General features: G+C 40.1%; 77 protein-coding genes, 1 tRNA gene and 1 pseudogene (2 of these 79 running past the window's edge). 41 read left to right on the forward strand and 38 right to left on the reverse strand.

Annotation, left to right across the window (positions count from 1 at the left end; translation table 11 throughout):
* Positions 1-2,241, reverse strand: the 5' portion of a protein-coding gene (pbpC, locus tag KZC02_RS15255; RefSeq protein ID WP_221394866.1) for a penicillin-binding protein 1C. It extends 84 nt beyond the left edge of the window; only the first 2,241 of its 2,325 coding nucleotides appear in the window; it begins with the start codon at positions 2,239-2,241; its stop codon lies off the left edge, out of view.
* Positions 2,242-2,636: 395 nt separating this feature from the next.
* Between pbpC and glpK the strand changes: the two genes are divergently transcribed.
* From glpK to KZC02_RS15290, 7 genes are all read left to right on the forward strand, one after another.
* A complete protein-coding gene (gene glpK / locus KZC02_RS15260) occupies positions 2,637-4,136 on the forward strand; it encodes a glycerol kinase GlpK (protein WP_221394867.1) in 1,500 nt (499 codons plus the stop codon).
* 126 nt (positions 4,137-4,262) lie between these two features.
* Positions 4,263-5,072: a 3'-5' exonuclease gene (locus KZC02_RS15265; RefSeq protein ID WP_221394868.1), complete on the forward strand. Its 810-nt coding sequence runs from the start codon at positions 4,263-4,265 to the stop codon at positions 5,070-5,072.
* A gap of 136 nt (positions 5,073-5,208) precedes the next feature.
* The gene (gene nuoK / locus KZC02_RS15270; protein WP_304488629.1) at positions 5,209-5,562 is read left to right on the forward strand and encodes an NADH-quinone oxidoreductase subunit NuoK; all 354 of its coding nucleotides are present in this window, start codon (positions 5,209-5,211) and stop codon (positions 5,560-5,562) included.
* A 60-nt stretch (positions 5,563-5,622) separates the two neighbouring features.
* Positions 5,623-7,539: an NADH-quinone oxidoreductase subunit L gene (nuoL, locus tag KZC02_RS15275; protein ID WP_221394869.1), complete on the forward strand. Its 1,917-nt coding sequence runs from the start codon at positions 5,623-5,625 to the stop codon at positions 7,537-7,539.
* Positions 7,540-7,585: 46 nt separating this feature from the next.
* Positions 7,586-9,034 carry a NuoM family protein gene (locus KZC02_RS15280; protein WP_221394870.1) on the forward strand — a complete coding sequence of 483 codons (1,449 nt, stop codon included), beginning with the start codon at positions 7,586-7,588 and terminating at the stop codon, positions 9,032-9,034.
* A gap of 90 nt (positions 9,035-9,124) precedes the next feature.
* On the forward strand, positions 9,125-10,522 hold the full coding sequence (locus tag KZC02_RS15285; RefSeq protein WP_221394871.1) for an NADH-quinone oxidoreductase subunit N: 1,398 nt from the start codon (positions 9,125-9,127) through the stop codon (positions 10,520-10,522).
* A 165-nt stretch (positions 10,523-10,687) separates the two neighbouring features.
* On the forward strand, positions 10,688-11,800 hold the full coding sequence (locus tag KZC02_RS15290) for a polysaccharide biosynthesis protein (protein WP_221394872.1): 1,113 nt from the start codon (positions 10,688-10,690) through the stop codon (positions 11,798-11,800).
* A 5-nt stretch (positions 11,801-11,805) separates the two neighbouring features.
* On the opposite strand, the gene KZC02_RS15295 is transcribed toward KZC02_RS15290, so the two are convergent.
* Positions 11,806-12,591 carry an SDR family oxidoreductase gene (locus KZC02_RS15295; RefSeq protein WP_221394873.1) on the reverse strand — a complete coding sequence of 262 codons (786 nt, stop codon included), beginning with the start codon at positions 12,589-12,591 and terminating at the stop codon, positions 11,806-11,808.
* 460 nt (positions 12,592-13,051) lie between these two features.
* Here KZC02_RS15295 and KZC02_RS15300 point away from each other — a divergent pair, with 460 nt between their 5' ends.
* From KZC02_RS15300 to KZC02_RS15320, 5 genes are all read left to right on the forward strand, one after another.
* Entirely contained in the window at positions 13,052-13,825 is a 774-nt protein-coding gene (locus KZC02_RS15300; protein ID WP_221394874.1) for an alpha/beta fold hydrolase, read from the forward strand.
* A 113-nt stretch (positions 13,826-13,938) separates the two neighbouring features.
* The gene (locus KZC02_RS15305) at positions 13,939-14,610 is read left to right on the forward strand and encodes a CBS domain-containing protein (protein ID WP_221394875.1); all 672 of its coding nucleotides are present in this window, start codon (positions 13,939-13,941) and stop codon (positions 14,608-14,610) included.
* Positions 14,611-14,701: 91 nt separating this feature from the next.
* A complete protein-coding gene (locus tag KZC02_RS15310; protein ID WP_221394876.1) occupies positions 14,702-15,574 on the forward strand; it encodes an NAD kinase in 873 nt (290 codons plus the stop codon).
* Between the two features lie 62 nt (positions 15,575-15,636).
* The gene (locus KZC02_RS15315) at positions 15,637-16,647 is read left to right on the forward strand and encodes a dipeptide epimerase (RefSeq protein WP_221394877.1); all 1,011 of its coding nucleotides are present in this window, start codon (positions 15,637-15,639) and stop codon (positions 16,645-16,647) included.
* Between the two features lie 35 nt (positions 16,648-16,682).
* A complete protein-coding gene (locus KZC02_RS15320; protein WP_221394878.1) occupies positions 16,683-17,813 on the forward strand; it encodes an aminotransferase class I/II-fold pyridoxal phosphate-dependent enzyme in 1,131 nt (376 codons plus the stop codon).
* Here the strand turns inward: KZC02_RS15320 and tatC are convergent.
* Together tatC and pdhA are read right to left on the reverse strand one after the other, a co-directional pair.
* Positions 17,808-18,680, reverse strand: coding sequence for a twin-arginine translocase subunit TatC (tatC, locus tag KZC02_RS15325; RefSeq protein WP_221394879.1), 873 nt, complete (start codon positions 18,678-18,680; stop codon positions 17,808-17,810). The genes KZC02_RS15320 and tatC overlap by 6 nt on opposite strands.
* A 212-nt stretch (positions 18,681-18,892) precedes the next feature.
* The gene (pdhA, locus tag KZC02_RS15330; protein WP_221394880.1) at positions 18,893-19,924 is read right to left on the reverse strand and encodes a pyruvate dehydrogenase (acetyl-transferring) E1 component subunit alpha; all 1,032 of its coding nucleotides are present in this window, start codon (positions 19,922-19,924) and stop codon (positions 18,893-18,895) included.
* 128 nt (positions 19,925-20,052) lie between these two features.
* Here pdhA and recF point away from each other — a divergent pair, with 128 nt between their 5' ends.
* A complete protein-coding gene (recF, locus tag KZC02_RS15335; RefSeq protein ID WP_221394881.1) occupies positions 20,053-21,138 on the forward strand; it encodes a DNA replication/repair protein RecF in 1,086 nt (361 codons plus the stop codon).
* Positions 21,139-21,258: 120 nt separating this feature from the next.
* Here recF and KZC02_RS15340 read toward each other — a convergent pair whose 3' ends face one another.
* Entirely contained in the window at positions 21,259-22,326 is a 1,068-nt protein-coding gene (locus KZC02_RS15340; RefSeq protein WP_221394882.1) for a mannose-1-phosphate guanylyltransferase, read from the reverse strand.
* A gap of 349 nt (positions 22,327-22,675) precedes the next feature.
* Between KZC02_RS15340 and KZC02_RS15345 the strand changes: the two genes are divergently transcribed.
* The gene (locus tag KZC02_RS15345; RefSeq protein WP_229254362.1) at positions 22,676-25,711 is read left to right on the forward strand and encodes a TonB-dependent receptor; all 3,036 of its coding nucleotides are present in this window, start codon (positions 22,676-22,678) and stop codon (positions 25,709-25,711) included.
* A 248-nt stretch (positions 25,712-25,959) separates the two neighbouring features.
* On the opposite strand, the gene upp is transcribed toward KZC02_RS15345, so the two are convergent.
* Positions 25,960-26,604: a uracil phosphoribosyltransferase gene (upp, locus tag KZC02_RS15350; RefSeq protein WP_221394883.1), complete on the reverse strand. Its 645-nt coding sequence runs from the start codon at positions 26,602-26,604 to the stop codon at positions 25,960-25,962.
* A gap of 126 nt (positions 26,605-26,730) precedes the next feature.
* Here upp and KZC02_RS15355 point away from each other — a divergent pair, with 126 nt between their 5' ends.
* From KZC02_RS15355 to KZC02_RS15390, 8 genes are all read left to right on the forward strand, one after another.
* Complete coding sequence (locus KZC02_RS15355; RefSeq protein ID WP_221394884.1) at positions 26,731-28,479, forward strand: capsule assembly Wzi family protein; 1,749 nt, start codon at positions 26,731-26,733, stop codon at positions 28,477-28,479.
* An 82-nt stretch (positions 28,480-28,561) separates the two neighbouring features.
* On the forward strand, positions 28,562-29,425 hold the full coding sequence (gene nadC, locus KZC02_RS15360; RefSeq protein ID WP_221394885.1) for a carboxylating nicotinate-nucleotide diphosphorylase: 864 nt from the start codon (positions 28,562-28,564) through the stop codon (positions 29,423-29,425).
* Positions 29,426-29,449: 24 nt separating this feature from the next.
* Positions 29,450-29,782, forward strand: coding sequence for a hypothetical protein (locus KZC02_RS15365; protein WP_221394886.1), 333 nt, complete (start codon positions 29,450-29,452; stop codon positions 29,780-29,782).
* A 65-nt stretch (positions 29,783-29,847) separates the two neighbouring features.
* Positions 29,848-31,578, forward strand: a complete 1,731-nt coding sequence (locus tag KZC02_RS15370; RefSeq protein ID WP_221394887.1) for a helix-hairpin-helix domain-containing protein — start codon at positions 29,848-29,850, stop codon at positions 31,576-31,578.
* 31 nt (positions 31,579-31,609) lie between these two features.
* Positions 31,610-33,763, forward strand: coding sequence for a DNA helicase RecQ (recQ, locus tag KZC02_RS15375; RefSeq protein ID WP_221394888.1), 2,154 nt, complete (start codon positions 31,610-31,612; stop codon positions 33,761-33,763).
* A gap of 466 nt (positions 33,764-34,229) precedes the next feature.
* Positions 34,230-34,541 carry a hypothetical protein gene (locus tag KZC02_RS15380; RefSeq protein WP_221394889.1) on the forward strand — a complete coding sequence of 104 codons (312 nt, stop codon included), beginning with the start codon at positions 34,230-34,232 and terminating at the stop codon, positions 34,539-34,541.
* Positions 34,542-34,555: 14 nt separating this feature from the next.
* Positions 34,556-34,870, forward strand: coding sequence for a hypothetical protein (locus tag KZC02_RS15385; protein WP_221394890.1), 315 nt, complete (start codon positions 34,556-34,558; stop codon positions 34,868-34,870).
* 227 nt (positions 34,871-35,097) lie between these two features.
* Positions 35,098-37,293: a CehA/McbA family metallohydrolase gene (locus KZC02_RS15390; protein WP_229254365.1), complete on the forward strand. Its 2,196-nt coding sequence runs from the start codon at positions 35,098-35,100 to the stop codon at positions 37,291-37,293.
* Positions 37,294-37,353: 60 nt separating this feature from the next.
* Here KZC02_RS15390 and KZC02_RS15395 read toward each other — a convergent pair whose 3' ends face one another.
* The 9 genes from KZC02_RS15395 to KZC02_RS15435 form a co-directional block, all read right to left on the reverse strand.
* The gene (locus tag KZC02_RS15395) at positions 37,354-37,659 is read right to left on the reverse strand and encodes a DUF6787 family protein (RefSeq protein WP_221394892.1); all 306 of its coding nucleotides are present in this window, start codon (positions 37,657-37,659) and stop codon (positions 37,354-37,356) included.
* A 7-nt stretch (positions 37,660-37,666) separates the two neighbouring features.
* Positions 37,667-38,398, reverse strand: coding sequence for an RluA family pseudouridine synthase (locus KZC02_RS15400; RefSeq protein ID WP_221394893.1), 732 nt, complete (start codon positions 38,396-38,398; stop codon positions 37,667-37,669).
* A gap of 38 nt (positions 38,399-38,436) precedes the next feature.
* Positions 38,437-39,255, reverse strand: coding sequence for a 3-methyl-2-oxobutanoate hydroxymethyltransferase (gene panB / locus KZC02_RS15405; RefSeq protein ID WP_221394894.1), 819 nt, complete (start codon positions 39,253-39,255; stop codon positions 38,437-38,439).
* 97 nt (positions 39,256-39,352) lie between these two features.
* The gene (locus KZC02_RS15410) at positions 39,353-40,699 is read right to left on the reverse strand and encodes a murein hydrolase activator EnvC (RefSeq protein WP_221394895.1); all 1,347 of its coding nucleotides are present in this window, start codon (positions 40,697-40,699) and stop codon (positions 39,353-39,355) included.
* Between the two features lie 94 nt (positions 40,700-40,793).
* Positions 40,794-41,639, reverse strand: coding sequence for a DUF4292 domain-containing protein (locus tag KZC02_RS15415; protein ID WP_221394896.1), 846 nt, complete (start codon positions 41,637-41,639; stop codon positions 40,794-40,796).
* Positions 41,629-43,344 carry a lipopolysaccharide assembly protein LapB gene (locus tag KZC02_RS15420; RefSeq protein ID WP_229254366.1) on the reverse strand — a complete coding sequence of 572 codons (1,716 nt, stop codon included), beginning with the start codon at positions 43,342-43,344 and terminating at the stop codon, positions 41,629-41,631. Before KZC02_RS15420 ends, KZC02_RS15415 begins: the two co-directional genes overlap by 11 nt.
* A gap of 190 nt (positions 43,345-43,534) precedes the next feature.
* A complete protein-coding gene (locus KZC02_RS15425) occupies positions 43,535-45,967 on the reverse strand; it encodes a TonB-dependent receptor plug domain-containing protein (RefSeq protein WP_221394898.1) in 2,433 nt (810 codons plus the stop codon).
* 100 nt (positions 45,968-46,067) lie between these two features.
* A complete protein-coding gene (locus tag KZC02_RS15430) occupies positions 46,068-47,189 on the reverse strand; it encodes an ATP-binding protein (RefSeq protein ID WP_221389542.1) in 1,122 nt (373 codons plus the stop codon).
* A 111-nt stretch (positions 47,190-47,300) separates the two neighbouring features.
* Positions 47,301-48,635: an APC family permease gene (locus KZC02_RS15435; RefSeq protein WP_221389543.1), complete on the reverse strand. Its 1,335-nt coding sequence runs from the start codon at positions 48,633-48,635 to the stop codon at positions 47,301-47,303.
* Positions 48,636-48,761: 126 nt separating this feature from the next.
* On the opposite strand from KZC02_RS15435, the gene KZC02_RS15440 reads away from it, so the two are divergent.
* The 5 genes from KZC02_RS15440 to KZC02_RS15460 all read left to right on the forward strand — a co-directional run bounded on the left by KZC02_RS15440 (position 48,762) and on the right by KZC02_RS15460 (position 52,905).
* Entirely contained in the window at positions 48,762-49,874 is a 1,113-nt protein-coding gene (locus tag KZC02_RS15440) for a sensor histidine kinase (protein WP_221389544.1), read from the forward strand.
* 32 nt (positions 49,875-49,906) lie between these two features.
* Positions 49,907-50,611 (forward strand): LytTR family DNA-binding domain-containing protein, encoded by a 705-nt coding sequence (locus KZC02_RS15445; RefSeq protein WP_221389545.1) that lies wholly within the window; start codon positions 49,907-49,909, stop codon positions 50,609-50,611.
* 116 nt (positions 50,612-50,727) lie between these two features.
* Positions 50,728-51,468, forward strand: coding sequence for an intradiol ring-cleavage dioxygenase (locus KZC02_RS15450; protein ID WP_221389546.1), 741 nt, complete (start codon positions 50,728-50,730; stop codon positions 51,466-51,468).
* Between the two features lie 200 nt (positions 51,469-51,668).
* Entirely contained in the window at positions 51,669-52,190 is a 522-nt protein-coding gene (locus tag KZC02_RS15455; RefSeq protein WP_221389547.1) for a hypothetical protein, read from the forward strand.
* Between the two features lie 10 nt (positions 52,191-52,200).
* Positions 52,201-52,905: a hypothetical protein gene (locus KZC02_RS15460; protein ID WP_221389548.1), complete on the forward strand. Its 705-nt coding sequence runs from the start codon at positions 52,201-52,203 to the stop codon at positions 52,903-52,905.
* 69 nt (positions 52,906-52,974) lie between these two features.
* On the opposite strand, the gene atpC is transcribed toward KZC02_RS15460, so the two are convergent.
* Both atpC and atpD read right to left on the reverse strand, forming a co-directional pair.
* Positions 52,975-53,217 carry an ATP synthase F1 subunit epsilon gene (atpC, locus tag KZC02_RS15465; protein ID WP_221389549.1) on the reverse strand — a complete coding sequence of 81 codons (243 nt, stop codon included), beginning with the start codon at positions 53,215-53,217 and terminating at the stop codon, positions 52,975-52,977.
* A gap of 72 nt (positions 53,218-53,289) precedes the next feature.
* On the reverse strand, positions 53,290-54,813 hold the full coding sequence (atpD, locus tag KZC02_RS15470; protein WP_221389550.1) for a F0F1 ATP synthase subunit beta: 1,524 nt from the start codon (positions 54,811-54,813) through the stop codon (positions 53,290-53,292).
* A gap of 337 nt (positions 54,814-55,150) precedes the next feature.
* Here atpD and KZC02_RS15475 point away from each other — a divergent pair, with 337 nt between their 5' ends.
* The 6 genes from KZC02_RS15475 to KZC02_RS15500 all read left to right on the forward strand — a co-directional run bounded on the left by KZC02_RS15475 (position 55,151) and on the right by KZC02_RS15500 (position 61,402).
* Entirely contained in the window at positions 55,151-57,820 is a 2,670-nt protein-coding gene (locus tag KZC02_RS15475; protein ID WP_221389551.1) for a hypothetical protein, read from the forward strand.
* A 37-nt stretch (positions 57,821-57,857) separates the two neighbouring features.
* A complete protein-coding gene (locus KZC02_RS15480) occupies positions 57,858-58,313 on the forward strand; it encodes a hypothetical protein (protein WP_221389552.1) in 456 nt (151 codons plus the stop codon).
* A 73-nt stretch (positions 58,314-58,386) separates the two neighbouring features.
* Positions 58,387-59,097, forward strand: coding sequence for an ABC transporter ATP-binding protein (locus KZC02_RS15485; RefSeq protein ID WP_221389553.1), 711 nt, complete (start codon positions 58,387-58,389; stop codon positions 59,095-59,097).
* Between the two features lie 57 nt (positions 59,098-59,154).
* The gene (locus KZC02_RS15490; RefSeq protein ID WP_221389554.1) at positions 59,155-59,352 is read left to right on the forward strand and encodes a hypothetical protein; all 198 of its coding nucleotides are present in this window, start codon (positions 59,155-59,157) and stop codon (positions 59,350-59,352) included.
* A gap of 491 nt (positions 59,353-59,843) precedes the next feature.
* A complete protein-coding gene (locus KZC02_RS15495) occupies positions 59,844-60,566 on the forward strand; it encodes an RluA family pseudouridine synthase (protein WP_221389555.1) in 723 nt (240 codons plus the stop codon).
* Positions 60,567-60,637: 71 nt separating this feature from the next.
* Complete coding sequence (locus tag KZC02_RS15500) at positions 60,638-61,402, forward strand: hypothetical protein (RefSeq protein ID WP_221389556.1); 765 nt, start codon at positions 60,638-60,640, stop codon at positions 61,400-61,402.
* Between the two features lie 66 nt (positions 61,403-61,468).
* Here the strand turns inward: KZC02_RS15500 and KZC02_RS15505 are convergent, their stop codons facing one another.
* Both KZC02_RS15505 and msrA read right to left on the reverse strand, forming a co-directional pair.
* Positions 61,469-61,972, reverse strand: a complete 504-nt coding sequence (locus tag KZC02_RS15505) for a hypothetical protein (RefSeq protein ID WP_221389557.1) — start codon at positions 61,970-61,972, stop codon at positions 61,469-61,471.
* A 140-nt stretch (positions 61,973-62,112) separates the two neighbouring features.
* Complete coding sequence (gene msrA / locus KZC02_RS15510; RefSeq protein WP_221389558.1) at positions 62,113-62,793, reverse strand: peptide-methionine (S)-S-oxide reductase MsrA; 681 nt, start codon at positions 62,791-62,793, stop codon at positions 62,113-62,115.
* Positions 62,794-62,879: 86 nt separating this feature from the next.
* Between msrA and KZC02_RS15515 the strand changes: the two genes are divergently transcribed.
* Entirely contained in the window at positions 62,880-63,506 is a 627-nt protein-coding gene (locus KZC02_RS15515) for a CopD family protein (RefSeq protein WP_310590309.1), read from the forward strand.
* 50 nt (positions 63,507-63,556) lie between these two features.
* Here the strand turns inward: KZC02_RS15515 and KZC02_RS15520 are convergent, their stop codons facing one another.
* From KZC02_RS15520 to hpt, 5 genes are all read right to left on the reverse strand, one after another.
* On the reverse strand, positions 63,557-66,586 hold the full coding sequence (locus KZC02_RS15520) for a malectin domain-containing carbohydrate-binding protein (RefSeq protein WP_221389559.1): 3,030 nt from the start codon (positions 66,584-66,586) through the stop codon (positions 63,557-63,559).
* A gap of 498 nt (positions 66,587-67,084) precedes the next feature.
* Positions 67,085-67,168, reverse strand: a tRNA-Leu gene (locus KZC02_RS15525).
* A 74-nt stretch (positions 67,169-67,242) separates the two neighbouring features.
* A complete protein-coding gene (locus KZC02_RS15530) occupies positions 67,243-68,643 on the reverse strand; it encodes an MBL fold metallo-hydrolase RNA specificity domain-containing protein (protein ID WP_221389560.1) in 1,401 nt (466 codons plus the stop codon).
* A gap of 65 nt (positions 68,644-68,708) precedes the next feature.
* The gene (locus tag KZC02_RS15535) at positions 68,709-69,065 is read right to left on the reverse strand and encodes a DHCW motif cupin fold protein (RefSeq protein WP_221389561.1); all 357 of its coding nucleotides are present in this window, start codon (positions 69,063-69,065) and stop codon (positions 68,709-68,711) included.
* Positions 69,066-69,070: 5 nt separating this feature from the next.
* Entirely contained in the window at positions 69,071-69,598 is a 528-nt protein-coding gene (hpt, locus tag KZC02_RS15540; protein WP_221389562.1) for a hypoxanthine phosphoribosyltransferase, read from the reverse strand.
* Between the two features lie 143 nt (positions 69,599-69,741).
* Here hpt and KZC02_RS15545 point away from each other — a divergent pair, with 143 nt between their 5' ends.
* The gene (locus tag KZC02_RS15545; RefSeq protein ID WP_221389563.1) at positions 69,742-70,971 is read left to right on the forward strand and encodes a tetratricopeptide repeat protein; all 1,230 of its coding nucleotides are present in this window, start codon (positions 69,742-69,744) and stop codon (positions 70,969-70,971) included.
* 81 nt (positions 70,972-71,052) lie between these two features.
* On the opposite strand, the gene KZC02_RS15550 is transcribed toward KZC02_RS15545, so the two are convergent.
* The 5 genes from KZC02_RS15550 to KZC02_RS15570 form a co-directional block, all read right to left on the reverse strand.
* Complete coding sequence (locus tag KZC02_RS15550; protein WP_221389564.1) at positions 71,053-72,420, reverse strand: dipeptidase; 1,368 nt, start codon at positions 72,418-72,420, stop codon at positions 71,053-71,055.
* 118 nt (positions 72,421-72,538) lie between these two features.
* The gene (plsY, locus tag KZC02_RS15555) at positions 72,539-73,201 is read right to left on the reverse strand and encodes a glycerol-3-phosphate 1-O-acyltransferase PlsY (protein WP_221389565.1); all 663 of its coding nucleotides are present in this window, start codon (positions 73,199-73,201) and stop codon (positions 72,539-72,541) included.
* A gap of 139 nt (positions 73,202-73,340) precedes the next feature.
* Positions 73,341-78,014, reverse strand: coding sequence for a hypothetical protein (locus KZC02_RS15560; protein ID WP_221389566.1), 4,674 nt, complete (start codon positions 78,012-78,014; stop codon positions 73,341-73,343).
* 66 nt (positions 78,015-78,080) lie between these two features.
* On the reverse strand, positions 78,081-78,914 hold the full coding sequence (prmA, locus tag KZC02_RS15565) for a 50S ribosomal protein L11 methyltransferase (RefSeq protein WP_221389567.1): 834 nt from the start codon (positions 78,912-78,914) through the stop codon (positions 78,081-78,083).
* Between the two features lie 129 nt (positions 78,915-79,043).
* Positions 79,044-80,858 carry a glycogen synthase gene (locus KZC02_RS15570; RefSeq protein ID WP_221389568.1) on the reverse strand — a complete coding sequence of 605 codons (1,815 nt, stop codon included), beginning with the start codon at positions 80,856-80,858 and terminating at the stop codon, positions 79,044-79,046.
* Between the two features lie 315 nt (positions 80,859-81,173).
* Between KZC02_RS15570 and KZC02_RS15575 the strand changes: the two genes are divergently transcribed.
* Both KZC02_RS15575 and KZC02_RS15580 read left to right on the forward strand, forming a co-directional pair.
* Complete coding sequence (locus KZC02_RS15575; RefSeq protein WP_221389569.1) at positions 81,174-82,754, forward strand: glycoside hydrolase family 10 protein; 1,581 nt, start codon at positions 81,174-81,176, stop codon at positions 82,752-82,754.
* Between the two features lie 35 nt (positions 82,755-82,789).
* Positions 82,790-84,007, forward strand: coding sequence for an NADH-quinone oxidoreductase subunit D (locus KZC02_RS15580; protein WP_221389570.1), 1,218 nt, complete (start codon positions 82,790-82,792; stop codon positions 84,005-84,007).
* Between the two features lie 184 nt (positions 84,008-84,191).
* On the opposite strand, the gene KZC02_RS15585 is transcribed toward KZC02_RS15580, so the two are convergent.
* The 5 genes from KZC02_RS15585 to KZC02_RS15600 form a co-directional block, all read right to left on the reverse strand.
* Entirely contained in the window at positions 84,192-85,202 is a 1,011-nt protein-coding gene (locus KZC02_RS15585; protein ID WP_221389571.1) for an aspartate-semialdehyde dehydrogenase, read from the reverse strand.
* Positions 85,203-85,308: 106 nt separating this feature from the next.
* Positions 85,309-85,692, reverse strand: coding sequence for a RidA family protein (locus KZC02_RS15590; RefSeq protein WP_221389572.1), 384 nt, complete (start codon positions 85,690-85,692; stop codon positions 85,309-85,311).
* Between the two features lie 89 nt (positions 85,693-85,781).
* A complete protein-coding gene (locus KZC02_RS15595) occupies positions 85,782-87,227 on the reverse strand; it encodes a DUF5723 family protein (RefSeq protein ID WP_229253613.1) in 1,446 nt (481 codons plus the stop codon).
* The gene (locus tag KZC02_RS32950) at positions 87,224-87,550 is read right to left on the reverse strand and encodes a RecQ family zinc-binding domain-containing protein (RefSeq protein ID WP_310590310.1); all 327 of its coding nucleotides are present in this window, start codon (positions 87,548-87,550) and stop codon (positions 87,224-87,226) included. The genes KZC02_RS15595 and KZC02_RS32950 overlap by 4 nt, the downstream gene beginning before the upstream one ends.
* A complete protein-coding gene (locus KZC02_RS15600; RefSeq protein ID WP_310590311.1) occupies positions 87,547-89,142 on the reverse strand; it encodes an ATP-dependent DNA helicase RecQ in 1,596 nt (531 codons plus the stop codon). Before KZC02_RS15600 ends, KZC02_RS32950 begins: the two co-directional genes overlap by 4 nt.
* A 238-nt stretch (positions 89,143-89,380) precedes the next feature.
* On the opposite strand from KZC02_RS15600, the gene KZC02_RS15605 reads away from it, so the two are divergent.
* Positions 89,381-90,580 (forward strand): D-alanyl-D-alanine carboxypeptidase/D-alanyl-D-alanine-endopeptidase, encoded by a 1,200-nt coding sequence (locus KZC02_RS15605; RefSeq protein WP_229253614.1) that lies wholly within the window; start codon positions 89,381-89,383, stop codon positions 90,578-90,580.
* A 507-nt stretch (positions 90,581-91,087) separates the two neighbouring features.
* Here KZC02_RS15605 and KZC02_RS15610 read toward each other — a convergent pair.
* Entirely contained in the window at positions 91,088-92,110 is a 1,023-nt protein-coding gene (locus KZC02_RS15610; RefSeq protein WP_221389574.1) for a toxin-antitoxin system YwqK family antitoxin, read from the reverse strand.
* A 95-nt stretch (positions 92,111-92,205) separates the two neighbouring features.
* Between KZC02_RS15610 and KZC02_RS15615 the strand changes: the two genes are divergently transcribed.
* Together KZC02_RS15615 and KZC02_RS15620 are read left to right on the forward strand one after the other, a co-directional pair.
* The gene (locus KZC02_RS15615; RefSeq protein ID WP_221389575.1) at positions 92,206-93,147 is read left to right on the forward strand and encodes a GDP-L-fucose synthase; all 942 of its coding nucleotides are present in this window, start codon (positions 92,206-92,208) and stop codon (positions 93,145-93,147) included.
* A 183-nt stretch (positions 93,148-93,330) separates the two neighbouring features.
* Positions 93,331-93,804, forward strand: a complete 474-nt coding sequence (locus KZC02_RS15620) for an Lrp/AsnC family transcriptional regulator (RefSeq protein WP_115834344.1) — start codon at positions 93,331-93,333, stop codon at positions 93,802-93,804.
* A 130-nt stretch (positions 93,805-93,934) separates the two neighbouring features.
* On the opposite strand, the pseudogene KZC02_RS15625 reads toward KZC02_RS15620, so the two are convergent.
* Positions 93,935-95,430 (reverse strand): annotated as a pseudogene (locus KZC02_RS15625) (DUF4301 family protein).
* Positions 95,431-95,562: 132 nt separating this feature from the next.
* On the reverse strand, positions 95,563-97,863 hold the full coding sequence (locus KZC02_RS15630) for an ATP-dependent helicase (protein WP_221389576.1): 2,301 nt from the start codon (positions 97,861-97,863) through the stop codon (positions 95,563-95,565).
* Positions 97,864-98,115: 252 nt separating this feature from the next.
* Here KZC02_RS15630 and KZC02_RS15635 point away from each other — a divergent pair, with 252 nt between their 5' ends.
* Positions 98,116-98,469, forward strand: coding sequence for a hypothetical protein (locus KZC02_RS15635; RefSeq protein WP_221389577.1), 354 nt, complete (start codon positions 98,116-98,118; stop codon positions 98,467-98,469).
* Positions 98,470-98,503: 34 nt separating this feature from the next.
* Here the strand turns inward: KZC02_RS15635 and KZC02_RS15640 are convergent, their stop codons facing one another.
* Positions 98,504-98,855: the 3' portion of a hypothetical protein gene (locus KZC02_RS15640; RefSeq protein WP_221389578.1), read on the reverse strand. Its footprint extends 317 nt past the window's final position; 352 of the gene's 669 nt are visible here — the last part of the coding sequence; the start codon falls outside the window, past its right edge — the gene reads right to left on this strand; the stop codon is at positions 98,504-98,506.

Below are 98,855 nucleotides of genomic sequence, written 5' to 3' on the forward strand. Positions count from 1 at the left end.
ATTTATAAAAACGGCATCATTCGGACCGCATTTTTTAGTTAACTTATCATTGACATACCAGAAAATTTCCTGTACATCATTCGCTGACTGACAAGCCAATTGAATTTGCTGTGGTTCATCTTTTCTGATATAATATTCGCTGCCTTCATTCGGACTAACGATCAGCGGTGCTCCGTCATGAAAAACACGTTCACATTTTGGATTGTGAGGAGGTAGTTTTTGATATGGAATTTTTTGAAGCTCGTAATAGGCAATCAATTCCGGTGCCAGATTGGGATAAGTTCTTTTCTCATAACCCTTATCAGGAAGACAATAAGTACAGTAAGAAATTTTTGCTGATAGATCAGTAAAAACATATCGCTTATGCTGACATTTCCGATAAGCCGAAACGCCCATGATATAATAATCTGTAATCTGGTGATCGCAGAATTCACTGGGAATATCTCCGCTAACTGCACATACTTTGCGCAAGGTTACATTAGATGGTGCCGCAAACCACCCTTTAGGTGAATTATAATCAAGTGCATTAAAAATAGAGAATAATAATGGTGTTGCCGTGTTGGCCCCACTCAATTCAGGAACTCCCTCTCCCGAAAAATTCCCGACCCAAACTCCAACCGTGTATCGCTTGTTATAGCCAATACTCCAGGCATCACGTTTTCCATAAGATGTCCCGGTTTTCCACGCAATTCTTGGCAAATGATAAGTATTATCAAAATTGGAAGGCAAATCAGGACGTGTAACCTGTGTAAGAATATTGGTCAGTAAATACGATGCATCTTTTGATACAATTGCAGCTCCTTTTTTACTACTGTTATCTACTTGTATGTAATTCAAAGGTTTAAGTTCTCCCTCATTGGCAAAAGCAGCAAAAAGTCTTGTCAGTTCTTCCAGCGTGACACCGCATCCTCCCAGAATCATCGAAAGTCCTAAATCTTTTTCCTGCTTTTTAATGGTCTGAAAACCCGCTTTTTTCAATTGACCGATCAGTACCGGAGTGCTGACTTCCTTCAGGACTTTTACGGCAGGAATATTCAGTGAATTAGCCAAAGCAAATTCAGTCGTAACCGGGCCATTAAAATGCTGGTCAAAGTTTTCCGGCTCATATCCTGCAAGATTAACAGGAACGTCATTCAATATGCTTTTGGGAGTAATAATACCTTTGTCAAAAGCAGTTGCATATAATAACGGTTTTAAAGTACTGCCCGGAGAACGAATTGCCCGAATGCCGTCAACTTGACCGCCGTCGTATGGATTGTTAAAATCGGCTGAACCGACGTAAGCTTCAACCGCCATTGTTTCGTTATCCACAACCATTACGGCCGCATTGTGAATATTGCTGCTTTGCAAACGGTTGATATAATTTTTAACCTGTTCTTCAATTTGCAGTTGCAGCTGGATCTTTAAAGTCGTACGGATTACAGATTGATCCGGAAAATCTTTTAGTAATCTTAAAGCCAAATGTGGTGCATGCTGCGGAGATTTAAGCCTTTTGACTTGTAAAGGTTCATTTAAAGCATCCTGAATAACATTTTTTTCAAACAATTCTTCTTTTTGGAATCGTTGCAGCCATTGGTTTCTTGCCAGTTTCAATGCATCATTGCGAGTCCCGGGGCGCAGGCTGGACGGGCGGTTTGGAACAATGGTGAGAGCCGTTATTTCTGCCAGACTTAGTAACTGCGGAGGTTTGCCAAAATACAAAAGAGAAGCTGCTTTTATTCCTTCAATATTTCCACCATACGGTACAAGGTTCAGGTACAATTGCAATATTTCCTCTTTTGAAAAATGCAATTCCAGTTGCATTGCCCGGAAAGCTTCTATTGTCTTATTCACATAAGTCCGTTTTTTAGGATCAAGCAGCCTGACCACCTGCATAGTAATGGTGGATGCTCCGGAAGTGCGCCTGCCGGTAAAAATATTGCGAATTACCGCCCGTGTTATGGCAAAAGGATTAATACCCGGATGATAATAAAAATACTGGTCTTCCTTGTAAATCAGCGTTTTGCGTAAGAGCGTTGTAATTTCACTATTGTTTGTATAAAGCCTCCATTTATCATCTTTGCTTAAAAACGCATGTAAGACAGTGTTATCCTTAGCCAGAATTTGGGTTGAATACTGAATCTTAGGTTGAAAAGGAAATAATAAATCAAGCAGTAAAAAGCAAAATACAAACCCGGCTAATACCCAGATGATTTTTTTGATTCTGGTATTTGGCAGGAATTTTTGGTAAGTCAGGGTCATGTTTTTGAATTGCTTTTCAAAGCTAATGACAATTTGAAGAAAAAATTATTTGAGATTAAATACATAGTTAAAATGTATGCGGAGTTGCATCCCTACGGGATTTGCATTGAATATTATTAATCGTTCTGCTACCTATATTACATCGCTACACGATAGTTCCAGGAATCCGGTTAAGAAGTTATCAAATGCCCTTGGGCATGAAATATTGATGGTCCGCCAGCGGTAGAATATGTTCAACAACAACGTTTTCTCACTTCGGTCAGGCATGTAACGTTTTCGCAAATTGTGCACTTACCTATGCCAATTCCCACAAATCCACTTATTCATTTGTCCAAACCAAGGAAATTTGCCTACTTACTTCCTTTATTGCAAAATAAGCCAATCATAATACTATTATGTCCAAATACATCGCTGCCATTGATCAGGGAACAACCAGTACGCGTTGCATATTGTTTAATCATCAGGGAAATATTGTCTCGGTAGGTCAAAAAGAACACGAGCAGATTTATCCACATCCTGGCTGGGTAGAACATAATCCAGAAGAAATCTGGAAAAACACACTGGAAGTCATTGCTGTAGCACGGATAAATGTGTCAGCCTCAGCTGCGGACATAGCGGCAATCGGTATTACGAATCAACGTGAAACTACGGTTGTATGGAACAAACGTACGGGCCAGCCTTATTATAATGCCTTGGTTTGGCAGGATACCAGAACGACCGAACTGGTAGCTAAATATGAAAAAGAAGGCGGATTAAACCAGTTCAGGGATAAAACCGGTTTGCCGGTTTCTACCTATTTCAGTGGCTTAAAATTGCGGTGGCTTTTAGAAAACGTAGATGGCCTGCGCGAAGATGCCGAAAAAGGAGAAGCTATTTTTGGAAATATAGATACATTTCTGATCTGGAACCTGACAGGCGGCGCACATGGCGGAATTCATGTAACTGATGTTACCAATGCAAGCCGGACCCAGCTGATGAATCTTTATACATTGGATTGGGATCAGGATATGCTGACAGCCTATGATATTCCTGCAATAATGCTCCCGGCTATTAAAAGCAGCAGTGAAATATATGGATATGTGACCAACGAAGTACTTCCTGGTGTCCCGGTTGCAGGCGATTTGGGAGATCAGCACGCTGCATTGGTTGGGCAAACTTGTTTTGAGCCAGGAATGGCTAAAAACACATATGGAACTGGTTGCTTTCTGGTCATGAATACTGGAAGTGAAATCAAAATGTCTGAAAACGGACTTTTAACCACCATTGCTTACCAGTTCGGAAACGAGCCGGTTCAATATGCTTTGGAGGGAAGTGTAGCTGTAACGGGCGCTTTGGTGCAATGGGTGCGCGATAATATGGGGCTGATCAAAAAAAGCAGTGATATTGAAAAACTGGCTATGACAGTGGAAGACAATGGAGGAGCATATTTTGTACCGGCATTTTCAGGATTGTACGCACCGTACTGGCGCAACGATGCTCGCGGAGTTATTGCAGGACTCACACGTTATGTCAACAAGGGCCACATTGCAAGAGCGGTTCTGGAAGCAACAGCCTATCAGACACTTGATGTTGTGAATGCTATGGAACAGGATTCGGGTATAAAACTGTCTTCGCTGCGTGTTGACGGTGGAATGGTCATGAACCAGCTTTTAATGCAATTTCAGGCTGATATGCTAAATACACAGGTAGTTTCACCGGCAGTTGCAGAAACCACAGCACTTGGAGCTGCTTATGCAGCTGGCCTGGCGGTAGGTTATTGGAAAAATACAGAAGAATTAAAAAAGAACTGGGCCATAGCACATACCTGGAATCCTGATTTAGAAGAAACCAGAAGGGAAGATTTGTATAAAGGGTGGCAAAAAGCGGTTACTAAGTCTTATGCCTGGATGGAATAATTATAAAAAGGCGAAATTTAGAATGAATATAAAAAGCAATTGTACAATTTGAAACTGACCTCTTATTTTGTGCCATATCTATGTAAACCGTAACTTCGCCCGATTAAAACTAAATGGAAGTACCTTATGCATACCCTTCATCTAAAAAAGCCGCTTGCTTTTTTTGATCTTGAAACCACAGGAGTAAATATTGCCCGCGATCGTATCGTCGAAATATCTGTGGTAAAGGCTTTGCCTAATGGTGAAACAGAGATCCGAACCCGCCGTGTAAACCCGGAAATGCCTATTCCGCTGGAAAGCAGCCTGATACATGGTATTTATGATGAAGATGTAAAAGATTGCCCGCCTTTTAAAGGGCTTGCGAAAAACATTGCCGCTTTTCTGGAAGGGTGTGATTTAGCAGGATTCAACAGTAACCGTTTCGATATTCCGATGCTTGTTGAAGAATTTTTGAGAGCTGGAGTTGAATTTGATGTGAAAAATAGACGGGCTGTTGATACACAACGTATCTATCACATGATGGAACCTCGCAATCTGGCAGCTGCTTACAAATTTTATTGTGGCAAAACTCTTATTGACGCTCACAGTGCAGAGGCTGACACAATCGCTACTTTTGAAGTTTTACAAGGACAAATTGCTAAATATCAAGGCGTTAAAGTAGTCGATTCACATGGCAACGAATCCGAGCCGATCAAGAATGATGTAGCTGCATTACATGAACTGACAGCGTCCAAATTAATTGATTTTGCCGGCCGGATGGTTTATAATGATAAAGGCGAGGAAGTTTTTAACTTTGGAAAACACAACGGAAAAAAGGTTGCCGATGTCCTGAAAAATGAGCCTTCGTTTTATGACTGGATGATGAAAGCCGAGTTTCCTCTTGATACAAAACGCAGACTTACCGAAATAAAATTGCGCGCTTTTACGCAGCGATAAATTAAGTATGCTGTTTACAGTTGGCAGTAAGCACTTTTTATACCTATTTTTGCCTGAATTCAATAAACAGATTTTGAGTAAGACAAAATAGGCTTAGCCCAAAACAAATAAATATTAATAGTTTAGTTAATCTGCTATGATCCCAAACCCTATTTTGCCAGAGGCTAATATACCAGAGGTTATTCAGAACATACCGCTTCAGCATTATCTTATACTCAGCACATTGCTTTTTGTTATTGGCATTATTGGTGTACTTACACGCCGGAATGCCATTGTTATTTTTATGTCTGTTGAGTTAATGTTAAATGCATCGAATTTGCTTCTAATCGCATTTTCATCTTACCGCTCAGACTCGTCAGGTCAGGTATTTGTATTTTTTATTATGGCCGTAGCAGCAGCGGAAGTAGCTGTGGGACTGGCGATTATTGTAATGATTTACCGGAATACCCGTAATACAGATATTGGTTTTCTTAATAAATTGAAGTGGTAAGTCTCCTGAAAATTGATCAGGTCACTCGTAACGAATAACTAATAAAGTTAAAATAAAGACATGTCTCCATCATTACTGGTCCTTATTCCATTACTGCCTCTTATCGGGTTCCTTATCAATGGGCTCGGGTTTCCTCATTTACCCAAAAGCGCTGTTGGAATCATTGGTTCTTTAACGGTTATTGGAAGTTTTGTTTTATCCTTGCTTGCATTCAGTGCATTTTTAGCCGGTGGAAGCCAGCCTATTATCATTCCGCTTTTTGACTGGATTACTGTTGGAAGCCTTAACATCCCATTTTCTTTTCAGGTAGACCAGCTGTCATTGCTGATGCTCATGATCATTACGGGAGTTGGCTCACTGATTCACATTTATTCCATTGGTTACATGCATCACGATGCAGGTTTTGGCAAGTTTTTTGCCTATCTGAACCTCTTCCTGTTTTTCATGCTGCTGTTGGTTCTGGGTTCCAATTATGTCATTATGTTCATTGGCTGGGAAGGTGTAGGATTGTGCTCGTATCTGCTTATTGGCTTCTGGAATAAAAATACAAGCTTCAATAATGCTGCCCGTAAAGCTTTCATTATGAACCGGGTAGGGGACTTAGGATTTCTCCTGGGTATTTTTACAATCATTACGACATTCGGTTCTGTTGAATATTTGGAAGTATTTCAGCAAGCATCAACATTTCAGGTTGGCGATCCTGTCATCATTACTATTACATTGTTTCTGTTCATCGGGGCAATGGGAAAATCAGCACAAATACCACTTTATACATGGCTTCCTGATGCGATGGCAGGCCCGACGCCGGTTTCAGCACTGATCCATGCCGCAACAATGGTCACCGCTGGAATTTATATGGTGATCCGCTCCAATGTCCTTTATTCTCTGGCTCCTTCCACACTGGAAATTGTCGGGATTATCGGAGGTGCCACGGCATTATTTGCAGCATCAATCGGGCTTTTACAAAACGATATCAAAAAAGTACTGGCTTATTCGACTGTGAGTCAGTTAGGTTATATGTTCATGGGTTTGGGTGCAATGGCTTATTCTGCTTCCATGTTTCATGTTATTACCCACGCTTTTTTTAAGGCTTTATTATTCTTAGGAGCCGGTAGCGTTATCCATGCAATGTCTGACGAACAGGATATTCGCAATATGGGTGGTTTAAGGAAAAAGCTTCCCGTTACCTTCTTAACTTTCTTTATTGCAACCTGGGCTATTGCAGGTCTGCCTCCATTTTCAGGCTTTTTCTCGAAAGATGAAATCCTCGCGCATGTTTTTGAACACAACAAATTACTTTGGGTGATAGGGGTATTAGGCTCTCTGATGACTTCTTTTTATATGTTCCGTTTGCTATTCCTTACTTTCTTCGGGAAGTTCAGAGGCACGCATGAACAGGAACATCATTTGCATGAATCACCAGCTTCCATGACAATTCCTTTAATTGTACTGGCTGTATTATCAGCAATTGGTGGATTCATTGGTGTTCCGCAAGCATTACATGGCTCGCATCATCTGGCTGAATTTATGAGCCCGTTGTACGATGGTGCACGCCAGGCAAATCCGTCCGCATTTCTTGCTACTACATTATCACATTCTGAGGAATATATCTTAATGGCCGTTTCTGTTGGCGTTGCACTTATTGCAGCTATTGCAGCCTACGTAATGTATGTTCAGAAAGCAGCAGTTCCCGCCCCGGATTCTGAAGAGAAATCAGCATTGCAAAATATTGTTTATAACAAATATTATGTCGACGAACTTTATGACAATGTATTTGTAAAATCGACAAAAATGCTCTCAAACCAGCTTTACAGTTTTGGCGAATTTTTTATCGATCTGTTCGTAAACGGAACTGCCCGCCTGGTGAATTTCCTGGCAGGCTTGCTGCGTAAAACACAAACCGGTTCAACAGGGGATTACGTGTTTGCCATGGTTCTGGGAATTGTAGCCATTTTGTTCTGGAAGCTGTTACTTTGATTTTATATACCGTTCACCATACATTGCTGACCGTTGACTTGAAAATATGCTTACTCTTCTTTTAATTCTTTTACCTATTGCGGCCGCTGTTCTTACACTGGCAACCGGCGACCGTATGGCCAAACAGGTAGCTCTGATCGGAGGACTGGCCGAGCTCGGACTTGCCATTGCAGTCTGGTCTCAGTTTAATCCTGCCGCTGGTTCCCAGTTTGAATTTAAATACAATTGGCTTGCATCTGCGGGAATCTCATTTGCTGGCGGCATTGACGGTATCAGTCTGATATTGGTTATACTTACCACTTTCCTGACTCCTCTTATAATACTTTCGGCATTCAGCCACGATTATAAAAACAGCTCTACATTTTATGCGCTGATATTATTTATGGAAGCGGCATTGATTGGTGTTTTTACCGCCACAGATGCCTTCCTTTTCTATTTGTTCTTCGAAGCCGCATTGATTCCGGTTTACTTTCTGGCCGCTGTCTGGGGAGGAGAAAACAGGGCGAAAGTTACTTTCAAGTTCTTTATCTACACCATGTTCGGAAGTTTGTTCATGCTGGTCGCTTTAGTATTTCTTTATTACAAAACGCCGGGAACACATACATCTGAAATTACTGCTTTTTACAATCTGCAGCTAAGTGCACAAGCGCAGGGATTTGTATTCTGGGCTTTCTTTATTGCTTTTGCCATTAAAATGCCATTATTCCCTTTCCATACTTGGCAGCCAGATACTTATACTGAATCACCTACACAGGCAACTATGCTGCTTTCAGGAATCATGCTGAAAATGGGTGTTTACGGTTTGATAAGATTATTACTTCCGATTGTTCCTCAAGGAGTTGATGCCTGGGGATTTTTTGCAGTAGTTCTTTCAGTTATCGGTATCATTTACGGATCTATTATTGCAATCCAGCAGCGTGATATGAAACGGCTTATCGCTTATTCCTCATTTGCTCACGTTGGATTAATGTCAGCCGGTGTATTTTCTTTGTCTGAAAATGGCTTGCAAGGTGCAATGATCCAAATGCTGGCACACGGGATTAATGTTGTTGGTTTGTTCTACATTGTTGACCTGATTTATTCAAGAACAAAAACACGCTATCTGGATCAGCTTGGAGGTATTTCCCAAACTTCACCTCAGTTCAGTATTTATTTCATGATCCTGCTTCTGGGAAGCGTGGCATTACCCTTGACCAATGGTTTTGTAGGAGAGTTTTTACTTTTGTCAGGCGTATTCAATTACAATGCATGGCTTGGAGCCATTGCCGGGCTTACCATCATTCTTGGTTCGGTTTACATGCTGCGTTTGTATCAAAAGTCTATGTTCGGGCCAAAATCAACCTGGGCAGAAGGATTTCCTGATTTAACACTGAATGAACGAGTTGTGCTTTTACCATTGGTTATTATGGTTTTCTGGATTGGTATTTACCCAAATACTTTTCTTGAAATATCAGAACCCGCAGTCAATCAGCTTTTGCAGATTATAACGAATTAAATCTGTACGCAAAAATATTATAGCCTTAGCCGACAGCCGATTGCTGAAAGCCAATAGCTTTTAACAGTGACAAACGATAATAAGTAATATATGTATCCCATTGTATTGTTGTCAATTTTTGGAATTGCAGCGCTCTTTTTAGGGTTCTCGAAATCTAAGAATATTCTTCTTCCTATGACGTTGCTGTTTCTTGCCCTTTCACTGGCCGGAAACTTTTATGAATGGAACAAAGGCCCGCTGCTTTATTTTTATGATATGCTCAGGGTTGATAACCTTACTTTAGCATTCAACGGAATCGTACTGGTTTCAGCATTTATGATTGTTGGTATTTCCGGAGGTTTTCAGGATAATCCGGATTCAGAACCAGCCGAGTATTTTGGCTTGATGCTGTTTTCATTGGTAGGAGCGCTTATGATGGTTGGCTTCGAACATTTGATCATACTTTTCATTGGTGTTGAAATTCTGTCAGTTGCATTATATGTATTAACCGGAAGTAACAAACGTAATCTTCGTTCTAATGAAGCTGCTCTGAAATATTTCCTGATGGGGTCTTTTGCAACCGGTTTTATGCTGTTTGGAATGGCTTTGTTATACGGTGCAACTGGTTCATTTGATCTCTCTGACATTCAAGGCTTTGTGACTACAACACACGCCGGCACACCATCATACATACTGTATGCCGGATTGCTGCTGTTATTGATCGGTATGCTGTTTAAAGTTTCAGCAGCTCCATTCCACTTCTGGACACCGGATGTATACGAAGGTGCTCCCACACTTTTTACAGCATTTATGTCTACTGTTGTAAAGACAGCAGGTTTTGCAGCTATTTATCGGTTATTAAATCATTCATTTACAGGAGTATACGGTTTCTGGTGGATTGTAATTGCTGCAATTGCCGTACTTACTTTAATGGTTGGAAATATTGGAGCAACAAGCCAGAACAGCTTTAAAAGAATGCTTGCCTATTCGGGTATTTCTCATGCAGGATATCTTCTGATTGCCATTACAGCATTATCGAAACCCAGTGAAAATGCTATCGTTTTCTATTCGATGGCTTATTCATTATCTACGATTTGTGCTTTTGCGGTATTGATGCTTATTTCCAAAGAGAAAACTATAGAAAATCAACCTGACGAACGCTATGAGGCGTTTAACGGATTGGCAAAAAATAATCCTTTGCTTGCATTTGTATTGACCGTATCTATGTTATCTCTGGCAGGAATTCCTTTGACAGCAGGTTTCTGGGGTAAATTCTTCGTATTCAGCAGCGCTGCCGAAAGAGGTATAATCTGGATCACAGTGATTGCCGTATTGATGTCTATAGTTGGTATTTATTATTATTTCCGGGTCATTATTGCGTCCTATATGAGAGAGGGAAATCTTACAAAGATCCGCATAGCACCTTTCTATCAGGTAATTTTAGTTTTGGCTACATTCCTGACTATTTTATTTGGCCTTGTACCAAGCCTTTTTGAAGGCCTGGTTTAGTTATCTGGAATCTCATTCGGTATAATCAGAGCTGCACACAAGTGTGGCTCTTTTTTTGTTACTTATTTCCACATTTCCGTATACAATATGATCGGGAGGTAAATTTATTTTCTTGAAATAAATCTGTTCATTCCTGCATTTATATTCATCTGCAAACTTTGTATTATGGAAATCAATACTAAAAAACTGCTTGGACGTGAAGAAATTATTATAGACACAGAGAACATCAGGGAGGAAATCTATAACAAACGGATTTTAGTAACTGGTGCGGCAGGTTCTATTGGCAGAGAATTGGTCAGGCAAATCCTTTTGTACAAACCACTTAAACTCATACTGGTTGATGCATCGGAAATTGGTATAGTCAATCTTCAGGCAGCTTATGGCAAATTTGAAAATGCTGAGTTTGTATTGGGGAATATCACGGATAAAAAAAGAATGAAAGCAATATTCAGGCAGGCAAAGCCGCAAATTGTTTTCCATACAGCAGCCTACAAGCACGTTTCATTATTAGAACATCATCCTTACGAAGCGTTAAGAGTTAACTTTTTTGGTACTATATTTCTTGCAGATTTATCAGCGTTAAATCAAGTCGAAAAATTCATTTTTGTTTCTACTGACAAAGCCGTAAATCCTACCAGCGCAATGGGATTTACAAAACGCCTGGCTGAAATTTATCTGCAAAGCTGTAATTCAAATAACACCTCAAACACTCAATTCATTATAACCAGATTTGGAAATGTATTAGGATCTTCCGGCTCGGTTTATCCCATATTTAACCAGCTGATTGAAAACAGACAGCCTCTTACTGTTACACATCGCGAAGTTTCTCGTTATTTTATGACTGTTTCCGAAGCATCACAACTTGTTCTGGAAGCAGCCGCTATTGGCAAAGGAGGTGAAATACTGATCTTTAAAATGGGTGAGCCAGTTGTTATTTCAGCCCTGGCAAACAGAATGATAAAACTGGCCGGATTTGTGCCGGGCAAGGATATTGAAATTGAATATACCGGACTTCGCAGTGGAGAAAAATTACATGAGGACCTGTTACATGATGATGAAACCTTCGTCGTAACAAATCATCAGCATATCAATATTGTTAATTTTTCAATTATCCATACAACAGATATTCATGCAATCATTTCACAACTTCGTGACGCAATGAAAACCGCAAATTCAGAACAGCTTCTGTCAATTTTGAAAAATTCATTAAGAGAAACAAGCCATTCTGAATTTATCAGGCTTCCGGTTCAACCACAAAACTATGTAAGAAGAATGTAGCTTTATTATTCACTTATTGCACGGTCCAGATGTACATAACCGCCATCCACATGAATGAGTTGTCCGGTTGTATGGCTTGATCTCGGTGATAGCAAAAACGCTGTCATATTTGCAATTTCTTCCGAGGTTGTCATTCTGTTTCCCAACGGGATTTTACTCACAATAGAAGCAATTTTTTGCTCCGGATTTGGTAAAGTCCTGATCCATTTTTCGTAAAGAGGCGTGTAACATTCTGCTACTATAATAGCATTTACACGTATGCCATAAGGTAGCAGTTCAACCGCCCATTCACGCGTTAAAGCATTTCTGCCACCATTGGCAGCGGCGTAAGCAGAAGTACCTCCCTGGCCGGTTTCTGCCGTTTTAGATCCGATATTTAATATTACACCTTTTGACTCTTTCAAAGCAGGCAACGCATAATGTGCAATTAAGTAATAATGAATAAGGTTACTATGCAGGCTTTGTATGAACTTTTCATAGCTGCCGTTTTCCAGGCCTACTCCGTCATTTACACCTGCATTATTTACAACGCCATCAATACGCCCAAATAAATCCAGGACCGACTTTACTGCTTTTTCACATTCTTCCGGCTTTGATAATTCTCCTGTTACCTGAAAGACCGTTAGCCCTTCTGCTTCTAACCCTGCAACAGCTTCCAGGTTATCGTGTTCATTCCGCCCGATAATAACCGGAACCGCACCTTCTCTGGCCAGTACATCAACAATACCCTTACCAATTCCTTTTGCTCCGCCAGTGACGATGATTACTTTGTCTTTTAATTGTAAATCCATATAAAGTGATTCTAATATAATTCTAATCCAAATGAGGAATGAGTTGCGGCCAAATTCTGGTTATTAGCATACAGTTTTGAATATAGTGGCCTCCTGTGTAATTTAAAGGTTAAATTTACTGCAAAGAGAAGCATTAGATAAACTTAAATAATTTAAGTCAGTAAGTGCCTGCTTTTACCCTAACCGGCCAGGACGGATTTGGAAGCCCGGAGTTTTTAAGAGTATTGAACAATATTGCATCATTCTATGTTAATTGCAGAATATTCGATCTAAAAATATAATATTTACAAGAATATAAAAATGAGTTTATAAAGTAATTCAGTTTTTCAATCAAAAAAATTAACTAGTTTTGTAATACAGCGAAATGGTCCAATAATTTGTGTGATGCGTTATAATCGGATTTTGAACTCTTTTTTATTTTATAAACTTCATAATAATTATTAATCCCAATAATAAAAGAATGAAATATTCAATACATGCAGAAGGCAAGTTTCAGTTTATCGACGAGGGGAAAGGCGAAACGTTATTGCTTTTGCATGGCCTTTTCGGTGCTTTAAGCAATTGGGACGGCATTATTGACCATTTTTCAAATCGTTACCGGGTAATAATCCCATTATTACCTATTTACGAATTACCCCCGCGTGAAGCAGGATTAGATGCGCTTCTGTCTTTTCTTGAAGAATTTGTGATTTTCAAGAATTTGACCAATGTAACTGTTATTGGAAATTCTCTGGGTGGTCATATTGGATTACTTTATACTTTAAAGAACCAGGATAATGTTTTTAAGCTGGTATTAACAGGAAGTTCGGGGCTTTTCGAGAATTCCATGGGAGGATCATTCCCGAAAAGAGGCAGTTATGATTACATTCGTGAAAGAGTAGCTTATACATTTTATGACCCACAGGTAGCAACGAAAGATTTGATTGACGAGGTATTTGAAATCACTTCAAGTATACCTAAGTGCATGAGTATAGTGGGAATTGCTAAATCCGCACAACGCCATAATCTGGCAAAAGACCTGCATGAAATTAAAGTTCCTACGCTGCTTGTCTGGGGCTTGAATGATACAATAACTCCGCCGCATGTTGGTTATGAGTTTAACCGTCTTATTTCAGATTCAGAATTGCATTTTATAGATCAATGCTGTCATGCACCCATGATGGAACGTCCGCATGAATTTAACGTTATATTAGAAAGCTTTTTAGAAAAACATATTTCAGTTCCGGTTGAATAGTTAAATTTCTAAAAACTTTTTCGAGCTCAGTTTAATTTTAAAAATTCTTTTGTAATTAAAATTTGATCTGTATGTAGTTTTTTTTATACATTCGATAAAACGACATTTTCAATATGCTTGCAGCTACGCTTGTTAATCCTATGATCCCCGTTCTGAAACTTACCGATTCGGTTGGTACAGCATTGGATTGGATGGATGAATTCCGTACAAAGCAATTAATTGTGGCCGATTCAGGTGTGTATAAAGGAATTGTTTCAGAAGATATTTTATTTGACATTTCGGATACTACCGAACAGCTCGGAAGGATCATCATCCAGCATAAAGATATTTTTGCATCAGAAGACCAGCATCCTTACGAACTTTTAAGGCTTGTCAATCAGTTCGGATTATTAATTATTCCGGTAGTTCATGAGGATAAAACAATTGTTGGAAGTATTCTGGTCAGTGATCTGATTGAAAATTTTGTCAATGAATTGGGCGTTCAGGAAAAAGGAGCTGTAATCGTTCTTAAAATTGCCGAAAAGGATTATTCGCTTTCGGAAATATCACGCCTGATCGAATCCAACGGAACAAAGATTTTAAGCACCTATTATTCTTCTTCTGAGGCTGCACATCCTATTCATGAGTCCAAACTTACCTTAAAGCTAAACCGGACTCATATAACCCCTATTATTGCAACCTTAGAACGCTTCGGATACGAAATCGAAGAAGCGCACGCCAACGACCCGATCGAAAGCGTAGACCAGGAACGGCTTGACATGCTGCTTCGATATCTGGCAACCTGATTCTTCCTTCCGGTAATTGCCATTCCACTTTTGAATCGGCACTTTTGTCGCGTATCTTTCGGGACAAACAAGATGATTTACTTTTTCTTTCATGAAAATAGCAATTCACGGACGCAATTTTAATGAGTCCGCACGACCGTTTATTGAAGATATGTTCAACGAACTGGCACGTAGGGAAATTGATGTTCAATTGTCCACACATTTCCGGAAATTCCTGGATCAAAGCGGAGTACAGCACAAAACTAGTCTGGTATATGAAAAACTGGAAGAACTTTATGACGCGCGTTTAGTCGTAAGTATGGGAGGCGACGGTACTTTGCTTGAAACAATCTCTCATGTTGGAAGCAGACAGATTCCTACGATTGGTATCAATGTGGGACGGTTAGGCTTCCTGGCTACTGTATCTCCCGAAAGAATTTCTGATATGATCACTGCATTGGACAACGGGCAGTTTCGTGTTGATGAAAGAACACTGGTACAAATAGATAATATTGATCTTTTTGATGGTCTTAATTTTGGTTTGAATGATTTTACGATCACAAAAACCGATACATCTTCCATGATTACTGTTCATACCTATCTGAATGATGAATTTCTAAATTCATATTGGGCAGATGGCCTGATCATTTCAACACCAACTGGCTCTACCGGTTATTCACTTAGCTGCGGCGGACCTGTACTGGTGCCTCATTCGCAGAATTTTATTGTTACTCCAATTAGTCCTCATAATCTTAACGTGAGGCCGTTGGTCGTGGAAGATACAGCCGTAATAAGGCTGGAAGTAAAAAGCAGAAGCAATAATTTTCTGGTTTCGCTAGACGCGCGCTCCCGTGTAGTAGATGAAAACACACAACTTACCATAAGAAAAGCAAATTTTCGGGCACGTCTGATCAAAATGTTTGATGATAGTTTTCTTAATACCTTAAGAAGTAAATTATCATGGGGTTTGGATATGAGGAATTAAGCGTAAAAAGAAATATCTTTAAATGAATAAAACTGATATTCATCTAATTATACCTCAACACTATGCAACTCATTTTCCACACATTTGATCTTCAGCTCAAACACACATTTACAATTGCACACGATTCCCGCGATGTACAGCCTACACTGATTGTAGAACTTCGTGACGGAGCACACAGCGGTTTTGGTGAGGCCACTTCAAACCCGTATTATGGTGCCACGGTTGAAAACATGATACAGGCATTGGAAACCGTTCGCCAGTTGGTAGAAAACGAAGACTTTATTACAGCAGATGATTTATGGGATCAGGCACATCTGTTTTTGAAGTCGAATCCATTTGCCCAATGTGCATTAGATGAAGCAGCACATGACCTTTTTGCCAAGAGAAAAAATCAAAAACTCTATCAAAGCTGGGGGCTTTCTATTGATCACAATACATTGACGAATTTTACGATCGGAATTGATACCGTTGAAAAAATGGTATCAAAGATGAAAGAACTTCCGTGGCCGATTTATAAAATAAAATTAGGCACCAACGATGACCTTCGTATAGTACAGGAGTTAAGAAAAAATACAGATGCAAAATTTCGGGTGGATGCTAATTGTGCATGGACCGCCGAACAAACAATCAGCTTTGCTCCTGAATTAAAAAATTTAGGTGTTGAATTTATAGAACAACCATTACCGGCAGATGATACAGAGGGAATGCTAAAAGTATTTACTGATTGTGTACTCCCTGTGATTGCTGATGAGAGCTGTATAATTGAAGATGATGTAGTAAAATGTGAAGGTCTTTTTCACGGAATAAACATAAAATTAACCAAATGTGGTGGCCTTACACCTGCTCTGCGTATGATTTCCTCGGCTAAAAAACTCGGAATGAAAACAATGGTAGGTTGTATGACAGAAAGCAGTGTAGGAATTTCTGCCATAGCACATCTTATACCATTACTGGATTATGTTGATATGGATGGCTCACTCCTGATCAGTAATGACCCTGCAACGGGAATAACATTTGATTATGGAAAAATCATTTATGCAGATGGCAATGGAACCGGTGCTTTCCTTAAATAAGATTCTGCCTCCATTTAATTTCCTCTAAATTTAAAATGGGTAAATATTACACAAACCGTCTTCCGGATAGAAATTTATATCTGGAAGATGGCAAAGAATATCTGTGGTTTAGTGGCACGGATTACCTGGGAATGGGTCACAACGAAGAGTTTCGTAGTTATTTGCAGGAAGGTATTTATGGATATGGAAGTCATTTTGGAAGCTCCAGAAATAATAGCCTGCAACTAAATATCTATCAGGAAGCTGAAAATGCATTAGCTCTTTATACCACTTCGCCAGCGTCATTAACTGTGTCATCCGGCATGTGGGCCGGGCAACTGGTCATGAAGGAAATTGAAAACATCGTTTCAACCAACAAGTTATCTTCCACATTTTCTTCAATCCAATATCACTACAGCCCAAAAGTCCATCCAGCTCTCTGGGGAAAGGATTATATAGCAAACGTGTTAGAGTGGACTCAATGGGCACATGAAATCATCCATCTTATTAAGAAAAGACCGGATAATATTACACATATTATTTGCTCTGATTCGGTTGGCTCTCCCTGGGTAGAAGAATTTGATTTTTCTGTTTTTGGTACTTTACCACTAAATAAAAACATCTGGCTCATTGTAGACGATTCTCATGGAATAGGTGCGACAGGAAATAAAGGAAATGGTATTTATCAAAAAATCGCTGGTATTGAGCATGTTAAAAAAATTGTGGTAGCTTCTCTAAATAAAGCAATAGGAATACCAGCCGGAATGATACTGGCAGATGAAAATGTAATCGAGTTACTACGGAATTCACCCTGGTTTACAGGAGCATCGCCCTGTGCGCCTGCTTACATGTACGCACTGAATATGTTTTTGGCAACTGATGCTTATTCAAAAGCATTTCATCAATTACAGTCTAATGTCCGCCACTTTAAAAATTCAATTTCAGAAACTGGCTTTTTTACAGGAATTATTGATTATCCTGTTTTTTGCAGTGACAACACATTTTTATTCCCGTTTTTGCTTGATAATGGGATTATGGTTTCCTGCTTTTCCTATCCGTCTTCAACTGATCTGCCCGTTACCCGATTGGCAATCAGTGCAATACATCAAAAAGAAGACCTCGACCAATTGGCCGAGGTCTGTATAAAATTTAAAAACTCAATGCTCAATCATTCTAGTATTTTATAAATCGCTGCCACCTAATTTAGCCAGTCTTTTTTCTTCTCTTAGCTTTTCTCTTTCTACTTTGGCTGAAACCAGTATACTGATTTCAAAAAGAAGGAAAAGAGGGATTGCTACCAAAATCTGACTGTAAATATCAGGTGAAGGTGTAATTACCGCTGCTACGATCAGAATTACAATCATCGAATGCTTTCTGTATTCCCGCATGAAACTTGGTGTAAGCACACCTACTTTGGACAATACAAACACTACAATTGGAAGCTGGAACGCAATTCCGCATGCTAGTGTAAGCGTAGCAACCAGTGATATATAAGACGCTAAACTAAATTCATTGATGATAGAATCATCTAATGTGTAATTAGCTAAAAAGTTTATTGCAAGAGGTGTAACAACATAATATCCAAAAAACACTCCGGAGAAGAAAAGGAAAGTTACATAAAATACAGCCCCGCGTGCAGATTTTTGCTCGGCCGGTTTCAGTCCGGGTTTAATGAAACTCCATATTTCCCAAAACGCATATGGAAAAGCAAATACCAGTCCGGCAATCACAGATGAAGTCATACTCATCGTAAACTGGTCTCCCATTCCGATTGCCTGCAGCTTGAAATTGAGCGCTTTAATACACAATTCATCATAATCTACTTTGTCTGCTAACAAACAAAGCATTTTATACGTCCAGAAATCTGGTTGGGACGGAGCAATAATTACATAATGATAAATTTCCTTAATGTAGACAAAAGCAAGAATGGCAAATACCAGAATTGAACCTGCCGCCCGGATAACATGCCATCTTAATTCTTCAAGATGCCCGATAAATGACATCTCTCCACCTGTTTCCTCTTCTTCGTTTTCTATTTCTTGATCTAAGGGCATACTATAAAAATGAAATTAGGAAGTTTTTCGGCTGCATAAGGAGAATTCACAAACAAGTCATCCCATGAAACCCATGTAATATTTATTAAATACAAGTAGTTTGTATACGTAGAAATCGGATACAACGATCATTTTGATTTCCAAAAGCTGAAATTACTTAAAAAACCCGCCGGATTATTCGACGGGTTTTTTAATAATGTTATAATTTCATCTTAATCCATTACAAACGGATAATCATTTTCCACATACACATCAGTATATGCTTCTTTGGCATCCGGAAATTCTGATTCCTCTGCAAACTGAACCGATTCTGCAACGAGGTCTTTTACTTTCTTATCAATGGCTTCCAGATCTTCTTCCGAAGCAAAAGAATTTTCAAGAATTACGGCACGTATCTGTTCGATTGGATCGCGGTGCTTGTATTCTTCTACTTCTTCTTTGGAACGATACTTTTGCGGATCAGACATTGAATGCCCACGATAGCGATAAGTACGGAATTCCAGGAACGTAGGCCCATCTCCCTTACGCGCACGCTCAGCAGCACGGGAAACAGCCTCGTGGATTGCCTCCACACTCATTCCGTCAACAGGTTCGGAAGGAATATCGTATGCTTCCCCCAGCGTATAAAGCTCAGTTACATTTGAAGAACGCGCAACCGAAGTTCCCATAGCATATCCGTTGTTTTCAACAACGAAAATGACAGGTAGTTTCCAGTTCATCGCCATATTCAGCGCTTCGTGAAATGCTCCCTGACGAATCGCTCCGTCTCCAAAGTAACAGATGCAAAGTTTGCCCGTTTTGTTATACTTTTCAGCAAAGGCAATACCTGCTCCCATAGGGATTTGTGCACCTACAATACCATGACCTCCAACAAAGCCATTTTCTTTATCAAAAATGTGCATAGAACCGCCTTTTCCTTTGGTTGTTCCTGTTTTCTTTCCGTAAAGTTCGGCCATGATTGCTTTTGGATCTGTTCCCAGAGCCAAAGGAATACCATGATCCCGATAGGCAGTGATGTACTTATCTCCTTTTGTCAGCGCACTGGCCGCTCCCGAAGAGCAGGCTTCCTGGCCTATATAAAGGTGACAAAAACCACGGATTTTTTGCTGGCCATAAAGCTGTCCGGCTTTCTCTTCAAACCGACGTTGTAAAAGCATATTCTCGAACCAGAACATGTATTGTTCCTTCGGATGCTGTAATTTTTTTGGGTCTGATTTTTTCTTTTTTTCAGTAACGGTGGCCATGTATTTGGTTCTCGTTTATAAAGACAGAACTTTGTCTTAAAGTTAGTGGTTTGAACAGAGTCTGTTTTTTGCCGTACTCACGCAAATGATTTGCGAAAATAAGCATTATCTATATAACAAAGAAGTTCATGTGGCTAGAAAAGCTCCATCTTACATACTTTAAGAATTATGAGGAGAGAGCATTTGTGTTTGGAGAGCACGTTAATTGTCTTGTCGGAGAGAATGGAAGCGGTAAAACGAACCTGCTGGACGCGATTTACTTCCTTACGCTTACCAAAAGTGCCTTTCATAATCAGGATGCATTAGGTATCCGGCACGCCAATGATTTTTTTATTCTGGATGGAATATTCAAGGATTCAGACCGGAATATTCAGATTACGTGCAGTTTTCAGCGTGGTCAGCGTAAAATATTCATGGCCGATAAAAAAAACTACGAACGGCTGAGTGATCATATCGGTCTTTTTCCCTTGGTGCTGATCGCTCCGAATGACACCGACCTGATACGGGATGGGAGCGAAGAGCGGCGCCGTTTTTTTGATGGCGTACTCGCACAAGCCACTCCGGATTATTTAAATGATTTTTTACAATACAATAAAATTCTATCCCAGCGAAATGGATTATTGAAGCTTTTTGCAGACCGGAACTATCTGGATGAAGATTTACTGGAAACTTATAATGAACCGCTGATTGAACTGGCAACACGGATTTATTCACACCGGCGTCTTTTCATGGATAGGTTTTTACCTCTTTTCCGAAAATATTATGAATTCCTGAGCAGTGGTAAAGAAGAAGTAGATGTATTATATGAAAGCGAAGTAGCCAGTCCTGATTTTCCTTCTGATTTCCGGAAGCACAAAGCACGGGATCTACACGCGCAAAGGACGGGGAAAGGGGTGCATAAAGATGAATATGTATTTGAAATAGACAGCATCACTTTAAAAAAATTCGGATCGCAAGGCCAGCAGAAATCTTTTGTGATCGCACTCAAACTGGCTCAGTTCGAATTATTGAAGATTGAGAAAGAAAAAACGCCGATACTTTTGCTGGATGATATTTTCGACAAACTTGATGACAGACGAATCCACAAATTGATTGACCTGATTGATACCGGTTTTCTTGGACAGGTTTTTATCACAGATGCCCGGCCGGAACGTTCGCAGCGAATTTTAGAAAATGTGAAAGCTGATGTCCGGTTCTTCGAAATAAGCCGATAATTTAAATGCAAAGTTTAGAGGAGCCTGGCGCAGAGTTTCGCTGAGATTATCATTTTTTAATAATATAACTCAGCGAAACTCTACGCCGAAAACTTCCTAGACTCTGCGTTTACAAGAATTCTAAACCCACTTAGAATTCAACTCCTTAGCCTCCGACACAAATTCTTTTACCTTCTGTTCGTCTTCTTTTTTGCAGATCATCAGGACTCCGTTATACTCAGCCACAATAAATCCGTCCAGGCCATTGATAACCACCAATTTGTCTTTGGGAGTTTTAATGATCGAATTGGTTGTGTTATATAGAAGCAAATTCCCTTCGGTAACATTCTGATTTTCGTCTTTATCAGATACTTCATACAACGACTTCCAGGTTCCCAGATCGGACCATCCAAAATTACTTAACACAACATGGACATTATCTGCCTTTTCCATAATTCCGTTGTCCACAGAAATACTTCCGCAATGCTGATAGGCTTTATTAATGAAAGACTCTTCGGTGTCCGTATAATAATGTTCTGTCCCTTCTTCAAAAATTTCTGCAATATCCGGCTGAAATTCTAGGAGCGCTTTTTTAAATGCATTGACATTCCAGACAAAAATTCCTGCATTCCATAAAAAATCTCCGCTATCCAGAAATTGCAATGCAAGTTCCAGATGTGGTTTTTCTGTAAATGACTTTACCTTTTTTACCGTTAACTTATCCGGAATGTATTGGATGTACCCATAACCCGTATCCGGCCGGCTTGGCTGAATACCAAGCGTAACCAGTATATCTTCATTACGTGTAGCTCCCAGAGCAATTCGGATGGTGTCTTTAAAAACCTCTTCCTTTAAAATAATATGATCGGCCGGTGCAACGACAACATTCGCATCCGGGTTACGTGCCGCTATTTTATAACACGCGTAAGCAATGCAAGGAGCAGTATTGCGTCGGTGCGGTTCAAGAAGTATCTGGTCGTCAGTGAGGGCAGGAATCTGCTCTTTGATAAGCTCCTTGTATTCTTCGCTTGTAACGATATAAATATTTTCAATAGGACAAACGCCGTCAAAGCGATCCACTGTTTGCTGTAAAAGAGTTCTTCCTGTACCCAAAACGTCATGAAATTGTTTCGGGAAGTCGGTTCTGCTAAACGGCCAGAATCTCGTTCCAACCCCTCCAGCCATGATGATAACGAATGTTTCCTTCATTATGAAGTCTAATGTATGTTTGTACAATCTAAATTTCCTGCAAAGCTAAGAATAAAGAAGGTATACGCCGATCCTTAATCTATTTGTACAATTTTTCTGCGAATTACTTACCTGGCCCATATTTCAATTTTAGTTAAGATAAAACAATGACTGTTAATATGATTACCCAAAATAGTCGCCCTTAAACAGCCTGAATACGTCGTATAATGATATTTGTACTTTAAAAACATACACATTAACAAAATATAATATTTTAAATAATTTAAAGAAAAAATTGAATAATAATAGAATTAGTTCTTTTTATTATTTTAAATTGCCCAGGCAACAATCTATCATTTAAATTAAAACTATGAACCATTCTTTTACTAAAAATAGACTACTTCCCACCTTGTTGCTTATGCTTTTCAGTGCATTGGCATTTGCACAAACCCAGATAGGCGGGAAAATTACGGAAGCTTCTACAAATGAACCTCTTATAGGTGTCAGTGTTCAGGTTAAAGGAAAAGTGATCGGAACAATTACTGATGCAAAAGGAAGTTTTAGCCTGACAACGACTTCGGCACCTCCGTTTACAATCGTAATTTCTTCGGTAGGTTTTGAGACACAGGAAATTAACGTGAGTGGCGGGCAAACAAATTTTGATGTAAAACTGGCTGAGCAGGCTGTTTTGGGCCGTGAACTAATAGTCTCAGCCTCCCGGGTGGAAGAAAGTGTAATGCGTTCTCCGGTTTCTATTGAGAAAATTGATATCCGTACCATTCGTGAAACTCCGCAGGTTTCGTTTTATGACGCACTTCAGAATCTAAAAGGTGTCGAAATGAGCACACAATCGCTCACGTTCAGATCTGTAAGTACGCGTGGCTTTGGTGCAAACGGAAATACGCGTGTTGTTCAACTGATTGATGGTATGGATAACCAGGCACCCGGACTTAATTTTTCGGTAGGAAATGTTGTCGGAATGTCCGAACTGGATGTTGAAAGCGTAGAACTTTTGCCAGGAGCAGCATCAGCTCTCTATGGCCCGAATGCGATCAACGGTATTATCCTGATGAACAGCAAGTCACCTTTTACGTATCAAGGATTAAGCGCGGCTGTAAAGACGGGTATTATGAGCGCTGATAACCGTACTAAAACAAATACTCCGTTTTATGACGTCGCAGTTCGATATGCCAAAGCATTCAATGATAAGCTGGCTTTTAAAGTGAATGCTTCTTATCTAACCGCAAAAGATTGGCAGGCAACCGATTATCGCGATCAAAGTTTAAAAAACGGAACAAATCTAACTAACAACACTAATAACGTTCTGAAAAACCCAATGTATGATGGTATCAACCGCGTTGGTGATGCTGATGTTGGCGCTGATTTCGGTGCCGGCGTATATGCTCAGTTATACGGAAACGGTATGCCCGGTACGGGAGCGAACGGGACTTCTCCAGTCATTGGGGCCATATTCACAACACCTGTTGCTAACGGAATGACCCTGCCGCAATTATTGGGTGGCGCCAATCCTGCAAACCAGATTGCAGTTGCACAAAACATATTTAACCAGATTATTCCCAAATCGTATTACATCGGAGCACCAGGATATCAGGAAAATCAGCTGACTAATTATCCCGCGAAAAGCTTAAAATTAAACGCATCGCTTCATTACAGGATTAATGACAACGTAGAAGCTATTCTTCAGGCCAACTGGGGCCGCGGATCCGCCGTTTACACAGGAGCAGACCGTTACAGCATTGAAAATTTTACTATAGGACAATACAAAGCAGAAATCAGAGGAAGTAATTTCTTTGTCAGAGCCTATACAACGAGAGAAAATTCCGGTGATGCCTACGCTCTGGGCGTTTTAGGAAGCCTCATGGGGAAAAATTATCTGACTGCTGTACAAGGAACATTGCCAACTGTTCTTCCTGGATATATAACCACGGCGTTAACAAATTATGCAGGTGCACTTCTGCAGTCTTTCCAGACTGGCTTGCAGGGAGGTCAATCTCAACAGGCGGCATTAGGGGCGGCCTACACAGCTGCTAACGCATTTGCGTCAGCCAATAACACTGCCTGGTTTGGCGCCGCAGTTGCTCCCGGAATTACTGCTTCAAATAACGCTTTTTTACCAGGAGGATCGCAGTTTCAGTCTTCGGTTGATGCTTTGAAAAAAGTCCCAATTCCAAATGGGGCAAAATTCCTGGACAAAACGAACTTGTACCATGCCGAATTCATGTACAACTTTAATAAGGTTCTGGACCCGAAAGTATTGGAATTGGTGGTAGGATCGAGTTATCGTATTTATGACCTGAACTCGGGAGGAACATTGTTCGAAACACAAGACGGAACACCGGAAGGTAAAGAATTCAATATCAAGGAATACGGCGGATACGCACAAGCATCTAAAATCTTTGCAGACGTTTTTAAACTAACTGCTTCAGTACGTTACGATAAAAATGAAAACTTTAAAGGGCAGTTCAGTCCACGTATTTCCGGGGTTTTGACAGTAGCAAAAGATCACAATTTCCGGGCTTCATTCCAACGCGGATTTAGAATACCAACTACACAAAACCAGTATATTAACTTGCTAACGCCTACGGTCCGTCTGGTTGGTGGTTTGCCTTTATTCAAGGATAAATACAATATGGTCAGCAATCCGGTTTATTCTCAACCTGACGTACTTAGCGGAAATTTTACTCCGTATAAGTTTAAAGAATGGCAACCGGAGCGTGTAGAAACGTATGAGATAGGTTACAAAGGTGCTGTTGCTAATAAACTGTATATTGACGCATTTTATTATTACAACCGGTTCCTGACCTTTGACGGAGTTGCGATTGTACTTCAGAAAAAAGACGTGAATGGTCCGATGACAGATTTGGGAGATCCTTCAAAAAGGAATGTATATAGCTTTCCTGTTAATGCAGGACAAATTGTAAAAAATTCAGGATGGGGTGTTGGCCTGGACTACGTTCTTGGAAAGGGTTATACTCTTAATGGAAATGTAACCCAAAACATTTTAAATAACGGCGACAAACTGAGAAGGAACGATCCTACTTTTGTATCCTTTTTTAACTCTCCCAAGTACCGGTTTAATCTTGGTTTTTCAAACAGGGACATTAATCACAGCGGATATGGTTTTGGCATAACTTTCCGTCACCAGACAAGTATGATTTGGTATGCAACCGTAGCGAGTGTGGCAGCAAATCTGGCTGATGTAACTAAAATCCCAGCCTATTCCACATTGGATGCACAAATCAGTAAGAAAATTGCTCCTATCAAATCCATTATCAAAATTGGTGGTACAAACCTTACTGGTAAACTATATACAACCGGCTGGGCAAACCCTTCTGTTGGAGCCATGTATTATGTATCAATAACTTTTGATCAGTTGTTGAATTGAAAAGCAGAAGTTATTAGCAGTTAAGAAGTTAAAGGAGTTAGGATCGGGAGGAAAGGGAGGATGGACGAAGGAGGAATTTCTAACCGGTTGTGATTACTTTACGCTATTTAAGGAAAAGGACCGGCTGAGGGTGATTCAGCCGGTCCTTTTGTTTTTCCTAAATTATGAACTGAATGATTAAGATCAATTTTACTATTGCAAAAGTTGGTTCTCGCCATAATCTGATAGCCGATGGCCGACAGCCATACCTACTTTTCGCCAAATGCAAGATCTCCTGCATCACCCAGGCCAGGTACGATATAAAATTGTTCGTTTAATTTTTGATCCAGTGCTCCAAGCCAAAGCCTGCATTGCGGAATTCTTTTTTGTAAAAAATTAACACCTTCCGGGCTGGCTATGGCAGCAGCAATATGCGTTTGGGCCGGTATGCCAAACCGTAATAATGCATGGTAAACCTTTTCCAGTGAACGCCCTGTGGCAAGCATCGGATCCACTAAAATCAATGTTTTCCCTGTCAGATCCGGACTGGTAATGTAGTCCATTTCTACCTCAAAATCTTCTTCATCCCCAATATTATGCCCACGATATGCACCTATAAAGGCATTATCAGCTTCATCAAAAATATTCAAAAAACCCTGATGCAACGGAAGCCCTGCGCGTAAAATAGTAGCAAGAACAACGGGCTGTAATAAATAACGTGACGGAGCCATCCCTAACGGCGTCTCAACTTTTCCGGAACGGAATGTAAGGGATTTGGAAATTTCATAGGCAAGTAATTCTCCTATTCTTTCCAGGTTCCTGCGAAATCTCATCCTGTCTTTCTGAATGTTGACGTCACGCAGTTCTGCAAGATAATGATCGGCGATGGAAGGTTTTTGGGAAAGTAAAAACATAAATTTGACAGTTTTTTAGCCTACTGCATGCAAGATAATATAAATTCATTGACGTAATTTGGAACACTTATTTGAAAAATTATCTGCAGACAGAGAAACTATGCAAATAATAGAATTTTAGCACCTATGAATCAACGATTTACAGAATTTTTTAGATTTTCGTTTATTATTCTGATATCCGTATCATATGTGCAGGCGCAAAGTTCTTTTATTCCCCTGAATGATGATTACTATCACCTGATAGACCGGCTGGAAATAAAGCGGGGTAAATTTACCGAGGGCTTTCATTCCACTGTAAAACCATTCGAAAGGAAAGCTGTCGTCGCTCTTACAGACTCTATTTTGAAAGAAGGTACGATGCAACTTACTGACCGCGATTGGGAAACGATAGATTACATACGCGAAGACAGTTGGGAGTGGACAAAAAATATGATTGCCACAGATTCGGTACGATATAACAAGCTTGGCAGATTAAGATGGTTTAAGTCGCCTCCGCCCGGAAAAAAAAGGAAGTTCTGGGAACATCCGGCGGATCTGTACAGCATTCATAACAAGGATTTAGATCTTCACTTCAATTTCGTCACCAATAATTTCTTCGGAAAGGATAACAATACCAGTTCCTCGTTATGGTTTACAGGCCGCGGTGTGGAAATTCGCGGGATGATTAATGAAAAATTGGGTTTTTACACATTTGTTTCTGATAATCAGGGATTATTTCCAAAGTTCGTTCGTGATTTTGCTCCTCAATATACATTTCCAGGAGAAGGTTTAGCAAAAGTAAGTCCAAGTAATAGCAGCGTAGATTTTTTGACGGCTCGTGGTTATATCACATTTCGCCCGTTAAAAAGTATCAATGTCAAATTTGGCCACGATCACAATGTATTTGGCAGTGGTTACCGTTCACTCATATTATCGGATAATAGTAGTCCGTATCTTTTTTTAAGGCTGGACACACAATTAGGACGATTTAAGTATACCAATTTGTGGACCAGTATGCTTAACAACGATGGCCGTTCATGGAAGGATGGCTTGAGAGGCAAAAAATTTGCAGCTATTCATCATCTTAGTGTAAACATTACTGATAAACTTAATTTTGGTGTATTTGAAGCCGAAGTATTCAACCGTGATTCTGTTGGCGGTGGTTATGACCTGAACTATCTCAATCCGATTATATTCTACCGTTATGTTGAATCCTACATTGGAAGCCAGGATAATGCATTGCTTGGAACTGATTTCCGTTGGTTGGTTGGTAAAAAAGGCTCGATCTACGGTCAATTTGTACTGGACGAATTTCTTACCAAATATCTTTTTAACGGAAGCAAATCGTGGACTAACAAGTACAGTTTGCAATTGGGAGGAAAATATGTAGATGCCTTTGGCATACCCAATCTGGATTTGCAGGCAGAATATAATCTGGTACGGCCTTATACTTATTCGCATAAAGACGGAGGCAGGAATTATGCCCATTACGGGCAATCACTCGCACATCCGTTAGGAGCTAACTTTAAAGAATTAATAGGAATATTACGTTATAAAGCCACATCCAGATTGTCAGCTTATGGTACATTGATGCTGGCAAAACAAGGCAAAGATCCGGATGCCTCAACCAATTATGGCGGTGATATTTTGAAAGGATATGAGACAAGAATCGGAGCAGCAGATCAAACTTTTCAACATAGAATTGGTGACGGAATTTTGGCAAATACTGTTTTCACTGATTTGCGGCTTACTTATTCCCTGGCCCATAATTTGTTTCTGGATGGCCGTTATCTGATACGAAATGTAAATTCGCCAAGTCCGCAATTTGCACAAAAGACAAATGTCTTTTCTTTTGCAATTAGATACAATGTAGCATACAGACAGCAAACGTTCTGATTAATACTCATTTGTCTTTCCTTAGTGCACCGATTAATACTATTCCATGCACATATCCGATCCTAATAACATTTAACAAACTATGGAAACTGACCCACATCAACTTCGCGATTTAATAAGGCTTGCATTACTGGAAGATATTGGCGACGGAGATCATTCATCGTTATCAAGTGTGCCTGCTGAGGCTACAAAAAGGGCAAAATTGCTTGTAAAACAAGATGGTATTCTGGCTGGAGTTGAAGTTGCTTTGATCATATTTAAGGAAACAGCTGAATTATACAATGATCCTGCACTTGAAATTGAGGTGTTACTTAAAGACGGAATGCCAGTCAAAAGAGGCGATATCGTGCTGACAGTAAAAGGAAGTGCAAGATTGATCCTGAAAGCCGAAAGACTGGTACTCAACACCATGCAGCGTATGAGCGGTATTGCGACTTATGCCAACCAGATGGCGGAATTAATAAAGGATTTACCTGTAAAATTACTTGACACCCGTAAAACAACCCCGAACTTCCGCGTGTTTGAAAAAATGGCGGTAAAAATAGGGGGAGGCTCCAATCATCGGATGGGACTTTACGATATGATCATGCTGAAAGATAATCATGTCGATTACGCAGGAGGCATTGAATCAGCTATTACCGGAGCAAGAAAATATTTACAAGAAACCGGCAAAAATTTAAAAATAGAAATAGAAACACGCAATCTGGCCGAGGTAGACGAGGTTTTGCGCGTGGGACAGGTTGATATTATTATGCTTGATAACTTTTCGCTGGAAGATATGCGGAAAGCAGTTGAAAAAATTGGCGGACGTTTTGAAACGGAAGCTTCCGGAAATATTACTGAAAAAACTTTACGGGAAGTAGCTGAAACAGGCGTCGATGGCATATCGAGCGGCGCATTAACACACCAGGCACGAAGCCTGGATTTAAGTTTAAAAGCTTTTTAATCTCTGCAAAAAAACCAAAAGCGTATGCTGAAACTCTTCAAAACTGCATACGCTCTACAATATCTGCTTTGTGAAAAAGTATTACGATTTCACAATCTTACTTTTCTGCTGTTACTGTTTCCTCAATTATTAAAAGCGCAGGATCCGCCCAGACAGGAAATTGATATCAATCAGTTTATTCAAAATTTATTCCCTGCTCCCTCAGAAGACGCTGATTACGAAAATTTATACGAATCATTGTTTCAACTGTATGCCAATCCGCTTGATCTGAATACAGTTACAAGCGACGAACTGGCTGCAACATTTATACTTTCTGATGTTCAGATCAGATCTTTTTTTCTTATCGGGAAAAATTAGGGCCGTTCATTTCTCTCTATGAATTACAGGCAATTCCTGGTTTTGATCTCACCACAATTTACAGATTGCTGCCATTTGTATCCGTTGAGCCTAAATTGTTATCAATCAAACAAACACTGAAAAATCCGACGCAGCACTTTCTCATGCTTCGTTCAGGCAAATTACTGGAACAGCAAAAAGGGTTTTCTGAAATTGATACCACATCGCGTTCTACTTCCCGCTATCAGGGAAAGGCGTTGTATGGCTATTTGAGATACCGGTATGCACGCACAGGGAGTTACAGCTTTGGCCTCAGCCTGGAAAAAGATTCAGGAGAAAAATGGTGGGATTGGAAACCCGGTCACCAGGTTTTCGGTACTGATTTCTCTTCTTTTCATGCACAAATCATGAACCGTGGAAAATTAAAAAACCTGATCATTGGTGATTTTCAAATGCAGGCCGGACAGGGATTAATCATGGCCGCTGGTTTTTCTTTGGGTAAAGGCTCAGAAGTTATCAGGACAACTTACCGCAGTACGCTGGGTTTAAGGCCTTACACTTCCGTATTGGAAGCTAATTTTTTCAGAGGAATTGCAGCAACTTATGCCATTTCCAAATATATTGACATCACCACTTTTTATTCCCGGACACGGCGCGACGCCAGTCTGGATAACATTTCTGATAATCCTGATGAAATAATTATTTCTTCATTACTTATTTCCGGTTACCACCGTACACAGACAGAAAGGGATAAACACGGAATTATTCCAGAGCAGAACATTGGTTTACACGCGCTTTATAAAATGCCTTCACAACGCGGGCAAATAGGTGTGACAATGCTTAATACAACATACGGATCTTATCTGGTAAAAAAAGATGTTGCTTATAATCGCTTCGAATTTTCAGGAAAGCAAAATCTTATTGTGGGTTTGCACGGAGATTACCGCTGGCAAAACTTTCATTTTTTTGGCGAAGGAGCACTCTCACAAAGCGGCGGAGCAGGAGGGATTGGCGGACTTATTGCAGGACTCGGAAAAACATTTGATTTTACCTTGCTGTTACGTCATTACGACCGTAATTTTCACACGTTTTATGGCAATGCAGTAAGTGAAGCCACGCGGCCTATTAATGAATCGGGCAGTTACTGGGGACTTCGTTATTCTCCAAACCGTCGCTGGCAGTTTAGCGGATTCTATGACAATTTTCGTTTCCCCTGGTTAAAATTCCAAATCAACGCACCATCGGTTGGCCATGATTTTTATATGCATGTTCTGTGGAAACGAAGTAAAAGATTTAATGCTTATGCCCTTTTTCATGAAAAACATAAACAACATAACCAGCCCGGAACAGGCGCCAATATGCCTCCGGTTGGTATGACTGTCCGCCGCACTGCCATGATCAATGTAGAGTACGAAGTTCCGCTTCGTTTTTCCATACGTACCAGGTTACAAGGTGGTGATTTTGGCTATTTGGGCAGTTCCAGATCAAAAGGTTTTACAGTTTTACAGGATATAACATGGCGCTTCCCAAAACTGGAATTTAGTGGCAGAATTGCTTTTTTTGCAACCGATAACTACGATACCCGGCAATATGTTTATGAAAAAGATATGTTGTACGCTTTCTCTTTACCGGCCTATTATGACAGAGGAACACGCCATTATTTAATGATGCGTTACAACTTATCGAAACAATTAAAGGTTTGGCTGCGTTGGTCACAAACACGGTACACGAATCTGGATACCATCAGTTCCGGATTGAACGAGATTAAAGGAAAAACACGGAGCGAACTGAAAATGCAGCTGATGTACCAGTTTTGAATCATTACTTTTGCGATAAAATTATACCTCAATGCCTATCAACAAGCAAGAAGCACTAAAAAAATACTTTGGCTACGATTCTTTTCGTCCTCAGCAGGCAGAGATTATCGACACTGTAATGGACGACAAAGATTGCCTTGTGCTAATGCCAACCGGAGGTGGAAAATCAGTTTGTTTTCAAATTCCGGCAATTATTCGAGACGGTTTAACAGTTGTTATTTCTCCGCTTATTGCATTGATGAAAGATCAGGTGGAAGCTTTAAGAGGTAATGGAATAAAAGCTGCATTTTTAAATTCGAGCATATCATCCGCTGAGCTGGACCAGGTAATGTGGCAGGCAAAAGTAGGCGAGCTAAAACTTTTATATATCGCTCCTGAAAGGTTATTCGCCGGAAATACGTTCGATTTTTTACGCGAGTGGAATGTAAATTTATTTGCTATTGACGAAGCACATTGTATCTCTTCCTGGGGCCATGATTTCCGTCCCGAATATCGCCAGTTAAGTAATTTAAAAGTAAAATTTCCTCATGTTCCGGTTATTGCATTGACTGCAACTGCCGACAGAGTGACTCGGAGAGACATTTTAAAACAGCTTGGAATTGAAACTGCGAAGACCTTCGTAGCGAGTTTTGACAGGCCAAATCTGAGCTTAAATGTACTTCCGGGCAGAAAGAGATTACAACAAATTCAGAGTTTTATAAGTAAACACAGCGGTCAGCCAGGAATTATATACTGCCTGAGCCGTAAAGGAACAGAAACGGTAGCAGCCAATTTACAAAGTGCCGGATTCAGAGCGGAATATTACCATGCAGGACTTGCATCAGATAAAAGGTCCAGGGTTCAGGAGCAGTTTCTGAAAGATGATATTCAAGTCATTGTAGCTACAATAGCTTTCGGAATGGGAATTGATAAGTCTAATGTGCGCTGGGTGATCCATTATAACCTTCCGTCTAATGTTGAAAGTTTTTATCAGGAAATAGGCCGTTCCGGACGTGACGGATCACCTGCTGATACGGTATTGTTTTACAGCTACATGGATATCATTACCCGCCAGGATATGATCAACAATTCGGATCAGAAAGAAGAGCAAAAAGAATTGCTTCATGCCAAACTGAACCGGATGAAACAATATGCAGAAGCTGATATTTGCCGGCGGCGGATTTTACTAAGCTATTTTAACGAAGCAGTAGATAAAGATTGTGGAAATTGTGACGTATGCCGCAATCCGAGAACAAGGTTTGATGCTACGGTGATTGCCCAAAAAGCATTATCCGGCATCGCCCGCACCGATCAGAAAATTGCGATGGGAATGCTGATTGATATCCTGCGCGGAAGCCGCAACCGGAATGTACTGATGTACAACTACGACAGGCTTCCTACATTCGGTGTTGGCCATGATTTACGAGGAGAAGAATGGGCAGAGTACATAAGTCAGATGCTCAATTCGGGCATTATGGATATTGCATATGATGAAGCGCATGCTTTTAAACTGAATCCAGTAAGTAAGCAGGTACTGAGAGGAGAGAGAAAAGTTGAACTGGTAAAGTTTATTCCGCTTGCTGAACGAAAAGCCAAAGAGGAAGAACTTGTTCCCAAAGAAAAGCCAAAACAGGAAATTATTCGTGATGCGCTGTTTGAGCGTTTAAGGATTTTAAGAAAACAAATGGCCGATGCCATGAGCGTTCCGCCTTATGTGGTATTCAGCGATGCGACCTTATCAGAAATGGCACAAAAAAAGCCGGTTTCAGAAGCACAGATGAAAGCTGTTTCGGGAATAGGAGCAGAAAAATTCAGGCGTTACGGGGAGACATTTATCAATGAAATTGTGGCATTTGCAAGGGAAAACACCAAACCAGGAACCCGTGTCGTAAAAGGAATGACTTATATTGAAACGCTGGATCTGTACAAGGCAGGTTACTCAGTAAAAGTGATAGGAGAAAAACGAAACCTTAACCCGGTAACAATTCTTTCACATTTGGTAAAGTTAAAAGAAGACGGGCATCCGATAGACCTGAAAGCGTTAATTGATAATAATTCATACAATACCATCGTAAAAGCTGCCCAAGAAATGAGCATCCGTAAAGAAGATGCATTGAAACCGCTATTTGAATTGCTGAATGAGCAATATGATTATGGACAGATCAAGCTTGCTTTGTCAGTTTGGGAGGAGGAGAATGAGGGATAGGGGATAGGGGATTGGGGATTGGGGAAATTGTTTAATTCCCTGATCCTCTGTAATTTTATAAAATAAATAACCCAATATGCCACATCCTTATTCACGTTCTGAAATCGATAAGTTAGGCAATGCTGTTGTCTATTTAGCAGAACGTATAAATTCTTTATCCAAAACAAACTGCTAAAACTGATTTATCTGATTAAGGAATATTCTGTAACTACTAATGATTGGTCTTTTCCTCTTGATACTTTTGTATATGGGTAACAAATTGGTGAATATTAAATTTCTATTTTAAAGGATATTTATCCGGTTGAAGGCTTAGACTTTAAAGTAATTGGACCTCTCACAATTACTGAATTCGTACATTTGAAAGAGTGCTTCATAAAGTCCGCCAATGTCAAACGTAATTTTAAAAAGTTGTTAACAGTATAAATTCATTGTTTATGCACAATTTTGGATACTACCAAACCACCAATTGAAAAAAGAAATTTACATATTTAGCGGACTTGGAGCAGATGAACGTGTTTTTCAACGACTGGACTTTTCTGAATCTTCAGCAATTTTCATAAAATGGATTATTCCGTTAAATAATGAAACTATTGAGCATTATGCAACTCGCCTTCTTGACCAAATACACACTACACAACCTGTTTTAATAGGACTGTCATTCGGTGGGATAATGGCTGTTGAAGTAGCTAAACAAATTGACACCGAAAAGATAATTTTAATTGCCTCCGCCAAAATAAAAAAGAAATTCCATTTTATTATCGCTTCGCCGGACAACTAGGAATTCATAAACTTATGCCGGTAAAACTTTTAAAAAGCCCAAATTTCATAGCAAACTGGTTCTTTGGAACGAGTTCAACGTCTGACAAGCAACTTTTAAAACAGATTCTTTTTGACACTGACCCAACTTTTTTAAAATGGGCTATTGACAAAGTAGCCCAATGGAAAAATCAATTGCAGGCCAAAGGTATTTTTCATATCCATGGAACAAGTGACAGAATTTTACCCCTGACTTTTGTAAATTGTGACGTGACAATAAAAGGTGGTGGGCATTTTATGACCCTGAATAAATCGGACGAATTGAACAAAATATTGAGACAACAACTGTGATGAACGAACGGGAAACTCAAAACCGTTATCTCTGACATTACCTTTGCGATACAATTGAAATATAAAATGTAGCTTATAGTCAAGTTCTGTGTCACATGAAAAGAACATGCATTTCCCTCTTATTTTCACTATTGTTTCATCCAGTTCTTGCTCAAGATCACACTCATCATCAACCCAATATAATTCAAGCCAATACTATTGATGCCCAGCCTTTATTAGCCCAGGCTTTGCGTTTACACGAAGCCTTGTCATTTTCAGGAAGTACTTTTTCTGAAAATGATATTGACAAACTTAAAAGCTTACAAGACCAGCCGCATAATCAGGAAACGGTAAAACAAATTCAGGAAATACTTGATCCTTATTGCCTTCACATTGTCAATATTAATCCGGAAAGCAGGGTTAAAGTTGATAGGGGAATGGCGGCGCCCAAATTGGTACAAGGTGGCTGGACAAGTTTTTTGGTAAAAATAAATAATGAGGCGGGTGTAACTGCTAAACTGGAAGTAGAAAGCCCAAATGCTGCCAAACCGGTACATTCCTGGTCTTTCGATTCCCGTGTAAAAAAGGAAAATATGATTTCGCCGGGCCAGGTTGCCAATCGTTTTCTGGAAGTGCAGATGTATACAAATCGTCCGTTACAGCCTAATCTAAGCGGTTTAAAGCTGGAATATGCGGTCGTTCAGATATTTTGTAAAGATGCTGGCAAACGCGAAGCTGAAATTGGTTACAATGTCGGGCAGGGTTCTCAGGATATCGGTTTCAGAAATACAATTCCTGTTCTTTTTGAGGTAGAGCCATCTATAAAGGTTAATATGCAGGTGAAAGATGAGGACGGATCTGCAACAATGGGTTCTTTTTTGATCACCAGTGCGACCGATCATCCAGCGGGCAAACTGACAGGTATTTATCCATTGCCGTCAAGACGGGTAGCAGCATTTGACGAGTATCCTGATTTTTTCTTTCAGCCTCAAATTTACCGTCAGGATGGTGAACAAGTTCTGCTTCCGGCAGGAAAATACCAGATATCTTTTACACGAGGCCCGGAATATATCAAACAAATACAAGAACTGATTGTGCCATCAGGAGTGAAAGAAATGAAAGCCTCCTTTCAGCTAAAAAGATGGATACAGCTTTCAAAACTTGGTTGGTACAGTGCTGACCATCACGTACATGCAGCAGGGTGCAGCCATTACGACAGCCCGGCAGAAGGGGTAGAACCTAAAGATATGTGGCGCCAGGCCTTGGGAGAAGATCTCAATATAGCGGCGGTACTTGCCTGGGGGCCAAGCTGGTATTATCAAAAAAGTTTTTTTACGGGAAAAGATAACCCATTGTCAGATACTAAAAATATTATGCGGAATGATGTGGAAGTTTCCGGATTTCCCTCTTCGCATGCAGGCCATATTGTGCTGCTGCGTATAAAGGAGGACGATTATCCGGGCACTACCGAAATTGAACAATGGCCAAGCTGGACGTTACCGGTTTTGTCCTGGGCAAAATCCCAGGGTGGCGTAGTTGGATATGCGCATTCGGGCTGGGGATTGGAACCTGTGCAGCTAACCAATCAGTTGCCAAATTATATTGTACCAAAAATGGACGGGATCGGGGCAAATGAATATGTTGTAACGGTTACCCAAAACCTTATTGACTTTTACAGTGCGGGAGACACACCTGCTCCGTGGGAATTGAATATGTGGTATCACACGCTCAATTGCGGTTTCAAAACGAGGCTTAGCGGCGAAACAGATTTCCCGTGTATTACAGATGCACGTGTCGGCCTCGCCAGAAGCTACTTTAAGTCTGACGGACCGCTCAACTATGATACATATGTAACATCTCTGCAAAAGGGCAGGAGTTATGTATCAGATGGCAAATCCCACATTATGGATTTTACGGTAAATGGCCAGGAATCTGGTGTCGGATCCAGTGAGTTAACTTTAAAAGGGAAACAAAAACTTGTGATTTCTGCGAAAATAGCATCATATCTTCCTGAGCATCAGGATGAAGAAGGAGAGACAATTGCCAAAACTCCGGTTACTAAAACGCCTTACTGGGATATAGAAAGGGCCCGTATTGAAAAAACCAGAAAAGTGCGGGTTGAATTAATCATGAATGGCGTGCCTGTTGATACTACAGAGATCATTGCAGATGGCAAAATAAAAGACGTCAGATTCTCTCATTCCGTAACGCATTCCGGGTGGGTGGCTTTGCGGATTTATCCAAGTTCACATTCGAATCCGGTTTTTGTGAAAATAGATAATACACCTATTCAGGAAAAACGAAGTGCAGAATGGTGCCTGGCGGCATTAAATCAGTGCTGGAAAATGAAAGAACCGAATATCAGAAAAGAAGAAAAAGCTGCTGCCGCCAAAGCTTATGAAGATGCCAGAAAAATTTATCAAAATATTATTGCAAACCAATAAGAATAAAAAAATGAAGAAGGAACTTAATAATCTTAACTTCTGAATGGTCTAAATTACTTCTCAACGGTTCCTTTTAAACATTCCTCCGATCCTTCCAAACATCCTCTTTTCAAATTCCCAAAAGAAAGAAAATTTCCCCCATACCCATCCCCAGGCTAACAGAATTACCTGGTATAAAGGTAGAATAATAAGAATATTGACTGTCCAGCGAATCCATGAGGGCGATTGGTTAGTCAGGCCAATCCATTCAAAAAGTATACGTTTTACAAACAATACTGAAAAACCGGTACAGGCAAAAACGAGTAAAATAATGAGGACATCCCATCCATTCCTGACGTTCCAGCGCTGTTTTAGTTTTTCAATCATATCATTTTTATTCGTATAAAAATCCTAAATGTTCCGGTTTGATTTCCTCCGTATCCAACGTTAAAAATTCTTCCCAGAATGGGTCATTGGGTAAGCCGGCCTTGCAGATAATTGGTTCTTTTTTTACAGGATGTTCGAAATACAAACGTCTTGCATGCAAATTGATACTTCCGTCAATATTGCCTTTTGGATAGCCGTATTTCACGTCGCCACGAATTGGACAATCCATAGAAGCCAATTGCACACGGATCTGATGCGGGCGGCCTGTAACGGGCGTTACTTCCAGCAAATGAAACTTGTTGATTTCTCCCATCCAGCGATAAGACAATTCCGCACGCTGCGTTCCGGGTGCTTCGTATGTGTAAGCTGTCGTTACGTTCCGTTTTTCATCTTTGGCAAGCCAATGTATCAATTTGCCCTTTTTCTCAGCTGGCCTGTGTTTTACTACTGCCCAATATGTCTTCTGTACATCCCGGTTACGAAAGATTTCGTTCATCCGTTCCAGTGCTTTGGAAGTACGTGCAAAAACAACCAGGCCACTTACCGGACGATCTAAACGATGTACTGTTCCCAGAAATACAGCACCAGGTTTTTGGTATTCTTCCTTGATATAGTCTTTCACCATATCCAGCAAACATTTGTCTCCCGTAGAATCTCCCTGCACCAGAATGCCTGGTTCCTTATTGACGATAATCAGGTGATTATCCTCGTATATAATTTGAAATGGTCTTTTAGCCATGGTATTTTTATTTATCTCCCAAAAAGAGAACACTTTGTTTAATAAGATTCCTGATCATTCGGGAACGACCTGCCTTTTACATCTTTGATATAATTCGAAATAGCATCCGTCATAATGGTATTCAAATCAGCATAACGGCGCAGGAATCTCGGTTTAAATTCTTTATTAATTCCAAGCAGGTCATGTAAAACCAATATCTGACCATCCGCATGCGGACCGGCACCAATTCCAACGGTAGGAATGCTGATGCTTTCTGAAACCAGTTTGGTAAGTTTGGATGGGATTTTTTCCAGAACTACTGAAAAGCAGCCAATTTCTTCCAGTATTTTGGCATCTTCCAGCAATTTCACTGCTTCTGCGTCTTCTTTGGCACGAACAGTATATGTGCCAAATTTATAAATAGATTGCGGTGTGAGTCCTAAATGACCCATTACAGGCACTCCTGCGCTCAGAATACGTGTTACAGAATCTTTAATTTCCAGCCCGCCTTCCAGCTTTACTGCATGAGCACCGGATTCTTTCATGATCCGTATTGCAGAACTCAGTGCCTCCCTTGAATTTCCCTGATAGGAGCCAAACGGAAGATCTACAACAACCAGTGCTCGTTTTACCGCCCTTACAACAGAAGCTGCATGGTATATCATCTGGTCAATCGTAATTGGCAAAGTCGTTTCATGGCCAGCCATAACATTAGATGCCGAATCACCGACCAATATAAGCTCGACACCCGCCGCATCAACAATACCGGCCATAGAAAAATCATACGCCGTAAGACAGGATATCTTTTCTCCACGCGTTTTCATTTCCTGAATCGTATGGGTAGTAACCCGCTTAATATCAGCTTTATGTACAGACATAATATTTTTGTAAAGTAATTTGAAAATGAGTTTAGAGTTGATGAGTTTAAAGGCTGCATACTTTAGACTTTAAACTCATCAACTCCTAACTCCCAGCCTATCGTCTTATCAGCCAGTTTTCCGGATTCAGGCGTGATGTATTTTTCCAGATCTGAAACTGCAATTCTGAGGTTCCGTCGCTATCCGTTGCTACTCTGCCGATGTTTTCGCGGGCTTTTACTTTCTGTCCCGGCCTCACCGAAACCCCGCTCATCTTCGCATAAATAGTCATATAATTTCCATGCTGTATGGCCACTACACTGCCCATTCCAGGCATTTGGGTAACATCCAGTACCACACCGTCATAAACAGAACGTACAGGATCTCCTGCTGAAGTCTGAATATCCACACCAAGGTTATCCACCATTACGCCTTTCAAAACTGCATGAGGCCTTTGTCCGAAATGTCCTGAAACAAAACCTTTAACCGGCCAAGGCAACCGTGATTGTGATGCCGTAAACGACGAAGCCAATGAAGCTTCTTCTTCGTTCAGTCCGCCTGATGAAATGACTGGTTCTTCTTCTACCTCTTTCGGTGTTTCTACAACAGCAGCCTGTCCTTTTTTCTCTCGCTCTGCATTTTCTCGTGCTATACGCTCACGCTCTGCTTTTCTTCTGGCCTCTCTTTCTTCCCGTTCTTTTCGCTCACGTTCCAGCCGCTCACGCCTTTCTCTTTCTGCAATTCTGCGGATATTGGCTTCCAGTAAATCAGATGCCCTTTTATTTTCGGCTATTTGTTTTCTTAGCTCAACTTCTTTTTGTGAAAGATCTTTAATTACCTCGTTCTGTTTCACTTTCAGGCCTTCCAACTTCGTATTTTCAGACAAACGTGTATCCAGAACCGTTTTCTGCTGCATTTTTTTGGATGTAATCCGTTGCCGTTCAGCAAGCAACTGAGCTTCCAAAGCTTCCATTTCTTTTACTTGTCCCTGCCGCGCTTCTGTATATTGCTTCAAATATTTGTACCTCAGCACAAGCTGGTTAAACGTACCGGACGAAAACAGAAAAACCAATGAATTCATGTAAGTATTCCTTTTGGAAGCTTCATAAATCATATGCCCGTATTCCTTTTTCACCTTTGCCAGACTGGCAGATAATGCATTCTGTTTATTCTGAAGTACTTTTAACTCTCCATCCAGTAAAGCCAGATCATCCGATAAAAGGTCGATTTGTTTTTTATAAGTATTAATCTGTTGATTTAAAGCTTTTAACTGCCCTAAATTTACATTTTTTTGAGAAGATGTTTGTCTGAGAATTTTCTGAATCTCATTAATCTTGCCTTGGTTTTCTGCTTTTTCCCTTTGAAGTTCTTCGCGGGTTTTTTGTGCAAATACACTCAAAGCGGTACAAAACATGAAAGTCAGTACTAAAATTAAACGACGGTAATGCTGTTTATGAAGGGGCATATTTGTTTTTACTTGCGACCTAAAATACCAGAACGGTGTGCAAAGTTAAGCAGACTTAACGTTTTGCCTATTATTAAGAACACAATCTAAGTTTTTACCTTTTGCGCTTATAGCCGGAAGGTACATTGAAAGGAAATCCAGGACTCTGGCTTACTATATCTACTTTGCTGTGTTTCAGCCTGATAGTTGTTTCTGAGGGCTGCTGGTCTTTGGGAGATTTTACATTCAGTTTAACAAAGCTCATAAATGGGAACAGGAAACTATCCACTTGCTTAAAGTCTTCATAATCAAGTGAAAAAGTATTGGTTGTGCCTGTTTCTGTCGCATTGAGATGTGTTAATTTCAGATTGGATTCAGCTACAAAATTCTCAATATTGATTCTTCCTTCTTTTTGTTTTAGTACAAAAAAATCACTTTCCTTCTGAAATTCAGAATCCGGCTGCTGTTTAAATGGCAAATTTCCAATGATAACAGATTGAAGCAATGGGAAATTAAGGTCAAAATTATATTGACGGCTTAACTGTTCGTAACTGAAAACAAAATATTGCTTATGGAATTTGTCCATAAAAACGATAGAATCCCTTGTAATTAACCCACGAGCTAATTCAAACCCGACTCCGGTTACTGAGATCCAGATCAGGCTATCCTTTTTCATGCGGATATTAACGTTTGTGTTATCAAAATCCTGGTTTTTGCTTTGAAAAGAAAATTTTGATTTTGCAGTCAGGTAATCGAAAGCTATTTCCCGGATTTTAACAGGGGCAACCGTTTCTGTTTCGGTATCAGCAAGCGATGACGTGTCTGTATACACTGAATCCCTGTTAACAAAAACGGAGTCGCTGACTGATTTATCTGTATTCTTGGAAATGCGGTTTTTATGGCAGGAAGTAAACCAGATCATGCTGATCATCATGAACCATACTGTAATCTTATTGTTCATGTAATGCTCCGGTTGCTATTTTTTTATCAAGAAGTTCGGTGGTTTCACCCATTTTTTTTGCCTTTTTCCATTGTGCAACAGCGTTTTCACGTTCGCCCAATTTAAACAGAACGTCGCCATAATGTTCAACAATGGTACCGCTTACGCCGGTACTGTCGGTCATTGCTTTTTCTAAAAACACTTTTGCTTTTTTATAATCTTTCAGGATGTATAAAACCCATGCGTGTGTATCCAGATAAGTAGGGTTGTCCATATGCTGCTGAACCAGCTTTTCTGACATTTTCAGTGCCAGGTCCAGCTTTTCTTTGCGAAGGGAAAGAAAATAACTGTAATTATTGAGCACATGATCGTTGTCTGGGTTGTCTTTCAGCGCGAGTTCATAGGACGCATCGGACTTCGCATTGTCTCCTATTCCGTTATAAGCATCCCCGAGCTGGGCATTTATAAACGTAACAAACTCCGGCTTATTTGTAATCAGTTTCAGGCTTTCGTCAAAGGATGAAATAGCAGCTTTGTAATTCTTCTTCATCAGCTGAGCCGTACCATTTGAATACCAAAGCGTACCCTGATTAGGAAAAACTTCCAGCGCTTTTTCCGAATGCACCAGCATACTGTCTACCTGGTTCAGTTCTCCGTCCAGTTGTAATATCGCTTCCCAGACTTCATATACTGAGCCATCAATTCTTGCCGCCTTTACATAAAGATCACGTGCTTCTCCTTTTTTACCATTTTGCACCAGTAAATCAGCATATACTACGTTCGTTTTCGCTTCATTGGGGTGAGTATCAATTAATTGCTTTGCCAGCTGAATCGCGTCAGTAAATTCTGTTTTTGTTTTCAGCATGGTAAGGTAACCTTTCAGCACCCTGATCTTGGGTTCGGAATCCAGGTTTGGATTGGCAAAAACCAGCTTTAACTCCTGATTACACTTTTGTACATCACCATTACGGCGATAAATATCAGCCAGTAATACGTGCGCCTGAGCCTCGTCCGGATTAATTTTCAGGGCTTCTTCAAGTGGAGCTACTGCCTCTGCAATCCGGTCATTGGCTATGAGTATTTCAGCCATTTCTATCCGGTAACTCGCTTCGCTTGGTTCAGAAGCAATTAATTTTTTGGATTCAACCAGTGCTTTTTCGAGATTATTCTGCCGCAGATAAAGCTGTTGTTTCTGCCGCGTGATTTCCTCCGTTACACCCATTGATTTTTCTAAAAGGTCGTAAGTAGCGATGGCTTTATCAAACTGATCATTGAATACATACACCGCAGCAAGCTCAATACCATACTGTATATTACCTGGATTTTTGGCTACAAGTGGTTCATAAACCAGAGCAGCTTCTGAATATTTCCTTTTTTTAGCATATAATTCGGCAAGCTGAATAGCATAAAACTCATTGTCTTTATCCAGGTCGTATGCTTTTTTTGAGGCAATAATGGCTTCATCTGCCCTGTCGAGCTTGATAAGTGCAGATGCTACCATAAAATGTCCGGCACCATCCTGCTCACTTTGCTGAACCAGCTTTTCGAAAATCGGAAGTGCTTTTGCCGGTTCATCTTTCATCATGAACTTCATACCTTCTGCGGCAAGTGATTCTTCTTCAAGACGGAAACCAGACTTATCTACGCTTTTTTCGGATTGGGTTTCTTTCGCTTTATTGCGTCGCTGCGCATAAGTATTCTGCACGGTACCAATAACCGCGAGCATACTAATCAAAAGAGTCAATTTTAAAAATTCTGTCCTCATATTTATCTTATTGCCAATCAGATATTGAGACAGATCGGCCGTTTCATGGTAAACAGCAAAGTTATTAATTTTTGTTCTGTTTAGTCCCGTTAAAAGACCTTTAAACTGGAATAGTAACGACAAAAATGGATTATTCTTATTTCGAAATTACTTATTGAACAGAATATACTGTTTTGGCTGATCCCGGTAAGCCGCCTGCACTTAAAACTTCAGCCTGAACGGCAATCTTTGTAACTGCATCGGTATTATAATATTGAAAACGGGCTTTCCCATCTTTTCCTGTTTTAAGCATTGGCGCCCAAAAGACCGTAGACCTGTAATCGGGCCTTGCGTCTTCCTGCCGGGTGACCTCATATTTCGGATTATAAAATTCACGGGGAATATTGAAGCCCGCTATTTTTGAGGATAATACGCCCGGTACAATGTCCTGCGAATAATCATAATTGGTATTGCCTCTTTTGGTATAAACCGCAATAACGCCATTGCCTCCTCTGCTTCCATATATTGCAGCGGACGCACCTTTCAGTACATCAATCGATTCAACATCATTGACATTCACGGATGTGATCATATTTTTATCTCCCGTCATACCATCGAGTACAAAAAGTGGTTCGCCTCTGTTGCCCCTTATAAATACAGAAGCATTCATACCAGACCCAACTACCTGAACACCTGCTACTCTTGCCGCAATAATATCAAGAATACTGAATGCTCCGGCTGCCATTTGTGACGTGACTTTAATCGTGGCATCTGCATTCGTGTAAAGTTTCCTGGAGTCCCGTTCCACTACCTTTTTTGCCTTAATAGTCACTTCTTTTAATAAGCGCTCCCTGCTTTCACGGATTTTGCGTACAATTTCCTGGTATTCTTCTGCTCTTTTGAGATAATCATTCAATTGTACGGCGTCCACTGTAATGGGATAATAAGGGATTTTTACCAAAAAAGCTTTGGGCGGTTCAAACAGGTTCATCAGGAATGATAAATTTTGATTTCCTTTTTTATTTGCTCCCTGTAAGCGAAAATTCAGTGTATCTGAAAAAACCAGATTATGAATTGCAAATAAGCCTGTTGCATCCGTTTCAGGTGTCAGAATGGTACTTATGCTGTCATTTTCTAAAAAAACCGACAGCATTACTTTTTCGCTGATTTGTTTATTATTTCTCTTGACTTGCCCAGCCAGTGTAATACCCTGTTCTACAAACCTTTGCGGAGCAGATAATGAATCTTTCAGAACATCTTCCCATTTGAACCGGCTCCATCCCTGCGTCATCATCAGATAATCCAGATGGATTTTTCGTTCCGACTTGTCACGATTAAAATAATAAGCAGGTTGCTCTACAAATCCTTTTAAATCAGAGGTTAACAGTAAATTTGAAACAAGGTTCATGTCATATGGCTGCGGTGCAATTTGTCCCTCATCAGTTACCGCCACCGAAAGATTGGTTTCAACGGGATTTCCGGCCGTATCCGTTACCATAATTTCTAATTCTGCCTTTTCGCGTGGTTTGTAAATAGGTTTGGATGGATTAATTTTCACTTTGAGTGTATTTCCATGATCTATAAAAACAAGCCGCTCACATACTGGTTTGTTCTGGTCGTCAAAAAGCGTAAGATGTGTGATCCCATCCGGAAGTTCTGTTTTAGGCAAATTGATCATCAGGCCTTTGGCAGAAACCTTTCCTTTTGCGGCAAAAGCTATAATACCTCTTGAATGGCCAACTACATGAACTTGTTTTTCAGCAGATTGAGAGAAATTATGATAAACCAAAATGCGCATCTTAGAAGGACTGGAAAGGTTGTCAACAATAAGCGAAAACCCGTTTTCCACAGACAAAGGAAAAGAAACAGACTGGAAAGTTCCATCCTTTTTACGGACATAAGCCTGGTATTTCTGATCTTTTTCAGGCTGAAACTGAAACCTTCCCAAACCCAGATGTTCACTTTTAAATGAAGTGATGGTATCCTTTTTCTGATTCAGGACAAAACCGTCTATATCCTGTCCCAATCCATTTCCATTCACTGCTTTAAATGCTACACGGGTACTTATCCCGGTCAGCAATTGGCCACCTTCCGGAAAAAACTGTATATCAAGCAATTCAGAAGTAGCCGGAACTGTATTTTGCTCCTGGCCAAAAAGATAAATACTCTTTTGAAAGAAGAAATCCTCTGAAAAATTACGCATCCAGTTGGTGTATGCACGGATCGTATATGCGCCATTTGGAATACTGTCAGGAAGTACAATATCACCATGGCCAACACCACCTTCAAGGCGGGTTCGTCTTAATGCTATATTTTTGCCCGTGCTTTGTTCTATCAGATCCACATACAATACCTGACTGGCGCTGTCCGCCTGATGCAATGAACCTTCAACCAGATAGCCTTTATACCATAAGGTATCACCAACCGTGTAATAGGGTTTATCAAGATGCAAATACGCCTTTTCCTGAGGGAAAACACCCCGGTATTTCAATAATTGGCCTGCAACTTTTTGAGCAAAATCCTCATCAACAGCCTGAAATCCAGCCAGTAGCAATATTGAAAAAAGAAGAAATGAAAGTTTCAGAAGTGTTTTTGTGCAAGGCATAATTACAAATTAATGTCCTGTGCAATTTATAGTTTTTGGTTTAAAATATATAATTGGGTTATTATAAGGCATTATTGAAAGCCTCTTTACATAAAAAGATTTAATTCAAAAATTCTTCAAAATTTTCTCTATTAATCAATTTTGTAACAGCATCAGGATAAGCACCGGTAAATGTCTTTGAAAATTTGGCTTTTGCTGTGGGGCTCCATTTAAATTCATAAGCATGTAACAAGCCATCATATTCTTCAAGATAATCTATTTCCTGCTGAGCGTATGTACGCCAAAAATATTGTTTTCCATAAGCCTGATTGTAATGATTGACCTTCATCCGCTCACTGATTAAGAAGTTTTCCCAAAGTGCACCAATATCATTTCGAAGAGCCAGTGGATTAAAATTATTGATGATTGCATTCCGAATGCCATTATCATAAAAGTAAATTTTACGGCTGCTGCTTATTTCACTTCTGATATTCCTGTTAAAAGGTGTCAATCGAAAAACTACAAAAGCTTGTTCCAGCAGTCCAATGTATTGCTCAATAGTAGCCCTGTCTATCCGTAACAAGTTTGAAAGTTCATTATAAGAAACCTCTGAACCCACTTGTAAAGCCAAAGCGATCAATAATTTAGAAAGAATTTCGGGCTTGCGAATCCCATGATAATTAAGTAGATCCTTATACAAGTAGCTATTTGCAATTTGTAATAAAGTAGCCTGTTCCTGGCCAATATTGTTAATTACTTCAGGATACATCCCGTATAAAAGCCGAAGTTCGAACTGCTGTTTAGTCCCTAAATATCCTGCATGATTAGTAAGTTCATCCCAACTGATAGGATATAATTGATATTCCCATTTGCGTCCCGTAAGTGGCTCGTTTACATTACTGCTCAACTCTAATGCCGAAGATCCGCTTACTACTACCCTGACGTCTTTAATACGATCATGAATTATTTTTAAAGTAAGTCCAATATTCTCGATACGTTGTGCTTCATCAATAAATATAGTTTGATATTTACCAATGAGTTGTCGTAAACGGGTTTCGCCCACATTGGTAAGAATAGTCTGGGTATCTATATCATCTCCATTAAAAAACAGATATTCACCTTCAGCCTTGCAAAGCTTCTCAAGCAATGTGGTTTTACCTGCTTGTCTGGGTCCAAGCACAATTAATATCTTTCCGGAATTCCAGTGGTTTTTGAGAATAGAGGCCAGTTTCCGCTCTATCATATTAAATCAATTTGAATAGCTAATCTACAAATTTATATAATTTTACAGATCGTAATCTATAAAATTATATAAATTTGCAAAAAACGCTTTTGTAAATTAGATGTTATTTTCTCACCGGTTGACCCGCCTTACAAGCAAATACAACGGATAACTCACAATCAGGAATAACAGGGCATACTGGCTGCTCGGCAGATCCTGAACTACGGCACTGACCAGAAATGCAATGGAAAAAATCAGCATAATAACTGGCAGAACAGGATAAGCCGGTACTTTCCAGGGACGGGGCAGAAACGGCTCTTTTTTTCTTAATGCCAATAAAGAAGCAAAACCCGAAGTATAACCCAGCACAAAAAAGAATGTTGCGATGTCAGAAAGTTTTTCGCATGCTTCTTTTCCTACTAATATTAAAGTGATAGCCACTGCCGATGTAATCAGCATCGCCAATGAGGGTGTACCGCCATTATTAACCTTGGTTCCGCCTTTCAGGAAAAGTCCGTCGCGGCTCATGGAATACAATACTCTTGGATTAAAAAGTAATTGCGCATTTACGATCCCAAGAATAGAGATCATCAGGAACAATGTTACGATCTTGCCCGATCCTTCTCCAAAAATAAGCCTGATAGCATCTGCTGCTGCCAATTTGGATTGTGATAATTCATTCATCGGCAACACATATAAAATCGCCAGATTACAAAGTAAATAAATGGCAATGATCAGTAAAACACCTCCGATCATTGATTTGGGTAAATTTTTGGAAGGGTCACGGTCTTCTTCTGTAAAGTAAGCTGCCGTGTGCCATCCATCGTAGGTGTAGAAAATAGCCTGTAAAGAAAAAATAACGGGAGCAATCCAGCTTCCTCCCTGAATGATTTTGCTGGTAGTCAGCTGCATTTCCTCAGGCGAAATCTCTTTGCCATAAACGTAACAAATGATCACAAAAGCAGATAATCCAACGCCTTTCAAAACACTCATCACATTCTGAAAAGTACTGGCAAGCGCGAGGCCGATCCAGTGAATACCCGTTAAAATCAATAAAATACATGCCGCCACATATGGTTCATAACCCACCAGCGACGGTATGAGCAGGGCCATATATTCACTCATGGTATATACGCCAAAACCCAGCGCAGAGCATGTTCCCAGCCAGCTGTTTATGCCTACCACGAAACCTGCGTAATTTCCAAATGCTCTTTGCGCGTATACATACCATGCTCCCGCTTTTGGTACGGAAGTCCCGAGTTCAATAGTGCATAATGTTCCAAGAAACGCGTATAAACTAACAGCTCCCCATAAGGTCATAATAAGCCATGGTTCACCAAGCTGGGCCGCAATCGGACCGGGCTTTCGCAGTATTCCGGTACCAACTGTACCGCCGATCGTTACGGCTATACCGAAGCCTACGCCTAAAATCTTAAATAATTCGTTCTTTGCAGAGGCCTGTGCCATAGGGAAGTGAAAATTATGCTTTCCGAAAATAGGGAAAGTTTTTGTTTTAGCAACTCCTATATTCGTATCAATTTCAGAAAGGAATACCAAACAGAGTAATTAAAGTATGTTTCAGCTAAAAAATCTTTGGATCGTTCACGTATTTGGATGGATATTCTTTATCATCCTGCCGTTGATGATTATGTCCAGGGAGCCCGAACCTTATTCCTGGATCACACTTTTATCATCAGGCTCTTTCTGGCTTTTTTCCTGACTTTCTGTTTTATCTTTTACCTCAATACTTTTGTTTTAATACCACAGCTTTATTTAAAGCAAAAATATTTGATCTATGCCGGCATTTTCCTGACTGGCTTTATATTGATTTTTTACACACAACCATTTGAAAATCTTATATTTAAAAAATTTCACACGATAGAATTACAGCGTCCGGACATGGATAGGGAAATGTTTCGTCCGCCGCCGCCGCCCGATATGGATTTTGAAGATCATGGTAGGGCGGCCACAAGGGGAGGCGGCCCGACGGGTGATGGAACGAATGGAACAGCGGTTGATTTTGTCAGCCTGGTTTTGTTTGTAGTTGTGTGGGCTGTTGCTCTGGCAACCCGGATCTCAGAGCAATGGCGTCTTTCCGAGAAACGGGTGATATTATCGGAAGCTGATAAGGCGCAGGCCGAATTATCATTTTTCAAAGCCCAGATCAATCCGCATTTTTTATTCAATACGCTTAATAATATTTACTCACTGGCCATAAGTAATAGTGAACATACGGCTCCAAGTATATTGAAACTATCAAAAATGATGCGGTACATTACGGAAGAAGCAACCGAAAATTTTGTCCCGCTTGAAGATGAAATAATTTGTCTGGAAAATTATGTGGATTTGCAAAGGCTCCGGCTTAACGCCAAAACAAAAGTAGATTTTAATGTAAAAGGCTCATTTGTCAATAAAAAAATTGCACCGCTTATCCTGATGACTTTTGTTGAAAATGCATTTAAATATGGTGTAAGCAACCGGTACGAAAATCTGATTGAAATCAATGTGGACGTTACAGAAAAAACCATTTTATTCTTTTGTAAAAACACAATTTTTCAAACCAATGTGCAAAATGAAAGGAAAGGAATAGGTATTGCCAATACACAAAAACGATTGGATTTTTTGTATCCAAACCGCTATGAGTTTAAAATAAATCAGCAGGAAAAAATATTTGAAGTGAATCTCGAACTTCAAACGGAAGGCTAACTCATGATCGCTTACAGCCAATAGCTAAAAATATGAAATGTATTGCCATTGATGATGAACCGCTTGCGCTGGATCTGCTGCAAAAGTACATTTCCGGTTTTTCTGAATTAGAATTACTGGCAACTTTTGATGATGCCGTCGAAGGTGCAGTGTTTCTGAAAAACAACAGAATCGATTTATTGTTCGTGGATATCAATATGCCCGATCTGACTGGTCTGGATTTGGTGGCCGGACTGGAATGCAAGCCCATGATCATTTTTACAACTGCCCACAAAAAATTTGCACTCGAAGGATTTGAACTCGAAGCCCTGGATTATTTATTAAAGCCTATTACGATAGAACGCTTTGAGAAAGCTGTAAACCGGGCAATCGAGCAGTTTGAACTCAGAAAATCAGTAGCAACAACTACTCCGGAAACACTGATTGTGCGCTCTGAATACAAAATGGTGAAAATAGAACTTACTGATATTGAATACATTGAAGCAATGGAGGATTATATTAAAATTCATTTGCGAAGTACAACACATCCAATTCTGACTTTGATGTCATTAAAAGGAATTTTAGAAATACTTCCCCAGGCAAAGTTCAGCCGGATTCACCGGAGTTACATTGTGCCAAATACGCTGGTAAAATCCATTCAGAATAAGAAAGTCAGGTTGATTACTGATCAGGAATTACCTGTGAGTGACAGTTACCTGGATTTCATTGAAAAGTGGAAAAACGGAAAAGGGAATTAAATTAAGGCCATTCACCGAGACAAACCTCCGGTTCACCGACACATACTTTACAGACCGCAACAAAAAGAGCAGCAAATACGATAATGTATTTAAAAACTCACAGAACTGTAAATCACATGGAACGTAAAGAATTTTTAAAGAGAGGTTTTTCAGCATTAGGGCTTGCAGCAATTGTCCCGATGATAAGCTGTTCTAGCAGTACCGTAGATCCCGTTGACACAACAACCGGAACTACTATAGATACCACAGGAACGACTACCGGCACAACTACCGGAACCTGTACATCCACGGTTTCAGAAACGGAAGGGCCATTTCCTACCAAAGTACCCGCCAGTTATGTTTTGACTGACATTACATCAGACAGGCAGGGTGCCAAAATAACAATTAATATTACCATTCAGAACAAAAACAATAGCTGTGCCGCTTTATCAGGAGCATTGGTTGATATCTGGCATTGTGATGCAGCAGGTAATTATTCGGAATACGGTGGTACTGGCATGCAGTCAACAAATTACCAGAGCGTTCACTTTTTGAGAGGAAGACAAACCACGGATGCCAACGGATTGGTAAACTTCACGAGTATTTTTCCGGGATGGTATTCGGGCAGAGCCCCGCATATCCATGTCCATGTATACAACTCAAGTGGTAAATCTTTGTTGGTTACACAAATTGCATTTCCTGCCGATGTGTGTAAAGTGGTCTATGCACAAGGCGTTTATGCAAGTCATGGACAAGCTGATACAACCAATGCAACGGATAATGTTTTTGGAGATGGTGTTACGACTGAAATGTCAACGGTAACAGGAAGCGTTGCTGCCGGATATGTATTGGCGCATACGATTGTGGTAAGTGCGTAGGCGGCTTTCGGCTTTCGGCTTTCGGCTTTCGGCTTTCGGCTTTCGGCTTTCGGCTTTCGGCTTTCGGCTTTCGGCTTTCGGCTTTCGGCTTTCGGCTTTCGAAAACTTAACTTCGTTCTATGACGATTGATTCAAAATCAGCAAATAAATTTAATATAATTCAAAAGCAGGCGATAGCCGACTGCTGAAAGCCGAAAGCCATGAAAATAATTCGCTTGTGTTATCGCAAAATTATTGATGCTGATTCTCCCAAACTTTGGGACAAGGCAGTTTTTGATGCTACCCATCTGGAATTTTATATGCAGGCACAGCGGCTTGATCCTGAAGGGAAATTCAAAACATTTCAGGAATTACTTGAAGGTGCTCCCAATGCCGGGCAACTGCATTATCTGACAAGCACTGCGGCCGTAGGATACATCCGGCAGCTGAAAGATATTGTACCAGACATTGCCAATGCATATGGTAAATTGTGCCTGCCTTTCAAGAATTTCAAGTTTGAAATCATTGATTCCCATATCCTTGATAAGACACAGTACAAAGTAGCTATTTACTTTTATACAGAACCGGTTATCTGGATTGATACTGTGTACAATCAATTGCTGATTTCATACGAAACTGCCATGGAAAATGTTCTTTCCGGGAAAGAAATAGAAACAGACCTGATTCCCCTTGTACCGCATTTAAGTATTTCAAATTTTCTGACAACCGGTTTCCAATCTTAGCCAATCTGTTATGCTAACTCAAACCGAAGCACAAATTTATCTGGAAAGTCGGAGAGGAATTTCGCAGTCCGAAGGATTTCGTAGTTTCCATACTTTTAATACCAATATTTATCAAAAGGAGGGAAGAGAAGCTATTGGTTCATTTATAGCCTTTGATGATCAGACACTTGCACCGGAAGCAGGCTGTGTCATTGAGGTGGAAGAACCGACTGAAATTATTCTGATTCCATTGGTTGGCGGAATTGAATTAGTAGCAGATTCAGAAGAGGCTAATTATATTAATTCAGGAGAAACATTTCATTTTTTAGCCAAACCCGAAAAGAAGTATCAGATTGTCAATCCATATCCGGAAGCAACGATCAATTACTTACAGATCAGGTTTAAATCAGATATTTTACAAGAAGAAATCCATTCCAAACAGAATCAGCACACCATTTTTGATATTTCCCAAAAGAACATTCTTCTTCCTGTTTTCAATACTTTCAACAAAAATACCAGTGCATATATAGGAAAATATGGGGGGCGGGAAGAAGGCGTTTACACGATACAGAATCCGGAAAACTGCATTTTCGTTTTCATTATTGAAGGAGCCTTCGAAGTACAGGACCGGCTTCTGGAAAAACGGGATGGATTGTCTTTAATGAATGTCGAAACCGTTGATTTCGAAGCACTTTCGAATGATGCGGTGGTTTTGGTGATGGAGGTGGGGATGTAGCAGACTGAATCTACAAAAAAAAGCAGAAGCCATTACGGCCTCTGCTTTCCTACAAAATATTGATTCTTCCTATATAACAGCTTCTGCCAGAACCAGAACGTTGTTGTGCAGCACTTCTACAACTCCGCCATCAATGACATAGGTATGCTTTGTGCCACTGATATCTACCACAACATTGCCTTTACCAAGTGTACTCACAAGCGGTGCATGGCGGTTCAGAACCTGAAACTGTCCTTCGGTACCCGGTAATGTAACGGCATTTGCCTCGCCGGCAAACACTTTTTTATCTGGGGTAATTATTTCTAAATGCATCTTTCAAAAGTTTAAAGTCTATGAGTTTATGAGCTTGTTAACTCATGAACTCATAGACTCATGAACTATTATTTATGATCTGTTGCTGGCTTCTGCAAGCATTTTTTCTCCTTTTGCCTGAGCATCTTCAATAGTTCCAACCAGGTTGAAAGCCATTTCAGGAAGATGGTCATAACCGCCGTCCATAATCAGATTGAAACCTTTGATAGTATCGTTGATATCTACCAACACCCCTTTTAAGCCAGTAAACTGTTCAGCTACAAAGAAAGGTTGTGAAAGGAAACGCTCTACACGACGGGCACGTGATACGATCAGTTTGTCTTCGTCTGAAAGTTCTTCCATACCAAGGATCGCAATAATATCCTGCAATTCTTTATAACGCTGCAAAATATTTTTTACACGCTGTGCACAATCGTAATGTGCAGCACCCAATGTTTCAGCGTTCAAAATACGTGAAACTGAATCCAATGGATCCACTGCCGGATAAATACCTTTTTCTGCAACTTTACGGCTAAGTGTCGTAGTTGCGTCCAAGTGGGTAAATGTTGTAGCAGGAGCAGGGTCAGTTAAATCATCCGCAGGTACGTAAACCGCTTGTACAGAAGTAATTGATCCGCGTTTTGTAGAGGTGATACGTTCCTGCATCTGGCCCATTTCTGTTGCCAGAGTTGGCTGATAACCTACCGCCGAAGGCATACGCCCCAAAAGGGCCGATACTTCAGAACCCGCTTGTGTAAAACGGAAGATATTATCAATAAAGAAAAGAATATCACGGCCTTGTCCTTCGCCATCTCCGTCACGGAAATATTCAGCTACTGTAAGTGCTGACAAAGCAACACGTGCACGCGCGCCAGGAGGTTCGTTCATTTGTCCGAAAACGAAAGTAGCCTGCGATTCTTTCAGCACTTCATAATCTACTTTGGAAATATCCCATCCGCCTTCTTCCATGCTGTGTTTGAACTCGTCGCCATATCTGATGATACCAGCTTCGATCATTTCACGCATTAAGTCATTTCCTTCACGGGTGCGTTCTCCAACACCTGCAAATACAGAAAGACCTTCGTATGCTTTTGCAATATTGTTGATCAGTTCCTGGATCAATACGGTTTTACCAACACCCGCACCACCAAACAAACCGATTTTACCGCCTTTTACATAAGGAGCAATTAGATCGATTACTTTAATACCTGTAAAAAGTACTTCGGTAGCCGTTGCCAGATCTTCGTATTTAGGAGCTGCACGGTGAATAGAAACACCATTACCTGTCGAATCAATTGTCGTAAGACCGTCGATAGTCTCGCCAATTACATTAAACAGACGGCCCTTGATCGCTTCGCCTGTTGGCATCTGGATCGGAGCACCCAATGGAGTCACTGTCATTCCGCGTTGCATACCTTCTGTACTATCCATTGCGATGGTACGAATTCTGTCTTCACCCAAGTGCTGCTGACACTCAAGAACTACTCTTTGACCGTTTGCTTTGATGACTTCCAACGCATCAAGAATAGCAGGGATGCGTCCGCTGTCTTCAAACGATACGTCTACAACTGGTCCAATTACCTGGGTAATTTTTCCTGTATTTGTTGCGTTTGCCATTAATATGATTTAGATTATCTTCGATGAGGTTATTTCAGACCGCAAAAGTAGGAGATAATTTGGTCAGTACCAATAGGCTCCTGATCCATTTATTGGATAATTTTTAGAAAACAGGTCTTTTCTTATCAAAAATGTATATAAATTTTTAATAAAAGAGTTTGGTTTAAATAGGAGCCGAAGGTTTTAGGTACTTTTTGGATCAATAAATACAGAGAAAATCTAAATACGTCCTGTTTTATTAATTTTGTTAGATAGAGATTGAAGTACTTTTGGTAAAATATCAAAAACTTATATTCCTGCGTTTGAATATTCTCTACTGCCGGTTTAAACAAACTATATGAAAGAACTTTTTTTCTGGAAAGTATGGTCGTCGTCCGAACGCCGGATTACACTCGCTGCTTTTTTTATCATTTTTTTAGCACTAATATTCTTTGTTTTAAAAAGTTATGATCCGCTTGCCAATGTAATTCATTGGAATATTCTGAGTGAATTGTCTGACATTACAACCGTAGCAGATGTGCTCCGGCTGGATCAGTGGCAATATGGTGTATCAATTCCTTCACATCTGGTCACTGAAAGTTTTGTGGCCTCCACCATGGAAACCGACTTTCTGACCGTTCAGTTATTCTGGTTTTTTGCGCTGATAGGTTTATCTCTGGTCCTGGCCGCACTCACTACCATGTCGCGGTTCTGGTATCTGGCCGGAATGATCGTTTTTATTCTTCTTCTTGCCTTTTCCAGACTCGAAATTTTAGGTGTTTTTGGTACCGGAAACCGTACCTTTTTTCTCTTGACTGTGATTCTGTACGGAGGCGTCACTTATTATTTTCATGCTTTCCGTCCTGATCTGGGAATCGGTTACCGCATAGCCGGAATGTTGTCAGTTTCTGCTATTTTGGCAATTTTAGTTAAAACAATTTCTCCCGTTCCTTTTCCCGGACTGGCAGCCGTTGCTTATTCGCTCCCTTTCTGGCTTTTATTGACCATACTTTTTTTGCTGATCATTGCTACTGAAATTATGGCAGCATTTGTATGGCTGAGCACGAGTGGCTCAGAAGTCAGAAAAAACAAATCAGGATTACGAAATTTTCTGATTATCAGTGTATTGTATCTGCTTTCACTGGTATTCATGTATCTGCGCAATACCAAACAGATTGACTGGGACCTTACACTGATCAATCCGGCGTATCTTGCAATAGCTGCTGCATTACTGGGTTTGTGGGGATTTAGGAAACGCGCCGATTCTACTGCCGGATTAATTCCGTTTCGTACTACTGGCTTTTGGTTATATCTGGGTTTATTCCTCATTGCCCTGGCTTTTGCAGCTTTTATTTTTGGTACGGCCAACGATCCGTTGATGGAAGTACTGGAAGATGTGGTTATTCAGGGCCAACTGGGAATGAGCGTGGTTTTTCTGTTTTACATCCTGGTCAATTACTATCAGTTGTTTCAGCAAGGACTGGCGGTACATAAGGTTTTATACAAACCCATGCGTTTTGGCCTTACACAAACGCGGCTGTTTGGCTTTGTAGGAGTGGTCATTTTATTTTCCATGCAAAGGCTGCTCCCTCTCAATCAGGGAATTGCAGGTTATTTTAACGGATTGGGTGATCTGCATGCCAATACGGGCGAATTTGCATTGGCAGAACAATATTATAAAATGGCGCTGCAGCAGGAATTCCAGAACCATAAATCAAATTATGCGCTGGCTTCGCTTGCTATCCGGCAGGGAGACGAAAATGCCGCTGCTTATTATTTCCGGCAGTCTTTGTTAAAAAACCCTTCTCCGCAGGCTTATGCAGGTTTAGGAACCATTCTTGTTCAGGAAAACCTGTTCTTTGATGCGGTAACAAGTTTGCAGGAAGGCACACGTAAATTCCCCAAAAGCGGAGAATTGCTGAATAATCTGGGTATACTTTATTCTAAAACCAATGTTGCAGATTCGGCCTATTATTATCTGGTAAAAGCTGAGTCGAAAGCAAAAATGGATGAAATTCCGGCTACTAATTTGCTGGCAATCATGGCAAAAAGTACGGATAACAATTTACTGGATTCACTTGCGTCTGGCGCTAAGGAAAGGAAATATCTTTCCTGGCAGTCTAACTGGCTGGCAGTACAGAATTTAAGACAGCATTTTTCCAAACAGCATTTTCTTTCGGAAGCTATTCCAAAAGATTCTTTGCTAAGCGTTTCTGCTTTTGCGTATTTACAAAACTATACTGTTAATCAGGCAAAACTGGATAGTTTGCCTGCAACAATTTTGCCCAAATTAGCTTTAAAAAATCCGATGTTATCAACCGATTTATTATTTGCATCGCTGTATTCTGAATTTTACAGCGGCAATAAACTAAAAGCGATTGAAACACTGTCGGCCTGGGCACAGGAAGATGATAATAAAAAAAGTGATTTGTACCATAAAATACTGGGGCACTGGTTTTTACAATTGGGATTATACGATCAGGCGATTGAGCATCTTTCCGTTGTAGAGGGAATTGAAGGGACTTTGGGCATGGCCGTGGCCAACGCATTGTCCGGTAAGCAGGCAATTGCAGTGGTTCTTTTGGATAAAATTGAAGGAAAAGAATCTATGGCCGCCATTGAACAGCTCAAAAAAACGTTGTTTTCAGGCGTACGTCCTAAAACCAAATCTGATAGTTTGTGGCAAATAGCTCAAAAATCACCTTCTGATATTCATTTTAATGCTGCCGTTAGGGAAAACCCTTTTGAAGCTAAAATTGTATCGTCTGCTGCGGCCTGGTACAGAAATAAAAAGCAAACAGGAAAAGCTTATCAGATGATCCTGACGGCATTACGGTATAATGAGTATGCTCCCGAATTATGGGAACAATATGCATATTTAAGCCTCGATCAGGGATTGACGGAACAGGGAGATTCCGGAGAAATGAAGGTGAAGCAGCTGGCGTCTCCCGCCGGTTATCAGCAATTTATGAATCGCTATCAACCTATGCGTGCTCTTATCGAAAAACAAAGAGCAGAGTTTCAATGATTTTTTAGCTTAGCAAATATATATCCGGACGATTTACATGGCATTAACCTGGAAAACATCTTTTAGCGGAAAGGAATGCCGTATTTTTAGGGATAAACTAATTGTCGGAATTTTAAAAACCAGTATCTGGAAAGGAGACGCTTACGGTGAATTAAACGGATATATGCTTTTGTTCAAACCACTAGGATTCTGGAAAAGAAGTACTCAAATCCTGGATATAGAAGGCAAAAAAGTGCTGGGAAAAATAGAATATAACTGGTGGAAAAGTTCAGCAGTTATTACGTATGAAGAAGTTACGTACGAATGGAAGTATCTGTCGTGGAACCGGAAAAGATGGGATGTAAAAGGCCCGGAAGAGTCGGCAGTTTTCCTGTTGTCCAGTTTATGGCGCAATGAAGGAAACATAGAATATGATGATACACCGGGCGCTGTTATTCTTGCCGCTTTGTATGTTCAGGGATATTTTGCAAAAATTACTGCATCGGCAGCCTGATGATAGCATAATTGATTAAAAGCCGGATTACTACATTAAAAACTTTAATTAAGAAGTCATTACAACCTTGATCATGCAAATTATAGAAACTACTGATGTCTCAAAGCGTTATGTCATGGGCAGCGAAGTAATTCAGGCGCTCAAATCTGTTACTATTTCGGTCAACAGAGGAGAATATGTTGCTTTTATGGGTCCTTCCGGTTCAGGAAAATCTACGCTGATGAATATTATTGGTTGTTTGGATACGCCTTCTACCGGCCGTTATATTTTGAATAATAAGGATGTCAGCGATATGACTGAAAGTGAACTTGCCGAAATCCGTAACAAAGAAATTGGCTTTGTATTTCAGACTTTTAATCTTCTGCCAAGAATGTCTTCGCTTGATAATGTTGCACTTCCCCTGATTTATGCCGGGTTGAACAAAGCAGACAGAACTGAAAAAGCAATGCTTTCTTTAAAAAATGTAGGTCTGGAAAACCGAGCAGGACATAGACCAAACGAACTTTCGGGTGGGCAAAGGCAGCGTGTTGCTATTGCCAGGGCGCTTGTTAATGACCCAAGTATATTATTGGCGGATGAACCAACCGGAAACCTGGATTCGAAAACCTCTTATGAAATTATGGATCTTTTTGATCAGTTATATAGTAAAGGAAATACGATCGTAATGGTTACCCACGAGGAGGATATTGCGCATTATGCTCACAGGATTGTCAGGTTAAGAGACGGTTTGGTAGAATCAGACACGATCAATCCAAATCCAACAAAGGTGAGTGCGCTGGTATAGTTATAATTACATGCTCTTTATCAATATTTTATTACCTTCGGAAAAGCAAAATACAAGGTGAAAGGAATCAGCTATTTAACCGATGAAGCCGGACATAAAAAAGCAGTCGTTATAGATTTTGATTTATTAAAAGATAGAGATAGTCTTTTGGATATTTTAGAAGATATAGAAGACGAAATAGCTATTGATTTAAGAAAAAATGAACCATCATTAAATTGGGATGATGTTCGGAAATCGCTTATGAACAAGGACTGAAAGCGATGTACAAAGTACTTATCAGAAAATCTGCATTAAAGGAATTAGAAAATATACAGAAAACATTCAGGATTAAATCATTGATAAAATTGATGAATTATCTCTTGATCCCAGACCGTCAGGAGTTCGTAAATTAGAAAATTTTATAAATAGTTATAGAATCCGGGTTGGGACTATCGGATAATTTATCACATAAAGGATTCTGAACTTCTGATAGATATTATAAAATAGCAGATAGAAAAGAGGCTTATAAAGATAAATAAGCAATTCCTTAGTTTCAGCAGTGGCATAGTCAGGCTCCCGGATGAAACAATAAGCTTGATAAGACGCATTTGGATCAGCCTTGCCACCGATAGTCAACAACATAGCAGGTAAATAACTAACTTTGTATTTCTGGAAACTGAAATACATCAAAAATACACAAGCAATATAAATCCGGATAAATTGCCGACATCAGGTAATTTATTCGGATTATTTTTAGTTAAAGCTTTATGAAAATCAATTTTAAGGATATTATATTATTTGAAAACGAAGACTTTTTGCTCGTTAATAAGCCGCCACATCTGGCAACACTGGATGAAAGAACCGCAGACAGGGGAGGAAGTTTGCTAAGGCTGGCAAAGGAATATAATCCGGAATTACAGGCGGCACATCGTCTGGACAAGGAAACATCGGGCGTACTGGCATTTGCCAAAAACCCGGAAGCATACCGTCATCTTGCAATGCAGTTTGAACACCGTGAAGTTACCAAGCGTTATCATGCAGTAGCCAACGGAATCCATAATCTGGACAGCATTTCCGTTTACCTTCCTATTCTGGCTTTAAAAAACGGAACAGCCGTAAAAATCGACAGGGCAGAAGGAAAAGTAGCAGAGACAATTTTTAATACAATGAGGGTGTACCGCGGTTACACGCTTGTGGAATGTATCCCCATTACTGGCCGAATGCACCAGATACGCATCCATTTGTCCTGTCTGAAAGCGCCGATCGTTTGTGATCCGCAGTACGGAGGAGAGCCGATATTTTTATCCGGTTTAAAACGGAAGTTTAATCTTAAGAAAGAAACCGAAGAACAGCCGCTTATCCAGCGTGTTGCCTTGCATGCATATTCACTGTCATTTGCATTAATGAACGGAGAGCCGGTTAAAATTGAAGCACCGTATCCCAAAGATTTTGAGGTACTTGTAAAGCAGTTGAATAAGTTTGGGGTATAGGAAAACAGTATTTTATAATGTATGTTGCAGATGTAATTTAACGGTTACGTAAATCCATCTAACATAACTTTATGAAAACATTCTTACCCCTCGCAAAGGCTTATTTTCTGGCCTTTTTTCTCCTTTTTATTCTGGTTCAAACAGGTTATGGGCAAACTGTCCGGAAACCTGATGTGATCATTTTGAAAAACAATACCAAACTCGAAGTTTCTATTCAGGAAGTAGAGGAAAGCGCGATTAAGTACAAAAAGCTTAACGATTCGGAAGGACCACTTTTTTCGATTAAAAAGACAGAAATAGCATCTATTCTTTATGGAAACGGAGATGTTTCTACATTTCCGGACGCTTCCAGTGATGTGTTTTTTAAGCAGGAAAATGTTTCGAAACCCTTTGAATTAAATCCCCAGCCGGCGCCCCGAAATGCATTCGAGCAAACTATTTATGCATACAACCCCAATCAGCTAAGAAAAGCCTATCAATTTTACAGATCCAAGTCGAAACATGGATTGGTGTTAGGAATTGTTTCGTCTATAGTTGGTACAGTCGCTATGGGTGTAGGAAGTGCTATAATTGTAAATAATAACGACTTCTATTCTAATGGGTACTCGTCGTATAATGATAATTCTGATGCAGGCGCCATACTTTTAATAGGTGGATTAGTAGGAGGAGTAACTTTCGGAACGATCGGTTTTGTTAAAGCAGGAAAAAACGGCTCCAAAGCAAGCAGGATACGAAAAGAATTAATCAGGAGAAGAGAACCATTGGCATTCAGTATCAAACCAGGATACAATACTGCTACCCAATCAGGTTATTTGAGTTTGAAGATAAATTTCTGATTAATTTAAATACATAAAAAATGGCGTGAAGGGGAAATCCTTTCACGCCATTTTTTATGTATGGTTTTAGAATTTCAATGAAATTCCGGCCTTTGCTGGGATAACATTTGATCCTCCTGAGAGTTCTACAAAAACACCCATTGCAGGTTTGAAGTAATACCGGGCTCCTGCCTGAGCACCTATTACAATTGAAGTTCCATCATAATATTTATTATCATCAATACTGAATCCTAATACCGGACCTGCATAAAGATCCAATTTATCAATAGTTAGAAAGTGTTTACCATAGTGATAGGAACCTCTGGCTGCAATTGGAAGGGAAACGTAATTATCTGAAATTACACCATAGCTGTAAAAATTAAGATCGGCCTGAGCTCCAACACTAATAAATTCGTGAATACCATATTCAAATGATCCTCCTACGGCAAATCCGCCGCCGTAAAATCCGTAGCCGCCGCCGCCGATACCCAAATTGAGAATCTTGTCTCCTTTCTGATATTGAGCAAAAACTTTACCGGACGCTACACTTAAAATTGACGCAACAATAAAAATTGATAAATACTTTTTCATGTTAATAGATTGTTTTGAAAATGAATAATGGCACAAATTAAAGCGTTTATAAATTCGCTTCAAAACTTGTGCCATCTTACTTATCAACCGGACAAAATTCACGATAAACAGTCCAATCTCATAACTTCCTGATATTCAAACTAAATGCCCTTTCTTAATTTATCTTTAAAAACATGCTTGAATTTATCCAGCTTGGGAGCAATTACAAATGCGCAATAACCCTGATCCGGATTGTTTGCAAAGTAGTTCTGATGGTAATCCTCAGCAGTATAAAACTTCACCGCTGGTGTTATTTCCGTAACAATAGGCTTGGAATAAGCACCTGATTTGTCCAGTTCCGACTTAGCCAGTTCTGCCTGTTTTTTTTGTTCTTCGTTATGATAAAAAATAACAGAACGGTATTGCGTACCCACATCATTTCCCTGGCGGTTTAAGGAAGTTGGGTCATGGCTGCGGAAAAATGCTTCAAGCAGATCCGTATAAGTAATCACTTTGGGGTCAAAAGTAACCTCTACACACTCCGCATGGCCGGTATTTCCGGTGCATACTTCTTTGTAACTAGGATTAGAGACTGTTCCACCCGAATAACCTGATACTACTTTTTTTACGCCATCCAGTGATTCCAGCACCGCTTCCGTACACCAGAAACACCCGGTACCAAAAGTTGCCGTTTCCATGCCCGCCATTTTTACGTTTGTTTCATCCAGCGAAGCAGTTTCTTTATTCATATTCTTCTTTTGTTTTTTATCCGACTGTGCACATGATATGGCAACCATGCAACACAAAAACAGAAACGTGAAAAGCGAAATGGTTGTTTTCATTAGTTAAAATTTAAATTTCCCTGATTTATTTAACACTTGCCGGCAGAAGAAAGTTTATTCTTCTATTCGTGTATTATTTACGAAATTTGGCACAAAAAAGATCAGAACTGTTCAAAGGAACACTGGTCACCAAAGATTCATTGATTATGACTTATCTTCATTTTAAAGCTCTGCATATCATTTTTGTTGTAAGCTGGTTTGCAGGGCTTTTTTATATGCCACGCCTCTTCGTTTACCATACCGAAGCCAAAGAAAAGCCGGAAGAGGAACAGAAGATTCTTTTTGCACAGTTTACGAAAATGGAAAAACTGCTTTGGAATGCAATTATGACACCGGCTTGCTGGCTGGCTATTATTTTTGGCAGTATTCTCATTTATATTACTCCCGCCTGGCTTCATCAGGACTGGATGCAGTTAAAGTTATTATTTGTGGCAGGGTTACTGGTTTATCATTTTTTTACAGGAAAAATATTACGGGAATTAAGGGAGGGTAAATTCCGGTTTTCGTCGTTTCAGCTGAGGCTGTTTAATGAAATAGCAACAATTTTCTTGTTTTCCATTGTATTCCTCGTTGTTCTGAAAAATACGGTTGACTGGCTTTGGGGTGTTTTAGGGCTCATAGTTTTTGCTGTTTTGATGATGACCGCAGTGCGCATTGTGAAGCGGATCAGAGAGAGGAAGAATCTGAATTCATCAAATTTTCCAGACAAATAAAAAGGGCGCCTTTGCGGGACGCCCTTGATAAATATCATCAGTATCTGCTGTTATTCAATCAGTAATTTTGTCCTGACTATTTTAGACCCTGACTCTACGGTAATTACATAAATCCCGGTTTGCAGGTTATTGGATGGGTTTAAAGGAATTTTTACACTACCAGCATTATCGGTAAATGCTTTCTGTGTATGCCTGATTCCCCAACCTGTGCTTACCGGAATCACAGATACGGTTACCTCCTCGTTTTTGTTCAGATTATTTGCTTCCAGTCTCACATTTTTTCCCTGGCTTGGATTAGGATAAACCAGTATGTCTTCTTTCTGTATTTCGGATTTCAGTAATTCGGACGCAATCAAACTTTCTACGGCAAGGCTGTCTTCTTCTTCACCACCAGTTCGAACATTGTTGTTAGTGACCTTATATATCTCAACTGCTGCTATAGCCACCCGGTTTGCCGAAGGATCAAAGTTAATATTTAAAACTCCGTCACTTATCACCGCACTGAAATCTTTTACATAAGCGAACCGGTAACCTACCTCTTTAAAAATATCCAGATTATTGATCACCAGCTGATTTTCTAACGTTGCGTTAAACACCCTTAATCCGGCACCAGAAAAGAAGTTTTCCACCAGGTGCATACGTATGCGGTAGTTTCCATTTGCAAGCGGGATTTCATATCTCGTTTCCGCCAGATCTGTGGCTGCTGACAAGTATGTCTGGTACAATACATCTATATCCGTACCGCCAATTCCACTTGCCGTAACCTGCTTATCCAGTTTGATAGATCCTTTTCTGTAATTATTATCCGCTTCGTATACATTGCCACCTATGGTTACATTAGCATCAGCAGCACCTTTTATGCGCTTAAATATGCTTACGGTAGTAGTGCTGTTATTGGCAATACCATACAGTGGGATCCTCAACGGAGATTGGGAATTATTATAATTGACCAGTAAAACTGCATTTTTTATACCAATTGACTTCGGTGTGAATTTCACTGTTATCGGTGTAGTTGCCTGCGCTGCCAGATTGGTTGTACTGAATGCGCTTACTGAAAACTCACTGGCATCAGGACCGGATATGGTCGCGCTTTTCAGCTGAATTGCAGGATCGGCCGGACCGCTCGAATAAGTTGTTCCCTGGTTTTTAAGTGTGACATTCGAAGACACACTACCTCCGACTGATGCAGGATTAAAATTGACATCGGATGAGTTAACAGATGCCAGCAGAGAGTAATTTACAGTACCTGTTTCCGGTTTTATATTTTCCACATAGTACATGTTATCCTGATAATCGTAATTGGTAACTGAGGCATTTCCTATGTAATCCATATTGACCAGATAAGCATTAGGAACAATATTCCCGTTTGCATCATATACTTTCAGGAATCGCAGACCAATCAGTCCGCCAGCATTTTTAGTTCTGTCGGACGTAATACCCGCGGCCTGCAATCCAAATGAACCTGATGGCACAAATGTTCCCTGTGCAAGCGAAGTCGTTGGATTTTTTAGCCTAGGCAAAAGCGATTGTCCATCCAGATTCAAATGGGTAAAAACGTTGGTTACAGTTGAAGATCCTTTGGCAAAATATTTGAATGTTTCAGTAGCACTGCAGCAGCCATGATAGGCAGCCATTTGAATAACTGTAACCGGTTTCGAATTATCAGCACGGACAAAATAGGATGCATTTACTTCGCTTGAATTAGGAACAATGCTTGATCCGTTTATACTGCCATCATCTTTTGCAAAACCGGTGCTGGATTTGAACCCGAATGCATCAATAATTTCCTGTCCATAAGGCTCATGATTACCTTCTCCACTGTATTGATAAAGTCCGTTCAACACCACTTTTTTGGTAGGAAAACCAGCGTCGTTACTTCTGATAGTGAGTGTATCATGAAATACTTTTACCCTCGAGGCTGCGTCTTTGGCTCTAAACTGAATGGTAACATCCGCAAAAGCGCCGGAATTAACCTGAACAGGTAATGCCAGTGTAGTATCGGTATTTATAGACACTATTTTCCATGCCGAAGTATTGGAAAGTATCAGGTTACTGATTGTAAGCCTGTCTGCGCCCTTGCTGTTAATCCTCAGTTTTACCCGGTCGTGGTTGGCATTGTAGGCGGTAGTAGGATTCGTACGTCTCCAAGGAATTTGTATCAATGAAAAAACCAGTTTATCGTCTGCCGGAAAGTTATCCAGGTTTTTCAGAACCATATAGGCGCCCGACGATGCTACGGTACCGGCTACACTGAAACTATATGCACTACTGATCTTCTGATTGTTATTGGCATCCGTTGATTTTACTTTTAAACTATAGTTACCCGGGGTTGTAATATTAAAAGGAACAGTAAAATTTACATAAGAGCCATCATTTATAGCGTATTGCAAAGTTCTTAGGCCCGATCCGCCCGCATCGCTACCAGTAATATATACTTTTACCGAATTTGAATAAACACTTGCTGACTCCTGTGTTCCTTCCAACCGTGCACTTGCGGTCGGAGCAACAGCATCAGTTACCGCCGTAGCACTAACGATAGAAATATAATTCATTTTAGAATTATTTCCTCCATTTGCATCTACTGTTAATTTTCCGTCACTCACCTGAACAGTAACTGTGGCTCCCTTAAATTTATTCTGAGAAGATGGCGTAAAATCACTGACTGCCGGCAATCCCTCCACATTGATCTGGTTATTACTATCAAAGTATGTATTGTCGCCTGCACTTACTGTCACACGGTATAAGCCATTGGCAAGTGCGTATTCCCATGTGCCTCCTATCTGAGTACCTATTTCTGACATCTGGACTAATGAAAGCAATTCCGGATTGGCGGTACCGGTTCTTAAACGCATATTAGCAGTAAGGTCTTTTGGAGCTTTCGTTGTTGGATCAATCCAACCGTATTTTCGGGCAGCAGTAAATGGTAAACCGTTATCTGCTGTAAATCCTGCTGGCGCCGCACTTCCCTGTGGCCGGAAACTAATTTTTACAGGTTGCGCAAGCACGCTGAAAGAAAGAAGGGCAATACCACAAAGCATTAAAATAAAACGATTGTGTGGAAAGGATAGAGATTTTCTCATGATTTGTTTTTTTTAGTCAATAAAAATTTGAATTGAGCAAATAAGACTGTTCAATACATCGCTTGCGCATGTATTGAATTTTACTATTAATTTTTGGGAGAATTTTTTATAACTGATTTGTGACAGAGCAAACACAAGTTTCTGCTCATTTTTATAATGTTATTTAGCCGGGTTTACCAAAATAAATAATAATTAAAAAAACAGGAATTTAACTCTTGAAGAATATGCAACCAGCTATATTAGACGCTGCCGGTTAAATTTCAGCCTATCCGGGACTTACAGATAAAGCTCATCTGAACTGAGTGTGGGGTCATTCAGATCACTAAAATCTTCAAAAAAATATTACAATTAAACAACAGAGCAATAAAACGGACAAATTTGCAAGTGAAGCGGGCAATACTGCACTGACAAACATTTCGTCACAAGTATCTTTCACTTAAACAGGTAGTTACAAAAAAAACGAAACCTTCAGCAGTTACCTGCGAAAATTTCGTTTTGTACCGAAGATGGGACTCGAACCCACACGGAGCAACCTCCACACGCCTCTGAAACGTGCATGTCTACCAATTTCACCACTTCGGCGTTTTATCAGAGCGGGTAAAAGTAGTAAGAGTTAACAGTCTTTCAAAGACTAAAAGATTGAAAAATCTGATAATTTATACTTCCACATTTTCATATAAGGCGGGAATATGGATATCCTTATACCCTTTGGCTTCCAGTTTCAGCTTAAATGAGATCTGTGTTTCGTATTCTCCATGTACTAAAAATACCTTTTTAACGCGGTCAGGAGTTTGGCAGGAAAGGAAATCAATCATTTCATTGTAATCACCATGACCTGAAAATGAGTCCATTGAAGCAATCTGACACTTTACATCAAACATTTCTCCAAAAATATTTACCTTTTGATCCCCTCTTTTCAAAGCACCAGCCAACGTATTTGCCGAAGCGTACCCTACCAGCAGGATCGTGCATTTCGGATCTTCAATGTTATTTTTGATATGATGCTTAATTCTTCCTGCTTCTGCCATTCCCGACGACGAAATGATAATGCAAGGCTCTCTTTTATCATTAATGGCTTTGGATTCATTTACATCGGATACATAATGAAGATAGGGGAAAGCGAAAGCATCACCGTCTTTTTCTATATAATCAAGAATTTCAGGATTAAAACATTCTTCGTGTTCTTTCATGATCTTCGTAGCATTAATAGCAAGCGGGCTATCAATGTAAACCGGGATTTGTGGAAGTTGCCCGGAACTGGAAAGCTGGTCCAGTGCATAAATCAGTTCCTGTGTACGGTCAATCGCAAAGGCGGGAATAATAAGTTTGCCGCCATTTTCCACGCAGGTTTCATGTACGATTTTCAACAGATGCCCTTTCATGTCAATTTCTTTTTCATGCAGCCGGTCTCCGTAGGTCGACTCACAAATAATTATATCTGCCTGTGGAAATACATCAGGCTTACGAAGGATACGGTCATCAGGACGGCCAATATCACCAGTAAAAGTGATTTGTTTTAAAGTGCCTTTATCAGGTATTGTTAAATGTACCGCAGCGCTGCCAAGCAAATGTGCTGCATCTGTCATCATTACAGCCACTTCGTTGTTTTCTCCCAAATGGAATGTTTCACCATATTTAACCGTTTTGAACAGGCTTAATGCTTTTTGTGCATCTTCTGTATTATATAATTCTTCAAGCAACGGCCGTTCCTGCCTCTTTCTGCGCTTATTAATTCTTTCCAGATCACTTTCCTGAATATGCGCGCTGTCGAGCAGCATTACCTTGCAAAGGTCTGCCGTGGCCGAAGTACAATATATAGGGCCGCTGAAACCTTGCCGGACTAATCGCGGAATTAAACCCGAATGGTCAATGTGCGCATGGGACAAAACAAGATAATCGACTTCAGCAGGTTTAAAACCAAATTTCTGATTAAACTCATCGGTTTGGATTCCCTGAAATAATCCGCAATCCAACAATATTTTTGTCCCCTTTTCAGTCGTAATCAGGTGTTTGCTGCCGGTAACAGTTCTTGCTGCGCCAAAAAATTGTATATGCATTTTTTGAAAATGGTTATCGTTTGTTGAATTGCATTAAAGTTTTATTTATGCTGACAAATTCCCAATCAGTCAGGTATGAATTTCAGGAAATCGCCGTCAATGATCATCATTTTGACACCATTCTCAGTGTAGGAACGATGTGAGCTCATTTCATCCGAAACCACGTAAGAGGTTCCTTTCAAAAGTTCAAATACAGAACCATCATTCATTTCAGATACAAAACTACCTTCCAGACAATGAACAATATGTCCTTTCCTGCACCAGTGGTCGGCCATATATCCGGGCGAAAGTTCCACCATTCTAATCCTTAACCCTTCAAATTGCAACGTTTGCCAGTATGCCGCACCAGGATCACCGGGATATTCCACTTTGGGAACGCTGTCCCAATTGATCAGCTGAAAAGGAATATTTTTATTGTTCATAAAGATCAGGCTAAAACGTACAGTGCATCCAGGTTTCGTCCTAGTCCGTCGTAATCCAAGCCGTAGCCCACTACAAAACGGTTCTCAATTTCAAAACCTATGTAACGCATATCGACTGGTTTTTGTAGTGCTTCAGGCTTGTGAAGCAGCGTCGCAATTTCGATCGACCGTGGTTTAAGGTCTGCAATCTGAGATAATAATTGAGTCATCGTAAGCCCGGTGTCTACAATATCTTCAATAATAATCACGTCACGTTCGGTTATTTTTTCTTCCAGACCAATGATTTGTCTTACTTTGCCGGTAGATTCCGTTTGAGAGTAAGATGATAAACGCACAAAAGTTATTTCGCAGGACAAAGGAATATTTTTGACAAGCTCGGTCGCAAACAAAAAAGCGCCATTCAGTACTACTATAAACAAAGGGCAGCGGCCTTCATAATCAGTGTTAATTTGTTTTGCAATTTCTGCAATTCGGGTTTCAATGGTCTCTCTGCTAATAAAAGGAGTGAAATTCTTGTCAAGTATTGTAATCATAAATAATGGTGTCAAATAAAATTTATCCCGTCAGCCCGGTTGCGTTATTCAGGGCATCAATATTAACTCTTTTTTCAAAAACACGCCGCTAAGCAAACGTAAAATAAAATTCCGTCGTTAATACTGACAGATTTACCCCTGCTATGAAAAGAATAGTTCAGACAACTTTAATATTTTGCATTACGGCCATTCTTTCCATATCCTCAGTTGTCGCTCAATTATATTCTTCGGCTGAACTGGATAAGAATTATGATATGGTCCTCAAAAATCCGAGTGTCCAGATAGAAGCAACTGAGGCCATTAACCTGCTATATAATTTTAAATTTGCAGAAGCCGATACAGAGTTCAGGTGGCTGAAATACCGCTATCCAAAACACCCGATGCCGCATTTTTTAATGGGGCTTTCAGAATGGTGGAAAATTGTGCCAAATACGGATGTTGAGACGTATGATAAGGCTTTCCTTGCCGCAATGGACTCGACTATTGACCTGGCGGAGGAAATGTATGAAAATGAGAAAAACAAAGTAGAACCTGCCTTTTTTCTCGCGGCTGCTTATGCTTTTAAAGGAAGACTATATGCCGAACGGGAAAGCTGGACAAAGGCTGCTTTTGCCGGAAAAAAATCTTTAAAGTATTTTGAAGTTTGTAAAGGAAATGGTGACCTGTCTCCTGAGCTGTTGTTTGGAGATGGTTTGTATAATTATTATGCAGAATGGGTTCCAAAAGAATATCCGTTGCTGAAACCTATTCTTGCACTTTTTCCAAAAGGAAATAAAAAACTCGGTGAGCAACAACTCGAAAAAGTAGGGAATAATGCATTTTACACACGGGTAGAAGCGCGTTATTTCCTTTTGCAGATTTACAGTATGGAAAACGAATATGGAAAAGCCTATGAAATGGCCAAGTACATGTGGCAGACTTTTCCTAATAATCCTTACTTCGAAAGATATTTTTGCCGGACAGCTTTCGTAACAGGAAAATCAGAGGAAGCGCAAAAAGCAGCACAAAATATTCTGGATAAAATAGACCAGGGTATGCCGGGATATGAAGGTGTCAGCGGAAGAAATGCAGCCTACGTTCTGGCTTATTATAATATGCAATACCACCGTAATTACGATTTGGCAGCACAATTCTATCAAAAAGCCATTGACTTCTCAGTAAAAACCAATTCCCTTAATGCCGGATATTATGTGTCTTCGCTGATCGGATTAGGCAAAATTGCCGAAATGAAGAAGAATTACGATGAAGCGCTGCGTTTTTATAAACTGGCCGATGACCGCGCCGACAAAAAATCCAGCCAGGATAAAGAAGCAAAAAAGGCAATTGAAAACCTGAAGAAGCTTAAACGGGAACAGAGGAGAGCGAGAAAGTAAAAAGTTTAAAGTAAATGAGTTCACAGTAAACAGGAATGATGCCAAAACTGATTACTGTGAACTCATTTACTTTAAACTCATTTACTTCTTACTTTTCAATTCCGCGTAGTGTTTGAAAAACAGGGGAATGGTTTCAATTCCTTTGTAATAATTGAATAGTCCGTAGCTTTCGTTGGGCGAATGCAGAGCATCAATATCAAGCCCAAAACCCATCAAGATACTTTTTCTTCCCAATTCTTGCTCAAATAATGCCACAATAGGGATACTTCCTCCGCCACGCGTAGGAATTGGTTTTTTACCAAAAGATTCTTCCATGGCCATTTCAGCAGCCTTGTATTCAATGGAATCAGTCGGTGTAACGTATGGAAGCCCGCCATGATGCGGTGTCACTTTTACTTTCACCGAAGCTGGCGCAATTGACTCAAAATGTTTGGTAAATAATGCACAAATTTCCTGGTCTGTCTGGTTCGGAACCAACCGCATAGATACCTTTGCGCTTGCTTTGGAAGGCAGTACAGTTTTGGCACCTTCCCCAATATAGCCGCCCCAAATCCCGTTTACGTCGAGAGTTGGCCGTACAGAAGTTCTTTCAATTGTCGTGTATCCTGCTTCTCCGGTAACGTCATCAACCTGCAGATCCTTTTTATATTCGTCCAGATCAAACGGTGCCGAATTGAGCGCGTTACGTTCTTCTGTTGTCAGATCCTGAACATTGTCATAAAAACCCGGAATAGTAATGTGGCCGTTTTCGTCTTTTAAAGAGGAAATCATATCACATAAAATATTGATCGGATTGGCAACACCACCGCCATATACACCCGAATGCAGATCACGGTTGGCACCGATTACTTCAACTTCTACGTAAGTAAGTCCGCGTAATCCTGTTTCAATGGAAGGTACATCATTGGCAATAATACTCGTATCTGAAATCAGGATCGTATCACATTTCAGCATTTCACGATGCTCTTTAACAAATGTTTCCAGATGGGAAGACCCGATTTCCTCTTCTCCTTCAATCATTATTTTGACATTACATGCCAGTGAACCTGTGGCCAGCATCGTTTCCAATGCCTTGATATGCATGTAAAACTGCCCTTTATCATCACAAGCACCACGTGCAAAAATCCGGTCATTTTTTATAACAGGTTCAAAAGGAGGTGAATTCCAAAGTTCGTAAGGATCAGCCGGCTGCACGTCATAATGCCCGTATATAAGCACGGTAGGCAAACCTGCATCAATAATTTTTTCACCATAAACCACCGGATGTCCCGGTGTTTCATAAATTTCAACACGGTCTGCACCTGCTTCTTTAATACGATCCTTTACATATTCAGCTGCTCTCAGCATATCCGGTTTAAACTTTGAATCAGCACTTACGGACGGAATCCGCAGCAGATCCAGAAGTTCATTTAAAAATCTATCACGGTGCTTTTCAATGTAATTATTCATATCCTGGTTTTAAAATTTGTAATTATCTGACAGAAGCATTTGTCAAAATGAAGGCCAATTTAAAAAATAACCCCTAAGGTTGAGTCCTTAGGGGTTGGTATTTCTGAAAATATATTTCTTACGAACGGTGGTCGATTGACTTCGGTTTACTGCCAAAAATGTTTACACGGCTTTCATTTCCATTCATCAGCCTGACGATATTTTTCTGGTGTGTAATCACAACCAATAAAAACATAACAAATCCAAAGACGATCAGTAATGGCTCAGGATGACCAAAAACACCCATCCAGGAAAGAACTGGGAAAGCCAGTGTTGCCAGTATTGAACTTAAAGAAACGTATTGGGAAGCGAGTAATGTAAAAATGAAAATAGTGATGCAGACCAAAGCAAGTTCGGGATGAATGGCAAGTACCATTCCTAATAAAGTAGCAATTCCTTTTCCTCCTTTGAAACGAACAAATATTGGAAAAATATGGCCAACTATCGCAATGATACCAAAGAGGATTTTGTACATCAACAGCTCTGTTTCGCCAATTGTACCCATATAAAAAAGCATTGATGCCATACAAGTAGCAGTCCAGCCTTTCAAAACATCAATGAGCATAACAATGGTTCCGGCACGTTTTCCCAAAATTCTGAAAGTGTTGGTAGCACCTGCGTTTCCGCTTCCGTGTTTCCTGACATCAATCCCAAAATAACCAATACCATACCAAACTGAACTCGGGATTGACCCTAACAAATAAGCGGCTAAAATTGTAACTATAAATAAGGCAATACTCATTTTGTACTATTCCTGTTTTATTTTGAACTCGACGTAGTTTTTACCAAAAATACAATAGTCAGAGGATTTTGCAAGCATATTTGCATGCAAATTAATATTTTGTTACCAAATCATCAAATATATACTACAAATACTTGGATCAGAACCCTTCGGCCTGCTCTTCCTTTTTCTTTTTTTCAGCAGCAGGTACCACTTTTTTCTTCACTTTTGCCTGTACCAATTTGGCTTTTTTAACAGCTGGCTGGTAAAAATCATCAAAGCGGTTCACGAACATATCTTTTTCTTCCATTCCCAAAGAGACCAGGGTCATTTTAGATTTGCTGTTTTTAGATTTTGCCGTCAGCTGATCATTGAAATCCAGCTGGGAAGAAACCACACCCAATTCATTTTGCCGGTAATCGAAAAAGTACCAGATATCCGGAGAAGCCTGCAAAAACAAACTGAATTCATCGCCGTCAATATTCCTCCGGATTTCAAGAACACCTTCCATTTGTGCATTGATATTGTTTCTTCCAAAATTAGAAACACCAATCGGGCCCTGAGAATAATAAGCCCCATGTACTGCCGACCAGTTCAGGTTTACATTAGACAATACGATAGGATTGTCCAGCACAGGTGAAGCATCGAACAACGGCTTGTAACCCGCAGCGGAAAGTTTGATGTATGCGTCCGTTGCTTTTGACCCTATCAGCGCAGCCAGTTTTCTGTTCAGTTGTTCGGCATCGTCGTCTGCGGCTGTACTGTTCTGCTCTTCCAGATTTGTCTCCACAATTTTAGCCGCCAGCGGTTGCAGGATCGGTTCAAGAGCAGCCATTTTTAAAAGTAACATGGTATTGAAGCTAAACCTGGAACTATCAACCTGGGCTTCAACTACACCTGCCGATTGCAGCCAGTCAGAAGTTATCAGCTTTAACGGGCCGGAAAAATCAGCAATTCCGGTTTTATCATCAAATTTTAAAACGTTGGATTCGTCCACAAGGCTGTCAGCGCCCATTGGCGGTATTACTTTAAATGCTTTATTGTCTGCATCATAATTCAAAGCGCCCTGAGCAAGATAAATATCTTCATCACCATCGGAATCTTTGGGGGAAAGAAATGACATATACATGCCTCTTGCCTCATTGTAATGCAACCCTACCGAGAGCGGCAGATCGTTTTCATTTTTAAGGTCTTTACCAATTTTGATCGCAATCGTTTCTCCCGGTGCTTCATTATAAACAATCCACGAACTCTGGAAATCTTTACGCGGTTTCAGAACCGGCTTTACAAATCCTTCCAGCTGTAACGATGGTTCGTAGGCGATCAGGTTAATACTTCCTTTATATTGAATACGAGGTGAAAGAATCAGATTATCCGTTTCCTTGATATCGGCCCGGGCTGTTGTATAATATTTTATTGAGGCCGAATCGTTTGCGGAACGTTTGCGCTTTCCGTCATTTGCAGCGGCAATTTCCCTCAATTCAAAATTCTGCATTTTGATGTTGAAAGTATCTTTTCTGGCCGTAATATACTGGTAAGTTGCAGAGCCTTCGAAGTGGTTACGGGAATCAATACGAATATCTGCATCACGCAATCTGTGCGAAGTATTAAGTGTGTCAATCTCAATCCTGGCCTTTTTAAGCGGGTTAATTTTACCTTTTGCATCAATACTGAGCAATCCGCCATCCGGAATTATTTTCACATCCGCTGTTTGCACGTACGGAACACCTTTTACATTCAGTGTCACTTTTTCAACATCGTAAATAGCCTCAGAGCCCTGGAATGTTAGCCCTTCCTGTTCAGGATTAGTAGAGGTATAGGATGAAGTTTCACCAAACCCTTTCATCAGAATGGTTTTTTTGGTCATATCCCATTTTGCACTTCCTATCAATGTCTGGTACGATGCAGTCGGAATCTGCATACCGGATGAATCTGAGCCAAAACCTGTTTCGTCCGTTAAGAAATTTACTATTCCGGTTTTGAAATTAAAATCAATGTTGACGTTATTCCCGGTCAGCAATTTTTTAAGCGTTTTTTCCTGACCGGTATTAATGGAAAACACAGATTTATTGGCAAGAAATCCTTCCTTATTGAATTTAATATCCTGCGAAGAAAGTTCAGAATCAGGCCTTTTTAGCCTTCCATTTCCATACAAACCCGAAGAACGCAGCAAAAGCCCGCCTTCCAGGCTGGTAGTTCCATTGTAAAATGAAAATGATTTTCCCTGTGTGCTGACAAACATACTGTCGGTATTGGGAAACCAGCGCAGTGTGTAATCTTTGAGTTGTACTGCCGGAAAATAACCTTTGCCGATAGTTGCTTCTTTTATACTCGCCACATCACCAGAAGCAATCAGTGAATCAGAAGCGAACAACAAACTTTTGGCCGTCATCGAAGCCGATAAATATTTGATAACTCCTTTTGAACGCAACCCGCTGTTATCCATGACCAAAGTATCGGTTAATCTGGCCAGCGCTTTTCCGTTATAAATTTTCTGGTCTGTAACAGGCGGCTTGTATTCGAAACCCAGGGAATTATCAGGCATACTTTTCAAAATGGTTTTAAAATCCGGAATAATACCGTTTCCATAAAAAGTACCATCAAAAATTACGTCCCGCTGATCCAGCCCGTCCATGTCAATTTTCGGGATTTTGAAATAAACTTCACGCGGATAAGTCAGTGAATCGCGTTCCGGCTGATCGAAATAAACCATCATACCATCCGGCACAACCAGCCGCGGCGATTTTTTGCCTTTTTGAATACCCGATTTATTGGTTGGATCACTTAAATAAAATGTACCACCCTTTTCATATTTCACATGCCCGCCGACTTCGCCTTTCTGGCCTTTTACAAACTTCTCTTTGGGGGTAAAAGTGATGGAGTCATTAGGACTGACATTGACAAAGAACTGATTGTAGTCAAATTTTAAATTCTGGCCCCGAAACTGGTAATTGGATGCAACAAGCTGGCCATTCATGCCAAAATTACGGTTACGGCCAATTACAATTTTCTTATCGGAAGGAACGCCATAAATTTTCAGCGAATCACTCACTACAAAGCGCGTTACACCCAAAACAGTCAGCATTGTATCAGGTAGATAAATGGTAGCATTGGCCGTTTCATTGTCTGCTGTAAACTGTGAAACAACCTGAAAATTATCATAATCCGCTTTATCCAGATTGGCCAAAACATACAAAGCGCCCTTTTTGCTCAACGCAAATTCATCCGTGGGTTTATTGTAAATAAAATAACCGTCCAAAGCCAGCCTTTCCAGTGACCGACGCAGTATTTTAGGGTTTTGCTTGAATTTTGCAGCCAGTTCTTCTGCCAGAAAACTTGATTTCTTTTGTGTTTGTGCATAATTGGCTGCCAGCAACATTGGCTGAAATCCATATTCCTGGCTGATTCCTTTGAAACGGTCCTTTTTAAAATAATCAAAAGATTCCAGTTTCACCGGTACAACCTGCTTGCCGTCGATACGGAGGAATTCCACTTTATCGTTAGGAAATTTCCAGCGCATTGCCTGTGCCCAGATATTCATTTTATGATAAGAATCCTGAAAGGGAAGAGGTGCAAAATCTGTTTTTTCCGCACGCCCCAGTTTTACAAGGCCTTCATCATCGTTATAATTGAAAGTCACACCCGGATGATAAAGAGAATCCGTTCCCAATGGCATAGAAAAAACAGCAAATGTAGAAGTGATCACTGAATCTCTCAGCGCAAATTTCTTGCTGATGGCTTTGAATGCCGGCTTGTCTTTATAGGAAACTGAAACTGTTGATGGCAAATCACTGAGCGAAGAACTGTACATGGTAGTTCCAATCAGTGCAAACCCTCCTTTATACGCAATATTTTTCCTGCTTGCTTTCAAACGTGCATCAATGCCATTGGAAACAAAACGCGGATACTGCAATGCCTGGCCTCTTATTTTTTTAATTCCCCTGTATTCTATTGTTCCTTTTATTGGATTGGCAAGTTGTGCCTCATCATGAAAAGTAACATTTTCAGCTAACAGCTTAGGTTGGGAAATGTTAAAAGAATAAGCGTCCAGATCCGCATAAATAGAAGAATCACCAGCAGCAGCCCAGGTAAAACGGCCGTTTTTACCAACAAATATTCCGTCTTTTAAGGATACATTACCGTTAGTTGGCCCGAACGTCACCGAATCTCCGGCAGCAACCATCCCAAATACAGCATTTTGTAATTCCAGTACTGCACCAGAAAGAACAGGCAACGGATTTGATTTGGGTGCAATTACAAAATTGGAATCAACAGGTGTATCCCAGCTATCGTTTGCTGCTGCAACAGTGGCCTGTGTATTGGCTGCTTCTGCATTGGTAGTATCATATTTATAACGATACGTGCCGCTTAGTAAATAAAGTGAATTGTAATTGGCAGAATAAAGTTTATTTGTTTCCGTCAAATTTTTGATGGTTTCCAACACTTTTTGAAAAGATTTTCCATCATATTTTTCTCCTGACTGAACGGCCAAATCCAGGAATCCGTCCAGATTTTCAGGAGATTGTTTTGCGAATGTGTGTGCATTCCTTATCAGCAGAAATAAAACCGGCCCGGCTTTCTGGCCTTTTGCAACTTGCGTACGAAAGGTTTTGATAAATTTTGTTTGTTGTGAAGAACCGACGGAAGACATCCAGATACTGTCCAGCTGTGCCGCCGCACGCATGTACTGCGGATTTCGGCTTCCATCCATCAGTTTGCGAACCTGCGTAATAAACTGCGCAGGTTCTTCTGATATTTTAAAGTTTTGCGCAGAAACGTTTGCTTCCGCAAATAGCATTACACAAAGAAAAAGGCAGTATTTAAAAATTTTCATGATCATGAACGTGCTTGTCCGAATTCTTTCCATCCCCTTAAAACGAAGGGAATGGAAAAGATTGTTTTACAACTTTTCAAATACAACGGTTGCCCATTGGTTACGCGTATTCGATCTTAATTTTTTTAACCCGTTTTCTTCTGCACAACGTTCAATATCAGCCTGATCTACCTCATAAAACCCACTTGTTACAAGCCAGCCGCCTGAAACCAGATGCTGCACATATTTGGGGATTTCTGCGAGTAGTATATTCCGGTTAATATTTGCCAGGATTCCTCCAAAAACCAATTCCGGCCGAACTTCATTTATTGTTCCCTGAAAGACCTCTGCTTCCGCAGGCAGATCGTTCATGGTGAAATTTTCTCTGGTATTTTCAACAGCCCATTCGTCAATATCAAAACCCAGTAAATGCGAAGCACCCAGCTTATAAGCCAGAATTGTCAGAATTCCCGTTCCGCAGCCCACGTCCATAACTGAAAGTGCGGAATGCGGTAAGCTCAGCTGTTCGTTCATCACCAGCCAAGTTGTCTCATGATGCCCGGTTCCAAATGACATTTTCGGCTGGATCAGCAAATCGTACTGAAAAGTCGGGTTTGGTTCGTGAAAAGTTGCCCGGACACGTATTTTATCTCCAACTTCAATGGGTTCGTAGCTTTTTTCCCATTCCTCATTCCAGTTTTTCCTTTCCAGCGACTTCCAGGAAGTCACTATTGTTGTTAGTTCACTGTATCTGGCAATGAGTTCCTGTAACTGTGTCTCATTAAAATCGCTTTCCTGTATGTAAGCCAGCAATCCTTCGTCTGTTTCCATAAAAGATTCAAAACCCAGCTCGCCCAGCTCTGCAATTAATATTTCCGTAAAATCGGATTCAACCTGTATTTCTGCCTCAACGTAATTCATTGGTAATTTTTGCGCTTGTTATAGATGTGAAGGTGTTGAATTTTTTTAGTAATTCAAGAGATTAACAACAGAAACGCCCACAAATACCAATGATTGATACCTGAGGGCGCTTTTAAAAATAGAAATATCTTATGCTTTTCTTCTTTTTGTAGCCAGATCGTGCGCTGTATCATAATAAGAACGCAGGTTCATCCAGTCAAAAACATCAGAAATGTTCTCTACACGGTTACGCTGCATGATACGGTCGCGGCGCTGCATTTTTACAAACTTGAACAGAATATCCGCCATCTGATCCGCAGCCTGCGTATAAGTTTGTGACTTCCTGTTAATTACATAAATCCCGCGGTTTTCATAGTCCCGCATGATCTGCATAATATAATCGCCAAAACCAGACAAGTCACTGGTAACCGTAGGAACACCTCGTACTACGCATTCCAATGGTGTGTAACCCCATGGTTCGTAATAACTCGGGAAAACGCCCAAATGGCATCCACGAACAAACTGTCCGTAATCAAGCCCGAATAGTGGATTGGTAGAAGATATAAAATCAGGGTGATAAACGATTTTTACTCTGTCACGCTCATTGTTAATCAGATTGGCTTTTTTGCAGAAATCAGTAATACCATCTTCTTCCTTCAAATCGTGCGTTACAAAAGCAGGCAATTTGTCGGTTTTCCAGGTCTGGATTGTACGGCGCAAACGAAGGCGCCAGTATTCATCAACAAAATTATTCAGATCAGGCATTTTATGGTCTGTTCCGGAAGCCGCTGCCAAAAATAGTTTCTCGCCTACTTCTTTTTCAATCGCCGTACAGGTTTCCTGCAATTCATTCAGAACTGCTCTGGACTCAAGTACGTCAGGATTGATGGAGGTATAGGGTTGCTTGGTCACAATGAACATCACGACTGTCGTGTCCATATTGGCCTGTACCATTTTCCAGTTTAACCGGGCCAGAGCTTCCAGAGTTAAATCGTAGCCTTTGTTGCTGTATTCGTAACGCCCCGATGTGAAAAAGTAAAGCGTTTTGTCCAGATCAAAGGAATAACTTGGAAAGAAATGTCCCAGAACAAAATCGTGAATCTTTTCCTTATACTTTAAGTGTAAATTCTGAAATTCATGAACGGCCTGGAAACGAACAACATTTAGTCCGTTTGGCGTAACCAGATCAGGCATCCGGCCTAAAAACACCTCGCATTCACGTGCGGTAACGTCACTTACTGTGGTGAGCACATTCGCGGCCAGTGCAGCCAGTCTTTCAACAGAACATTGTGTAACTATTCCGTAGTTTTTAGCTTCATGTTCCCAATCAAAAAATGGAAGTTTACTGTAAAAACCATCCACATTTTGTGCCAGATAACGGCCCAGCATGGTTGCATGTGTAGTAAATGTGGTTGCAATTTTTACATTTTCACGTTTCAGGTCAGGAAGCCCGCTGCTGGCCATCCATTCATGAAACTGTGCAGAAATATCTTCCCGTTTGGCATTTTCTTCTGCATATTCCTTTAAAAATATCCTGATAAGTTCTCCAAAACAAAGTGTCTGATTGACCAGCGGCTCTACATTAATGGTAGAAATACGGTTGCGCTCCCATAAATTAAACTTGATAATATCCAGCTCTTTGGTAATACTTTCCAGATCAAACAGGACAACTCTTGGCTTACCTGTAACCAGCCAGTAGCCGTAATGGACAATATAACCCATTTCCCTCATTCTCTTCACCGTACGCCCCGCAGGTGAATCGTCCATATCCGTTATTTCTTCAAATTCTGAGGATGCTTTTTTCTCAAAATAGGGACCAAGTAAAAAGTAGTTTTCCTCCCACTTTTCTACCATTGCAGGCACCTTAGTTCTTATTACAGTATAAATTCCTCCAACTTGATTACAAACCTCCCATGCGATTTCAAAGAGGACGTTTTTTTTAGTGGTTTTGACAAATGGTTCCAATATGGGATACAGGTTTAAACGTTATAGCGGTACATGTAAAATGTAATAATTAAGGTCTGGCACAAAAAATCCTTGTAATTACACAATAAATATCCAGAAAAATTATTCACAATAGCAATAATTTAGCGCATGATTATTTCAGTTTTTATAATCAGGCACAAAAGTCAAATATTAAAAATGTAACTAAGTTAAGAATGCAGGAAAATTTAATCATTAATTCAATTTGCCAAAACAAGGGATTCAAAGGCGAAATTAAGATAGTTCTCGGTTAACTTTGTTCCAAATTACGTTACTTTGACGGGATTAACATTTTGTATGTGTTTTATAGTGAGAAATTTTAAATTTATTACGCTTTTCCTCTTTTTAGATATTTTTTTGCTTGAAAGCTGTGTCGCTCAAAGTAATGATATTGAAAATATATTGCCTCCTAAAAGGGAATTCAGAGCAGTATGGATAGCAACAGTAGATAATATAGACTGGCCCAGCAGCAAAATTATGGAGCCAAACTTACAAAGGGACGAATTTACCAACCTTCTGGATTTTCATAAAAAAGTAGGCATGAACGCAGTTTTTGTTCAGGTAAGAGCTGCTGGCGATGCATTTTACGCAAAAAGTCCTGAACCGTGGTCAGAGTGGCTTACCGGCAGGCAGGGGCGGGAACCTTATCCCATGTGGGATCCTATGGATTTCATGATAAAAGAAACACATAAGCGCGGATTGGAATTTCACGCATGGCTGAATCTGAACAGATTAGTACACAAATCCTCTACGAGTGTTTCGACAGAAAATATCAGCCGAATTCATCCTGAGTGGATTTTGAGCTATGATGGTTATAAACTTTTTAATTTTGGTATACCCGAAGTAAGGAACTTCATTACAGATATGACTGTGAATGTTGCCAAAAACTATGACGTAGATGGTATCCATTTTGATGACTATTTTTATCCTTATGCTGTTCCAGGACAAATTATCCAGGATGAGGAGACTTTCCGGAAATATGGCCAGGGATTTGCAAACAAGGCCGACTGGAGAAGAAATAATATTGATTTACTGGTAAAGCAAATCCATGATGCATTAAATGAAATAAAGCCCAGACTTAAATTCGGGATCAGTCCTTGTGCGGTCTGGCGTAATAAAGCAACCGATCCCGAAGGTTCCAAATCTTTCGGTGCACTGGCCTCGTACGATGATCTTTTTGCAGATAGCAGAAAATGGATTAAAGAAGGATGGGTGGATTATATCGTTCCCCAGGTATATTTTTCATCAGGTTTCGGAAAAGTACCTTATAGGAATCTTGTAGACTGGTGGGCCGAAAATTCCTATGGCCGGCATTGCTATGTAGGCATCGGCGCATACCGCGTTGGATATAAGGAACGTGACACAAACTGGGCCAATCCGAAAGAAATCCCTAATCAGATAAGATATTCTCGTGAGGATGAAACGGACGGAGCCATATTTTTCAGCTCAAGGTCTTTAAAAAATAACAGTCTGGGTTTTGCTGATTCACTTCGCCAGGATTTTTACAAATACCCCGCATTGGTTCCTACCATGCCCTGGAAAGACCGAATTCCTCCGCTTTCTCCAAAAAGCCTGAAAGCTACTTTACTTAATAACGGGCTTGAACTATTCTGGGAAAAACCCGATTCAGCTTCGGATGGTGACCAGGCATGGTATTACATAATTTACCGTTTTTCACCAGAAGAAAAACCAACTGCTTACGACGCCAGACGTATTATTGGTATGTGTTATGAAGGAGAACGGTTTGTAGACAATACAGTACGGCCGGGAAACAAATATGTATATTACATTACCGCTGTCGACAGGCTGCACAATGAAGGCAGGCCGATCGGGCCTTTAAAAGTAGAGGTTCAGGATCAAAAACTACTCAGGTTTTAAGGTGTTAATTACTTTGTATCAGAAAAATAAGCTGCATGAGTAACGCGATTCAATACGAGTATAAAAAGGAATATCTGGCGGTTTCGGCACCTACCAAATACAACTCCGAAAATCTTCGTACAGAAGAAATGGTACTCAATATGGGGCCGCAACATCCATCGACACATGGTGTTCTGCGACTGGAAGTGGTTACGGACGGAGAAGTGGTAATGGACGTAATTCCTCATATCGGATATTTGCACCGATGCTTTGAAAAGCACGCCGAATCCATGCCATTTAACCAGATTATTCCTTACGTAGACCGAATGGATTACGTTGCTTCCATGAATTCCGAACATGCGTATGTAATGGGAGTTGAGCGTATGCTGGGAATTGAAAACGATATTCCGAAACGGGTTGAATATATACGGGTAGTCGTTGCAGAACTGAACCGCCTTGCATCGCACTTTGTGGCTTTGGGTACTTATGCGCTTGATATTGGTGCTTATACGCCGTTTTTATGGATGATGCGTGACCGCGAGCAGATTTTACGGTTACTGGAATGGACATGTGGCGCAAGAATGCTCTATAATTATATCTGGATAGGAGGGCTATTTTATGATCTGCCAATCGGATTTGAAGAGAGGTGCCTGGAATTTGTTAAATATCTTAAACCTAAATTAACAGAGTTACAACAACTCGTCATTGATAACAAAATATTTATTGAACGAACTGCCAATGTGGGTGTATTGCCTTTGCCGGTTGCCATTAATTATGGTTGTACCGGCCCCATGTTAAGGGCATCAGGTTTAAAGTATGATTTAAGGCGTGTGGATAATTATTCTGTTTATCCTGAAATTGATTTTGAAATTCCAATCGGTGAAGGAAAAATGGGAGCAACCGGCGATTGCTGGGACAGAACATGGGTCCGGGTTGCTGAGTGTTGGGAATCAGTCAAAATTATTGAACAAAGCCTGATTAAACTGACCGGAGATCATAAAAGAACACGTGATTTTGATCCGCAGGCTTTGGTTCCTAAAAAAATCCGCCCAAAAGCAATGGATTTTTATGTCCGGGCAGAAAATCCTAAGGGAGAACTTGGCTTCTTTTTCAGGACGGATGGAAGATCTGATATTCCGGTAAGATGCAAGGCAAGAGCTTGTTCATTCAATAATCTTTCGGTCATTGGTGAAATGTCCAAAGGTGCGTTACTGGCGGATCTGGTTGCTATAATTGGATCTATTGATGTAGTAATGGGAGAAGTGGACAGATAAATTTGGGAGAAAGGGTTAATGGAATAAAAGGAATTGGATTTATAGCAAAAAAGAGCTCCATGGTTGGAAGCTCTTTTTTGCTATCGTTTTTTTTAAAATAATATACAATGCTCAATGTTAAACCGCGACGGCGGACCGTTATCAATATTCAATAATGAAAATTGAAAATTATTTTATATCAATACTACGCTTCCTGAGTAACACCTACCAAATCGTGTTTCATTAAAAACTCAGCGATCTGAACTGTGTTTGTAGCGGCTCCTTTACGAAGATTATCTGCTACAATCCATAAATTTAATGTTTTAGGCTGAGATTCATCTCTGCGGATACGGCCTACAAAAGTTTCGTCTTTTCCGTGCGCTGTCAATGGCATTGGATAAAGAAAGTTTTTAGGATCGTCCTGAATAATAATTCCTTCCGCTTCACTCAAAATTTTCCTTACTTCTTCCAGGTCAAATTCATTTTCAAATTCTACATTAACCGCTTCCGAATGACCGCCAATAGTAGGAATACGAACAGTAGTGGCAGTTACAGCAATGCTGTCGTCACCCATGATCTTTTTCGTTTCGTTCGTCATTTTCATTTCTTCTTTGGTATAACCATTGTCGAGAAATGAATCAATATGCGGCAACACATTAAGATCAATCTGATGCGGATACACTTTTCCTCTGCTATGATCGCCTGCTCTTTCTGAAAACAATTGATCCACCGCCGCTTTGCCAGTACCCGTCACTGACTGGTACGTAGAAACAACAACCCGCTTAATTTTATATTTTTCATGCAAAGGATTTAAAACCACAACCATCTGAATGGTTGAACAGTTAGGATTTGCAATGATCTTATCTTCTTTCGTTAATGTTTTGGCATTAATTTCAGGAACTACCAGCTTTTTGGTAGGATCCATACGCCATGCAGAAGAATTGTCAATAACTGTAATGCCAGCTTCTGCAAATCTCGGAGCCAGTTCAAGAGAAGTTCCGCCACCGGCCGAAAATATGGCAATCTCAGGCTTGGCTGCTATGGCGTCCTCAAATCCGATCACCGTTATCTGTTTACCCTTAAATGTAACTTCCTTACCAACAGATCTTTCTGATGCAACGGCCAATAGTTCCGTCACCGGGAAATTACGCTCTTCGAGCACTTTGAGGATTTCGCCGCCTACCAGACCGGTAGCGCCTACCACTGCAATTTTCATTCTTGCATTAAGATTAAATGAATTATTTATTAAATACCGCTTTCTCAAAAACTGAATGAGAAAAGAGCCGCAAATTTACGAGGAAAATTAGAACAAATATTGTTTTTTACTGAATAACCGCGGTAAATTCTATCTCAACCAAATAGTCAGGAGATACGAGGCCTTTGATCTCATAAATTCCGGTTGTTGGCTTTATATCTTTAAAATAGAAACCGTGTGCACGCGCAATGTCATCAAAACGGGCAATGTCGGTGGTAAATATCCTGGTTCTTATCACATCATTCAAACTGCAACCCGCTTCCTCCAACACTTTTGCAATTCTTTCAATGATGTTATTGGTTTGTGCATAAGCATCATCTGCCTTCACGTTTTCACCATCCACAATAGCAACTGTGCCGGCAACTTCTACGATATTTCCAATTCTGACTGCACGGCAGTAACCCATTTTGTCTTCCCATGGAGAACCGGAAAGAATATTTTTTCTTGACATAAGATTGATAGTTGATATTAATAATTTCAGGTTGTAAAGATATTGAAGCCGGGCCTCAAACAATTAGCAGAACGTAATATATTCAGAGTTTACAATTTCTTCTTCTGGTTTGGATTTTTGTCCCGGTTCAGTTTCCATGCTGTTACACCAATATAAACCATACTTCCTCTTGCACCACCTTTTTTAATCAATCCGTTTACATTACTAAAACCTAAAAATACAGGCCCGAAATGACCAACTGCTCCAATTGACGGACGGTTATTTCCTTCAATAAAAGAAATAGGAAATGCAAAATCAGAATCTTCGTCTTCAAACCGCGGTGTTATGGTAAATGAATTCGGTTGATAAATATCCAGAGGTTCACTACTTCCGGCATTGTACCGTGCTGTTCCGGATAAGTTCAGGAAAAATCCTTTGACAAGCTGAATATCCGCTTCCAGATGAATTGCCTGCGGTAAGCGGACATTTTTGCGAAAAATAGTATCTGATTGTGCAGGTAACAAGCTCATAAAACCTTCCGGCCCCTTATCACTGATTGTTTCCAGGTCATTTTGACCTATTACATATTGATCCTGCCGACCACTTATTACGCGGTTATTCGTGGTCCGGTAGCGGATGGATCCTATATCCGTCAAAGAAACGCCAAGCCGCAGCAAATATTCGGGGCTTTCGTCATAGCTGTCTTTACCCTTTTTCCAATAAGATCCCAGTTCATAAGTCACACCCAGATCATAACCCCATCCCGAACCATATTTTTCAGGATCCAGTAAATTTCCCAGTTTCCTTTTTTTCACAACCTGGCTGTAACCACTTTCATAAGTCAGATTTGTTAATACCAGTTCGCTGGATTCTTCATTTCCTGTTTCCGGGCGAATCGTAAAATTGTCAGCATTGGCATTCAAATAACCAATTCTTGCTCCAAAAACTCTTTTTCCGGTAACTCCTACACGTAATTTATGCGATTCCAAATCCAGTAACTGGATGCCGTACGTAACACTAACATCAGAAAAACTTTGCTGAACAAGATTAAAATTCCCCCACGATTGGGCAGAAATTGACGGCGTATTTCCTGTATCAAGGCGGCGGAAGTAAAGATTTTGGATCGGGTCGGGAATATTATTTCCCTTTACATAACCTCTTGTCCTGAATTGTAATGCCAAACCCTGGTATTTATCAATAGCTATGGAAGCCGACGGCCAACGGATTTCACTCACCAGATAAAGCGGATCTTTATATGTAAGAGATCCCATCGTACGAGAACGCCCGTACAGTTCTTTGGTCGAATGCGGCGCCAGCAATGGATATAATAAGGAATTTTTACCAAGAAAAACAAAATAACGGTAATTGATACTGCCTCCGATTGTACCAATATTAATTTGCCATTTGTGCTTTGGCCCGCCAATTACAGATGGATTGTAGGTTGCGCGGTAAATTCCTCCATAATTGCTGCTTTCCAAGCCGGGAATTTGCTGGGCATTACTAATTTGAACTGCAAATAAAATGAATAGTGCTGTGTAGTATTTCGTTTTTTTCAAGACTTGATTTGTGTATTTAAAGTCAGTTTCCCGACTGAATCGTAATGTATAACTTCTTCCTCAATGAGCTGTTTTAATGTTTGCAGAAGAATTTTCTCTGAAATATTTTCAAAAGCCAAGCTCAAATCCCGCGGCGTAACAGCCATTTGCTGTTCAATATAAGACCTGATCGCACTGCTTAATTCTTCATTGCGTGTATTTTCACTTTTCCTGTTCATCAGGCATATATCGCAAACGCCACATTCTTTTGCATCAAATTCATTAAAATACTCCAGCAATAATAAAGTCCTGCACCGGTGTGTATGCGATGCGTATTGTATCACCGCTCTTGCTTTCTGCCGGTCTGTTTCCTTCTTTTTTCAATTTCGTATACATTTAAAGGAAGTAAGGAAGCATCGTATCTGGGAGTAAGGAATGTAAGCTGAGGCTTGTCTCTTTTGGGTTCATAATCAATCACATCCCGCTCTTTCAGAAATACCAGCTTTTTGTTAATTTCCTGTAATGGTGCAAAGTAAATCTGTGCAATTTCACTTTCTGATATCCGTACATATTCTGTAAAAAGCTCGCCGCCATATAACCGGAGCAACATTTTGATAAACGAATCAAATTCGCCGTAACGTATTTGAAAATCGTATAACTGACGGTTGTCAACGATAAAGTGTATTTTGGAAGTGTCGTTAAAATTTTCACTTAGCTGAATAAACCCTTCTTCTTCAAGCAATTTTAGTGCATAATGTGTTTCGCTGACCGGCAAACCGAAAATTCCTGCAAAGTCCTGAATGTCAAAACTAAAACTTTCAAATTCAGCTCCGCCAACCGGAATTTTATAGTAATTAGCCAGGGCCTGATACACTCTTTTTACAATTTCTGCCGAAGGATATTTACGTTCAACGCTTTCTGCCAGTTCTTCCAGGTCAATTTTGTTAAAAAGTGCAACCGCATAAGCCTTTTTTTCATCACGGCCGGCTCTTCCTGCTTCCTGATAATACGCTTCCAGGCTTTCCGGCAAATCGAAATGAATTACTGCACGAACATCCGGTTTGTCGATTCCCATTCCGAATGCATTGGTAGCCACTATGACCCTTACCTGGTTTTTTATCCAGGCCATTTGTCTTTCAGTACGGTCACGAAAAGGTAGCCCTGCATGATAACTTTGGGCAGGAATTCCTTGTCGGCTCAATGAATCCGCAAGTTCCTTAGTCCGCTTTCTGGTTCGAACATAAACAATGGCAGTTCCGGGGACATTTTTCAGGATCTGGATCAGTTTTCTCTCCTTGTTTTCCTCCATAAAAGCGGAATATGACAAATTAGCACGGGCAAAAGATTGTTTGAAAACCCTTGCCGACTTCATTTTCAGCTTGTCAAGTATATCTGCCCTTACTTCCTCAGTGGCTGTTGCTGTTAAAGCGATCACAGGTACGCCGGGAAGCAGATCACGGTAATCAGAAATAAGCAAATAGGAAGGGCGGAAATCATAACCCCAAGAAGAAATACAATGTGCCTCATCCACAGCCAGTAAGCAGATTGTCATACGCTTGGTGCGCTCAATCATGATATCGGTTCTTAAACGCTCCGGCGACACGTACAGAAATTTTGTGGTACCATGGATACAATTGTCAAGCGTAATGTCGATCTCGTGCCGGTTCATTCCCGAGTGAATAGCAGCAGCAGAAATACCACGTTTTTTCAACTGTTCAACTTGGTCTTTCATGAGTGCGATGAGAGGCGTTACAACAATACATACGCCATTCATAGCCATTACAGGCACCTGAAAGCAAATGGATTTGCCTCCTCCGGTCGGCAGCAACACAAGCGTATCCAGACCATTAAGAACCGTTCTGATTGCTTCTTCCTGAAAAGGACGAAACTGATCATAACCCCAGTATTGCTTCAGAACGGCATGAATGTCACTCATTTTTGACGAAATCAATTAAAAACAAATATAACATGGTGGAAAACAACGAATCAATTTCTTTGTTTTAATACGAAACTACTAACTTTACAACCGTTCATTTAATCCTTCCCGGCAACAGATTGGTTTTGCGTAACGTACCATTTTTTATCTTACACACCTATTTATGCGCATATCTATAATCATTATAAGTCTTTTTGCTTTGTCGGGATGCTCCGTTTCTCATTACTTAAAACGGGAAATGAAAAATTCACAGGTTTTGGGCCAGCAGCATACCGGAATTTCTATCCATAACCTGAATGACAAAAAAGCAATAGCATCTTATCAGGATAATAAATATTTCACTCCGGCGTCCAATACCAAGCTTTTTAGCTTTTATGCCGGATTATGCGCTTTAGGTGATTCCATTCCCGGCCTTGAATATCTTGAATGGGGCGAATTATTAATCATCCGTGGTACAGGAGATCCTTCCTTATTACACCCCGACTTACCTCACAGCAAAGTTTACGATTTTTTGAAAGGAAGAAAAGACCAGATATTTTTTACCCCCATTAATTTTGAGAACAAACGTTTTGGTCCGGGATGGGGCTGGAGTGATTACAATGATTATTATCAGGCTGAAGTTTCTCCAATGCCGGTTTATGGAAATTTTGCACGTTTTACAGGGGAAGGGTCTCAAAAATTTAAGGTCGAACCAAGCTTCTGGGGCAAATCATTAATAGCCGATACTACTGCTTCGGGAATTGAACGGGAAGAATTTCAAAATATGTTCCATCATTCCAGGTTAGGTGTTCCGCAAGGGCTGAGCCAGGATGTTCCGGTACGCATGTCGGATCAGTTAACAGTACGGTTACTGAGCGATACTCTGAAAAAAGAAATAAAACTCATTCATATTCCGATTAATCTCGAACTGCAAAAGATTTACAGCATTCCTTCAGATTCATTGTATGCGCGGATGATGCAGGTAAGTGACAATATGCTTGCCGAACAACTGATGTTAATTTATGCTTCTGCAAACGGCTTACCACTTAATACAGAAAAGGCTATTGAACACGCAATTGCGCACCATATGAGTGATTTACCTGATCCATTGCTATGGAAAGACGGATCAGGGCTTAGCCGGTACAACCTTTTTACACCCCGGACTATTGCTGCCCTGCTTCAAAAGATTTATGATAAAGTACCTCAGAAAAGGTTGTTTCATATTATGGCAACGGGTGGAAAAACCGGCACTTTAAAAAATCTTTTTAAAGATGAAAAACCATTCATTTTTGCTAAAACAGGAAGCCTTAGCAACATTTATGACCTCAGCGGATTTTTAGTAACAAAAAAAGGCAAAATCCTCATTTTCAGCTTTATGAATAATAATTTCACCAGGCCAACCGGTGAAATTAGAAAAGAAGTGGAACGTATCCTGACTGGCATTCACCAGAAATTCTAATCCTCAATCTGCTTTTCAGGTTGAGCCGGCACAACAGATGGTATTGTGCCCATTTTTCCTTACCAGCAAATAAATATTATATAATCCCGGCTCTATTGTGGCTTTATGAAAACTGGTATAAGCTCCATCTGAATAATCCTTCGCTGTTGTAAAAAAAAGCCTTTTCTCCCTATCTGGAAGAAATCAAGGTGATAACCGGAAAAACCATCAAACCATTTCCATAGGTAAAAGTGTCAGCAATAGCCAGAATTAATAAACCGGCAATATATCCGGCTCGTAAACGGTCAATTAAAGCGACGTAATTACAAACAGTAACACACCGAAATTGCAAAGAGAACGGACACCAAAAAAAATATTTTCATAATATTGGGAATAGCGCAAAGAAGAAACGCAAACCAGATTTTAAAATAAGGAAGGAGATTTGAAAGTATAAATTAATGGATTCTTACGGTAAATTATGCAGGATATTAAACTGGTTGAAACGCAATTTTCAACCATTGAAATAATTTAATTTTCAGTTTCTTCCTCTACTGAAGCACGCGGGTCTTTGGTATAATCGTATAGCAATTTGCCTTTTTCATCCCATTCGCGTAAAACAAAAGGCTCAAAATCATCGTCCCAGCTGCTTTTAGGATACTGTATTTCTTTTTTGCGCTGACGGCGAAACTGATAATATTCTACCCAGCGGCCAATTTTTTTACCTTCGTCGTATTTTCCGCTGGCCATGAGCTGGCCTTCTTTGTAAAATTCAAGAAATTCTCCTTCTACTTCTCCAAATGTAACCGGGACCACTTCTTTAATTTGTGAATGTGCTGAATCATAATAAGTAATTCGCGCTTCGGCCGGAAACCCTCGGTTCCAAACCGATTTATCAATCAGATTGAATTTGGTATCATATTTTGCCCAGCGGCCATCTTTCAGTCCCATGTAATAAAATCCTTCTTCAATCAGATTTTCTCCTGAATATTTTTTATAGGAACCATGTAATGGAAGTGCCTTTTCCTTTTCTTTAATAAGCGCAGAACTTAATCTTTTACTTTTTGTATCGTACCAGCGTGTTTCCGTGGCACGTACGTAGGGATTCAAGGGTTTGTGTTCTTTTAAAATATGGAATGATTCAACAGTTGCTCGTTCGCCGCTTCCGAACTTGACAGACATACTTTCCATTGGAATGCCTTCATATTGTACTTTTGCCAGTTTTGCCTTTTCTTTTTTGCGTTTCCTGTCGGCTTTCTGGTTTTTATATTCTTTAACCCTGAGTCCAAGATCAGGAATTTTTTCACCAAAAAGAGAAGATATAGATCCTGATTTATTATTCCCGCCTGGCACGGCAGTGCCGGTTACCGGATTAAGACCGGAAACAAATGATTTTAAATCACTCAGCCCACCTTTGCGGGCAGCAGCTGTGTCCTTTTTAACAGTCTCTTTAGGAAGCCACGAAGGTGTGGATTCTTTCTCTTCAGACTGTGCTGAAACCGTTCCAAACAGGAAAACAGTTAGAAAGCACCAGATTAGAATAACACTTTGCATGTAAATAGGATTTTTCTTAAGCACAAGTTTGTTACTTTTGTAACGAATTGATCTCAACGTTATTGATTTTGTACTTACAAATTTAGATAAACACATTGGAAAAAAGCGCTAAAATTTACATCGCGGGCCACAGAGGAATGGTTGGCTCTGCCATTCACCGTAAGTTAGTTAGTGAAGGCTTCACTAATTTCGTTTTCCGCACCTCTTCAGAACTTGATTTGCGTGAACAAGAACTTGTCAGAACTTTCTTTGCAACGGAGCGTCCTGAATATGTTTTTCTGGCAGCAGCGAAAGTTGGGGGTATTATGGCCAATAATATTTATCGTGCTGAATTTCTTTATGAAAACCTTCAGATACAAAATAATATTATTGACGCTGCTTATCGTAACGACGTAAAAAAATTAATGTTTTTAGGCTCTTCCTGTATATATCCAAAACTGGCACCTCAACCGCTTCAGGAAGATTCACTGCTGACCGGCATACTGGAATCTACGAATGAACCTTACGCGATAGCTAAAATTGCCGGAATTAAAATGTGTGAAGCTTACAGAAGCCAGTATGGCTGTGATTTTATATCTGTAATGCCTACCAATTTATATGGCCCAAATGATAATTATGACCTGAACAAGTCGCATGTACTTCCTGCCATGATACGTAAATTTCATGAAGCAAAAGAAGAAAACAAGCCATTTGTTGAGCTTTGGGGTACAGGTTCTCCTTTGCGCGAATTTCTTCACGCCAATGATCTTGCAGACGCGTGTTACTTTTTAATGCAGAATTACAGTGAGCCAGGATTCCTAAACGTCGGAGTTGGAAATGATGTAACAATTAAAGCTCTGGCCGAAACAATACGTGAAATTGTTGGCTACGAAGGTGAAATTCACTGGAATTCAGACAAGCCGGATGGTACTCCACGTAAGCTAATGGATGTAAGCAAGTTACATGCTCTGGGCTGGAAACATAAAATCGAGCTGGAAGATGGAATTCGAATCACTTATCAGGATTTTCTGCAAAAAATAGAAACCTACGCGGTTTAATCAAATTGTTGAAAATGAGTGACAAATAAGTTAAACCTAATAATCAAACACTAAAATCTATTTTCGCCTACTATAATTCTTTTTTTAGCAAATTTACAGTATATAATTACAAGATAATTCGGGAAACTAATTAGTTTTGCAGCGTCTTAGAAAATGGACACTCAATAAACCTAGTCGAAAAAAATGTCTTCAATTATAAAGTTAGACCAGATAGATCGTAAAGTATTAGAGATTTTACAAACTAACGCTAAAATAACTAACGCACAGCTATCAAAAGAAATCGGGCTTTCCCCTGCACCAACGCTTGAAAGAGTTAAAAAGCTTGAACAATCAGGTATTATTAAAAGTTATCATGCGCAGCTTGAACCTGATAAAGTAGGATTAGGAGTAAGTACTTTTGTACAGATTTCCTTAGTTGGCCATAGAAAAGCAGTTACAGAGTCATTTGTAGAGAAAGTACATGCAATACCTGAAATCATCGAATGCCATCATATTACGGGTACCGGAGATTTCCTGCTAAGAGTTATTTCTAAAGATATTAGTACGTACCAGAAACTCATGCTTGAAAAAATCAATGAAATTGAAGAAGTTGCCAGCACCCAAACAATGGTGATTCTTTCCACTTTCAAAGAAACCAAAGTATTGCCTATTCCTTGAGAATAATATTTGGAATAATACATTTAAAACAGAAGGTCGGCTCCGATATGGAACCGACCTTCTGTTTTAAATTAACGTGAAGATTTTATATTGAAGCGTCAGAAAGCTAACAGCTATCAACCAGCAACTATTATTGGTGCTGTTCGCGCAACAGATCATTTACCGTTTTTACCGGATTGAACGTAATCAAAGGAACTTCAACAAAAATTGTGTTCCAGTCGGCCATGGCACCATTCCATAAACCTGGTAACTCCTGTGCTTTCAGCTCTTTACCATCTTTCGATTTTCCGGTGATAAATCCGGTCAAAGGATCTCTGAATTTTTTAAGATCGTACAATTCTCCTGCTCTGTTTTTAACAGCACATACCAGATCTACCGGATTAAAATGAGTGGAGTTCTTGAAAATACTGTTTTGATCAGCGTCGTCTACATCTACCTGTGCGGATTCAACTACCTGAAGAGAAGAAGACCCATCTGCATTTTCAGCCCAAAAAGGCCCTCCGCCTGGTTCTCCCTGGTTTTTCACCATGCCGCATGCACGCAATGGCCGGTCCAGTTTTGTCAAAAAATATTCTCTTTTTTCAGAATCATCCCAATCTGCAAACGCTACCGGAGGAATTACACATAATTCTTTTTGGAAAAATGTATCTATTTCAGCCAGTAAATCTCCGTCCGTTGAACCAACGAGATGATTTAAATAATCAAAAATACGTTTCTGATATTGAAGAACGATTCCTGCCAGTGCTTTTTTGTAAGTAATGGTTTCTTCTTTTATGCGATCAGGCACTACATTATCAATATTTTTGATAAAAATAATATCTGCATCCAGCTGACCCAGATTTTCTAACAATGCACCATGCCCGGCCGGCCGGAAAAGAATACTTCCGTCACTTTCTCTGAAAGGAGAATTATCCAGATTAACCGCAATTGTATCCGTTGAGCTCTGCTGTTCCGAAAATGATACAAAATATTTTACCCCAAACTGGCTTTGATAACCAGGAAGCACTTCTACAACCAATTTTTCAAATTTGTCGCGATGTTCGGGAGAAACAGTAAAATGGATTTTTACCTGGCCTCCTGCATTTGCATATTTTGCGCCTTCAACCAGATGTTCTTCTAATGGCGTACGGGAACGATCCGTATAGTTATGGAATTTTAACAGCCCTTTTGGCAATTCTCCGTATCCCAAACCTTTATTAGTAAGGAAATAAGAAACAATTGTTGATTCATCCGCTGACTTAATATCATATCCGTCGGAAGCTAAAACCGTTTTTAAATCATCATAAAAAGCAAATTCTGAAAGTCTGGTAAAGAATTCGTCAACTGATTTATCTTTTTTCCTTCCTGCAAAAATCCAAAAAGGGATTTAAACATACGTGTTGCTGCTCCCGAAGCAGGCACAAATTTTAATAAAGCAATTTCACCATCTGAAGTACTTTTGTCAAATTCACCGACAACCTCTTTTATTTGCTCATCCGTAAGCCTTATAATGCCATCACCAACCGTAGCCGCTTTTGAAAGTTGTAGAAAAGGAAATCCGTTTACAAAATATTTTATTTGTTCTTCCACCACACTGGCGTCGCTTCCGCGCTCTTTAATCTGCGTAATATCTGCTTCAAGAAACATAAATCATTTGTTTAAATCTAAAGTAAAAAATTACACAGCCGCAGAAATGTTAACTAATTAAGAGTTCTGCGGCTGTATTTAAGCTAATAAGGTAAAGCTTTGGATAAACATAGTATAACTATAATAAAAGATTTATTTTATTATACGGAGTTTAGCAAAGCTAAGTAACAATGTTTTTTCGCCTACTGTATCAAATTTTACGGTTGCTTTACGGTCTGTTCCGTTTATTTCCATTTTTATAACCGTGCCAAAACCAAATTTCAGGTGTTCTACCTGATTACCTTCTGCAAGATCTTTGGTATCACTTGGCTGGAAATCGCCGGAAGGAACGTGTGAAGATGCAGTTGTAACAGGTTTTGGCTCAGTTCCTTTACGCGGCCCTAGATTTTTTACAAATGCCATCGGCGAATTTACTGATTCACGATCACGGCCTCTTTGTACAGCGACAGAAATATTCAGGAATTTCGGATCTACTTCTAACAAGAAGCGGCTTGGCTCACACATTTTCAGGCGGCCCCATTGGTAGCGACTTTCGGCATAAGAGAAAGTCAGCTTCTGTTCGGCTCTTGTAATAGCCACATAAAACAAACGCCTTTCCTCTTCCAGATCCTGCCGGCTTTCAAGCATCATCTGGCTTGGAAAAAGATCTTCTTCGAGCCCCACTATAAACACATTCCGGAATTCCAATCCTTTTGCAGAGTGGATCGTCATCATAGTAACCCTATCATGGTCTTCATTATCATCCGGCTCGTCCGCATTGGTCAATAAGGAAACTGATTGTAAAAATGCACCCAGCGTTTTATCTTCATTTTCTTCGTTGTCAACAAATTCTTTAATACCGTTAAGTAATTCCTGGACGTTTTCATAGCGGGAGAGCCCTTCAACTGTTTTGTCTTCATACAATTCTTTAAGGAGTTTAGACGCTTTGGCAATATGAGAAGAAATCTCATATGCATCTTTTCCCTCCTCGATCATGATCTTGAAGCTCTTGATCAGTGTTGCAAAATCTTCGATTGGTGTAATTGTGCGGCCGGTAGCATAGTTGCCTATATTCGCAACCACTTCCCATATCGGTACATTGTTTTCAGAAGCCGTTACTGTAATTCTTGCAACAGTCGTATCACCAATTCCGCGTTTAGGCAGATTTATAATTCGTTTGAAAGCCTCTTCATCCCGCTGATTGACAGTAAATCTTAAATATCCGAGAAGGTCTTTAATTTCTTTTCTTTGATAAAAAGATTGTCCACCAATGATACGGTATTTGATTCCAAGTTTACGTAACGCTTCTTCAAAAGACCGGGATTGGGCATTCGTACGGTAAAGAATCGCAAAATTTTCATTCCTTAACGCTTTCTGCATTTTTTCTTCAAAGATTGCAGTGGCTACCAACCTGCCTTCTTCATTATCAGAACCTGCTTTGATGACATCAATCAGTGATCCTTCCTGATTAGCGGTAAAAGTTGTTTTTTCCAGCTGCGATTTATTGCGGGCAATAACTGAATTGGCAGCATTAACAATTGTTCCGGTTGAGCGGTAGTTCTGCTCCAGTTTGATCGTCTGAACATCCGGAAAGTCCTTGGAGAAATTCAGGATATTCTCAATATTGGCTCCCCGAAAAGCATAAATACTCTGAGCATCGTCACCTACTATACATATATTACGATGAATTCCTGATAATTTACGTGTAATCAAATATTGTGAAACGTTGGTATCCTGAAACTCATCTACCATAACGTGCATGAATTTTTGCTGGTATTTAAGTAGTACATCAGGAAAATCACGAAAGAGCACATTGGTATTAAACAACAGATCATCAAAATCCATGGCATTTGCCTGAAAGCAGCGTGTCGCATAAGTTTTATAAATTCTGCCAATCTCTTTCATTCTTGCTGCATCATCGTCTGCCTGAATGACTGGATTATTGATATAATCATCCGCAGAAACCAAACGGTTTTTCGCACCCGATATCCGGTTGAACACAACATTGGCCTTATAAACCTTATCATCCAGATTGTATTCCTTAATAATACTTCTCAGTAATGATTTGGAATCGTCGGTATCATATATAGAAAAGTCACTGGTATAACCGAGGAACCTCGCTTCAATCCGCAGCATTTTTGCAAATACAGAGTGAAAAGTCCCCATCCATATATTTCTTGCTTCCATTCCCACCGCACCTTCAATACGCTTGCGCATTTCTCCCGAGGCTTTGTTGGTAAATGTCAGGGACAATATTCGGAAAGGATCAACTCCATTTTCGATCAGATGCGCTATTCTATATGTAAGAACCCTTGTTTTTCCCGATCCTGCACCGGCTATAATCATCAAAGGTCCATTTCCATGAAGTACGGCATTACGCTGCGGTTCATTCAGGGTCGACAAATAATCATTCTTGCTCAATCTCTCCAATTTATTTTCTTCTATTGTCTTCATTCGTTCCAGGCAAAAGCCAAAGTTAGGAAAAAGCATGAAATGCTTTCTCTTCTATATATGTATGATAATACTAAGTTTGTTACTTTACAACAATTCAAAACATAGTATAAAACAGAACGCCGGAGCGGACTTATTGGTTTTGATGCTATCCGGATATAAAACTGTTTGTCCTTTTTTATAAATTTCCGGAAGAGAATGAATATAATTATTAAATAACAAAAGCTGAAAGCCAATAGCCGAGAGCAGATAGATATGAATTTAACTGATGTAGAAGACCAGCCTCTTGAAATGCAATGGGAGTATTTACTGGAATCTCTTAAAAGCTTGGTGGGAAGCCGTCCGGCAGATCTCAACGGCGTGCTGTTTTTGATAGGGGTACAGGAACTGGGCCATGGAGCAAGAAGATTTACCAAAGAACAAAAGCAGGATCTGATGCATATAGGAATATGTAAAGTGTTAAGCCTGTCTTCCTATTATATATATGAGCATACGGATAAAGACGGCTGGCCGCATTACATCCTGAACCGTGCTTTGCCACAAGGAGGTATTGACAAGCAGGAAGCATTGTTAAAGATGCATGTGATTGAGTATTTTAAAGGAATCTAGGGGGAGTACATGTCTTTTTGCAGTAAAACGAACTTTACCTGCTTCTGAAAGTATATGTATACTCCTCAATAGCCAGAGTATCAGTCAGTGTAAGGGAATTGATATAGAGTTCATCGAATTCGTTAAAGACCTTTCCGCTAGCGACAGAGCGGTATAAATACGGCCCCATCCCGTAATAATTCTCAAACATGTGAGCTTTCACGATCTTATAATTATAAACGGATAGCTCAATTTCTGAATAATCTCCATAACCAACCATCAAATTATCAACCCGAAATAGGCCATCGTACCAAGGTGGCCCCAATTCACTTCTATACTTATTCATATTATAGATCAACCTTGCATGCTCAGAAGAAATCCTTCCCTGCTCTATAGAACGAAATATA

The organism is Dyadobacter sp. NIV53 (genome assembly GCF_019711195.1).
In the GTDB taxonomy this organism is placed as follows: Bacteria; Bacteroidota; Bacteroidia; order Cytophagales; family Spirosomataceae; genus Dyadobacter.

Excerpts from the sequence above, each read along its gene's own strand:
- glpK (WP_221394867.1), top strand. The coding sequence starts at position 2,637 with ATGTCCAAATACATCGCTGCCATTGATCAGGGAACAACCAGTACGCGT.
- KZC02_RS15265 (WP_221394868.1), top strand. The coding sequence starts at position 4,263 with ATGCATACCCTTCATCTAAAAAAGCCGCTTGCTTTTTTTGATCTTGAA.
- nuoK (WP_304488629.1), top strand. The coding sequence starts at position 5,209 with ATGATCCCAAACCCTATTTTGCCAGAGGCTAATATACCAGAGGTTATT.
- nuoL (WP_221394869.1), top strand. The coding sequence starts at position 5,623 with ATGTCTCCATCATTACTGGTCCTTATTCCATTACTGCCTCTTATCGGG.
- KZC02_RS15280 (WP_221394870.1), top strand. The coding sequence starts at position 7,586 with ATGCTTACTCTTCTTTTAATTCTTTTACCTATTGCGGCCGCTGTTCTT.
- KZC02_RS15285 (WP_221394871.1), top strand. The coding sequence starts at position 9,125 with ATGTATCCCATTGTATTGTTGTCAATTTTTGGAATTGCAGCGCTCTTT.
- KZC02_RS15290 (WP_221394872.1), top strand. The coding sequence starts at position 10,688 with ATGGAAATCAATACTAAAAAACTGCTTGGACGTGAAGAAATTATTATA.
- KZC02_RS15295 (WP_221394873.1), bottom strand. The coding sequence starts at position 12,591 with ATGGATTTACAATTAAAAGACAAAGTAATCATCGTCACTGGCGGAGCA.
- KZC02_RS15300 (WP_221394874.1), top strand. The coding sequence starts at position 13,052 with ATGAAATATTCAATACATGCAGAAGGCAAGTTTCAGTTTATCGACGAG.
- KZC02_RS15305 (WP_221394875.1), top strand. The coding sequence starts at position 13,939 with ATGCTTGCAGCTACGCTTGTTAATCCTATGATCCCCGTTCTGAAACTT.
- KZC02_RS15310 (WP_221394876.1), top strand. The coding sequence starts at position 14,702 with ATGAAAATAGCAATTCACGGACGCAATTTTAATGAGTCCGCACGACCG.
- KZC02_RS15315 (WP_221394877.1), top strand. The coding sequence starts at position 15,637 with ATGCAACTCATTTTCCACACATTTGATCTTCAGCTCAAACACACATTT.
- KZC02_RS15320 (WP_221394878.1), top strand. The coding sequence starts at position 16,683 with ATGGGTAAATATTACACAAACCGTCTTCCGGATAGAAATTTATATCTG.
- tatC (WP_221394879.1), bottom strand. The coding sequence starts at position 18,680 with ATGCCCTTAGATCAAGAAATAGAAAACGAAGAAGAGGAAACAGGTGGA.
- pdhA (WP_221394880.1), bottom strand. The coding sequence starts at position 19,924 with ATGGCCACCGTTACTGAAAAAAAGAAAAAATCAGACCCAAAAAAATTA.
- recF (WP_221394881.1), top strand. The coding sequence starts at position 20,053 with ATGTGGCTAGAAAAGCTCCATCTTACATACTTTAAGAATTATGAGGAG.
- KZC02_RS15340 (WP_221394882.1), bottom strand. The coding sequence starts at position 22,326 with ATGAAGGAAACATTCGTTATCATCATGGCTGGAGGGGTTGGAACGAGA.
- KZC02_RS15345 (WP_229254362.1), top strand. The coding sequence starts at position 22,676 with ATGAACCATTCTTTTACTAAAAATAGACTACTTCCCACCTTGTTGCTT.
- upp (WP_221394883.1), bottom strand. The coding sequence starts at position 26,604 with ATGTTTTTACTTTCCCAAAAACCTTCCATCGCCGATCATTATCTTGCA.
- KZC02_RS15355 (WP_221394884.1), top strand. The coding sequence starts at position 26,731 with ATGAATCAACGATTTACAGAATTTTTTAGATTTTCGTTTATTATTCTG.
- nadC (WP_221394885.1), top strand. The coding sequence starts at position 28,562 with ATGGAAACTGACCCACATCAACTTCGCGATTTAATAAGGCTTGCATTA.
- KZC02_RS15365 (WP_221394886.1), top strand. The coding sequence starts at position 29,450 with ATGCTGAAACTCTTCAAAACTGCATACGCTCTACAATATCTGCTTTGT.
- recQ (WP_221394888.1), top strand. The coding sequence starts at position 31,610 with ATGCCTATCAACAAGCAAGAAGCACTAAAAAAATACTTTGGCTACGAT.
- KZC02_RS15385 (WP_221394890.1), top strand. The coding sequence starts at position 34,556 with ATGCCGGTAAAACTTTTAAAAAGCCCAAATTTCATAGCAAACTGGTTC.
- KZC02_RS15395 (WP_221394892.1), bottom strand. The coding sequence starts at position 37,659 with ATGATTGAAAAACTAAAACAGCGCTGGAACGTCAGGAATGGATGGGAT.
- KZC02_RS15400 (WP_221394893.1), bottom strand. The coding sequence starts at position 38,398 with ATGGCTAAAAGACCATTTCAAATTATATACGAGGATAATCACCTGATT.
- panB (WP_221394894.1), bottom strand. The coding sequence starts at position 39,255 with ATGTCTGTACATAAAGCTGATATTAAGCGGGTTACTACCCATACGATT.
- KZC02_RS15410 (WP_221394895.1), bottom strand. The coding sequence starts at position 40,699 with ATGCCCCTTCATAAACAGCATTACCGTCGTTTAATTTTAGTACTGACT.
- KZC02_RS15415 (WP_221394896.1), bottom strand. The coding sequence starts at position 41,639 with ATGAACAATAAGATTACAGTATGGTTCATGATGATCAGCATGATCTGG.
- KZC02_RS15420 (WP_229254366.1), bottom strand. The coding sequence starts at position 43,344 with ATGCTCGCGGTTATTGGTACCGTGCAGAATACTTATGCGCAGCGACGC.
- KZC02_RS15425 (WP_221394898.1), bottom strand. The coding sequence starts at position 45,967 with ATGCCTTGCACAAAAACACTTCTGAAACTTTCATTTCTTCTTTTTTCA.
- KZC02_RS15430 (WP_221389542.1), bottom strand. The coding sequence starts at position 47,189 with ATGATAGAGCGGAAACTGGCCTCTATTCTCAAAAACCACTGGAATTCC.
- KZC02_RS15435 (WP_221389543.1), bottom strand. The coding sequence starts at position 48,635 with ATGGCACAGGCCTCTGCAAAGAACGAATTATTTAAGATTTTAGGCGTA.
- KZC02_RS15445 (WP_221389545.1), top strand. The coding sequence starts at position 49,907 with ATGAAATGTATTGCCATTGATGATGAACCGCTTGCGCTGGATCTGCTG.
- KZC02_RS15450 (WP_221389546.1), top strand. The coding sequence starts at position 50,728 with ATGGAACGTAAAGAATTTTTAAAGAGAGGTTTTTCAGCATTAGGGCTT.
- KZC02_RS15455 (WP_221389547.1), top strand. The coding sequence starts at position 51,669 with ATGAAAATAATTCGCTTGTGTTATCGCAAAATTATTGATGCTGATTCT.
- KZC02_RS15460 (WP_221389548.1), top strand. The coding sequence starts at position 52,201 with ATGCTAACTCAAACCGAAGCACAAATTTATCTGGAAAGTCGGAGAGGA.
- atpC (WP_221389549.1), bottom strand. The coding sequence starts at position 53,217 with ATGCATTTAGAAATAATTACCCCAGATAAAAAAGTGTTTGCCGGCGAG.
- atpD (WP_221389550.1), bottom strand. The coding sequence starts at position 54,813 with ATGGCAAACGCAACAAATACAGGAAAAATTACCCAGGTAATTGGACCA.
- KZC02_RS15475 (WP_221389551.1), top strand. The coding sequence starts at position 55,151 with ATGAAAGAACTTTTTTTCTGGAAAGTATGGTCGTCGTCCGAACGCCGG.
- KZC02_RS15480 (WP_221389552.1), top strand. The coding sequence starts at position 57,858 with ATGGCATTAACCTGGAAAACATCTTTTAGCGGAAAGGAATGCCGTATT.
- KZC02_RS15485 (WP_221389553.1), top strand. The coding sequence starts at position 58,387 with ATGCAAATTATAGAAACTACTGATGTCTCAAAGCGTTATGTCATGGGC.
- KZC02_RS15495 (WP_221389555.1), top strand. The coding sequence starts at position 59,844 with ATGAAAATCAATTTTAAGGATATTATATTATTTGAAAACGAAGACTTT.
- KZC02_RS15500 (WP_221389556.1), top strand. The coding sequence starts at position 60,638 with ATGAAAACATTCTTACCCCTCGCAAAGGCTTATTTTCTGGCCTTTTTT.
- KZC02_RS15505 (WP_221389557.1), bottom strand. The coding sequence starts at position 61,972 with ATGAAAAAGTATTTATCAATTTTTATTGTTGCGTCAATTTTAAGTGTA.
- msrA (WP_221389558.1), bottom strand. The coding sequence starts at position 62,793 with ATGAAAACAACCATTTCGCTTTTCACGTTTCTGTTTTTGTGTTGCATG.
- KZC02_RS15520 (WP_221389559.1), bottom strand. The coding sequence starts at position 66,586 with ATGAGAAAATCTCTATCCTTTCCACACAATCGTTTTATTTTAATGCTT.
- KZC02_RS15530 (WP_221389560.1), bottom strand. The coding sequence starts at position 68,643 with ATGCATATACAATTTTTTGGCGCAGCAAGAACTGTTACCGGCAGCAAA.
- KZC02_RS15535 (WP_221389561.1), bottom strand. The coding sequence starts at position 69,065 with ATGAACAATAAAAATATTCCTTTTCAGCTGATCAATTGGGACAGCGTT.
- hpt (WP_221389562.1), bottom strand. The coding sequence starts at position 69,598 with ATGATTACAATACTTGACAAGAATTTCACTCCTTTTATTAGCAGAGAG.
- KZC02_RS15545 (WP_221389563.1), top strand. The coding sequence starts at position 69,742 with ATGAAAAGAATAGTTCAGACAACTTTAATATTTTGCATTACGGCCATT.
- KZC02_RS15550 (WP_221389564.1), bottom strand. The coding sequence starts at position 72,420 with ATGAATAATTACATTGAAAAGCACCGTGATAGATTTTTAAATGAACTT.
- plsY (WP_221389565.1), bottom strand. The coding sequence starts at position 73,201 with ATGAGTATTGCCTTATTTATAGTTACAATTTTAGCCGCTTATTTGTTA.
- KZC02_RS15560 (WP_221389566.1), bottom strand. The coding sequence starts at position 78,014 with ATGAAAATTTTTAAATACTGCCTTTTTCTTTGTGTAATGCTATTTGCG.
- prmA (WP_221389567.1), bottom strand. The coding sequence starts at position 78,914 with ATGAATTACGTTGAGGCAGAAATACAGGTTGAATCCGATTTTACGGAA.
- KZC02_RS15575 (WP_221389569.1), top strand. The coding sequence starts at position 81,174 with ATGTGTTTTATAGTGAGAAATTTTAAATTTATTACGCTTTTCCTCTTT.
- KZC02_RS15580 (WP_221389570.1), top strand. The coding sequence starts at position 82,790 with ATGAGTAACGCGATTCAATACGAGTATAAAAAGGAATATCTGGCGGTT.
- KZC02_RS15585 (WP_221389571.1), bottom strand. The coding sequence starts at position 85,202 with ATGAAAATTGCAGTGGTAGGCGCTACCGGTCTGGTAGGCGGCGAAATC.
- KZC02_RS15590 (WP_221389572.1), bottom strand. The coding sequence starts at position 85,692 with ATGTCAAGAAAAAATATTCTTTCCGGTTCTCCATGGGAAGACAAAATG.
- KZC02_RS15600 (WP_310590311.1), bottom strand. The coding sequence starts at position 89,142 with ATGAGTGACATTCATGCCGTTCTGAAGCAATACTGGGGTTATGATCAG.
- KZC02_RS15605 (WP_229253614.1), top strand. The coding sequence starts at position 89,381 with ATGAAAAATTCACAGGTTTTGGGCCAGCAGCATACCGGAATTTCTATC.
- KZC02_RS15610 (WP_221389574.1), bottom strand. The coding sequence starts at position 92,110 with ATGCAAAGTGTTATTCTAATCTGGTGCTTTCTAACTGTTTTCCTGTTT.
- KZC02_RS15620 (WP_115834344.1), top strand. The coding sequence starts at position 93,331 with ATGTCTTCAATTATAAAGTTAGACCAGATAGATCGTAAAGTATTAGAG.
- KZC02_RS15630 (WP_221389576.1), bottom strand. The coding sequence starts at position 97,863 with ATGAAGACAATAGAAGAAAATAAATTGGAGAGATTGAGCAAGAATGAT.
- KZC02_RS15635 (WP_221389577.1), top strand. The coding sequence starts at position 98,116 with ATGAATTTAACTGATGTAGAAGACCAGCCTCTTGAAATGCAATGGGAG.